Source organism: Pseudooceanicola nanhaiensis (assembly GCF_020171315.1).
Lineage (GTDB): Bacteria > Pseudomonadota > Alphaproteobacteria > Rhodobacterales > Rhodobacteraceae > Pseudooceanicola > Pseudooceanicola nanhaiensis_A.
In genome coordinates this window covers 340,576-453,668 of record NZ_JAIUZP010000004.1, presented here as the reverse complement: position 1 = coordinate 453,668, position 113,093 = coordinate 340,576, and the positions used below count along the sequence as shown (strand labels likewise).

Below are 113,093 nucleotides of genomic sequence, written 5' to 3'. Positions count from 1 at the left end.
CGATGCCATCGAACGCGAGAACCTGCGCCTGCGCCACGAAGAGATGCGAGACCGCGCCCGTCAGCGGGCCGAACAGCGGCTTCTCGTGCTTGGGGCGGTCTTCTTCTGCGCCTTCGCGGTGGTGGGCTTCCGCATGGGCACGCTGGCCAATTCCGAACCGGAAGAGCCGCGCACCAGCGTGGCCGGTGCGGCGGTGGCGGCAGGGCGGGGCGATATCGTCGACCGCTCGGGCCGTCTGCTTGCGACCAACCTCGAAACCCACGCGCTCTACGTCCACCCGCACCAGCTGATCGACCCGGACCGCGCGGCCGACAAGCTGGTGGAGATCTTCCCCGATCTCGATGGTGACTACCTCAAGCGCACCTTCCATTCCGATGCCAAGTTCCGCTGGCTCAAGCGCCGGATCAGCCCCGAGCAGCAGCAGGCCGTCATGGACATCGGTGAGCCGGGCCTTCTGTTCGGCCGACGCGAGATGCGGCTCTATCCGAATGGGCCGGTGGCCTCGCATATCCTCGGCGGCGCGGCCTTCGACAACGAGGGCGTGACCAGTGCCGATATCTACGGTGTGGCCGGGGTCGAGGCGCGGTTCAACGACTACCTTTCCGATCCCCAGAACGCCGATCACCCGCTGCAACTGTCCATCGACCTGACGATTCAGGCGGCGGTGGAACAGGTGCTCGACAGCGGCATCAAGCTGATGAGCGCCAAGGGCGGCACCGCGATCCTGATGGACGTTCACACCGGCGAGGTCATCGCCGAGGCCTCTCTGCCCGACTTTGACCCCAACGACCGCCCGCCGCCTCCGACCGAGGGCCACCCCGAGGACAGCGTGCTCTTCAACCGGGGCGTGCAGGGGCGCTACGAACTGGGCTCCACCTTCAAGATCTTCGCCGTGGCGCAGGCGCTGGAGCTGGGTCTCGTGACGCCGGACACCAAGATCGACGTGCGCGCGCCGATCCGCTGGGGCCGGTTCACGATCAACGATGACCACAAGTACGAGCCGGACATGTCCGTGACCCGGATCATCGCCAAAAGCTCGAACATCGGCACCGCGCGGATCGCCCAGATGATCGGCCCGGAACGGCAGCAGGCCTTCCTGACCTCGCTGGGGCTGACCACGCCCACCTCCTTCGAACTGCCCGACGCCAAGATCGCCGCCCCGCTGCTGCCGCAGCGCTGGAGCGAGCTGTCGATGATGACGATCTCCTTTGGTCATGGCCTCGCCGCCAGCCCGCTGCACCTTGCGGCGGCCTATTCCACCATCGCCAACGGGGGCACGCAGATCCGGCCCACGCTGCTCCGCAAGGACGGCCCCCAGCATGGCACGCGGGTGATCTCGCAGCGCACCGCCGATCGGGCGCTCAGCATGCTGCGGCAGGTGGTCACCGACGGCACCGCCTCCATGGCCGAGGTCGAAGGCTACCGCGTGGCAGGCAAGACCGGCACCGCCGACAAGGCCAAGCCCACGGGCGGCTACTACGACGACCGGGTGATCGCGACCTTCGCGGGCGTCTTCCCCTCCGACGCGCCGAAATACGTGCTGATCACCACGCTGGACGAGCCCTCCGAAACGTCGGGCCCGATGCCGCGCCGCACCGCGGGCTGGACCGCCGTGCCGACCGCCGCCGAGATCATCCGCCGCGTGGCGCCGCTGCTGGGGCTTCGCCCCAAGATTGAACCTGTCCAGCTGGTTGATGTAAGCCTGTCGGCGAACTGAGCCGCTGTGCGGCGCCCCCCGTGAGGGGGCCCGCATGCGCAGTCAAAAGCCGGGAAAGGGCAGAGCATGGCCGAGAGGCAGGGCAAGTCATTGGCGGAACTCGGGCTGCGGGCCCGCGGTGGCGCGAATCCCGTGATCACCGGCCTCTCTGTCGACAGCCGCCGAGTCGCCCCGGGGCATCTCTTCGCGGCGCTGCCGGGGGTGCAGGTGCATGGCGCGAAATTCATCGCACAGGTGATCGAGGCCGGGGCAACGGTCGTGCTGACCGATGCCGAGGGCTACGCCATGGCCCGCGAGTTGATCGACGGCAACGGGCTGGCCGTGGTGGTGGCCGAGGACCCGCGGCAGGTGCTGGCCTATGCCGCGGCACTCTGGACCGGGGCGCAGCCCAAGGTCATGGCCGCTGTTACCGGCACAAACGGCAAGACCTCCGTCGCGACCTTCACCCGCCAGATCTGGATGGCGATGGGGCTTCAGGGCTGCAACATCGGCACCACGGGTGTCGAGGGCGCCTTCTCCGCGCCCTCTGCACATACCACGCCCGAGCCGATCACCCTGCACGCCCTTCTGGGCCGCGCGGCAGAGGCCGGCGTCACCCATGCGGTGATGGAGGCGTCTTCCCACGGGCTGGCACAGCGCCGGCTGGACGGGGTCCAGCTGATGGCGGCGGCCTTCACGAACATCACGCAGGATCACCTCGACTATCACCCGGATTTCGACAGCTACATGGATGCCAAGGCCGGGCTCTTCGAACGGGTGCTGCCGCCGGATGGCGCCGCGGTGATCAACATCGACGGCCACGGCGGCGAGGAGATGGCGGCGCGCGCCCTGTCGCGGGGCCAGAGGGTGCTGGCCGTGGGCCGCAGCCCGCAGGCGGACCTGCGCATCCTCGCGCAGCGCTACGATCCGGCCTCGCAGGTGCTGCGCTTCTCCTTCGAGGGGGCGGAACATCAGGTGACCCTGCCGCTGATCGGCGGCTTCCAGGCCGAGAACGTGCTGGTTGCGGCGGGCCTTGCCATCGGCTGCGGCGCCGCGCCGGAGCAGGTCTTCCGCGTCCTGCCGGAGCTGGAGACGGTCCGGGGCCGGATGCAACTGGCCGCCGCGCGAGAGAACGGCGGCACGGTCTTCGTCGATTATGCCCATACGCCCGATGCGATCGCGACCGCGCTCAAGGCGCTGCGCCCGCATGTGATGGGCCGCCTGATCGCCGTGATCGGCGCGGGCGGTGACCGGGACCGCACCAAGCGGCCCCTGATGGGGCAGGCGGCGGCGCTGAATGCGGATGTGGTCTTTGTCACCGACGACAATCCCCGGTCCGAGGATCCGGCAGCGATCCGGGCGCAGGTCATGGGCGGCTGCCCCGGGGCGACCGAGGTCGCCGACCGGGCCGAGGCGATCCTGCGCGGCGTCGATGCCCTTGGCCCGGGCGACGCGCTGCTGATCGCGGGCAAGGGGCATGAGACCGGCCAGACCATCGGCGATACGGTCTTCCCCTTCGATGACGTGGAACAGGCCAGCGTCGCCGTCTCGGCGCTGGACGGCGGCCGGGTATGAGCCTCTGGCCCGCCAGCGAGGCCGCCGAGGCCACCGGCGGGCGCGTCTGCGGGGCCTGGCAGGCCGCGGGCCTGTCGATCGACCCGGAAACCCTGCGCGCGGGCGATCTCTACCTCGCCCTGCATGAACCCCGGATGGACGCGCAGGGCCGGGTGTTCGACGGCGATTCCGAAGAGGCGCTGCGCCTCGCCCTCTCCAATGGTGCCGTGGCCGCGATGATCGCCGAGGCGCCCGCGGCGGACCTGCCAGCTGACCTTGCCGCGGCGCTGCCGCTGCTGGTGGTCCGGGACGTGATCGGCGGGCTCTTCGCGCTTGCACGGGCTGCAAGGGCGCGCTCCCGCGCGCGGCTGGTGGCGGTGACCGGGGCGGTGGGCAAATCCACGACGCTGGGGATGCTCTCGCTGGTGCTCGGCCATCAGGGCACCGTCTTTGCGGTGGAAAGCGAACGCGCGGCGGTCAATGGCGGGGCCGCGCTGATCCGCGCGCTGCTCAGCCTGGCCCATATGCCCCGCGACACGGATTTCGCGCTGCTGGAGATCGACCCGGACGATCCCGCCCGCGCCGCCGCGCTGTCGGGGCTGGCGCGGCCCGACCTGCTGGTGATCACCACGATCCGCGGGGCCCAGACCCAGGCCGACAGCCACGACCTGCCCGAGACGACGGCGCTTGGCGCGCTCGGCCCCGGCACGGCGGCGATCTTCAGCGGGGACCTGCCGCAGGCCCGCGCCCTGCGCGAACGCCTGAAGGAACAGGGCGCCCGCGCCCTGACCTTCGGCGAGGGGCCGGGCAACCATCACCGGCTGCTGCGCACCCAGCTGACCGAGGAGGCCACGATCTGCGAGGCCCGGGCCTGGCGTGCGAGGCTACTCTACAAGATTTCCGCGCCGGGCCGGCATTATGCCCGCGACGGGCTGGCGGTGCTGCTGACGGCCTTCGCGCTGAACCTCGACCGCGCCGTGGCGGTGAGCGACCTTGGCCGCTGGACCCCGCCGCCGGGCAAGGGCCTGCGCGAGCGCCGCCTGCTCGACGTGCTGAACGAGGCGGTCTCCTTCGACCTGATCGACGACGCGGGCATGGCCGATGCGGACAGCATGGCGGCCGCGCTCGACGTTCTGGCGGCGGCCCATCCGCGCAATCACCTCGGCCGGTTCTCGCGCGGGCGGCGCATCGCCATCCTCGGCGGGCTGGAGGATGTCGTACCGGGGGCCGAGGACCTCGCGCAGGATCAACTCGCCGATCTGCCCGCCATGGAGGCGGTGGACCTTGTCCACTGCGTCGGCCGGGCGACGGAACATCTCTACCATCGGCTGCCCTACGGGCGCCGCGGCCGCCATGTGGAAACCGCCGCGGAACTGGCCAAACAGGCCCGTCGGCTGGTTGACGCCGGTGACGTGGTGCTGGTGAAGGGCTCTGCCGACAGCCGGGTCAGCCTCGTGGTTGACGCCATGCGTAAATTGGGCCATCCGGCAGCCCAACAATGAAAGAGGCCAACTCCCCATGCTTTATTGGCTGACAGCCCTCTCCGACGGGGGCGACGTCTTCAACCTGTTCCGCTACATCACCTTCCGTGCGGGCGGGGCCTTCATGACGGCGCTGATCTTCGGCTTCCTCTTCGGGCGTCCGCTGATCGACGTGCTGCGCCGCAAGCAGGGCAAGGGCCAGCCGATCCGCAGTGACGGCCCCGAGGGGCATTTCGTCAAGGCGGGCACCCCCACCATGGGCGGGCTGCTGATCGTGGGCGCGCTGCTGACCTCGACGCTCCTCTGGGCGCGGCTCGACAATCCCTTCGTGTGGCTGGTGCTCTTCGTCACGCTCTCCTACGGCCTCGTCGGCTTCTGGGATGACTACGCCAAGGTGTCCAAGCAGAACACTGCGGGCGTTTCCGGCAAGGCGCGCCTCGCCATCGGCTTTGTCATCGCGGGCATCGCGGCCGTCTGGGCGACGTGGTTCCATCCCGCTGAACTGCAAGGGGAACTGGCGCTGCCGATCTTCAAGGACGTGCTGATCCACCTCGGCATCTTCTTCGTGCCCTTCGCCATGTTCGTGATCGTGGGCGCCGCCAACGCGGTGAACCTGACCGATGGCCTCGACGGGCTGGCCATCATGCCGGTGATGATCGCGGCCTCGGCGCTCGGCGTCATCGCCTATACCGTGGGCCGGGTCGACTTCTCGGATTACCTCGGCCTGCACTACGTTCCCGGCACCGGCGAGATCCTCGTCTTCGTGGCAGGCCTCGTGGGCGGGGGGCTCGGCTTCCTGTGGTACAACGCGCCGCCCGCCGCCGTCTTCATGGGCGACACCGGCTCGCTGGCCCTCGGCGGCGCCATCGGTGCCATCGCGGTCGCCACCAAGCACGAGATCGTCCTCGGCATCGTCGGCGGCCTCTTCGTGGTCGAGGCGCTCTCGGTCATCATTCAGGTGCTCTACTTCAAGCGCACCGGTAAGCGGGTCTTCCTGATGGCGCCGATCCACCACCACTACGAGAAGAAGGGCTGGGCCGAGCCGCAGATCGTGATCCGCTTCTGGATCATCTCGCTGATCCTCGCCATGGTCGGCCTCGCCACGCTGAAACTGCGCTGAACGGAGGCAGGACATGATCCCGGTTCAAGGTTACGAAGGTCTCACCGTGGGCGTTCTTGGACTGGGGCGCTCCGGCCTCGCCACCGCCCGCGCCCTTGCCGCGGGCGGCGCGATCCCGCTCTGCTGGGACGACAACCCCGCCGCCCGCGAGAAGGCCGAGGCCGAAGGCTTCGCCGTCGCGGACCTGACCCGCGAAATGGGCAGCCTCGCCACGCTCGTCGTCTCGCCCGGGATTCCGCATCTCTACCCCAAGCCGAACCCGGTGATCGCCGCCGCCTACGAGGCGGGCGTGCCTGTGGACAATGACATCGGCCTCTTCTTCCGCTCGCTGGGGCAGGGGGAGTGGATGATGCACGACACGCCGCCCAAGGTGATCGCGATCACCGGCTCGAACGGCAAGTCCACCACCACCGCGCTGATCCACCATATCCTCGAACATGCGGGCCGCGAGGCGCAGCTGGCGGGCAACATCGGCCGTGGCGTGCTGGACATCGACCCGCCGGGCGATGGTGGCGTCGTGGTGCTGGAGCTCTCCTCCTACCAGACCGACCTTGCCCGCGCGCTGACGCCCGACGTGGCGGTCTTCACCAACTTCTCGCCCGATCACCTCGACCGGCACGGCGGCATCGGCGGCTATTTCGCCGCCAAGCGCCGTCTCTTCGCCGAGGGCGGGCCGGACCGCGCCATCATCGGTGTGGACGAGGCCGAGGGCCTCTACCTCGCCGACCAGCTTGCCGTGGCGCCCGCCGATGACCGGGTGATCCGCATCTCCTCGGCGCGCAAGCTGACCGGGCCGGGCTGGCAGGTCTTCGCGCGCAAGGGCTTCCTGTCGGAATACCGCAAGGGCAAGCAGGTCGCCTCCATCGACCTGCGCGAGGTCAAGGGCCTGCCCGGGGCGCACAACCACCAGAACGCCTGCGCGGCCTTCGCCGCCTGCCGGACCCTGGGCCTGTCGCCGCGCCTGATCGAGGAGGCCTTCGCCAGCTTCGGCGGCCTGCCGCACCGCTCGCAGCGCATCGCCGAGAAGGACGGCGTGGCCTATGTGAACGACAGCAAGGCCACCAATGTGGACAGTGCCGCCAAGGCGCTTCAGGCCTTCCACAACATCCGCTGGATCTGTGGCGGTCTGGAGAAGGAAGGCGGCCTTGGCCCGCTGCTGCCGCACACCGGCTCGGTCTCCAAGGCCTATGTCATCGGGCGCGAGGCGGCCAATTTCGCCATCCAGCTGACCGGCATCGAGGCCGAGGTCTGCACCGACATGGAAACCGCCGTGGCCCGCGCCATGGCCGAGGCCCAGCCGGGCGACACCGTGCTGCTGGCCCCGGCCTGCGCCTCCTTCGACCAGTACGACAGCTTCGAGAAACGCGGCGAGGATTTCACCAATCGCGTGCTGGCCGCGCTCGGCTGACCGCCGGCTCCCTTGAACCCGCCTCCGGGCGGGTCTAGGACTCGCGCCAACCCTCAACGCAACGGAGCCCCCATGCCGCGCATCCTCTTTGCCGCCGGTGACAGCCGCTGGCCGACCTACGAAGCCCCCCTGAAAGCCGCCCTTGCCGAAAAGGGGATCGAGGCCGAGATCGCGCTGGAGATGGCGCCCGAGACCGTCGATTACATCATCTACGCGCCGGGCAGCCCGCTGCAGGATTTTACCCCCTTCACCAACTGCAAGGCGGTGATGAACATCTGGGCGGGGGTCGAGGCGATCGTGGGCAATCCCACCCTGACCCAGCCGCTGACCCGGATGGTCGATCACGGGCTGAAACAGGGGATGCTGGAATGGGTCGTGGGGCAGGTCATGCGCCATCACCTCGGCCTCGACATCCACATCACCACGCAGGATGGCGTCTGGCGCCATGACACCACCGTGCCGCCGCTGGCCGAGGACCGCCCGGTCACCATGCTGGGCCTTGGCGAACTGGGCATGGCCGCCGGCGAGGCGCTCGCCCGCATCGGCTTCCCGGTCACCGGCTGGAGCCGCAGCCCGAAGGAAAGCGACCTGATCACCACGCTGCACGGGGCGGAGGGGCTGAAACAGGCGCTCTCCACCGCGCAGATCGTCGTGCTTCTGGTGCCCTTCACCCCCCAGACCGAGAACCTGCTGAACGCCGAGACGCTGGCCCTGCTGCCCGAGGGCGCGGTGATCCTGAACCCCGGCCGCGGCCCGCTCATCGACGACAGCGCCCTGCTGGCCGCCCTCGACAGCGGTCAGGTCAGCCACGCTACGCTCGACGTCTTCCGGACCGAGCCGCTGCCCGAAGATCACGCCTACTGGGCGCATCCCAAGGTCACCGTCTCGCCGCATATCGCCTCGGAAACCCGCGCCTCCACCGCGGCGCAGGTGCTGGCCGAGAACATCCGCCGCGGCGAGGCGGGCGAACCCTTCCGCTTCCAGGTGGATCGCTCGCGCGGCTACTGACCAACACGCGGGGACAGCCCCGCGTTTCCCCCCGCGCGATGCGCCGGACCAGATGACGCCAACCCAGGCTTCATTTCTGTTTCCCAAATATCCTCGGGGGGAGGGGCCGCAGGCCCCGGGGGGCAGACAGCCCCCTGCACCGGATCAAGGGCGCGGGACATGCGGGGTGGCTTGCCCCGCTCCCGCGCCCTACCTATAAGCGGCGCGAGGCCAAGGAGAGCACGCTATGACCTTCCGGCAGGACCACCTTCTGGGTATCGAGCCCCTGGCTCAGGATGAAATCCTCTCCATTCTCGATCTGGCGGACGATTACGTCGCCCTCAGCCGCTCGCGCGAGAAACACGCCGATGCGCTGCGCGGGCTGACCCAGATCAACATGTTCTTCGAGAATTCCACCCGCACTCAGTCCAGCTTCGAGCTGGCGGGCAAGCGGCTTGGGGCGGACGTGATGAACATGTCGATGCAGGCCAGCTCGATCAAGAAGGGCGAGACGCTGATCGACACGGCGCTGACGCTCAACGCCATGCGGCCCGACCTGCTGGTGGTGCGCCATCCCCATTCCGGTGCCGTGGACCTGCTGGCGCAGAAGGTGAACTGCGCCGTGCTGAACGCGGGCGACGGGCGCCATGAGCACCCAACGCAGGCGCTGCTGGACGCGCTGACGATCCGCCGCGCCAAGGGCCGACTGCACCGGCTCAACATCGCGATCTGCGGCGACATCGCCCACAGCCGCGTGGCACGCTCGAACCTGATCCTGCTGGGCAAGATGGAAAACCGCCTGCGCCTGATCGGCCCGCCGACCCTGATGCCCGCCGGCATGTCCGAGTTCGGCTGCGAGGTCTACGAGGACATGGAAGAGGGCCTCAAGGACGTGGATGTCGTCATGATGCTGCGCCTCCAGAAGGAGCGCATGGACGGCGGCTTCATCCCCTCGGAGCGCGAGTATTACCACCGCTACGGCCTCGACGCCGAGAAGCTGGCCTTTGCCAAGCCCGATGCCATCGTCATGCACCCCGGCCCGATGAACCGCGGGGTCGAGATCGACGGCACCATCGCCGACGACATCAACCGCTCAGTCATCCAGGAACAGGTGGAGATGGGCGTGGCCGTGCGCATGGCCGCCATGGACCTGCTGGCCCGCAACCTGCGCGCCAAGCGCGAGGCCGCGGCCTGATGGCACGCGGCCCGGGCACCAGGCATCGTGCCACCGGCGACGGGTGGGACGGGATTCTGGCCCCGGGCGAAAAGATCCTGTGGCAGGGCCGCCCCGGCAAGGGGGCATGGATCACCAGCGGCCGCGTCTTCAAGGCGATCTTCGGCGCGATCTTTGCAGGATTCGCGGCGGTCTGGATGATCCTCGCGGCGCAGGCGGGCGGCTTCTTCTGGGCCTTCGGGCTGATCCACTTCTCGGTCGGGCTCATGGCCATGGGGGGCGCGCTCTTCGGCCCCGAACTGCTGCGCCGCTACAGCTGGTACACGCTGACCGACCGGCGCGCCTTCATCGCCACCGACTATCCGGTGATAGGTCGTCAGCTGATCTCCTACCCCGTGGGTCCGGGCAGCTACCTGCGGCGCAGCCATGACGACCCCGATGCCGTCTACCTCGCGCAGCGCGAGACCAAGCGCAGCCGCGGCCACCGCAAGGAGGGCGAGACGGTCCAGCACTGGAGCACCTTCTCCGAGATCGGCTTCGAGAACCTGACGCCCGCCGAGGCGGACAGGGTGCACCGGCTGGCCCGCGCTCTCGTGCATCCGCCCGAAACGACTTCCGGACCTGACGTGGAAAGGACCTTCGCATGACGATCCCCGCCGGACCCTATGACACCGTGCACGTCTTTGCCGCCGACCTCGACGACGGCGCGTTCTGGGATTTCCTCCAGCCCGAGCCCGAGACCGGCCACTGGGAGCTGCCGAGGGCCCTCGGCGTACCCGCGCTGGAGGCCAGCCACGTGGACGGCACCGATGTGTCGGACCTCGACGGCATCGGCCTCTCGGCCTTTCTCATCGAGGGGCAGGGCGTCGATCCCGCAGCCCTTGCGCCCGACCGCGCGCGTCTCGATGCGCTCACCGGCCATGTGGTCATCCTGCGCCCCGGTGCGCTGCCCGAGGGGACCGAGACCCTCGACCCGCGCCCGCCGCTGCGCCACATCGGCAGCTATGCGCTGCCCGAGGCCCCGGTCACCATCGAGCCCCTGACCGCCGTCACGGCGGAGGGCGACATGGGCCCGCCGCCGCCCAGTGAAATCCCCGCCGAGGCGCCGCGCTTCCCGCGCAGCTACGGCTGGATCCTCGCCGTTCTCGTCCTGATCGTCCTCTTGGTCGGAGTCTTCCTGTGATCACCTTCCGAAATGCCCGCCTGATCGACCCTGAAAACGGGGAGGAGCGCCAGGGCGACCTCCACGTCGTCGATGGCCTGATCTCCGACACGCCCGCGCCGGGGGCGCAGGTGATCGACTGCAACGGTGCCTGCCTCGCGCCCGGCATCGTCGATATCGGCGTGAAGGTCTGCGAACCGGGCGAACGCCACAAGGAAAGTTTCCGCTCTGCCGGGCTGGCGGCGGCGGCGGGCGGGGTGACCACGATGGTCACGCGGCCCGACACCAACCCCGCCATCGACAGCCCCGAGACGCTGGAATTCGTCACCCGCCGCGCGCGGGAGGTGAGCCCGGTGCGCGTGCTGCCCATGGCCGCCCTGACCAAGGGCCGCGCCGGGCGCGAGATGACCGAGATCGGCTTCCTGCTGGATGCGGGCGCCGTGGCCTTCACCGATTGCGACCACGTGGTCGAGAACACCAAGGTCGCGCAGCGCTGCTTCATGTATGCCCGTTCGCTCGGCGCGCTGGTGATCGGCCACGTGCAGGAGCCGGGCCTCTCCAAGGGCGCCGCCGCCACCTCGGGCAAGTTCGCCTCGCTGCGCGGCCTGCCCTGGGTCTCGCCCATGGCCGAGCGGATGGGGATCGACCGTGACATCGCGCTGATCGAGATGACCGGCGTGCGCTACCACATCGACCAGGTGACCACCGCGCGGGCGCTGCCGGCGCTGGAACGGGCCAAGGCCAACGGGCTGGACATCACCGCGGGCGTCTCGATCCACCACCTGACGCTGAACGAGCTGGACGTGGCCGACTACCGCACCTTCTTCAAGGTCAAGCCGCCGCTGCGCGCGGAGGAGGACCGCAAGGCCGTGGTCGCCGCCGTGGCCTCGGGGCTGATCGACATCATCTCCTCCATGCACACGCCGCAGGACGAGGAAAGCAAGCGCCTACCCTTCGAGGAGGCGGCCTCGGGCGCGGTAGGGCTGGAGACGCTGCTGCCGGCGGCGCTGCGGCTCTACCATGCGGGCGAGATGGACCTGCCGACGCTCTTCCGCGCGCTGTCGCTGAACCCGGCCAGGCGGCTGGGTCTGGGGCAGGGGCGGCTGAGCGCGGGCGCGCCCGCCGACCTCGTTCTCTTCGATCCGGATGCGCCCTTCGTGCTGGACCGGTTCAAGCTGAACTCTAAATCCAAGAACACGCCTTTCGACGGCGCCCGGATGCAGGGCCGCGTGCGCGGCACCTGGGTCGGCGGGGCGCGGGTCTTCGGAGACAGCTGACATGCCGGTCCTCACCTCCGCCCCCACCGTGCTGATCCTCTGGGCCGTGCTCGGCTACCTGCTGGGCTCGATCCCCTTCGGCGTCCTGCTGACCAAGGCCTTCGGCCTGGGCGACCTGCGCAAGGTCGGCTCGGGCAATATCGGGGCCACCAACGTGCTGCGCACCGGCAACAAGGGGGCCGCCGCGCTGACGCTGCTTCTGGACGGGGGCAAGGGCGCCGTGGCGGTGCTGCTGGCGCGTGCCCTCGCCGGGCCCGACGCGGCGCAGCTTGCAGGCTTGATGGCCTTCCTCGGCCACTGCTTCCCGGTCTGGCTGGGCTTTCGCGGCGGCAAGGGCGTGGCGACCTATATCGGTCTGCTGCTGGCGCTCTACTGGCCCGCGGGGCTGATGGCCTGCGCGACATGGCTGGCGGTGGCGCTGGTGCTGCGGATCTCCTCGCTCTCGGCCCTCGTGGCCGCGTTGCTGGGGCCGCTCTGGGTCTGGCTGCTGGGGGCGCCGCAGATGATTGTGCTTGTCGCCGCACTGGGGGTGCTGATCTTCATCCGGCACCACCAGAACATCGCCCGTATCCTCGCCGGAACCGAACCGAAGATCGGCAAGAAGAGATAGGCCGGCCAACAGGTCCGAAACAGAAAACCCCGCGGCAGTCACCGCGGGGTTTTTCCTTGTCCGGAGCTGAAAGGCGAAGCGGGCACCCTGCTTCATCTTTCCCCAAATACTCACATCCGACGGCGCCTCAGCGCGGGCGGTGGATATGGGCCGACTGCACCAGGCCGAAGGCCGCCAGCAGCACGATCATCGCCGAGCCGCCGTAGCTCACCAGCGGCAGCGGCACGCCCACAACGGGGGCGAGGCCCATCACCATCGACATGTTCACCGCGAAGAACAGGAAGAAGGTCGTGGTGACGCCGAAGATCAGCAGCGAGGAATAGCGGTCCTTGTTCGCCATCGCGGAAGAGATGCAGAACAGCAGGATCAGCGCGTAGAGGATCAGAAGCGACGCCCCGCCGACGAAACCGAATTCCTCGGCCAGCGTGGTGAAGATGAAGTCGGTGTGCTTCTCCGGCAGGAAGTTCAGCCGCGACTGGGTGCCCTGCATGTAGCCGCGCCCGGCCCATCCGCCCGAGCCGAGCGCGATCTTGGACTGGGTGATGTGGTAGCCCGCACCAAGCGGATCGTTCGAGGGATCGAGGAAGGTGTCGATCCGGCGGAACTGGTAGTCCTTGATCAGCTGCCACGAGGTGCCGCGCGACTGGAAGACCGTGGCGACCAGCCCGATGGCCGCCCCGATGACCACGGCGAAATAGCCCCAGTGGACGCCCGCGAGGAACATCACCGCCCCCCCGCCCGCCATCAGCAGGACGGCGGTGCCGAGGTCGGGCTGCTTCAGCACGAGGTAGGTGGGCACGAGGATCATCAGCACCGGCACCAGCACCCAGAGCGGGTGGGAGACCTTGCGCGTGGGCAGCCAGTCGTAATAGGCGGCCAGCAGCATCACGAGGGCGATCTTCATCAGCTCCGACGGCTGCAGCCGCATGAAGCCGATGTCGATCCAGCGCTGTGCGCCCATGCCGACGGTGCCGAAGAACTCCACGAAGATCAGCAGCACCAGCGTGCCCGCATAGGCCACGCCCGAGAGGTTGCGCCAGAACCAGATCGGCACCATGCCGATGACGAACATTGCCACCATGCCGAGGGCAAAGCGCTTCATCTGCGGTTCGGCCCAAGGATTGAACGAGCCGCCGGCGACCGAGTAGAGCATCAGGAAGCCGACCGAGGCGACCGCCGTCAGCAGCAGGGCCAGCGGCCAGTTCACGTAGAAGATCTTGCGCAGCCCCGAGGGGACCGTCTTGACCGTATACTCTAGGTAGCTCATGCGCGGGACTTCCGTTCCGTGATCTCGGGCGGGCGCATCTCGCGCAGGCGTTCCTGCTGGGCGCTGATCTTCTCACGGTCCTTGGCGGGGTAAATGTCGAGCGGCGGGTCGCCCTCGAAGAGCGCCTGCATCGCCACGTCCCGCGCGATGGGGGCCGCCACGGACGAGCCGCCGCCGCCATGTTCCACCACCACCGCAACGGCGACCTTGGGGTCGTTGAAGGGCGCGAAGTTGACGAAGAGCGCATGGTCGCGCCGGTTCCACGGCAGGTCCGCGTTCGAGGTCACCCCGGCGCGCCGTTCGGCGGCGGTGATGTTGCGCACCTGGCTGGTGCCGGACTTGCCCGCAAGGCGGATCGTCTCGGAGATGATGCGGCTGCCATAACCGGTGCCGCGCCGGTCGTTCGACACGGCGTACATCCCCTTGCGCACGAGGCGCAGGTGGTTCTCGTTGATGCCGAGCGGCACGTCACCCAGCACCGGCTGCTCGACCCCGTTGATGCTCTTGATCAGGCGCGGCTCCAGCGACTTGCCGGAGGCGATCCGGGCGGTCATCAGCGCCAGCTGCATCGGCGAGGCCAGAACGTAGCCCTGACCGATCGAGGCGTTCACGCTGTCGCCGATGCGCCATTCCTCGCCGCGGACCTCGCGCTTCCACGCCTTCGTGGGCATCAGGCCCTGTGCCACTGCCGACATCGGCAGGTCATGGCGCACGCCGAGGCCCAGACGGTTCGCCATGTCCGAGATCTTCTCGATCCCGATCCGCATGGCGAGTTCGTAGAAATAGACGTCGCAGCTTTCGCGCAGCGCCCCTTCGAGGTTCAGATGCCCGTGGCCGCCACGTTTCCAGCAGTGGAAGCGGCGCCCCGACACGTCGAGGTGGCCGGGGCAGTAGAAGGTGCTCTCGGGGCCGATCTCACCGGATTCCAGCCCGGCAAGGCCCACCACCATCTTGAAGGTGGAGCCGGGCGGATAGGTGCCCTGCACGGTCTTGGAGGCGAGCGGGCGGTGATCGTTCTCCGTCAGCGTGCGGTAATCGGCAACCGAGATGCCGCGCACGAAGAGGTTGGGGTCAAACGCCGGGGCCGAGCCGATGCCCAGCAGGTCGCCGGTTTTGCAGTCCACCACAACGGCGGCGGCACTCTCGTTCCCCAGTCGGGCGAGGATGTAGTTCTGCAGCCGGTGGTCGATGGACAGCTGGAGGTTCGCCCCGGCCTCGCCCTCGCGCCGCGACAACTCGCGCATGACGCGGCCCACGGCGTTGACCTCGACCCGCCGGGCGCCGGCCTTGCCGCGCAGCTGGTCCTCCATCTTGGATTCCAGCCCGACCTTGCCGATCTGGAACCGCGGGATGCGCAGCAGCTGGTCCGGGTCCTCGATCCGCTCGAGGTCGTAATCCGACACCGGACCGACGTAGCCCACCACATGGGCGAAGTCTTCCTTCAACGGGTAGGAGCGCGACAGGCCGACCTCGGGCGTGATGCCGGGCAGGGCAGGGGCGTTGACCGCGACCTTGGAGACGTCTTCCCATGTCACCCGGTCCGCCAGCGTGATCGGCAGGAAGGGGGCCGAGCGTTTCATCTCGGCCAGGGCGCGCTCCAGTTCGGCCGGGTCCAGCGGCACCAGCTCCTTCAGCCGGGCGATGACCTCGTCGACGTCGCCCGCGTCCTCGCGCACGATGGTGATCCGGTAGGCCGGTTCGTTGCTGGCGATCGGCACGCCCATGCGGTCAAAGATCTCGCCCCGCGCGGGCGGGATCAGGCGGATGTTGATCCGGTTTTCCTCGGCCAGCAGGCGGAACTGGTCCGCCTGATCGACCTGCATGTAGCGCATCCGCAGGGCCAAAAGGCCCATGAAGCCGGCCTGCATCCCGCCAAGGATCAGGCCGCGGCGGGTGAACTTGCCCTTCGAGGTGGCGGTGTCGCGGGGATTGCGAGGCGGCCGGGCCATGTCAGCGGAACTCCAGCGTGTCGGTATCGCCCGGTCCCTGCTTGCGCAGTCCCAGCAGGGCCTGCAGCAGAAGCACGACGACCGGGTAGGCGAGGATCGTGGCAAGCGCACGGATGGCGGTCATGGTCAGCGGCGGCGTGTCGATCAGGAAGAGCGCCAGCGACAGCCGGAAGCCCCCCAGCACCAGCACCACGCCGAGGCCCGCCGCCAGCCATTCCACCGGGAAGGGCAGCTCGCGCAGGCCGCGGGCGCGGTACTTGAGGTATTCGCAAGCCAGCACGGTCACCGCGGCCATCAGGCCGGGCGGGCGCTGGAATAGGAGGTCGGCCATGAAGACCACGATGCCCACCAGCAGCGGCGGCGCATAGTCGGGCCGCCGAAGGGTGAAGGCGATGCAGAGCACGATAATCAGGTCCGGCCCGGCCCATTTGCGTGGCAGGGTCTCCAGCGGCATCAGGTTGAAGAGCATCACGACAAGGGCCAGCAGCACGAAGACCGCCCGCATCACCCAGAGGCGGGAGGCCGGGGTGATCGTGACCTCAGCCATCGGGGGTCTCCGCCGTGGTGGCGGCTTCCTCGGCCATGTCTCCGGGCAGCAGCGGGCCCACGATCCCGCCGGGATCGCGCAGCGGGTCAGAGCCGAGGTGGCGCAGCACGCGCAGGAATTCCAGCCGCTCGTAATCGGCGGCAAGGCGCACGCGCAGGCGCCCGCCCGGGTCCTCGGCCACCTGGCCGACCAGCAGCCCGGCCGGGAACACCCCGCCATCGCCCGAGCTGATCACCCGGTCACCGGGGCGGACGAGGTCCTTGTCCTCGAGGAAGTCGATATGCGGCGCGATCGTGTTGTCGCCCATCAGCATGGCGTGCTGGCCCGAGGGCTGCACCGTCACCGGCACCCGCGAGGAGGTGTCGGTCAGCAGAACGACCCGCGAGGTGGCGCTGCCCACGCCGCTGATCCGACCGACGAGGCCGATGCCGTCCATCGCGGCCCAGCCGTCGACGATGCCGTCGCGAGCGCCCACGTTCAGCAGCACGGACTGCCGGAAAGGGGAGCCGCTGTCGGCCATGACGACGCCGGTGATATAGGTCAGGCGGGGATCGAGGCGGACGTTGTTCAGGTCCAGAAGGCGGGCGTTCTCCTGCTCCAGCTGGAGCGCGGCCTCTTTCCACGCCTTCATCTGCTGCAACTCGCGCCGCAGCTCCTGGTTCTGTTCGTGGATACGCCGGTAGGACTGGAAATCCCGCAGGATGTTCACACTCGCCGTGACGGGCGCCATGGCCCAGTCGAAGGAGGGAACGACGGTGTCGACGACCTGCGCGCGGAACCGTTCCACGCGCGGGCTGTCGATCCGCCAGACGAGGAAGACCGCGATCAGGCAGAGCACCACGACGCTGGCGAGCAGGCGCCGCAGCGGGGTGACATAATCCTCGTCTTGCCGGTTTCTGGCCAAGGGACCCTCTCCCGATACCTAGAGGCGGGCCGCCGCGTCTGCGGTGGGGCAGCGCGACCGCCCCACCAGCGTGGGCAGATCAGCTGTCGTAGTCAATCGCGTGGCGGAGTTGCTTTTCGTACTCCAGCGCCTTGCCGGTGCCAAGCGCCACGCAGTTCAAGCTTTCGTCAGCGATGGAGACGGCCAGGCCGGTCTGCTCGCGCAGGGCCAGGTCCAGATCGCCCAGCAGGGCACCGCCGCCGGTCAGCATGACGCCGCGGTCGACGATGTCTGCCGCCAGATCCGGGGGCGTGGCTTCCAGCGCGGTCATCACCGCTTCGCAGATCTGCTGCACCGGTTCGCTCAGCGCCTCGGCCACCTGGGCCTGGGTGATCTCGGTTTCCTTGGGCACGCCGTTCAGCAGGTCGCGGCCGCGGATGATCAGCGAGGCGCCGCGCCCGTCGTCGGGCATCCGGGCGGTCCCGATGGAGGTCTTGATGCGCTCGGCGGTCGATTCGCCCACCAGAAGGTTCTGCTGGCGCCGCAGGTAGGAGATGATCGCCTCGTCCATCCGGTCACCGCCGACGCGGACCGACCGGGCATAGACGATATCGCCCAGCGACAGAACGGCCACTTCGGTGGTGCCGCCGCCGATGTCGACGACCATGTTGCCGGTGGGATCGGTGATCGGCATGCCGGCCCCGATGGCCGCGGCGATCGGCTCGGCGATCAGGCCCGCGCGGCGTGCGCCGGCGGAAAGCACCGATTGGCGGATCGCACGTTTCTCGACCGGCGTGGCGCCATGGGGCACGCAGACGATGATCTTCGGCTTCGAGAAGGTCGAGCGCTTGTGCACTTTGCGGATGAAATGCTTGATCATTTCCTCCGCCACGTCGAAGTCCGCGATGACGCCTTCGCGCATCGGGCGGATCGCCTCGATCGAACCGGGCGTCCGGCCCAGCATCAGCTTCGCGTCCTCGCCCACGGCAAGCACTTTCTTGACGCCGTCCTTGACGTGGTAGGCCACCACCGAAGGTTCCGAGAGGATGACACCCCGGCCTTTCACATAAACAAGCGTGTTGGCGGTTCCGAGGTCAATCGCCATGTCCGACGAAAAGAGCCCCGGCATCGTGTCAAAAATTCCCATGATGTCCTGCTGCTGTCCCGCATAACCCCAAGCCCCCGCGACTCTGCCGAGCGAGGGGCCGTGGGCCCTTATAGGAAAAGGCTCTGCGCAGGAAAAGGGCCATGCCGGGGGCGATGGGCGCTATTCCGCTTTTCTGCGAACACGGATATGAGAGCGCCATGCTGTCGTACCAACACGCCTATCACGCGGGCAATCCCGCAGACGTTCACAAGCACGCCCTGCTGGCGTCGGTGCTGTCCTATCTCTGCGCGAAGGACAAACCGCTGAGCTATATGGAAACCCATTCCGGCCGGGCGCTTTACCGGCTCGACGGGGCCGAGGCGCTGAAGACCGGCGAGGCCGCGCAGGGCGTGGGCCGTCTGCTCGAAAAACTGCCCGCCAGCCATCCCTACCTGCGCGCGCTCGCCGCGGTCCGCAGCGCCGAAGGGCCGCAGGCCTATCCCGGTTCGCCCCGGATCGCGGCGGAATTCCTGCGCCCGGACGACCGGATGCACCTGGCAGAGCTGCACCCGCAGGAGTTCGAGGCCCTGCGCACCGCCATGAAGGGCAGGGGGGCCAAGCTGCACCGGCAGGACGGCTTCGAGATGGCGCTGTCCGTCGCCCCGCCGGAGCCCCGCCGTGGCCTGCTGCTGATCGACCCCAGCTGGGAGGTGAAGTCGGATTACACCAGCCTGCCCTTCTTCCTGTCCAAGCTGCACCGGATCTGGAACGTGGGCGTGGTGCTGCTCTGGTACCCGATCCTGCGCGACGCGGTCCACCTGCCGATGCTGCGCGCGATCGAGGCGCAAAACTTCCCCGGCGCGATCCGCCACGAGGTCCGCTTCCCCCCGGTGCGCGAGGGGCACCGCATGGTGGGCTCGGGCATGTTCGTGATCAACGCGCCCTGGGGCACGGAGACGGCGCTGAAGGACATCGACCGGCTGTTCTGACCCCATCCACTGTTCCGAAATATCCTCGGGGGAGGGCCGCAGGCCCGGGGGCAGACAGCCCCCACCGCGGCCTGCATCCCCACGTCCCTGGCGACGGTCGCGTCCCCATCCCCCCGCGGCCAAGAATTTTAAGGAAAATTCTTGCGAAAAGTCTTGTTTCTAGACTTTTCAGCGCTGCCCGCGAAGGCTGCGCAACGGGGCGAGCGACACGCGCCCGATCCGGTCCGGACGGTGCGAGGCGGCAGGGACCACCTCACATCGGGTCGGTCAGCCAGGTGCCGCGCGGACACGAAAAAGGCGCCGCTCGTCCGAGGGCGCCCTTTGGTGTCCGTTGTCCGCAGGATCAGCGCAGGCGCGCGACCACGTAGGCGGCAAGGTCAGACAGGATGTCGCGCATCTCGCTCTGGGGCAGGGCGTCGAGCGCGGAGCGGGCCCGGTCCGACCAGTCGAGCGCGGTCTGGCGCGTGGTGCCGAGTGCATCATACTTGGCCATGATCCGCAGCGCCTCGTCGAGGTCGCCGTCCTGCTGGTTGCCCTTCGCGATGGTGCGGGTCCAGAAGGCGCGCTCCTCCGCGTCCGAGGCCGCATAGGCCCGGATCACCGGCAGGGTCACCTTGCGTTCGCGGAAGTCGTCGCCCACGTTCTTGCCGGTGGCGGCACTGTCCCCGCCGTAATCCAGCAGGTCATCCGCGATCTGGAACGCGATGCCGAGCGCATCGCCGTAGTCGCGCAGGGCGGTCACATGTTCGGCGGGCGCCTCGGCCAGCACGGCACCGGATTCGGTGGCGGCCGAGAAGAGCGCCGCGGTCTTGCCGCGCACGATCTGGGTATAGATGTCCTCGGTGGTCGAGAGATCCTGCGCCGCGGTCAGCTGCAGCACCTCGCCCTCGGCGATCGTGGCCGCCGCGTTGGAGAGGATCTCCAGCACCCGCAGGTTGCCGGGTTCGACCATCAGCTGGAAGGCGCGGGCAAAGAGGTAGTCGCCCACGAGGACGGACGACTGGTTGTCCCAGAGCAGGTTCGCCGTGGGACGGCCCCGGCGCTGCTGGCTCTCGTCCACCACGTCGTCATGCAGCAGGGTGGCGGTGTGGATGAACTCCACCGTGGCCGCCAGCCAGACATGATAGCCGCCAGCATAGCCGCAGAGGTTGGCCGCGGCGAGCGTCAGCATGGGCCGCAGCCGCTTGCCACCGGCATCCACCAGATGCGCGGTAACCTCGGGAATGCGCGGAGCATGGCGCGAGGCCATGCGCTCCCGGATCAGCGTGTTGACGGCGTCCATGTCGCTGGCCAGAATGGCGGCAAGCGCATCATGCGGTTTGGTGGCGGCGTGATCCAAGCCCATCACTCTCTACGTCACAGGTCTCGACAACGGGTCGATCCTGCCCTTAAGTCCCCGGTATGAAACAGCTGCTGCGCACGACCGACCCAACGGTGATCGCCTTCGCCAAGGCCCTGCTTCAGGGCGAGGGTATAGACTGCTTCGAGTTGGACGTAAATATGAGCGTGCTAGATGGATCTATCGGGGTTCTCCCGCGCCGCCTGATGGTGCCGGAAGCGGATCACGATGAGGCCAGCAAGGTTCTGACGGACAACGGCATTTCCCTCGATGGATGACGGCGCGGAGCTGACCCGCGACCGGTTCCTGCGCGGATCTGACCGCGGGGCGCTCTGGATCAGCCAGCCGCGCCGGGGCTACCGCGCGGGCGTCGATCCGGTGCTGCTGGCGGCCTCCGTGCCCGCGAAGCCGGGGCAGAGCCTGCTCGACCTTGGCTGCGGCGTCGGCACGGCTGCGCTCTGTGCCGGATGGCGGGTGCCGGGGCTGCGCCTTGCGGGGCTGGAGCGGCAGGCGGACCACGCCGCGCTCGCGGCCCGCAACGCGGCGGAGAACGGGCTGGAGATGGAGGTGGTCACCGGCGACCTGACCCGGATGCCCGACGCCCTGCGACAGCGCCAGTTCGATCACGTCATCGCCAATCCGCCCTACTTCCGCCGCGACGCCTCGACCCGGGCCACCGTGCCCGCGCGGGAAGCCGCCATGGGCGAGGAGACGCCGATGGCGGCCTGGGTCGCCGCCGCTGCCCGGCGCTGCGCCCCGGGCGGCACGGTCACCTTCATCCAGCGGGTCGAGCGCCTGCCCGAGATCCTCGCGGGCTTCACCGCCCACCTCGGCTCGATCGAACTCAAGCCGCTGCTGCCCCGCGAGGGCCGCGAGAGCCAGCTTTTCCTGATCCGGGCCCGCAAGAACGGGCGGGCGGCCTTCCGGCTCCATGCCGGGCTGCTGCTGCACAGCGGCGCAGAGCATGGGCAGGACCGCCCGGACTATTCTGACCTCGCTGAAGCGATCCTCAAGACAGGCGCGATTCTGCCGTTCGACGGCGGCCCCAAGAAAGACCCTGTCGGCTAAACCTCTGGTTAAGAAACGATACGCAAAGTTTCGCGTGTGCAGCGTGACAGAATTGTAAAACTGTGCTGCAATGAACACCTGTCCAATGTGACTGACAAACTGAGAGGAGTAAGTCCATGAACTTGAGTTCCCACGTGGAAGAACTGAAGAAAAAACACGCATCCCTCTCGGCCGCGGTGGAAACGGCACAGCGGTCTCCGAGCGTCTCCAGTCTGGAGATTGCTCAGCTCAAGAAGCAGAAACTCCGCCTGAAGGAAGAGATTAGCCGGCTCGACAGCGTGCAGTAACGCCGCCATCCAGCCGAAGCGCGCCAGGTATCGGTGACAGCCGCCAAGCGGGGCGGCAGGGTCAGTTTGACGCGCGCCGGGGTCACCGCCTGCAGGATGCGGGCGGGGCCGGACCAGAATGATTTTGGACCCTGCCAGGGCCGATCCCTCTCGGCCCTGGCACCCGACAGCATGAGGGGCGGCCCCGGGGCCGCAGGACAGCGCCACAGGGCCTATCGCCGGGCGCCATGAAGAAGACGCAGACAAAGCGGTCGGAGACCGGAACAGGGCCACCCATCGGGGGTGGCCCGTTGCGTTTCTGGGGGGCGCGCAGGGCAGGGGCGCCGACTGTGGCTGAGACGGGCGGGGATTTGGATCGGGGCCCGCACAGACGGCAACACCGGGGCAGGGCCGCAGAGGCCGGAACGCGAAAGGGCCGGTCCTTGGACCGGCCCCTGCAAGACTGCGTCGTCCCGGCGGGATCAGACGAAGAACTGGCCACCGTTGGCAGAGATGGTCGAGCCGGTGATGAAGCCTGCCTCGTCGTCGGCCAGGAAGGCCACGCAGCGCGCGATCTCTTCCGGTTCGCCCAGACGGCCCACGGGGATCTGGCCGATGATCGCCTCGCGCACCTTCTCGGGCACGGCCATGACCATGTCGGTGCCGATGTAGCCCGGGCAGATCGCGTTGGCGGTGATGTTGAACCGCGCGCCTTCCTGCGCCAGCGACTTCACGATGCCGAGGTCGCCCGCCTTGGTGGCGGCATAGTTCACCTGGCCGAACTGGCCCTTCTGACCGTTGATCGAGGAGATCACGATGATGCGGCCGAACTTGCGCTCGCGCATGCCGGGCCAGGCCGGGTGCACGGTGTTGAAGACGCCGGTCAGGTTGGTGTCGATGACCTCCTGCCACTGCTGCGGGGTCATCTTGTGGAACGGTGCGTCGCGGGTGATGCCCGCGTTGGCGACGATCACGTCGAGCGGCCCCAACTCTGCCTCGACCTTCTCGATTCCGGCCTTCGAGGCCTCGTAGTCCGCGGCGTTCCACTTGTAGGTCTGGATGCCGGTTTCCTCGGTGAACTTGGCTGCGGCCTCGTCGTTGCCTGCGTAGGTTGCGGCGACGTTATAGCCTTTGGCCTTCAGCGCCTTCGAAATAGCTGCGCCAATCCCGCGCGATCCGCCGGTGACCAATGCTGTGCGAGCCATGATTCTCTCCTCCGTTGGGAATTGTTCTTGTAACTCTGTTACTCATTAACTTCTTCGTGCGCAATATTATTGCGCTGTGGCTTTTGTCGCAGGGCGGCGGTCTGCCGCCCGGCGAAGGCCAAGCCCCGTCATCCTTGCCCTAGAGCGTTGAGATGACAGGGGAATGACGAGGGGCAGGGCCCCCCGTCGTGCACTTGGGTCAGGGACGTTCGAGGCACATGGCAACACCCATGCCGCCGCCGATGCAGAGCGTGGCGAGGCCTTTCTTGGCGTCGCGGCGCTGCATCTCGAAGAGCAGGGTGTTCAGGACGCGGCAGCCCGAGGCACCGATCGGGTGACCGATGGCGATGGCGCCGCCGTTCACGTTCACGATGGCCGGATCCCAGCCCATGTCCTTGTTCACGGCGCAGGCCTGCGCGGCGAAGGCCTCGTTGGCTTCCACGAGGTCGAGATCCTCGGGCTTCCAGCCGGCTTTTTCCAGCGCCTTGCGCGATGCGTAGATCGGCCCAACGCCCATGATCGACGGGTCGAGCCCGGCGGTGGCATAGGAGACGATCCGCGCCAGCGGGGTGATGCCGCGCTTCTCGGCGTTCTCGGCGCTCATCAGCAGCACGCCGGCAGCGCCGTCGTTGATGCCCGAGGCGTTTGCCGCGGTGACCGAGCCATCCTTGGTGAAGGCGGGGCGCAGTTTCTGCATCGCCTCGATGGTGGCACCGTGACGGATGTATTCGTCGGCATCGACCACCGTGTCGCCCTTGCGGCCCTTCACGGTGAAGGGGATGATCTCATCCACGAACCGGCCGGCCTTCTGGGCGGCTTCGGCCTTGTTCTGCGAGGCGACGGCGAATTCATCCTGCTGCTCGCGGGAAATCTGCCACTTCTCGGCGACGTTCTCGGCGGTCTGGCCCATGTGGTAGCCGTTGAAGGCATCCCAGAGACCGTCCTTGATCATCGAATCGATGTACTTGACGTCGCCCATCTTGTGACCGGCGCGCAGGTGGCTGACATGGGGCGAAAGCGACATGTTTTCCTGACCGCCCGCGGCCACGATATCCGCATCGCCCAGCATGACGTGCTGGGCGCCGAGCGCCACAGCCCGCAGGCCCGAACCGCAGACCTGGTTGATGCTCCAGGCGGCGCTTTCGATCGGCAGGCCGGCGTTGATATGGGCCTGACGGGCCGGGTTCTGGCCCTGACCGGCGGTCAGCACCTGGCCGAGGATCGTCTCGGAGACTTCGCCCGGTTCGATCCCGGCGCGTTCCACGATGCCTTTGAGCACGGCCGAGCCAAGGTCATGGGCCGGCGTATTGGCAAAGGAGCCGAGGAAGGAACCGACGGGGGTACGGCCCGCCGAGGCGATAACGACATTGGTCATGATGTGGTCCTCCACTTTTGGGTGCGGAAGGCCCGGTCCGGCCAACGCCGGGTCGGACCACCCCGCGGCTGTCCCAAGGAGTAGTGCATCTGCCGCAAGGTCACAATGGCCGCGTCGCAGCAGAGCGTTTTGCCGCAGTGCAGAGCTTTCGGCGGCGCGGGAGCGGGTTTTGGGAGCGCAAGCCATTGAAATAAGGGGATTTGGTGCGGTTTTCCGAAGGTGGGCGCGGTGAGGGGGCAAGCCGGTCGCTACGGAAGGGTATGGATTGTGCCCTGTGCATGGCTCCCGCCATGCGCGAACTTGTGCCGGTTCTGGCGGTTTCGGCGGGGCGGCCGATCCCATGCGGGTCTACCGCGACCAACGGGCGGTGACGGGGGCGGGATGGCCGGTCTAGGTTGGCGACCCTGCCAGGTGGTCCTGCTGTGCGGTCCTGCCATGCGGCACGGGTGGGGGGATTTCGGTGCAGGAAGTGCCGCCGAGGTCGCCGTGTCATCCGGAGAGCCGGATGGACGCCGGGCCTTGCGCAACTGGCCGCTATGTCCCCGTGCGCGCGGCGGGGGCGTGCCAGGGCGGATGCACCGTGGGCGCGCCGAAGTAATATCCCTGCAGGCAATCGACCCCGGCCTGCGTCAGCCAGGCCGCATCGGCGGCGCGCTCCACCGCCTCGGCGACCGTGAACATGTCGAACTGCCGCGCCACGTCGATCAGCGCGCCCACGAGCGCCTGATTGTCGGGGTTCCGGGACACGCCGCGCACGAAGGCGCCGTCGATCTTGGCGATGTCGAAGAGGAAATCGCGGAAGTAGCGCAGCACGGTCACCCCGGTGCCGAAATCATCCAGCGCAAAACTGATCCCCTGCCGCTGGAGATCGGCCATGAAGGCGGTCACCAGTTCCGGGACCTGCATCGCCGAGGGTTCGCTTATTTCGAGGATCAGGCGCGGGCCCACGGTTTCGTCCCGCATCAGTCCGGCGCGCAGCACCCGCAGCCAGCGGCGGTAACCGATGGAGCGGGCGGACATGTTGATGGAGAGCCGGATATCGGGCTGACGCGCCAGCACCTCCAGCCCCATCTCGAGGGCGAGGCAGTCGATCTCCCGCCCCGTCGGCGTCGCCTCCACCGCGGGGAGGAAATCGCCCGCGGGCACCGGCCGCCCCTCGGGGTCGAGAATGCGGATCAGCCCCTCGTAGAAGGCCACTCGGCGCGGATCGCGGGCATCCACCACGGGCTGGAAGGCCAGCAGCACATCCCGGGCGGCCACGGCGCGGCGGACAAGTTCCAGCGTTTCGGCGTCGCGCCCGCCGATTGCGGCGGACAGCGGATCGCGCGCTGCTGCTGGAATATCCCTCAGGTCCCGTCCGCCTGCCTGCATGATCTGGCCCCGCCCGCGTTTTTCCGGCACATCTGTAACGGGCGCATCCTGCGGCCGATTGCTTAATTTTCCCTGACGGAGGGCCCCACATGTCCCAGATCCCCGATTTGCCGCGCTGTGCCTGGGTGGGGCAGGATCCGATCTATCAGGCCTACCACGACGAGGAATGGGGCGTGCCGGAATGGGACGCCCGGGCGCTCTGGGAGAAGCTGATCCTCGACGGGTTCCAGGCGGGCCTGAGCTGGATCACCATCCTGCGCAAGCGCGACGCCTTCCGCGAGGCCTTCGCCGGCTTCGCCCCCGAGGTGATCGCGGGCTGGGGCGAGGAGGATGTGGTCCGCCTGCTGGGCAATCCGGGCATCATCCGCCACCGCGGCAAGATCGAGGCCACCATCGGCAATGCGCAGGCCTATTGCGAGATCGCGGGCCGCGAGGGCTTCGATCAGTTCCTGTGGCGCTACGTGGAGGGTGCGCCGCTTCAGCCGGGCTATGCCACCCATGCAGAGGTGCCGACCCAGACGCCGCTGTCGGTGCAGATTTCCAAGGACCTGCGCAAGGCGGGCTTCCGCTTTGTCGGGCCGACGATCGTCTATGCCTTCATGGAGGCGGTGGGGATGGTGAACGATCACCTCACCACCTGCCATTGCCACGAGCGGGTCAGGGCGATGGCGACCCGCTAGGCGAGGAAGGCAGGCGCGGCCCCGGCGAGGTAGGTGATCCGCCCCGCCGCGAGGGTCGCGCCGACGCGGCCTGTCTCGCGGTCGATCACGGTGAGGTCGGCGCGCAGGCCGGGGGCCAGCGTGCCGCGATCCGTGAGGCCCAGCATCTGCGCGGGCTCCGAGGAGACGAGCGCCCATGCCGCCGCCAGCCCCATCCGGGGCGCGAGGGCGAGGGCGGCCTGTCGTGGGGCGGGGTAGTGGTAGTCGGAGGCAAGCGCGCTCACCAGCCCTTCGGCCACGAGGTCGGCGGCGCTGATCTTGCCGGCATGGCTGCCGCCGCGCACCACGTTGGGCGCGCCCATGACGACGGGGCCCTGCGCGGCAAGCGCGGCCTCGCGGGTTTCGGGGAACTCCGAGATGGCCACGCCGCGCGCGGCCCAGACGTCGCGGTCCGCGGTGGTGGCATCGTCGTGGCTGCCAAGCGCCACGCCCTCGTCGGTCAGCGCGTCGATCAGGGGGGCAAGGGCGGCGGGCCACTGGGCGCGGCCCTCGTGCAGCCTTTGCATCAGCGCAAGGTGTGCCTCGGGCGAGCGGCCGCTTTTCAGGGCCTGCCCGGTCAGGCGGGGCGGGCGCTTGCCCTTCTCCAGTGCCGCGTGGGGCAGGTGGTCGTTGAAGACGAGGTAGCGCACCCCGTGTTGCCGGACGATTTCGAGCACACGCGGGTAATCCTCCACCAGCCCGACCTCCAGCCGCAGCTGCGCGCGCAGGTCGGTGGCCACCTGCGGGCGGACGCGTTCCAGCGCCTCCAGCATGGCGCAGGCGAACTCGGGGCTGCGCATGCCGCCTTCCCAGCTCCAGAACTGCGCCAGCGTGGCCGTGGTGATCCCGTTCGCGGCCAGCTCCGCCTCTGCGGCATAGAGGCCCGAGTCCACGTCTCGCAGAGCGCCGCGCCGCGGGGCGAGGTGCCGTTCGAAGCCGTCGCCATGGGGATCGACGATCCCCGGCAGCACGCACCAGCCCGCAAGGTTGACCGCCCGGCCCGGGGTGCCCGCGACGAGACACTCGCCGCTGATCCCCAGCGGGGCGGTGCCTGCACCGGCGGGATGCAGGATCTCGGCCCCCGTGATGTGGAAGGGCGCAAGCGGGGGAAGGGCAGGGGCAGCAGACATATCCGCCTCATAGGCGCAGACGGCGCCGGGCGGAAGCCTCAGAAGCGGGTGAAGGCGTCGGCGTAGATCAGCTCTGCCTTCAGGCCCGCGGTGCCGGGGGCGATCGGGTAGAGGCCGGTGTGCTCCGGCGGGAAGGGGGTCGAGAGGTTCTCTGCCGCCTTGTTGGTGAAGCCGAAGCGCCGGTAGTAGGCCAGATCCCCCAGCACAGTCACGGCGGGCGTGCGCGCCTGCCGGGCATAGTCGAGCCCGTAGCGGATCAGCTCGGCCCCGATGCCGCGCCGCTGGTAGCGGGGGCGGACGGCCACGGGCGAGAGCGAGTACCAGCCGCGCGGCTGGTAATGCCGGGCAAAGCCCACGTAGCCGACGATCTTGTGATCCACCACGGCCACCAGTTCCAGCGCCATATCCCCGCTGTTGCGCAGGGTGGTGACAAGCTGTGCCTCGGTGTCGCGCTTGAAGGCTTCGCTCAGCACCTCGCTGATCGCGTCACGGTCTTCGGGAAGGACAAATCTGAGAAGCATGGACAGGTCGGGTACGCCGGAAATGGGGATGTGACGATGTCGTGACAGTGTCGCCGCATCGCGGCGCGATGCAAGCAAATTGTTGGTAGGACGACACTTTCCGGTCGGATGGGGCTGCGCGGCCCGGGTGGGGGGAGGCGCGGGCGGACGGGCGTCATCGCCTGCGCAGCAACACTTGGCAGGGCGCCGGACGGGGCCGTGGGCGCGGAGACGCGGAGGGGGGGGGTGACGTGGCGACAGTCCTCAGTGGCGAAGGGCGCGCGCCACGACGGTGCATCGCGGCGTGCCCCGGATCAGGCCCCGGATCAGGCCCCGGAGTTGGCCCCGGGCCGGAAGCGCGACCGGCCGGTATGCAGGGAGGTATCGAAGCCGCGCCCGGGAGGCGGCGTCCCCGTCAGATTAGGGGCGGGCAAAAAGAAAGGGGCCCCGAAGGACCCCTTTCCCAATCCGGTAGGATCGGCAGATTACATCATGCCGCCCATGCCGCCCATGCCGCCCATGTCGGGCATGCCGCCGCCTGCGCCTTTCGGCTCGGGCTTGTCGGCAACCATGGCTTCGGTGGTGATCAGCAGACCGGCAACCGAGGCTGCGTCTTCCAGAGCGGTACGGACCACTTTGGCGGGGTCGATCACGCCGAACTTGAACATGTCGCCATATTCGTCGGTCTGAGCGTTGTAGCCGAACTTCAGGTCGTCGGATTCACGGACCTTGCCAGCCACGACGGAACCGTCGACACCGGCGTTCTGTGCGATCTGACGCAGCGGAGCTTCGAGCGCCTTGCGCACGATGGCCACACCGGCGTTCTGATCAGCGTTCGCGCCTTCGACGCCTTCCAGCGACTTGGCACCCTGAACCAGGGCAACGCCACCGCCGACCACGATGCCTTCCTGAACGGCAGCGCGGGTTGCGTTCAGAGCGTCATCGACGCGGTCCTTGCGCTCTTTCACTTCGACTTCGGTCAGGCCGCCGACGCGGATGACAGCAACACCGCCGGCCAGTTTGGCAACGCGCTCTTGCAGCTTTTCACGGTCGTAGTCCGAGGTGGTCTCTTCGATCTGCGTACGGATCTGCGAAACGCGTGCCTCGATCTCGGCTTTCTCGCCATGGCCGTCCACGATGGTGGTTTCGTCCTTGGTGATGGTGATCGTCTTGGCAGTGCCGAGCATGTCCATGGTGACGGACTCGAGCTTCATGCCGAGGTCTTCCGAGATCACCTGGCCGCCGGTCAGGATCGCGATGTCCTGCAGCATGGCCTTGCGGCGATCGCCGAAGCCCGGTGCTTTCACGGCTGCGATCTTCAGGCCGCCGCGCAGCTTGTTGACCACGAGGGTCGCGAGCGCTTCGCCTTCGACGTCTTCCGCGATGATCAGCAGCGGCTTCTGCGATTGGATCACTTGCTCCAGCAGGGGAACCAGCGGCTGCAGCGACGAGAGTTTCTTCTCGTGCAGCAGGATCATGCAGTCATCCAGCTCCGCGACCATCTTGTCGGGGTTGGTGACGAAGTAGGGCGACAGGTAGCCGCGGTCGAACTGCATACCTTCGACGACGTCGGTCTCGGTCTCGAGGCCTTTGTTCTCTTCGACGGTGATGACGCCTTCGTTGCCGACTTTCTGCATCGCATCAGCGATCTGACGGCCGATTTCGGCTTCGCCGTTCGCGGAGATGGTGCCGACCTGAGCGACTTCCGAGGAGTCGTTCACGGGACGTGCAGCGGCCTTGATGGCTTCAACGACCTTGGCGGTTGCCATGTCGATGCCGCGCTTCAGGTCCATCGGGTTCATGCCAGCTGCGACAGCTTTCATGCCCTCTTTGACGATGGCTTGCGCCAGCACGGTTGCGGTGGTGGTGCCGTCGCCGGCTTCGTCGTTGGTGCGGGAAGCAACTTCCTTCACCATCTGGGCGCCCATGTTCTCGAACTTGTCTTCCAGTTCGATTTCCTTGGCGACCGAGACACCGTCCTTGGTGATGCGCGGGGCGCCGAAGGACTTGTCCAGAACAACGTTACGGCCTTTGGGGCCGAGGGTCACTTTCACGGCGTCTGCCAGGATGTTGACGCCCTTGAGCATCTTGTTCCGGGCGTCCGTGTCGAATTTCACTTCCTTAGCCATATGGCTCACTCCTCAAAATGGGGTGGATGGGGAAAAGGCGATATCAGGCGATGATGCCCAGGATGTCGCTTTCCTTCATGATCAGCAGTTCCTGACCGTCCAGCGTGATCTCGGTGCCCGACCATTTGCCGAACAGGACCTTGTCGCCTTCCTTCACGGACATTGCGATTAGTTCGCCGCTGTCCTTGCGCGCGCCTTCACCCACGGCGATGATTTCGCCTTCTGCGGGTTTCTCTTTCGCGCTGTCGGGGATGATCAGGCCGCCGGCGGTTTTAGCTTCGCTTTCGACGCGCTTGACCACCACACGGTCATGAAGCGGTTTGAATGCCATCTCTGAGGCTCCTTGGCTCACAGGTTACTCCCTTGACCGGCCAGGGCAGGGCCCCTTCGGTCGTTATCACTCACCGGTGGCGAGTGCTAATGGCGGAGAGTTAGGCAGCGTGGACTTCTGTGTCAAGCACCCCGTTCCCTGAAAAATGCGCCTATTTTCGCTCTCGGCGGGGGAGGGCTCATGCGCTGCAGGCAGGGTCCTTCCGGGGGTGGTGGGGACATAGGGACTTGGCAGACGGGGTGCAATGGGCTAAGCCCCGGAACCATGAACGACGCCCGCATCATCATCTGCTGCATTATTACCTGCTGACATCGTCACGCGGGCCAACGCATCGTTCCCCTTCCCAACGATCCTGACGAGCCCGCGGCGCGAGTGGCGCTGAGGAGTGAGATCCTATGTCCGAGACCCAGATCCGGCTGCACAATTCCAAGTCGCGGGCGAAGGAGGACTTCGTCCCGATCGACCCGGAGAATGTCCGCATGTATGTCTGCGGGCCGACGGTCTATGACCGGGCGCACCTCGGCAATGCGCGGCCCGTGGTGGTCTTCGACACGCTGTTCCGGCTGCTGCGCCATGTCTACGGCGAAGACCACGTCACCTACGTGCGCAACTTCACCGACGTGGACGACAAGATCAACGCCACCGCCCTTGCGCGCAAGGAAGCGGGCGCGCCCGGCACGCTGGAAGAGCTGATCGCCGAGCGGACCGAGGAGACGATCTCCTGGTATCATCAGGACATGGACGAACTCGGCACCCTGCGGCCCACGCAGGAGCCCCGCGCCACCGCCTTCATCGGCCAGATGATCGCGATGATCGCGGATCTGATCGAGAAGGGCCACGCCTATGCCGCCGAGGGGCATGTGCTCTTCTCGGTGGAGAGCTACACCGCCTATGGCGCGCTCTCGGGCCGGTCGGTGGACGACATGATCGCGGGCGCCCGGGTCGAGGTCGCGCCCTACAAGCGCAACCCGATGGATTTCGTGCTCTGGAAGCCCTCGACCGATGACCTGCCGGGCTGGGACAGCCCCTGGGGCCGCGGCCGTCCGGGCTGGCACATCGAATGCTCGGCCATGAGCTATGAGCTGCTGGGGGCTTCGTTCGACATCCATGGCGGCGGTAACGACCTGCAGTTCCCGCACCACGAGAACGAGATCGCGCAGAGCTGCTGCGCCCACCCGGAGGGGCAGTTCGCGCGCTACTGGCTGCACAACGAGATGCTGCAGGTCGAGGGCAAGAAGATGTCCAAGTCGCTGGGCAACTTCTTTACGGTGCGCGATCTGCTGGAGCAGGGCGTGCCGGGCGAGGTGATCCGGTTTGTGTTCCTGGGGACGCATTACGGCAAGCCGATGGACTGGACCGCGAAGAAGGCGGGCGAGGCCGAGGCGGTGCTGCGCAAGTGGCATGCCATGGTCGACAGCGTCGAGGCGGCGGCGCCGTCCGATGAGGTGATCGCGGCGCTTGCGGATGATCTGAACACGGCGGGCGCCATCGCGGTGCTGCATCGGCTGGCGGGCGCTGGCGAGGCGGCGGTTCTGAAGGGATCGGCGCAATTGATGGGCCTGCTGCTGCCGGAGATCGGCGCGTGGGCCGCGCTGCCGGCGGCGGACCTTTCGGGGCTGGCCGAGAAACTGGCGGGGCTGCGGGCAACCGCGATGGAGACGAAGGACTTCGCCCCTGTCGATGCGCTCAAGGCGGCGCTGATCGCGGCGGGGGTCGAGGTGCGCATGTCCAAGGCGGGTGTCGAGCTGGTGCCCGGGGCGGGCTTCGATCCGGCCAAGCTGGACGGCCTTTGATCATGGCCGGGGGGATGCGCCTGCGGCGGGCGGGGCGGGGGGCTGTCTGCCCCCCTTGGACCGCGCTGCGGTCCAATTCCCCCCGAGGATATTTTGAAACAGTGGATGGGAGGGGCGCGTGATGCGGGAGAGGCTCTGGCTTTACGATACGACGCTGCGGGATGGACAGCAGACGCAGGGGGTGCAGTTCTCGACGGCGGAGAAGATCCGCATCGCCGAGGCGCTGGACCGGCTGGGGGTGGATTACATCGAGGGCGGCTGGCCCGGGGCGAACCCGACCGACAGCGCGTTTTTCGACGTGGCGCCCCAGACCCGGGCGCGGATGACCGCCTTCGGCATGACCAAGCGGGCCGGGCGCTCCGCCGCCAATGACGAGGTGCTGGCGGCGGTGATGAACGCGGGCACGGGTTCGGTCTGTCTCGTGGGCAAGACCCATGATTTCCACGTCACCGCGGCGCTGGGGATCGCGCTGGAGGAGAACGTCGAGAACATCCGCGCCTCGATCGCGCATATCGTGGCGCAGGGGCGCGAGGCGCTGTTCGACGCGGAGCATTTCTTTGACGGCTGGAAGGCCAACCGGGCCTATGCGCTGACCTGCCTGCAGGCGGCGGAAGCGGCGGGCGCGCGGTGGATCGTGTTGTGCGACACCAATGGCGGCACGCTGCCCGCGGAGATCGGGCAGATCGTGGCGGAGGTGATCGCAGCTGGCATTCCCGGCGATCGGCTGGGCATCCACACCCACAATGACACCGCCAATGCGGTGGCGGGGTCGCTGGCGGCGGTGGATGCGGGCGCGCGCCAGATCCAGGGCACGCTGAACGGCTTGGGCGAGCGCTGTGGCAATGCCAACCTCGTGACGCTGATCGCCACGCTGGCGCTGAAGGAGCCCTATGCCAGCCGCTTCGAGACCGGGGTCAGCCGCGCGGCGCTGCAGGGGCTGACGCTGCTGTCGCGGCAGCTGGATGACATCCTGAACCGCGTGCCGGTGAAACAGGCGCCCTTTGTCGGCTCCTCGGCCTTTGCCCACAAGGCGGGGCTCCATGCGAGCGCGATCATCAAGGACCCCTCGACCTACGAACATATCGACCCGGGGCTGGTGGGCAACGAGCGCATCATCCCGATGTCGAACCAGGCCGGGCAGAGCAACCTGCGCGCCCGGCTGGCCGATGCGGGCATCGTGGTGGAGAAGGGCGACCCGGCGCTCGGGCGGATCCTGACCGAGGTGAAGGCGCGCGAGGACCAGGGCTATACCTACGACAGCGCGCAGGCGAGTTTCGAGCTGCTGGCGCGGGGCGAGCTGGGGCAGGCGCCCGCCTTCTTCGACGTGGAGCGCTACAAGGTGACCGTGGAGCGGCGGCGCGACGCGAAGGGGCGTGTGGTGACGCTCTCCGAGGCGGTCGTGGTGGTCTGGATCGACGGGGAGAAACTGCTCTCGGTCTCCGAGAGCCTCGACGAGATGGGCACCGACCGGGGCCCGGTCAACGCGCTCTCCAAGGCGCTGTCGAAGGACCTGGGCCGCTACCAGGCGGTGATCGACGACATGCGGCTCGTGGACTTCAAGGTGCGCATCACCCAGGGCGGGACCGAGGCCGTGACACGGGTCATCATCGACAGCGAGGATGGCGCGGGGCGGCGGTGGTCGACCGTGGGCGTCTCGGCCAATATCGTCGATGCCTCCTTCGAGGCGCTGCTGGATGCGGTGCGCTGGAAGCTGATGCGCGATTGCGCGGCGGTGCAGGCGGCAGAATAGCCGCCCGTAGAGCGTGGCGCCTGCGGGGGGCTTCTCCTGTGGATCTGCGCGGGGGACTTGTGCGGGGCGGGGGTTTTCCCCGCCCGTCGCAGGGGCTATCTGACCGGTAGGCGCCGGTGCCCTCCGTGCCGGCGCGCGCCATCCGGAGGTCCGCGCGCGTGTCAGAACTCAAGCCCGACCCGGCCCGCGGGTTTTCCGAGGACCTCACCGCCTGTGCCGCCCTGGTGGAGCGGGGCGACGCGGAGCGGTTCCGCGTGGCCATGGCCGCGCCGGTGGCGGCGCGGGCCGTGCTCTTCCCGCTCTATGCGTTCAATATCGAGGTCAGTCGCGCGCCCTGGGTGACCAAGGAGCCGATGATCGCCGAGATGCGTCTGCAATGGTGGCGCGACGCGCTGGAGGAGATCGCCTCGGGCGGGTTCGTGCGGCGTCATGAGGTGGTGACCCCGCTGGCGCTGGTGCTGGATGCAGAGGGCGCGCGGCTGCTCGACGGGCTGGTCGCCGCGCGGCGGTGGGACATCGAAAGCGAGCCTTTCACCGATGGCGCGGCCTTCACCGGCTACCTTGATGCGACCAGCGGGCATCTGACCTATGTCGCCGCCCGGGCGCTTGGCCCGGTGGACGAGGCGGTGGCGCGGGATGCGGGCTTTGCCCTCGGGCTGGCGAACTGGTTCCGGGCGATCCCGGACCTTGAGGCGGCGGGCAAGCGGCCCCTGCCGGACGGGCGGGCCCATGCGGTGCGTGATCTCGCCGACACAGGGCTGAAACGATTGAAGCGGGCGCGGGCCGGGCGGGCGCAGGTCTCGCCCGAGGCGCGCCCCGCGCTTGCGGGCGTCGGCGCGGCGGAGGCGGTCCTGCGGCAGGTGCGCGCGCGGCCCGGGGACGTGGCCGCCGGCGCGATTGCCGAGCGGCCGTTTCGGGAGCGCGCCGGGCTGGCGTGGCGGGTGGCCACCGGGCGCTGGTAGCGCAGGGGGCGGCGATACGCGGGACATATGGGTCTGGATGCGCCGATGGCGGCGCGCGGGCCGGACAGCTGGCTGGCCACAGGCCGGTCGGCAGATCGACATCGAGACGAACAAGGAGCAGGCGAATGCACGGCGAATACAAGGTTCATGGCGGCAAGCTGGTGGTGGCGGATCTGGAGGTCCGCGACGGCAAGCTGGCGGATGTGCAGATCACCGGGGACTTCTTCCTCGAGCCGCCCGAGGCGCTGGAGGATATCCGCGCCGCGCTGAACGGTCTGCCGGTCGAGACCGCGCCCGAGGGGATCGAGGCGGCGGTGACGCGGGGCCTGCGTCCCGGCGCGGCGCTGATGGGCTTCTCGGCCCATGCGATCGCCATCGCTGTCCGCCGGGCGCTTGGCGTCAGCAAGTCGTGGCGCGATTTCGAATGGCAGGTGATCGACAGCGAGGCGGTGAGCCCGGCGATGCATCTGGCACTCGACGACGTGCTGGCCCGCGAGGTCGCCGCCGGGCGGCGGGGTCCGACCCTGCGCTTCTGGGAATGGGAGCGGCCCGCGGTGGTGATCGGCAACTTCCAGTCGGTGAAGAACGAGGTCGACGAAGAGGCGGCCGCGCGGCTTGGCATCGGGATCGTGCGCCGGGTGACCGGCGGCGGGGCCATGCTGGTGGAGCCGGGCTCGACCATCACCTATTCGCTCTATGCGCCGGGGGAGCTGGTCTCGGACATGGATTTCGGGGCCTCCTATGCCTTCCTCGATCAATGGGTGCTGAAGGCGCTGAACGATCTGGGGATCGACGCGGTCTACAAGCCCCTGAACGACATCACCTCCTCCAAGGGCAAGATCGGCGGCGCGGCGCAGAAACGCTATGCCGGGGGCACGGTGCTGCATCACGTGACCATGGCCTATGACATGGATGCCGACGTGATGACGCAGGTCCTGCGGATCGGGCGCGAGAAGATCTCGGACAAGGGGATCACCTCGGCGGCCAAGCGGGTGGACCCGGTGCGCAGTCAGACCGGGCTGGAGCGGCGCGCGGTGATCGAGCGGATGAAGGCGACGTTCCACGACCTCTATGGCGGCGGCACGGGCGCGATCACTCCGGAGGAATACGCGAAGGCCGAGGAGCTGGCCGCGCAGAAGTTCGAGACGCGGGAGTGGCTCTACCACCTGCCGTGAGGCGGGGCGCCCCGACGAGATCAAGCCAGAGAGCCGCCACGGGGAAACCTTTGGCGGCTTTTCCGTCCCTGATGAGAATACCCGCCCGGACGCCTCGCGTCCGGGCCGCGCCTGTCCCGCCCCCTGAGCGGGCGCGCTGTGCGCCCCCGGGGCTGTCGCCCCCTGCGGGCTCAAAGGCTCCCCCGGAGCCTTTGCAAGACGCCCTCCGGCCCCGGGACGGGCGCGGCCCTCTGTCCGGCAGGGGCCTGCGCTATTGCCGGGCATCTTCAACGCCGCAGGCTCTTCGCCACCGTATAGTGCGTGACAACCCCGCGCCGCCGTGCCACCGATAGCCCACCACAGAAGGACGCCGCCCATGACCACGCCCCCCGTCACCTTCCGCGAGGCCACCGCCGCCGATGTGCCCGCCATTGTCGCGCTGCTTGCCGAGGACCTGCTGGGCGCACAGCGCGAGAATGCGGAGCCGGAGGTCTATGCCCGGGCCTTCGAGGCGATCCTCGCGCAGCCCGGAAACCGCGTCTACGTGGGCGAGAGCGGGGGAGAGATCGTCGCCTGCTACCAGCTTACCATCATCTCGAACCTCTCGCTCATGGCCTCGGACCGGGCCCAGCTGGAGGCGGTGCGCGTCGCCTCGAAGATGCGCGGGCAGAAGGTGGGGCAGGCGCTGATGGAGGACGTGGACCGGCGCGCCCGGGCGGCGGGCGCGGCGCTGGTGCAGTTCACCTCGAACAACGCCCGCAAGGACGCGCATCGGTTCTACGAGAGGCTGGGCTATGCGCCCAGCCACGTGGGGTTCAAGAAGACCTTCTGAGCAGGGCGGGGGAGACCGCCCCGGCGCGTCCTCAGAGCGACTTGGGCCGGAAGGCCAGCCAGATCAGCGCGCCGCCCGCCAGCATCAGCATCGGCGCCATGGCCATGTTGACCGCGTTCCAGCCGTCCACTGGCGAGCCGCCCGAGCAGTTCATCAGCCCGCCGGAGGAGAAGGACGCCAGCGTCACGCCGCCAAAGACGATGAGGTCGTTGAGGCCCTGCACCCGGCCACGCTCCTCGGGCTTGTAGGCGCCTGCCAGCATGGTCGTCGCGCCGATGAAGCCGAAGTTCCAGCCGATGCCCAGCAGGATCAGCGCGCCGAAGAAGTTCTCCAGCTCGACCCCTTCCAGCGCCACCACGGCGGCCCCGGCGAGGATGACGAGCCCGCTGGCCATGATCTTGCGCACGCCGAACCGGTTGATCAGGTGGCCGGTGAAGAACGACGGGATATACATCGCCAGAACGTGCGAGGAGACCACATTCGCCGCATCGCCCTGCTGGAAGCCGCAGCCCACGACGGCCAGCGGCGTCGAGGTCATGACGAGGTTCATCAGCGCGTAGGAGACCATGGCCACGATGATCGCCACGGCGATCTTTGGCTCGGCCAGAAGCTCGCGCCGGGTCCGGCCCGCGGGGGCGTCAGCGGCGGGCTTGGGCGGCTTGGGAATGTCGAGGAAGGTGAAGAGCAGCGAACCGAAGACGTTGATCGCGATGACGGCGAGGTAGGTGCCGAGGAAGGGGATCACCAGCGCCTCGGAGGTCACCTTGACCAGTTGCGGCCCGATGATCGCGGCCAGCAGCCCGCCCGCCATCACGTAGGAGATCGCCTTGGGGCGGAAGCTCTCGCTGGCGGTATCCGTCGCGGCGAAGCGGTAGAAGCCCTGCGCCGACATGTAGATGCCGGTGAAGAGCGAGCCGAGGATGTAGATGCCGAAGGAGCCGGAGTAGAGCCCGTAGGCCCCGATGACAGAGCCCAGCACCCCGCCGCCCGCGCCAAGGAAGAAGCCCGCCTTGCGCCCGTATTTCTGCATGATCGCGGAGATTGGCGTCGCGGTCAGCATCGAGCCCAGAACGATCATCGTGATCGGCAGGGTCGCGAAACAGGGGTTGGAGGCCAGCGACTGCCCGGCCAGCCCGCCGATGGTGAAGATCATCGGCATCTGCGCGCCCATGATGGCCTGCGCCATGACGAGGATCACGACATTGCGCCGGGCGCGGGAATCGTCGGGGATGTAGGTGGTGCTGCTCATGCCCTCTGCCGTAGTGCCCGCCCTTGGGGCAGGCAAGATGACAAAAGGTTCATTTATGCACGCATGACCCTGTCACTTACGTGACTTCGGCAGGCTTTCCGCGGCCGAGGGGATCGAGGTTCCGGGGCGGCTCGCCCCGCAGCATCCCCTGCCAGTCAAGCACCTGACGCATCAGCACGGATTTGCCGACGCAGAGGATCGCGGGCGGCTCCATCCCGGCGGCCTCGATATCGGCCACCAGCGTGGAGAGCGTGCTTTCCAGTACCCGCTGGTCGGGGGTGGTGGCCTGTGAGACGACGGCCACCGGCTCCTGCGGATCACGGCCCGCGGCAAGCAGCTCGGTGGCGATATGCTGGGCGTGTTTCATGCCCATGTAGATCACAATCACTTGGCTGCCATCCGAGATCGCCTGCCAGTTCAGCGAGCCGGTGGCCGCGCCGGTCTGGTCGTGCCCGGTGACGAAGGTGACGGATTGATTCACGTCGCGGTGGGTGACGGGGATGCCCGCATAGGCCAGCCCGCCGATGCCTGCGCTGATGCCGGGGATGATCCGCACCGGCACGCCGTGCTGGACGAGGGTCTGGGCCTCTTCGCCGCCGCGACCAAAGACGAAGGGATCGCCACCCTTGAGCCGCAGCACCCGCTTGCCCGCCCGCGCCAGATCGACGAGGCGGAGCGAGATGTCCTTCTGCTTGGCCGAGGGTTTGCCGCCGCGCTTGCCGGCATAGATCATCTCGGCCTGCGGGGCCCAGGCGAGGATCTCCTCGTGGACGAGCGCATCGTAGACGACGACTTCCGCCTGGCGCAGGGCGTTGAGGGCATGAAGCGTCAGCAGCCCCGGATCGCCGGGGCCGGCACCGCAGAGCCAGACCCAGCCGGGCGTAAGCTCCGGCCAGCCGTCGGCGAGGGGGGGCAGGGTGGTGGTCATGCCCGATATGTGGCGGGACGAGGCGCATCTGGCAAGGGGGTTGCATGCGACGCGGTATGGTGGAGGGAGGAAAACAATCCGGGCTGGAGGCTGCTCACGGGACAATGTTGCGGGTCGCGGGGCGGTTTGGGCCGGGGTTGCGAATATGGTCCGCGCAGAGCGATGCCGGACCTATTTTCGGGCCTTAGGTTTTCGGGATCGCTGAGAAGTAACGCGCCTGCCTTGACCGCTCTTGTCGCGGCGCACCCCTCGCGCAACAAAAAAGGCCGGGTCTCCCCGGCCTTCCGTATGCGAACTCTGAAGCCTGATCAGGCCTGGCCGCCTGCGGGCTTGGGAGCCGGCGGGGCCAGCGGAGCCTTGCCCTTGGCCGAGAGCGGATCGTCCTGACGCTGGACCGAGCCCTCGAAGTGGGCGCCGCTTTCGATGGCGATGGTCTTGTGGATGATGTCGCCTTCCACCCGGGCGGTGGAGGTCAGGCGCACCTTGATGCCGCGGACGCGACCGATGATGCGGCCGTTGATCACCACGTCGTCGGCGGTCACTTCACCGCGGATCGTGGCGCCTTCGCCGATGGTCAGCAGGTGGGCGCGGATGTCACCGTCGATGGTGCCCTCGACCTGGATGTCGCCGGTGGTCTTCAGGTTACCGGTGATGTTGAGATCCGAGGAGAGCACCGATGCCGGCGGCTTGGCCTTGGGCGCGGTGGGCTTGTAGTCGGACGACGGCGTAGGCTTGGGCGCAGGCGCTTCCGAGGCAGCCGGAGTGGCACCTTCAGTGGCTTTCGGGCCGGGCTCTTGGATTTTGCTCTTAGAAAACATCTCTCGCTGCCTTGATATATGTCATCGGATTGATGGCTTTGCCGCCAATGCGCACCTCATAGTGCAGATGCGGGCCAGTTACACGCCCGGATGCCCCCATATCACCGATACGGTCACCGCGCGAGACCCTTTGTCCCTTCTGCACCCGGATCTTGCTCATGTGGGCATAGCGTGTCTCGATTCCGAACTCATGCTGGATCTTTACCAGACGACCATAGCCCGAAGACCAGCCGGCGTGGATCACGACACCGTCAGCCGTCGCATAAAGCGGCGTGCCCACGGGGCCCGCAAAGTCGACGCCCGCGTGCATCCGGCGGCCGCCGGTCTTGGGGTCGCGGCGGTAGCCGAAGTTCGAGGTGAAGCGGTAGTTGTTATGCACCGGGTTGGCGAAGGGCGCCTTCTCGGCGGCGATCCGGTAGAGGTTCAGCCGGTCGAGCTGGTTCAGGATGCGGTTCGCGCGGCTCGCATCGGGCGAGGGTTCCTCGCCCATGGTGGAGAGCGAGATCGGCGTCAGCGGGCCACCCTGGCCGGAATAGCCGCGGCGGACCTGCTCGATGATGCTGTCTGTGTTCATGCCCGCGTTGCGGAACATCTTGTCGAGCGGCGCGATCGAGACGGTCATCGCCTCTTCCAGCTGGCGGAAGATGGCGTCGTTCTGGTCGCGCATCAGGGCCAGTTCGGTGGCCATCTCGTCGGCGGCCAGCAGGGCGTCCTGTGCATCGCTGGAAATCGTGTCGCGCTCGACCGCGGTGTCGGCGAGTGCGGCGGTCAGGAAGGACATCGTGGCGCTGTCTTGTCCGCCCATGCCACCGGTGCCGGCACCAGCCTCGGCCATGGTCTGCTTCATCTGGCTGGCTTCGGCGCGGGCGGTGTCGCGTTCCTTGACGGTCTTGCGCAGGGTGGTCTGGATCACGCCGATCCCGGTTTCCAATTCGCGCAGGCGGGTCTCGGAGGCCAGCAGCTGCGACTGCATGACGGAAATCTGGTCGAGGGCAGAGGTGAAGCGGTCCTGCGCGGCGAGGGCTTCCTCGGCGCGGGCGTCACGGTCCTCGGCCATGGCGTTCAGGCGGTCCTGATAGATCGTCTGGTCGCGCATCGCCTGATCGCGGTAGTTGCCGGAGCCGATGCTGTCCATCAGCAGGATCGCGGTCGCGATGATCGCCCAGGCGACCACGGCGGCCCCCCCGGCAAAAGCGATAAGCTGCGTGCCCGGCTTCAGACGGATGAAACGCGTGTCCGTATCGGAGCGAAGGAAGAGGCGGCGTTCCGGAAAGTGACGCTCCAGCAGAGCGTGCATGCGAATAGCAAGACGTGTTCTCACGAAGACGTGTCCCTGTTGTCCCATCCCAAGACGCCTCAATTTTCCCCAACGAGACGTTTCCGAAGGGTGTACCGGCCCCCCCGGGACCGGGCAACAATTTTGAGAGGCCGATTCGCAACACTCGACGGAATCTTGCCGATTCGGCGGGAAACTGCCGACGATCCCGTTGGAAACCGGCGGAATTTAGGGCTTGCCGTCGGGTCAGACGGTGTTTTCGGTTAAGGGCCAGTAAAAATCTGGCGGCAAACCGGCCTCGGCCCGCTTCTCTTCGTTGAAGGGCGGACGCAGCGGCCCGTGGAAGTATTTCCGCACCAATTCGTGGAAGAACGGCTGCGGATCGCGGTTGTCGCGGCCGCAGAGGAAGTGGAACCACTTCGACCCATAGGCGACGTGGCCGACCTCCTCGGCATAGATCGTTTCCAGTGCCGCGATGGCGCCGTCGTCGCCTGCCTTGCGGAAGATCTCGATCATCCCCGGCGTCACGTCGAGGCCGCGCGCCTCCAGCACCATGGGCACCACGGCGAGACGGCCATAGAGGTCCTCGGCCGTGCCTTCGGCGGCGCGCCACATGCCCGCGTGGGCGGGCAGGGCCCCGTAGTGGGAGCCGTTCGCCTCGAGGCAGTCGCACATCAGGTTGAAGTGCTTGCTCTCCTCGTCGGCGGCCTTGACCCAGTCGTCGTAGAAGCCGACGGGCATCGGCACATGGCCGAAGCGGGCGATGATGTCCCAGTGCAGGTCGACGGCGTTCAGCTCGATATGCGCCACCGCATGGAGGATCGCCTTTCGGCCCTCGGGCGTGCCCGGGCGGCGCCGCGGCACCTCGCGCGGGTCCAGCAGTTCGGGCTTGGCGGGACGCGACGGGCGCATCGGCGGGTTGGCGGTGCCCACCGGCGGGATGGCCCCGCCTTCGCGGGCGGCACGCCAGAGCGCGGCATATTCATGCGAGAGGGCGGTCTTCTCCCGCCCGTCGGCGGTGGTCAGAACGTCGACGGCCATTTCGGCCAGCGGTTTGGGGAGGTCGGTCACGTGTCTTGCTTGGCCTTGCGTTCGGCGGTCGGCTGTCCGGCGCGCTTCCAGTCGCCGAAGCCTCCGCGCAGGCTGGCGGCGCGCAGCCCCATGTCCTGCGCCAGCTTGGCGGCCAGCAGCGAGCGCCAGCCCGACGCGCAATAGAAGAGGAAGGTGCGGTCCTCGGCGAACCATTCCTTGTGGTACGGACTCTCGGGGTCGATCCAGAATTCCAGCATCCCGCGGGGCGCGTGTTTCGCCCCGGGGATCATGCCCTCGCGCTCCAGCTCGCGCGGATCGCGGATATCGACGAAGACCACGGCCGGGTCTTCCTTCAGCGCAAGTGCATCGATCGGCGAGAAGGAGGTGACGGCAGCGTCGGCCTCCTCCAGCATCTGCTTGTAGCCCAGGGGCATTCCGGTTCTCCTCCAGCGGTCAGCCTGAGGCTAGCACGGGCGTCATGACCCGTGCCAGCACAGACCCGAGTTTGCAGAGGAAACGGGACAAATTTTCGAAGCATTTCTGCCGAAACCGTGTCCTGCCCGGATCAGAGCGCCTTGACGGCCTCCAGAACCTCTTCGGCGTGGCCGGGCACCTTCACCTTGGGCCAGGCCTTGGCGATCTTGCCTTCGCCGTCGATCAGGAAGGTAGCGCGGGTGATGCCCATGAAGGTCTTGCCGTACATCTTCTTCTCGCCCCAGACGCCGTAGTCCTCGCAGACGGTGCCGTTCTCGTCCGACAGCAGCGTGGTGGCCAGCTCATGCTTGGTCACGAACTTCTCGTGGCTGGCGATGCTGTCCTTGCTGACGCCGAGCAGATGGGCACCTGCAGCTTCGAACTCCGCCTTCATGGCGGTGAAATCCTTGTTTTCGGTGGTGCAGCCCGGCGTGTCGTCACGCGGGTAGAAGAAGAGCACCACGGGGGCGGGTTTCAGCGCGGAGAGGCTGACCTCGCCGCCTCCGGCCTGGGGCAGGGTGAAATCCGGAGCGTTTTCGCCGACGTCGGGCATTGCGATTGCCTTTCCTGTATCGTCCATGTGAGGAGGATATTAAGCTGCATGCGGCGAGAGAAAAGAGCGGTTGCGCCAGAAGGTGCGCCGGTTTCGATGACTGACCCCGCGCCAAGACCGACCCCGCTCCAGAGCGAACCGAAATGACACAGGCCCCGCCGCCGGCGCCCGAGGACGAGACCCCGGAGCAGAGCCCGCACCAGTTGGTGCCCCCCGAGGGGCGCCCCCGCAGATCGCGGGGCCACAAGGCCCTGCGCGGCGTCGGTGCGGGCTGTCTGGTGATTGCGCTCTGCGTGCTGGCGGTGCTGGTGGGCCTGCTGCTGACCCGGGGGCGTGCCTTCGAGGTGCCGCCCTGGGTCGAGGCGCGGATCGAGCAGAAGATCAACACCGGCCTGCTGGGGGCGACGGTGGAGATTGCGGGCCTCGACCTCGTGGTGACGGACGACTGGCAGCCGCGGTTCCACCTGCGGGACCTGCGCCTGCGGGACCGGGCCGGGGCCGAGGTGCTGCTGTCCGACGTGGAGAGCACGCTGGCGCTGCGTCCGCTGCTGCAGGGGCGGCTGGCGCCCTACGGGATCTACGTGAACGGTGCGATGCTGCGGCTGCGGCGCAATGCAGAGGGGCGGTTCGACCTAGACATCGGGGGCGACGGCCGGTCCACCGACCTGGCCCAGACGATGCAGACCCTTGAAGACATGCTCGCCGCGCCCGCCTTTGCCGACATGGGCCGGATCGAGGCGCGCGCGCTGACGCTGACCTACGAGGACGTGCCCTCGAACCGGACGTGGACGGTGGACGGCGGGCGCATCCTGCTGCAGCGGCGCAATGCGGAGCTGAGCCTGCGCGGCGACTTTGCCCTGCTTTCGGGGCAGGATTACGCCACCACGCTGGGGATTTCCTACGACACCCGCATCGGCGAGGGCGGGGCGCGGCTGGCGGTGCAGCTGGACGAGATGCCCGCCGCCGACATCGCCACGCAGAGCCCGGCACTGGCCTGGCTGGCCGGGGTGCGGGCGCCGATCTCGGGCGCGCTGCGTGTCACGATCGACGAGCGCGGGCGGCTGGGGCCGCTGGTGGGGACGTTGCAGGCGGGGCAGGGCGTGATCCAGCCCACCGACACCGTGTCGCCGATCCCCTTCGACAGCGCGGTGTCCTATTTCCGCTACGAGCCCTCGGCCCGGCGCCTGCGGTTCGACGAACTGTCGGTGCAAAGCCCATGGGTCTCGGCCCAGGCCGAGGGAGAGCTGCGGCTGCAGGGCGACGATCCGTTGCACCCCTCGGCCATGACGGGCCAGTTCGCGCTCTCCCGGTTCGAGGCCAATCCCGCCGATCTCTACCCGGCGCCGGTCAGCCTTGACGCGGCCAAACTGGACATCCGCCTCGCGCTCGATCCCTTCGAGATCACGCTGGGGGATCTCAGCCTCGTGCACCGGGACGAGACGCTGCGCCTTTCCGGCTGGGCCCGGGCCCTTCCCGAGGGCTGGGATGTCAGCGTCAGCGGCGGCATGGGCCGGCTGACGCCCGGCGACCTGCTGTCCTTCTGGCCCGCGGGGGTGAAGCCCAAGACGCGGGAGTGGATCGAGAAGAACATCTTTTCCGGCATGATGCAGGACCTGCAGCTTGGCCTGCGCTCGAAGCCTCAGCAGGCGCCCGAGGTCACGCTGGGCTTCGGCTTTGCCGGGCTGACTGCGACCTTCATGAAGCATATGCCGCCGATTTCGAACGGGATGGGCCACGCCACGCTGGAGAACAACCGCTTCGTCGTGGTGGCTGAGGGCGGCGAGGTGCGCGCGCCGCAGGGCGGTGTCGTGGGGATACGGGGCACCAGTTTCATCATCCCCGATGTGCGCATCAAGGGCGGCCCGGCCGAGGTACGGCTTCAGACCGACAGCACGATCACCGCGGCGCTGGCCCTGCTGGACCGCGAGCCGCTGAACGTCATGCAGAAGGCGGGCAAGCCGGTGACGCTGGCCGATGGCCGGGTGAAGGCACAGGGGACGCTGAACTTCCCGCTGAAAAAGGGCACCCCGGCGAGCGAGGTGCGCTATGCGGTCACCGGCCAGCTGGCGAACCTGCGTAGCGAGCAGATCGTGCCGGGCCGCGTCCTGACCGCAAGCGCGCTGCAATTGTCGGCGGACAACGACGCCCTGTCGATCAGCGGCACCGCCCGACTGGGCGATGTGCCGGTGGGCGGCACATGGCGCGCCGAGATGGGGCCGGAGGCCGGTGGGCGCAGCAAGCTGGAGGGCTGGGTCGAGCTCTCTGACCGATTTGCCGACGAGTTCCGCATCGGCCTGCCGCCGAACACCTTCTCGGGCCGCGGGCAGGGCAGGGTGACCATCGACCTTGCCAAGGGGCAGCCCGCACAGTTCCGGCTGACCTCGGACCTCGCGGGGCTGGGTCTGCGGGTCGACAGCCTCGGCTGGTCGCTGGGGGAGGGCACCACCGGGCAGCTCTCCGTGGCCGGGCGGCTTGGCAGCCCGCCGCAGGTGGACGAGATTTCGTTGCAGGCCCCGGGGCTGAGCGCGCAGGGCGCCCTGACTCTTGGCGCGGACGGGCAGCTGGCAAGCGGGACCTTCGACCGGGTCGCCGTGGGCGACTGGCTGCGCGGCTCGGTCGAGCTTCAGGGCCGCGGCGCGGGGCGCAAGCCGCTGGTGCTGGTGACCTCGGGCACGCTCGACATGCGGCGGCTGCCCACGGGAATGGGCGGTGGCTCGGGCGGCGGTGGACAGGGCGGCGACAGCACGCCGGTCTCGCTGGCGCTGCAGGAGATGCGGATTTCCGATGCCATCGCGCTGACGGATTTCCGCGGCAATTTCACCACGCAGGGCGGACTGCAGGGCAGCTTCGAAGGCCGGATGAACGGCGGCGCCGCCGTGTCGGGCGAGGTGGTGCCGCAGGGCGGACGCTCTGCGATCCGCCTGACGGCGCAGGATGCGGGCGGCGTCATGGCCTCGGCCGGGCTGCTGAAGCAGGGCCGCGGCGGACAGCTGACCCTGACGCTGAGCCCGGTGGCGGAGCCGGGCAGCTATGACGGCGATCTTCGGATCAAGGACCTCTGGATCCGCGACGCCCCCGCCATGGCGGCGCTGCTGAACGCGATCTCGGTCGTGGGCCTGCTGGAGCAGCTTTCGGGCGACGGCATCCTCTTCTCCGACGTGGAGGGGAAATTCCGCCTGACGCCGGATCAGGTCATCGTGACGGAAAGCAGCGCCACGGGCGCCTCCATCGGCCTGTCGCTGGATGGCTACTACGGCCTCAAGACGCGCCAGATCGACATGCAGGGCGTGGTCTCTCCCTTCTACCTCGTGAACGGCGTCGGCTCGCTGCTGACCCGCAAGGGCGAGGGGCTGATCGGCTTCAACTACACCCTGAAGGGTACGGCGGACGCACCGCAGGTCTCGGTAAACCCGCTCTCGCTGTTGACGCCCGGCATGTTCCGCGAGATTTTCCGCCGTCCCGCGCCCAAGGTCTCGCAGTAGGGACCGGCGAGGGGTATGGCGGTGACGCCAGCCTTCGAAGGAGCCCGCCCGTGCAACTGTCCGATTTCGATTTCGATCTGCCCGAGAGCCTGATCGCCACCCGGCCCGCCAAGCCGCGCTCTTCGGCCCGCCTGCTGGTGGCCGCGGGCGATGCGATCACCGACGCGGTGGTGACGGACCTGCCGCAATGGCTGCGCCCGGGCGACCGGCTGGTGCTGAACAACACCCGCGTGATCCCCGCTCGGCTCTCCGGGCTGCGCCACCGCGATGGCGAGGCAGGCCCGTCCCAGTCGAAGATCGAGGTGACGCTGCTGGAGCCGCGCGCCGATGGGACATGGTCCGCGTTGCTGAAACCGCTGCGCAAGATCCGCGAGGGCGAGGTGCTGGTCTTCTCCGATGCGCTCTCTGCCACGCTGACGGCCAAGGAAGAGGGGCAGGGGCTGCTGGCCTTCAACCTCGCGGGCGAGGATTTCGACGCGGCCCTCGCCGAGGCCGGGGCGATGCCGCTTCCGCCCTATATCGCCGCCAAGCGCGCGGCCGATGCGCAGGACAAGGAAGACTACCAGACGATCTTTGCCCGCCACGCTGGCGCGGTGGCCGCGCCGACGGCCTCTCTCCACTTCGACGCGCCGCTGCTGCAACGGATCGTGGACATGGGCGTGGGCCTGACGGAGGTCACGCTGCACGTGGGCGCGGGCACCTTCCTGCCGGTGAAGGTGGAGGATGTGACCACCCACAAGATGCACGCCGAATGGGGGCAGGTGACCGAAAAAGCCGCTGCCGAGATCGCCGCCACCAAGGCCGCCGGGGGCCGGGTGATCCCCGTGGGCACCACCGCCCTGCGCCTGCTGGAAAGCGCCGCGCGCGCCAGCGGACAGATCGCGGCCTGGGAGGGGGAGACGGACATCTTCATTTACCCCGGTTTCGAATTCCGCGTGACCGACGCGCTGATGACGAACTTCCACCTGCCGAAATCCACCCTGATGATGCTCGTCTCGGCGCTCATGGGGCAGGAGCGGGTGAAGCGGATCTACGCCCATGCCGTCGAGGAAAACTACAGGTTTTTCTCATATGGAGATGCCTCGCTGCTGATCCCGGGTTGATCGCCGGCCCCGCCCGTGCGACCCGGGAGGTGAACGAGGAACGCGACGCTGCCGGTGTCGCTTTCAGCAAGCCCGCCGTCCGGCCGGAAGGCCCCTGCGGGCAGGAAGGACGAGATGCTACAGGTTTTGGGCAGCGCATGGGCGCTCTTGCTGGGTCTGATGCTGCTGATGGTCGGGAACGGCCTTCAGGGCACGCTGCTGGGTGTGCGGGGCGAGCTCGAAGGGTTCTCGACCTTCGAGATGTCCATCGTCATGTCGGCCTATTTCGCCGGGTTCCTCGGCGGCTCGCGCATGGCGCCCGAGATGATCCGCAGGGTCGGCCACGTGCGGGTCTTCGCGGCGCTCGCCTCCTTCATCTCGGCGGTGCTGATCCTCTACCCGACCTTCGCCCATCCCGTTGCATGGACCATCGGGCGGGTGGTGATCGGCTTCTGCTTCTCGGGCGTGTATGTCACGGCGGAAAGCTGGCTGAACAACGCCGCCACGAACGAGAACCGGGGCAAGGCGCTGTCGCTCTACATGATCGTGCAGATGCTCGGCATCGTCTCGGCACAGGGGCTGCTGCTGGTCGCTGACCCGTCGGGCTATGTGCTCTTCGTGATTCCCTCGGTGCTGGTTTCGATCTCCTTCGCGCCGATTCTCCTCTCGATCTCGCCCACGCCCGCCTTCGACACGACGAAGCCGATGTCGCTGCGCGCCCTCTACGGCATCTCGCCGTTGAGCTGCGTGGGTGTCTTCATCCTCGGCGGGGCCTTCTCGGCCCAGTTCGGCATGGCGGCGGTCTATGGCGGGCAGGCGGGGCTGACCCTGCCGCAGATCTCCATGTTCATCGCGGCCTTCTATGTCGGCGCGACCATCGCGCAGTACCCGCTGGGGTGGCTGTCGGACCGGATGGACCGGCGCCTGCTGATCCTGATCGTCGCCGCCGTGGGCGGCGTGGGGGCGATCCTCGCCATGCTGGCGGGCAGCAGCTTCATCGCGCTGCTGCTGGCGGCGATGATCGTGGGCGGAACATCCAACCCGCTGTATTCGCTTCTGATTTCCTACGCGAACGACTTCCTTCAGCCCGAGGATATGGCCGCCGCATCGGGCGGGATCCTGTTCATGAACGGGCTGGGGGCCATCGCGGGCCCGCTGCTCACCGGCTGGATCATGACGGCCATCGGCCCCTCGGGGTTCTGGTTCTTCATCGCGGTTCTGCTGCTGGCGATGGCGGCCTACGCGGGCTACAGGATGACCCAGCGGAAGGCGCCTTCGGCAGAGCACAGCGGTGCCTATGCGCCGGTGATGATGTCCGCCACGCCGGTCGCGGTGGAGGTTGCGCAGGAGTGGGTGATCGACACCGCGCAGGAGGAAGAGGCGCAGGCGCAGGAGGCAGAGGATCGCCTGTGACCGCTAACGTCTTGTCACACCATGAATTCCCCCTGTTGCGAAGGTAAAACTTATGTAACGATGGGGGCAGGTGCGACAGAGACCACAGGAGGATCCCCCATGGTTGCCCCGCGTGACATCCTGAACTTCTGGCTGGACGAGGTAGGACCCGCCGGCTGGTACGAAGCCACGGATGCTCTTGATCAGAAAATCCGCGACACGTTCGGCGAGGCCTGGCAGGCCGCGGCCGATGGCGCCTACGGCTTCTGGCTGACGCACCCGAACGGCGCGCTTGCCTACGTCATCCTGATGGACCAGTTCCCCCGCAACATGTTCCGCGGCGAGGCCAAGGCCTTTGCCACGGACCGCGTGGCCCTTGCGGCGGCCAAGCTCTCCATCGACAACGGCTGGGACCTCAAGGTCGAAGAACCAGCACGGCAGTTCTTCTACCTGCCGCTGATGCACAGCGAGAGCCTCTGCGATCAGGACCGCTGCGTGCGCCTGATGGCCGAGCGGATGCCGATGACCGGCGGGCCCAACCTGCTGCATGCCAAGGCCCACCGCGAGGTGATCCGCAAGTTCGGCCGCTTCCCCTACCGCAACGAGGCGCTGGAGCGGAACGTCACCAAGCCGGAACAGGCCTTCCTGGACCAGGGCGGCTACGGCTCCACGGTGCGGCAGCTTCAGGCGGCGGAATAAGCCGGCAAGGGGCGCGAAACCGCGCCTCACATCAACGGGTTACAAGGGGCCTCGCGGCAATAAGCTGCGGGGCCTTTTTGCTGCGTTGAAGGGCTTCCGAAAATAGTTTAACGTCAAACTATCTTGCGGAACGGAGGGGGCCATGGCCACCAAATCTTATGACATGATCGTAATCGGGGCTGGTCCGGGCGGCTATGTGGCGGCGATCCGCGCGGCACAGCTGGGGCTCAAGACCTGCATCGTGGAACGTGAAAACCTAGGTGGCATCTGCCTGAACTGGGGCTGCATCCCGACCAAGGCGCTGCTGCGCTCGGCCGAGGTGTTCCACCTGATGGAGCGGGCCAAGGACTATGGCCTCTCGGCGGACAAGATCGGCTATGACCTCGACGCCGTGGTGAACCGCTCGCGCGGGGTGTCCAAGCAGATGGAAGGCGGGGTCAAGCACCTGCTGAAGAAGAACAAGGTCGAGGTTGTCATGGGCGAGGCGACCCTGCCCGCCAAGGGCAAGGTCTCGGTCAAGACCGACAAGGGCACCGAGGAGCTGACCGCCAAGGCCATCGTTCTGGCCACCGGCGCGCGGGCCCGCGAACTGCCCGGTCTGGAAGCGGACGGCGATCTGGTCTGGACCTACCGCCACGCGCTGACGCCGGTGCGGATGCCGAAGAAGCTGCTGGTCATCGGCTCGGGGGCCATCGGCATCGAATTCGCCAGCTTCTACAACACGCTTGGCGCCGACACGACGGTGGTCGAGGTCATGGACCGCGTGCTGCCGGTCGAGGACGCGGATATCTCCGCCTTCGCCAAGAAGCAGTTCGTCAAGCAGGGCATGAAGATCATGGAGAAAGCCATGGTCAAGAAGCTCGACCGCGCCAAGGGCAAGGTCACCGCGCATATCGAAATGGGCGGCAAGGTCGAGACGCAGGAGTTCGACACCGTCATCTCGGCTGTCGGCATCGTTGGCAACGTCGAGGGGCTGGGGCTTGAGGGTCTGGGCGTCAAGATCGACCGCACCCACGTCGTCACGGATGAATTCTGCCGCACCGGCGTCGAGGGGCTCTATGCCATCGGCGACATCGCCGGCGCGCCCTGGCTGGCGCACAAGGCCAGCCACGAGGGCGTCATGGTGGCGGAACTGGTCGCGGGCGGCCATCCGCATCCGATCAAGCCGGGCTCCATCGCGGGCTGCACCTACTGCCATCCCCAGGTCGCCTCTGTCGGCATGACCGAGGCCAAGGCCAAGGAAGCGGGCTATGACGTGAAGGTCGGCAAGTTCCCCTTCATCGGCAACGGCAAGGCCGTGGCGCTTGGCGAACCCGACGGCATGGTGAAGACCGTCTTCGACGCCAAGACCGGCGAGTTGCTGGGCGCCCACATGGTCGGCGCGGAAGTGACCGAGCTGATCCAGGGCTACGTCATCGGCCGCCAGCTGGAGACCACGGAAGAGGACCTGATGCACACGGTCTTCCCGCACCCCACGCTGTCGGAGATGATGCACGAATCCGTGCTCGATGCCTACGGGCGCGCGATCCACTTCTGATCGCTGCCGTTACAGCTGGCGCCCAAGAATTTTCGAAAATTCTTGGGAGAATTCTTCGAAGAATTTTCCGCGCTCGCCTCGGCGGGCGCGGTTTCGTTTCTAGCGTTGGTCAGACCTTCACGACCTGTCCTCCGGCCCGGACCCAGTGCCCCAGCCCGCCGATGTTATGCACGTCGCGGTAGCCCAGCCGTTCCAGCACCCGCACCGCCGAGGCCGACCGCCCGCCAGAGGCGCAGTAGACCGCCACGGTCTTCTCCGGCGTGATCTGGGGCAGGTGGTCGGGGTGGGCGGGATCGGCCCGGAAGGCCAGCATCATCAGCGGGACATGCACTGATCCGGCGGCCTGGCCGGTTTCTGCCACTTCCGCAGACTCGCGCACGTCGATCACCACGACCTCGCCTGTCGCCACCCCGCGGATCGCCTCGGCGGCGGAAAAGCGGTGGTGGGCATTGCCTTTAAGGAATCCGAACATATCTGTGCCTCGCCCGGGCTCCGTGCCCGATGCGGCATAAATAGCATTCATGACTTTGAATGTGAATGGGGCGACGCAAATGTTCTGCCTTCGTTCTCATTTTTCGGTTGGACGCCGGGCCGCGCTCTATTAAGTTTTCGGCAATACCCCCCGGGAGTCTGTCATGGCGGATCTGAAGAAGATCGAAGTGCGCGGTGCGCGCGAGCACAATCTGAAGGGCATCGACGTGGATATCCCGCGCGACCAGCTGGTGGTGATCACCGGCCTGTCGGGCTCGGGCAAGTCCTCTCTGGCCTTCGACACGATCTATGCCGAAGGGCAGCGGCGCTATGTCGAGAGCCTCTCGGCCTATGCGCGGCAGTTCCTCGACATGATGGAAAAGCCCGACGTGGATCATATCAGCGGCCTCAGTCCCGCGATCTCCATCGAGCAGAAGACCACGTCGAAGAACCCGCGCTCCACCGTTGGCACGGTGACCGAGATCTACGACTACCTGCGCCTGCTTTTTGCCCGCGCGGGCACGCCCTACAGCCCCGCCACCGGCCTGCCGATCGAGGCGCAGCAGGTACAGGACATGGTCGATATCGTCATGGGCATGGAGGAGGGCACCCGCGGCTATCTTCTGGCCCCCATGGTGCGCGACCGAAAGGGCGAGTACCGCAAGGAATTTCTCGAACTGCGCAAGCAGGGCTTCCAGCGGGTGAAGGTGGATGGCGAGTTCTACGAACTCGACGAGCCGCCGACGCTGGACAAGAAGTTCCGCCACAATATCGACGTCGTGGTGGACCGGATCGTGGTCCGCGAGGGTATGGAGACCCGGCTCGCCGACAGTTTCCGCACCGCGCTCGACCTCGCCGACGGGATCGCGATCCTCGAAACCGCCCCGCGCGAGGGCGATCCCGAACGCACGACCTTCTCCGAGAATTTCGCCTGTCCGGTCAGCGGCTTCACCATCCCCGAGATCGAACCGCGGCTGTTCTCCTTCAACGCGCCCTTCGGCGCCTGCCCGGAGTGTGACGGCCTCGGCGTGGAGCTCTTCTTCGACGAGCGCCTCGTGGTGCCTGACCAGACGCTGAAGATCGCGGACGGGGCGCTCGCGCCGTGGCGCAAGGGCAAGTCGCCCTATTTCCTCCAGACCATCGAGGCCATCGCCAAACACTACGAGTTCAAGAAGAACGCCCGCTGGAAGGACCTGCCCGCGCATGTCCAGCAGGTCTTCCTCTATGGCTCCAACGGCGAGGAGATCGACTTCCGCTATGACGAGGGTGGGCGGGTCTACACCGTGTCCCGGCCCTTCGAGGGCGTCATCCCGAACATGGAGCGCCGCTACCGCGAGACCGACAGCAACTGGGTCCGCGAGGAATTCGAGCGCTACCAGAACAACCGCAGCTGCGGCGCCTGCAACGGCTACCGCCTGAAGCCCGAGGCGCTCGCCGTGAAGATCGCGGGCGTCCACATCGGGCAGGTGGTGCAGATGTCGATCCGCGAGGCCTATGCCTGGTGCGAGACGGTGCCCGCCAGCCTGACCTCGCAGAAGAACGAGATCGCCCGCGCCATCCTCAAGGAAATCCGCGAACGGCTTGGCTTCCTGAACAACGTCGGCCTCGACTACCTCAGCATGTCGCGCGCCTCGGGCACGCTCTCCGGTGGTGAGAGCCAGCGTATCCGTCTCGCCTCGCAGATCGGCAGCGGTCTGACCGGCGTGCTCTACGTCCTCGACGAACCCTCCATCGGGTTGCACCAGCGGGACAACGGGCGGCTTCTGGATACGCTGAAGAACCTGCGCGATCAGGGCAACTCGGTCCTCGTGGTGGAACACGACGAAGAGGCGATCCGCGAGGCGGATTACGTCTTTGACATCGGTCCCGGGGCCGGGGTGCATGGCGGCCAGGTGGTGGCGCAGGGCACGCCGGCCGAGATCTGCAAGGATCCGGCCTCGATGACCGGGCAGTACCTGTCGGGCAAGCGCGAGATCGCGGTGCCCGCCGAGCGGCGCAAGGGCAACGGCAAGGCGATCACAGTGGTGAAGGCCACCGGCAACAACCTTAAGGAGGTGACGGCCGAGTTTCCCCTTGGCAAGTTCGTCTGTGTCAGCGGTGTCTCGGGCGGCGGCAAGTCGACCTTGACGCTGGAGACCCTGTTCAAGACCGCCTCCATGCGGCTCAACGGCGCGCGCCAGACGCCTGCGCCCTGCGAGACGGTGAAGGGGCTGGAGCTGCTCGACAAGGTCATCGACATCGACCAGCGGCCCATCGGGCGCACGCCCCGCTCCAACCCGGCCACCTACACCGGGGCCTTCACCCCGATCCGCGACTGGTTCGCGGGCCTGCCGGAGGCCAAGGCGCGCGGCTACAAGCCGGGCCGCTTTTCCTTCAACGTGAAGGGCGGGCGCTGCGAGGCCTGCCAGGGCGACGGTGTCATCAAGATCGAGATGCACTTCCTGCCCGACGTCTATGTCACCTGCGAGACCTGCAACGGCGCGCGCTACAACCGCGAAACGCTGGAGGTGAAGTTCAAGGGCAAGTCCATCGCCGACGTGCTGGAGATGACCGTCGAGGATGCGCAGGAGTTCTTCCAGGCGGTGCCGAGCATCCGCGAGAAGATGGATGCGCTGATGCGCGTGGGCCTCGGCTACATCAAGGTGGGCCAGCAGGCCACGACGCTCTCGGGCGGCGAGGCGCAGCGGGTGAAGCTGTCGAAGGAACTGGCGCGGCGTTCGACCGGCAAGACGCTCTATATCCTCGACGAGCCGACCACCGGCCTGCACTTCGAGGACGTGCGCAAGCTGCTGGAAGTGCTGCACGAACTGGTGGATCAGGGCAACACGGTGGTGGTGATCGAGCACAACCTCGATGTCATCAAGACCGCCGACTGGATCATCGACATCGGCCCCGAGGGCGGCGATGGCGGGGGCCAGATCGTGGCCGAGGGCACGCCCGAGGAGGTCGCCAAGGTCGAGCGCAGCCACACGGGGCGCTACCTGATCGACATGCTAAAGCCGCGCAAGGTCGCGGCGGAATGACGAAACGGCCCGCTTTGGCGGGCCGTTTTCGTTTGGGCGCAGGGCCGGGTTTCGTGCGCCGAACGCAGGCCGGGGACGACCTTGTCGGGGGGAAGCGGAGGGTCGTCGCGCGCTCAGAACGCGGCGTTGGTCTGATCGGTCACCCGTTCCAGCACCTCGCGGCTGTGGATCATGACGCGGTAGACCTCGCCCTCGACCCGGAAATAGGCCCAGCCGTCCTGCGGCGCGGGCAGGCCATAGCGCTCGGTGTTCAGCAGGATCATGTATTGATCGGGCAGGGTGGTGCCGGGGGCGAGGATCGGCCCGCGCGCGCCCGCCGGGCGCTGCGGCGTGTTGTAGGGGCGGGGCACCGCCGGGACCAGACGCGCGCCGCCCGCGATGCTGCGGACCTGCGGGAGGGGCTGAGCCTGCCCGGCGCTGCTCTCGCTGAACCCGGATCCCACGTTGGCACTGTCTGCGGTGATGCAGCGCGCGCCCGGCAGGTCCACCCGGCAGGCCGCGGCAGGCGACGCCCCGAGAAGGAGCGCAGGCAGCAGCGTCAGGGCAAGGCGGGTGGCGGGCAAGGGGAACCTCCGGGAGCGGCGAGGCGGTTGCTGGCAGTCTGACCCGAGTCGCGGGCTGCGGCAAGTCGGCCCCGGGATGCCCGCGCCCGCGGGGGGCGGCCCGCACTGGCGCGGCGCGCGATGCGGCCCCGGCAGAACGCAGACGGAGCAACGCCCGGCACCCAAGCGGGCACCGGGCGTCAAAAGGGTAAAGCGGGTTACTGCGACAGGATGCCGGCGAGGCCCATCAGCGCGACGATCTCCATAGTGTCGCGGTCGAGCCGGAACAGCTGGTTGTCATCGCGGTAGTACCGGTAGTTCGGGTCGAGGCCGTAGCGGTCGGGGTCGCGGATCACGACGTAATCGCCCCGGTCCGGGTAGAAGCGGTCGCCCACGTGGTAGCGCTCGACGCGGACGCGATCGTCATCGTGGCGCTCTTCGTAACGGCGCTCCTCGTAGCGGCGCACCTCCTGGCGGGGGGCCTGCTTCTTGGCCAGTCCCGGCGGGTTGCAACCGTTGTGCTTCTTGGCGAGCCCCGGGGGGCAGCCGTTGCCTTTGACCTGGATCGCCTGCGTCTGCATCGCATCGGCGGCGGTGCTCCAGGGGCTGGCCGATGCGGCCATGGGAAGCGCGAGGCCGCTGGCGAGGGTGACCAGGGCGGCGGCTTTGGTCATGCGTTTCATGGAACTCTCTCCTTGGCTGTCTTGGCGATATAACCCGCCAAACCGGGGGAGGTTCCAGTTCCTACGCGGGCCAGCGTGGCGCCGGGCGGCTTTCCGCCGGGCGCCGGTCCGTGGCTGCGCGGGCCTCAGCGCTTGTCGAGCGGGCAGGTGTTGATGCCGAGGATCGTGTAGAGCGGGCAGGAGCCCATCAGCCCGGTGATCAGCGGCACGACCCCGATCAGGAAGACCCAGGCATAGGCCCAGCTGCTGAGGAAGAAGGCCGCGATCAGCGCCAGCCCCACCACCACGCGGATCACCCGATCCGCCATTCCTTCGTTCTTGGCAAACATCTCAGGTCCTTTCCGGCGTCCTCCGCCGACACATCAGGAAACTGATATGTGTTTACCACGAAGCGGCGAAACCTGTCTGCGGCAAATTGGCCGTGAGCGTTGGCCCGGACCATCAGTCAGTACAACCGGCAGTGAAGGACAGGCGCGGGGACCGCGCCCGCCTTGCCGCCAGATCCGGTCAGGTCCGGTCAGCCGCGATGCCGGGTCTCGAAACGCGGCAGCATGGCCGAGAAATCGCGCCCCTTGCCGTCTTCCTCCTCGACGAAAGTGGCATAGAGCGCGGCGGCGGCGGCCCCCATGGGGGTATCGGCATCCGCGGCCTCGGCGGCCTGCTGGCTCAGCCGCAGGTCCTTCAGCATCAGCTCGGCAGCGAAACCGGGCTTATACCCGTTGTCCGCCGGGCTCTGCGGGCCCACGCCGGGGGCGGGGCAATAGGCGTTCATGGTCCAGCTGTAGCCCGAGGAGGTCGAGACAACGTCGAACATCGCCTGCCGGTCCAGCCCCAGCTTGTCGGCGAGGGCAAAGGCCTCGCAGGTGGCGATCATGGTCACGCCGAGGATCATGTTGTTGCAGATCTTGGCCGCCTGCCCATTGCCCGAGGGGCCGCAGTGCACGGCCTTCTGGCCCATGATGTCGAAGAGCGGCTTGGCGATGGAAAAGGCCTCCTCGGTGCCGCCGACCATGAAGGTCAGCGTGCCCGCCTGCGCCCCGCCGATCCCGCCCGAAACCGGGGCATCCAGCGCCTTGAGCCCGGCCGCCACCGCGTCTTCCGCCACGGCGCGGGCGCTTTCCACGTCCACGGTGGAGCAGTCGAGCAGCACCGCGCCCGCCTGCATCGCCGGGATGACCTCTGCCGCCACGCTGCGCAGGATGGCGCCGTTGGGCAGCATGGTGATCACCACGTCCTGCCCGGCGGCTGCCTCGGCGGCAGAGGCGGCGGTGGCCGCGCCCTCCACCTCGATCGCCGCCGTGTCAAAGCCGGTCACCGCGTGGCCTGCCTTGACGAGGTTGGCCGCCATGGGCGCGCCCATGTTCCCCAGCCCGATAAATCCGATCTTCATCTTGTCCTCCCTCGATGCCGTCCTTGGTCCCTTTCCCCGCTCTCCCCCGGGGGCCGGGTGGGTCAGATCGCCAGCTCCGCCTCCAGCGGGGCCAGCAGCGCCGCGCCCGCGCCGGGCGACAGGCTGTCGATGCTGTCGCGCCACTGCGGGTTGCGGTCCTTGTCGATCAGCTGCGCCCGCACGCCCTCCAGGAAGTCGCCCTCGCGGAGCGAGCGGTAGGTGGCGCGGTATTCAAGCGCGAGCGCCTCGCGCACGCTGTGGCCGCGCTGCCGTTCCAGCAGGGCGAGCGTCGTGTCCATGGCGAGGGGCGAATTGCGCCGGATCGCCTTGGCCGTGCCCTCGGCCAGCGGGCCGTCGGAGGCGCTGACCTGCGCGAGGATGCTGGCCAGTTCCCCGCCGAGGGTCGCATCCATCCACGGCTGCTCTGCCGCCAGCGGACCGGTGGGCGGCACCTGAGCTGCGTCTTGCAAGTCGCTGACATCGCCGCTGTCTTCCAGCGCCGCGATGACGCCGGGCCATGTGCTTTCGGGAATGAAGAGATCGGCAAAGCCCGCGTGGATTGCATCCCCCGGACCCATCCGCCCGGCGGTGAGGGCGAGGTAGCGGCCCATCAGCCCCGGCGCATTGGCCAGCAGAAGCGAGCCGCCCACGTCCGGGATCAGCCCGATGCCGACCTCGGGCATGGCCATCTGCGTCGTCTCGCCCACGATGCGGTGCGACACATGGCAGCCAAGCCCCACGCCGCCGCCCATGACGAAGCCCTGCATCAGCGCCACGATGGGCTTCGGATACTCCGCCAGCTTGGCGTTCAGCCGGTATTCATCGCGCCAGAATCCGCAGCCGTACTCGAAATCCCCTGCCGTGCCACGGCGGTGGATTTCGGCCACGTCGCCACCGGCGCAGAAGGCGCGGTCGCCCTCGGCGTCGATCACCACGACCGCGATGCTGTCATCCCCGGCCCAGGCGTCCAGCGCCGCCTCGATGTCGAGGCACATCTGCCAGCTGAGCGCGTTCAGCGCCTTGGGCCGGGTCAGGGTGATGCGCCCGGCGCGGCCCGCGGTGCGGATATTCAGATCGGGATTGGGCTCCGTCATGTCTCAGCGCTCCGCCAGCAGGGTGCGGGCCGTGATGACGCGCATGATTTCATTCGTGCCTTCGAGGATCTCATGCACGCGCAGGTCACGCACCAGCTTCTCGATCCCGTAGTCCGAGAGGTAGCCGTAGCCCCCGTGCAGCTGCAGGCAGGTGTTTACCACCTGGCTGCCCGCCTCGGTGACGAAGGCCTTGGCCATGGCGCAGAACTTGGTGGCATCGGGGCTTTTCTGGTCCAGCTTCCACGCCGCCTGACGCAGCATGACACGCGCCGCTTGCAGCTGGATCTCCATGTCCGCCAGCTTGAACTGGAGCGCCTGGAACTGGTCGATGCTCTGCCCGAAGGCCTTGCGTTCGCCCATGTAGGTGAGCGTCTTGTTCAGCGCGGCCTGCGCGCCGCCGACGGAACAGGCCGAGATGTTCAGTCGCCCGCCATCCAGCCCCATCATCGCATATTTGAAGCCGGAGCCCTCGTCTCCCACCAGATTGCCTGCCGGAATGTCGCAATTGTCAAACTGGACTTGCCGGGTCGGCTGGGCCTTCCAGCCCATTTTCTGCTCCAACCCGCCGAAGGAAAGCCCCTCGGTGCCCGCCGGGACGTAGAGCGTCGAGACCCCGCGCGGGCCGTCGCCGCCCGTGCGGGCCATGACGACGTAGCCGTCGGAATACCCCCCGCCCGAGATGAAGGCCTTCGTCCCGTTCAGGCGATACCCGCCCTGAACCGCCTCGGCCCGGGTCTTGAGCGCCGCCGCGTCCGAGCCCGATCCCGGTTCCGTCAGGCAGTAGGAGAGCACGGTCTCCATCGAGATGACGCCCGGCATCAGCCGCGCGCGCAGCTCCTCCGACGCGAAGCTGTCGAGCATCCGGGCGCACATGTTGTGGATCGAGAGGAAGGCCGCCACGGCGGGGCAGGCCATGGAGAGCGCCTCGAAGACCAGCGTGGCATCCAGCCGGCCGAGACCCGCGCCGCCATTCTCCTCGCTGACGTAGAGCCCGCCGAAGCCAAGGGCGCCCACCTCTGGCCAGAGGCTCTTGGGAATGTCCCCCTCGGCCTCCCACTGCGCCGCATGGGGCGCGATGCGGTCCTGCCCGAAGGCATAGGCCATGTCGAAAATGGCCTGCTGTTCCTCGCTCAGTGCGAAATCCATGAAATCTCCTCCTCCGTGACCGGCCCGTGCAACACGGGCCTGACGCGCCGGGCCTCCCAACCCGCGTGTCCCAATCCTCGCGCCTTGAGGGCCGCGGCGCGATGCGGCAGATCCGCCGGGCCCCCGGATCGTGAGCCCTTGGATCGTGTGCTCTTTCGATCGCGTGCCCCCCGCGACGGGGGACCGGCTCAGACCGGCTGTTCCACCAGTTCCGCGACGGAGCGTTCGGGCATTCCCAGCAGCTCCAGCGCCTGTTCTTCGGTCTGCACCACGCGGTGCAGCATGCCCGGTATCCCGTCCCAGCTGCGCAGGATCATCGAGACCATCTTGAGCGCGATCTGGCCGGGGCAGATATAGACCAGCGGCGTGGCGTTCGGCGACGGGCGGAACACGTCGACCTTGCGGGCATGGACCTTCATCACCTCCACGTGCTGCGCCTCGAACCCGGTGACGGCGCTGAGATCGATCAATTGCCGGATCTCGGGGTGGCCGTCCGGGTCGTTCATGAAATCGGCAAGCGCCGCCATGCTGTCCTCGGGGCGGACGAAGCCGCTGAAACGGACATAGACGAGGTCGCGGCGCGGAAAGATCTGATAGGTCACGGGCATGGCATCAGGGTCCGGTGGAGGCCGGGAAACCCGGCCCTCACCAACCTGTGTACCAGCCCCGGGACCTTAGTCCATGGCCTTGAAGTTGAACTCGCCACCTTCCTTGATGCCCGAGGGCCAGCGGGCGGTGACCGTCTTCGTCCGTGTATAGAATTTGATCGAATCCGGGCCGTGCTGGTTCAGGTCACCGAAGGCCGATTTCTTCCAGCCGCCGAAGGTGTGGTAGGCCAGCGGCACCGGGATCGGCACATTGATGCCCACCATGCCGATGTTGATCCGGCTGGCGAAGTCGCGGGCCGCATCCCCGTCACGGGTGAAGATCGCGGTGCCGTTGCCCATCTCGTGGTCCATCGCCAGGCCGATGGCCTCTTCGTAGGAACCCGCGCGCACGGTCGAGAGGACCGGGCCGAAGATCTCCTGCTTGTAGATGTCCATGTCGGGCGTGACGTTGTCGAAGAGGTGCGGGCCGACGAAGAAGCCGTCCTCGTAGCCTTGCAGCGAGAAGTCGCGGCCGTCGATCACCAGCTTGGCGCCCTGATCCACGCCCGACTGCACGAGGCCGAGGATCTTCTCCTTGGCGGCGGCGGTCACGACGGGGCCATAGTCCACGTCCTTGCCGGCGGTGTAGGGGCCGACCTTCAGCTTCTCGATGCGGGGCACGAGGGCCTCGATCAGGCGGTCCGCGGTCTCTTCGCCCACGGGCACGGCCACGGAGATCGCCATGCAGCGTTCACCGGCCGCACCGTAGCCTGCACCGACGAGCGCGTCGGCGGCCTGATCCATGTCCGCGTCGGGCATGATGATCATGTGGTTCTTGGCGCCGCCGAAGCACTGCACGCGCTTGCCGTTGGAGCAACCGCGGCCATAGATGTATTCCGCGATCGGGGTGGAGCCCACGAAGCCGATCGACTGGATCACCGGGTGATCGAGGATCGCGTCCACCGCTTCCTTGTCGCCGTTGACGACCTGCAGGATGCCCTTGGGGGCGCCGGCTTCTTCCAGCAGTTCCGCCAGCATCATCGGGCAGGAGGGTGCCCGTTCGGAGGGCTTGAGGATGAAGGCGTTGCCGCAGACGATGGCGGGCGCGAACATCCACATCGGGATCATGGCCGGGAAGTTGAACGGCGTGATGCCCGCGCTGACACCCAGCGGCTGGCGCATGGAATACATGTCGATGCCCGGGCCCGCGCCGTCGGTGTATTCGCCCTTCAGCAGGTGGGGCGCGCCGATGCAGAACTCGACCACTTCAAGGCCGCGCTGCACGTCACCGGCGGCGTCGGGCAGGGTCTTGCCGTGTTCGCGGCTGATCGCCTCGGCCAGCTTGTCCATGTCGCGGTTCAGCAGGTCGACGAACTTCATCATGACCCGCGCGCGGCGCTGCGGGTTCACCGCGGCCCATGCGATCTGTGCCTCTGCGGCGATCTCGACCGCCTTGCCGATCTCCTCGGTCGAGGCCAGCGGCAGCTTGCCCTGCACTTCGCCCGTGGCGGGGTTGTAGACATCCGCGAAGCGGCCCGAGGTGCCCTTCACATGGGCGCCTCCGATGAAGTGGGTGAATTCGGTCATGGGTACCTCCGTCAAGTTGCGCGCAGGTTAGACTTGCAAAATTCACCGGAAAAGAGGCAAGTTTCCAAATCGGTTTTGCAAAATTGCAAAGGGCGGGGCGATGCACTGGGACGATCTGAAGGTGTTTCTGGCAGTGGCACGGGGGGAGAGCCTGTCGGCCGCGGGCCAGCGGCTCAAGATCGACCCGGCCACGGCGGGGCGGCGCGTGCAGCGGTTGGAGGAAGACCTTGGTGCCGCGCTCTTTGCCCGCTCGCCGCAGGGCTATGCGCTGACGCAGGCGGGGCAGCGGCTGATGGACCACGCGGTGCGGGCAGAGCAGGCCATGGCGGGCGCCGAGGCCGAGATCTCGGGGCAGGCGGGGCAGTTGTCGGGGCAGATCCGCCTTGGCGCGCCGGACGGGGTGGCCAACTTCCTGCTGCCGCAGGTCTGTGCCGCCATCGTGGCGGAAAACCCCGACCTCGAGGTGCAGATCGTCGCCCTGCCGCGGGTCTTCAACCTGTCGCGGCGCGAGGCCGACATGGCGGTCAGCGTCTCGCGGCCCACTGCCGGGCGGCTGCTGGTGCAGAAGATCAGCGACTACCGCCTGCATCTTGCGGCCTCCGACGCGCATCTGGCGGCCCATGGGCCGGTTGAGCGGCTGGAGGACCTGCGCGGGCGGCGGATCATCGGCTACATCCCCGACATGATCTTCGACAAGGAACTGGACTACCTCGGCGAGGCGGGGGTGGAGCGGGTCTCGCTCGCCTCCAATTCCGTCGCGGTGCAGTTGCAGTGGATCCGGCAGGGGGCGGGGGTGGGCATCGTGCATGACTTTGCGCTGCCCTCGGCCCCGGGGGTCCGCCGGATCCTTGCGGATCAACTGTCGCTCCAGCGCAGCTTCTACCTTGTGCGGCACGTGGATGATGCGCGGCTGGAGCGGATGCAGCGGTTCAGCACGGCCTTGGCGGAGGGCATCCGGCGCGAGGTCGCCCGGCTGGAATCGGTGACTTGACAGAAACTTGCCGCTCGGTGAGGCTTGAGGAGAGGGGGAGGCAGAGCAAGGAGGAGGAACCGATGCTCGTCCAGCAGATCCTGAAGTCAAAGGCCGTCGGCGGCGTGTTCACAGTGAAGCCCGGCATGTCCGTGCGCGAGGCAGCCGAAGTGCTGGCCGAGAAGCGTATCGGGGGCCTCGTGGTTTCCAGCGACGGTGAGACGCCGGAGGGCATCCTGTCCGAACGCGATATCGTGCGCACCCTGGCCTCGCAGGGGCCGACCTGTCTGGACCAGAAGGTCAGCGCCCTGATGACGCCCGATCCCAAATGCTGTCAGCCCGAGGACAGCGTGGAATCCGTCCTGCGCCGCATGACGGACGGGCGCTTCCGACACATGCCCGTGACCGAGGGCGGCAAGCTGGTGGGCATCGTGACCATCGGTGACGCGGTCGCCGCACGGCTGTCGCAGCTGTCGATGGAAAAGGACGCCCTCGAAGGCATGATCATGGGCCATTGAATTGCGCGAAATGCGCAATTCATGAAATAATCGCAAATATCCACGCTTTCGGCAGGCAGGCGCACGGAAGGCCTTGAATTCTCGTGTGTAATATTGTTGCGTGCCCCTCAGTGTGACGCGGAGGAGAGCACGATGCGTGTTGGTCTTTACCCGGGGACGTTTGACCCGATCACCCTGGGCCATCTGGATATCATCCGGCGGTCCACGCAGATCGTGGACAAGCTGGTGATCGGGGTTGCCATCAACCGGGACAAGGGCCCGCTGTTCCGTCTGGAAGAGCGCGTCGCGATGATCGAGTCGGAGGTCGCCCAGCTTCAGGAAAGCACCCAGACCGAAATCGTGGTGCATCCCTTCGAGAACCTGCTGATCCATTGCGCCCGCGACGTGGGCGCCAATGTGATCGTCCGCGGCCTGCGCGCCGTGGCGGATTTCGAATATGAATACCAGATGGTGGGCATGAACCGGGCGCTCGACAGTTCGGTCGAAACGGTCTTCCTGATGGCGGATTTCAAGACCCAGGCCATCGCCTCGAAGCTGGTGAAGGAAATCGCCCGGCTCAACGGGGATGTCTCGCGCTTCGTGTCACCTGCGGTGAACGAAAAGCTGCTCAAGAAGTTCGGGGATCGCTGAGGCGGTCCCCTTTCCTGTACGGGATCACTTCATCGCCAGAGAGGCGCGGCGGATGAAATCCGCGCAGCGCAGCGGCTGGGTGAGAGGCAGCATATGCCCGCCCGGCACCTTCACGAGGCCGAACTGCGGCACCCGTGCAATCAGCGTATCCCCATGCAGCGCCGGGTCGAGAAGCTGATCTTCCTCGCCATAGAGAATGCGGACGGGGAGAGAGAAATCGCCATAGCGCTCCGCCAGCGAGCGCAGGTCCCGGCCCGAGGCCTGGTAGTCGCGCGAGGTCTGGAGGAAGTTCCACGGCCGCAGCGCCAGCAGCCCGCCACCCCGGGTGGCATATTCGGGGGGAATCGCCTCGGGGCCGAAGACGACATCGCTGAGGATCTCGGGCTTGGAGCGCGCCATGCTGACCCAGAACACCCGCGCGACGAGGTGCCGGATCCAGCGGGTCTGGATCTCGTAGGCCTTGAAGGCGGGGGAGGGATCGCGCACCGGCAGCGTCAGCGGCGAGATCAGCGCCAGACCGCGCAGGTCATCCCCGAAGTCCGCCGCCATGGCGAGGGCAACGGCCCCTCCCAGCGAATGCCCCACCACGAGGGGGCGGCGGATCTTGAGGGCATTGAGCACCTCCATCACCTGTACCGCCTGCGCCCGCACGTTGGCGGGCACGTCCTCGCTGCGATCGGAATAGCCGGAGCCGGGCCGGTCGATGGCGATCACCCGGTGATCCCGGGCCAGTTCGTCGATGAGGCCGAGGTCGAAGTTGCCGAGGTTGGCGCCAAGCCCGTGGATCAGCACCACCACCGGGCCACGGCCGCAGTCGATGTGATGCAGCCGCCCGGTGGAGATCTCGATGAAGGAGCCGCGCGGCGGAACCTGTTTCTCGACCTGTCGCGAAATCCACCAGCTGCGGACGGCAAAGCCTATCAGAACCAGCGCGAGGAGCGCTGCCGCAATACCCACCGGACCCATCGTGTCACATACCCCTGAACGTTAACGCCAGAACGCCATCCACTCTATGAGGCCTGTCAGTTTCTTGGCCAGAAACAAAGCGTTGGCCCAGTCGAACAGGTAGGCGTCCGCTGCTAGCAGTGCCACGATCAGCAGCGCCAGCACAATGGCAATCCGGTTGGTCATGGCACTCCTGAAACGAAAAGGCCCCCGCAGGAATGCCTGACGGGGGCCTTTCGATCAAGTCTCTTGCAGCGGGCTGCAGGCCGCTCAGTTGACGAGGCGGCCCATCGCGGCGGCCACGTCGGCCATCCGGCAGGAGAAGCCCCACTCGTTGTCGTACCAGGCCAGCACGCGCACGAGGCGGCCGCCGGTGACCTTGGTCTGGTCGGGCGCGAAGATCGAGGATTGCTCGGTGTGGCAGAAGTCGACCGAGACCTTGGGCTCGGGATCGTAGCCCATGACGGCGCCCATGTGGCCGGCGACGGCTTCGCGCACCACTTCGTTCACGTCCGCTTCGGTCACGTCCTTCTTGGCGATGAAGGTCAGGTCCACGGCCGAGACGTTCGGGGTGGGGACGCGGATCGCCGAGCCGTCCAGCTTGCCCTTCAATTCGGGCAGCACCTCGCCGAGCGCCTTGGCAGCGCCGGTGGAGGTGGGGATCATCGACATGGCCGCGGCGCGGGCGCGGTAGAGATCGCTGTGGCGACGGTCCAGCGTGGGCTGGTCGCCGGTGTAGGAGTGGATCGTGGTCATGATGCCGCTCTCGATGCCGATGGCATCGTTCAGCACCTTGGCCAGCGGCGCGAGGCAGTTGGTGGTGCAGGAGCCGTTCGAGATCATCGTGTCACCGGCGACGAGGTCGCGATGGTTCACGCCGTAGACGATGGTCTTCTGCACGTTCTTGGCGGGGGCCGAGATCAGCACGGCCTTGGCACCGCGCGACTGGTGGACCTTGGCCTTCTCACCGTCGTTGAACTTGCCGGTGCATTCGAGGACCACGTCGCAGCCGGACCAGTCCAGCTCTTCGGGGTTGTAGGTCGAGAAGACCTCCATCGGGCCCCGGCCGAGGTCCATCGTGTTGCCCTCGACTGTGACCGTGCCACCGAAGCGGCCGTGCACGCTGTCGTACTTCAGCAGGTGGGCGTTGGTTTCGATCGGGCCGGTGGCGTTGATCTTCACCACCTGCACGTCGTTGCGCGCGCTCTCCGCGATATGGGCGAGAGTGCAGCGACCGATGCGGCCGAAACCGTTGATGCCAAGGGTGATGGTCATGCCGGGGGCTCCTGATACGAAACGTGTTCGCCCGGGATATAGCCGCGCCGGGCCGAAAAATTAAGGCAAAAAACGACGATTTGTCAGTGTGTTAGCGTTAACCTGCGGTTTGCCGCCGCTGGTTGCGCTAACCCTGTCGCCGGGTTCGCGCTAACAGCAGGCGCCACCTGCACCCGGATTGCCGCAGCGCAGAATCACTGCCGCACGCGGGACAGGGGCGGGGGTCTCCGGAAAATTCGAATTTTCCGGTCCGTTTTCTTCGAAGAAAACGGGCAGGGCGGAGAGGCGGGCGCTTGGCGACGGGCGGGACAGCCAGAGGGGAGGGACCAAGAATTTTCGAAAATTCTTGGGAAAATTCTTCGAAGAATTTTCGGCGCCCGGGGCAGGCGGATATGCGAACGGGCCCGCGTGGGGCCCGTTGCAGATGTCGGAAGGGGGCTACGCTCAGAGCAGGGCCTTGGCCTTCTCTGCCACGTTGGCCGCGGTGATGCCGAACTTCTCGTAGAGCACCTCGGCCGGGGCGGAGGCGCCGAAGCTGTCCATGCCGACGAAGTCGGACTTGGCCTCGCGGCCACGCTCGCCGAGCAGCCAGCGATCCCAGCCCTGGCGCACGCCGGCCTCGACCGCGACGCGCACGGCGCCTGCGGGCAGGACGCGCTTGCGGTAGCTTTCGTCCTGCTGGGCGAAAAGCTCCATGCAGGGCATCGAGACGACGCGGGTGCCGATGCCTTCGGCCTGCAGCATGTCGCGGGCCGCCAGGGCGATCTCCACCTCGGAGCCAGTGGCCAGCAGGATCACCTGCCGCTTGCCCTCTGCCTCGGCGAGGATGTAGCCGCCCTGCGCCACGAGGTTCTTCTGCTTGTGCTCGACCCGCACGGTGGGCAGGTTCTGGCGCGTCAGCGACAGGACCGAGGGCGTGCCCTTCTGGGTCAGGGCGATCTCCCAGGCCTCAGCCGTCTCGACCGTGTCGGCGGGGCGGAACACCAGCGTGTTCGGCGTCGCGCGCAGCATGGCCAGATGCTCGACCGGCTGGTGCGTCGGGCCGTCTTCGCCCAGACCGATGGAATCGTGGGTCATGACGTAGACCACCGGCTGCTGCATCAGCGCCGAGAGACGCATCGAGGGACGCGCGTAGTCGGTGAAGCACATGAAGGTGCCCGAGTAGGGGCGCACCATGCCGTGCAGCGCCATGCCGTTCATCGCGGCGGCCATGCCGTGCTCACGGATGCCCCAGTGAATGAAGCGGCCGCCGCGGTTGTCCACGTCGAAGATGCCAAGGTCGGCGGTCTTGGTGTTGTTCGAGCCGGTGAGGTCGGCAGAGCCGCCGACGGTTTCCGGCAGGATCGGGTTCACCACTTCCAGCACCATCTCGGAGGACTTCCGGGTGGCGACCTTGGGCTTCTCTTCGCTGATCTGCTTCTTCAGCGCCTTGATCGTGGCCGAGAGCTTCTTGGGCGCCTCGCCCTCCAGCTCACGGGTGAAATCGGCCTTCTTGCGGTCGGAGAGCGCGTCGAAACGCTCCTGCCAGGCGAAACGGTCTGCGGCACCACGACGGCCGATCTCTTCCCACTGGGATTTGATGTCTGCCGGGATCTCGAAGGGACCGTAGGACCAGCCGTAGCCTTCCTTGGCGGCGGCCAGCTGGCCCGCGTCGGTCAGCGCGCCGTGGCCCTTGGAGGTGTCCTGTGCCGCATGGCCAAGCGCGATATGCGTCTTGCAGGCGATCATCGAGGGTTGCTTGGATTTCTTGGCGGCGGTGATGGCCGCGTCGATGGCCACGGGATCATGGCCGTCGATTTCCTGCACGTGCCAGCCGGAGGCCTTGAAGCGTGCCACCTGATCGGTGCGGTCCGACAGTTCGACGGTGCCGTCGATGGTGATGTTGTTGTTGTCCCAGAAGACGATCAGCTTCGACAGCTCATGACGCCCGGCGAGCGAGATCGCCTCCTGGCTGACGCCTTCCATCAGGCAGCCGTCGCCGGCGATGACATAGGTGTGGTGATCCACGACCTTCTTGCCGTGACGGGCGCGCAGGATTTCCTCGGCCATGGCGAAGCCGACCGAGTTGGCGATGCCCTGACCCAGCGGGCCGGTGGTGGTTTCGATCCCGTCAGCGAGGAAGTTCTCGGGGTGGCCTGCGGTGCGGGCGCCCAACTGGCGGAAGTTCTTCAGCTCCTCGATCGGGAACTGCTCGTAGCCGGTCAGGTGCAGCAGCGAGTAGATCAGCATCGAGCCGTGACCCGCAGACAGGATGAACCGGTCGCGGTCGGGCCAGTTCGGGGCCGCGGCGTCGAACTTCAGGTGCTTCTCGTAGAGCACGGTGGCGACGTCGGCCATGCCCATCGGCATACCGGAGTGGCCGGAATTGGCAGCAGCCACGGCATCGAGGGTCAGCGCACGGATGGCGGCGGCCTTCATCCAGTGGTCGGGATTGGCAGAGCGGAGTGCAGCGATATCCACGGGCGGCGGTCCTTGATCTGAGGCGTTTTCGCCGCCTCCCATATCAGCCGGGCACGGAATATCAAGCATTCTGGGCTTTTCCGGGCCTGTCTTCCGCAGCGTGCCGGGGCTGCACCTGTTAGCGATAGCGGGCAAGCCGTGGCCGGTCAGGGGGTTGCAGGGCGGAGTTGCTGCGGGCGGGAAACCGCATTCAGATCCCCCTGCAACCCCCGGAGGGGTTTGGGAAACCTCTCTTTCTTGGGTAGAGTTGCCCAAAATCGGCAGGTAATGTCCGATTCGCATCATGCGGTTTCTCCGCCGCGCAGATGCCCCCAGGACGCACCGGCCCCCAGAACGGCTCATAGACAAGTGAGGATCCCCCGAGGCGATGAGTGAGAGCGAAACCCAGATCAAGGAGCTGCAGCGGCGCATCACCGCGGCCATGCTGCGCATCGACCGGGGGCTCGAAACCCTTTCTGCGCCGAGTTCGCTTGAGGCGGAGGTGCTGCGGCTGACCGCGGCCCTCGACGAGGAGCGGCTCGCCAATGCCCAACTGGAAGAACGCGTCCGCGCCATCAAGTCCCGCCAGGATGAGAGCGTGTCGAAGCTGGAGCAATCGGTGAAGGATCAGGCCGAGGCCGCGCGGCGGCTCGACGGCGCGTTGCAGCAGCTTCAGGCCGCGAACGCGCAACTGCGCGAGAACAACGCGGCGCTGCGGGCCGCCAATGCCGAGGGCGTCGGCGATGCCTCGCTCATCAATCGCTCGCTTCAGGCCGAGGTGGAGGCGCTGCGCGCAGCGCGGATCGCTGACCGCGCCGAGGCCGACGCCATCCTTGGCGCGCTTGGTCCGCTCGTGGCCGGTGGCACGCCAGTGCCGCCGCTGGACGGGCAGGAGAGGGCCACCGATGCCACGCCCGGCGATGACGGCTTTCTCGCCGGCCTGACGGAGGACAAGTAATGCCCGAGGTGGAAATCGAGATCGGCGGCCGCACCTTCGAGGTCGCCTGCCAGCCCGGCGAGGAACACTTCCTGCAATCCGCCGCGCGGATGCTGGACAACGAGGCCTCGACCCTGGTCGAACAGATCGGGCGCATCCCCGAGGGTCGGATGCTGCTGATGGCCGGGCTGATGCTGGCAGACCGCACGGCGGGCATGGAGGACAAGCTGCGCGAGGCGGAGGCCGAGATGGCCGAACTGCGCGGGCAGGTCTACGACCTTCAGAACCGTCCCGCCCCGGCGCCGGAGCGGATCGAGGTGCCGGTGGTGCCCCGTGCGGTGAGTGACGCGCTCGCGGACCTTGCAGCGCGCGCGGAATCCATGGCCGATGCGGTGGAAGACCGCGTGGCCACGATGCCGAAAGGCGAAGAGGCCTCGTGATGCGGGCGCCTGCTCTCCTGTCCCTGCTGCTCTGCGCGGCCGGTCCCGCCTGGGCGGGGACGGAGATCATCGAAACCCAGTACCTCTGCGAACGCGACGTGCTGATCCCTGTCGTCTATGTGAACGACGGCGAGGGCGGGGGCCCTGCGATCCTCGTGGCGGAGGGCCAGCAGGTGGTTCTGCCGCGCGCGGTCAGCGGGTCGGGCGCGCGCTACGCCGCGCCGGAGGGCGTCTCGGGCTATACCTGGTGGTCCAAGGGCGACACCGGGATGCTGGGCTGGTTCGACGCGGACGTCGGCGAAGAGGTCACCCTCTTTGCCCATTGTCTCGAATCCAGCAACTGAACGCCGATCCGCCACGGCGGGGTTCCACATCAGCTTCATCCCGCAAGGATGCGTTCCAATTGCGTTTCTTCTTTAGTTTACGCAACGTCATCTGCTTTTTTTGACGGCAGGATGGAACCCGACGGGCGAATTCTTGCCAAGTCGTAAACAGATCACTTCCCATCACGTAAAAATTTCAGGAATGTCACATCGGGCCGAGTCAGGCAGTTCGGCACCACCGCAAGAAGTCAAAACACTCGAATAAAAAACTGTTTGGGGACAGATCAGCGTGACACGCGCACTAACGTCGAAGATCAGCCTGCCACTGTTGTGCGCGGCCTTGATCGCCACTTCCGCTTGCTCCACGAATCCGAATGACTCCTCGCGCAACTTCGCGGGGGACCAGGTCTCGATGCTCGACCCCGAGCGTCAGGAACTGGCCGTCGCCACCGCAGAGGCGCTGCGCGCCCGGGGCGGCCGCGTCTGGTGCGTGCCCTTCGCGCGCAATGCCAGCGGCGTCGAGATCCGCGGTGATGCCCGCACCTGGTGGAACCAGGCCGAAGGCAAGTTCGACACCAGCCACACGCCGCAGATCGGCGCTGTCATGGCCTTCAAGGCAACCCGCGGGATGCCCCTTGGCCATGTCGCAGTGGTGTCTAACGTGGTTTCGGAACGCAAGATCCTGATCGACCACGCCAACTGGCACCGCAACGAGGTGTCGCTGGCCATGGGTGTGATCGACGTGTCCGAGAAAAACGACTGGTCCAAGGTCCGGGTGGAAAGCCAACCCGACACCTATGGCGGCGTCTATCCGATTTCGGGGTTCATCAACCCCGTCACCGCGCAGGAACAAGAGCCCAAGAAACGTGGCTGGCTGCGCGAAGTCGTGTCGACCAAAGGCAGCTGAGCCGGGTCTGGCGACTGGCCAAGGGCAGAGACCTGACCGGCCGAGTTCAACGAGGGACAAGAAAGAGCCCCGCGGTCCGAAAGGATCGCGGGGCTTCGCTTTTGTCGTCTGTCTGGTCGCGGCCTCTCGGCGGCGCGTCTGCTGTGGGGCAGGGCTCCGTCAACAGCCCGGCAGATGGATCAGGCGTTGGCGGCCCGGATCTTCTCTGCCGCGTCTTTGTCGTAGGCGACGCCGCTGGTGTCGAAGAGCGAGTCCAGTTCGCCGGACAGGGTCATCTCGGTGATGATGTCGCAGCCACCCACGAATTCGCCCTTCACGTAGAGCTGCGGGATGGTCGGCCAGTCGGAGAAGTCCTTGATCCCCTGGCGGATGTCGGCGTCGGCGAGGACGTTCACATCCTTGAAATCAACGCCCATGTAGTTGAGCACGCCGGCCACACGGGAAGAGAAGCCGCACTGCGGCATTTCCTTGGTGCCCTTCATGAAGAGCACCACGTCGTTCGCGCCGATGGTCTCGGCAATCACGCTTTGCGCGTCAGTCGTCTCGGTCATGTCTGGTTCCTTGGTTCGTTCTGGCAGGGCCTATGGCTCAGCTCCCGCCGGCGTTCGCTGGCATATGGCTGGCGCACCGGCTCCCCTTGGCGCGTATATTTGCACAAACAGATGCATGTTTCCAGCGCGACGCAAAGCCGCTGCCGGAGCGTGCCAAGTGGCCGGGCGGGGAAGGGGCTTACGCCGGGGCGCGGGTCGTCAGCGCAAGGGCGTGGAGGTCTCCGTTGGAGCCATCCATCTTGCCCTTCAGCGCGGCGTAGACGGCGCGCTGCTGCTGGACGCGGTTTTGCCCGCGGAAGCTCTCGTCGACGACCACGGCGGCGAAATGCTGACCGTCGTCGCCCTGCACCTCGATCTGGGCCTGCGGGAAGCTCTCGCGCAAAAGGGCCTCGATTTCATGGGCTTGGATGGGCATGGCTGTCTCCGTTCCTAGGCTTGGTCAAATGTAAATCCTTGCAGCCTGCACGACAAGAGGCAGCGGCCCGCCCCGGAAGGGGACGGGCCGCGAAAAAGTCGGATGCAAAGCTGCGGAAAAGGTCAGTCGAAGGCGGCGCCGAAGGCCCCGCGATAGAGCGCGGCCAGTTCCTCCAGCGGGGCAGATGCGCCGCCGAGGGTCACGTCGCTGCCGCCGAACTTGCCGACGGTCTTGAGCGGCACGCCCGTCTGACCGGCGGCCACCATCAGCGCCTCTGCGGCGTCGAAGTTGCAGGCGATGAGGTAGCGCGCCTGATCCTCGCCGAAGAGCTGCGCCATGTCGGTCTCGTCGATCGTGACGCCGGTGCCGGCGGCCTCGGCCATCTCGAAGGCGGCAAGCGCAAGCCCGCCGTCGGAGAGGTCGGTGCAGGCCTTGATCCATGCGCGGTTCTCGCGGATGAAATCGCCGTTGCGGCGCTCGGCCTCGAGGTCCACGGCGGGGGCATCGCCCTCGGCACGGTTGAAGACTTCCGCCAGCAGGGCCGACTGGCCGAGGTGGCCCGCCGTCTCGCCCACGAGGATGGCCACGTGGCCGTCGCGCGCGGTGCCGGTGATCGCGTCGTCGGCCTTTTCGATCAGGCCCACGGCGCAGATCGTCGGCGTCGGCAGGATCGCGGAGCCGTCGGTCTCGTTGTAGAGCGAGACGTTGCCCGAGACGATCGGCGTGTTCAGCGCGGCCACGGCCTCGCCGATGCCTTTGATGGCGCCGACGAACTGGCCCATGATCTCGGGCTTCTCGGGGTTGCCGAAGTTCAGGTTGTCGGTGGTCGCGAGGGGCAGGGCGCCCACGGCGGTCAGGTTGCGGTAGGCTTCCGCCACCGCCTGCTTGCCGCCCTCGACCGGGTTCGCCTTGACGTAGCGCGGGGTCACGTCCGAGGTGAAGGCGAGCGCCTTCTCGGTGCCGTGCACGCGGATGATCCCGGCGCCGAGGCCCGGGGTGCGCATGCTGTCGGCCATGACCATCGTGTCATACTGCTCATAGACCCACTGCTTCGCCGCGTAGTTGGGCGAGCTGACAAGCGCCTTGAGCCCGTCGATGGGATCGACGGCGGGCAATTCGGCCAGCGGTTCGGCCGCGGGGGTCTCGACCCAGGGGCGGTCGTATTCCGGCGCCGAAGAAGACAGTTTCGACAGCGGCAGGTCGGCCTTGGTCTCGTTGCCGTGCAGGATGAGGAAGCGGTCCTCGGCGATGGTCTCGCCGACGATGGCGAAGTCGAGGTCCCATTTGACGAAGACGGCCTTGGCCTCGGCCTCCTTTTCGGGGCGCAGCACCATGAGCATCCGCTCCTGGCTTTCCGAGAGCATCATCTCGTAGGCGGTCATGGCCTGTTCGCGGCAGGGGACGGCATCGAGGTTCAGCTTGATGCCAAGCTGGCCCTTGTCGCCCATCTCCACGGCGGAGCAGGTGAGGCCCGCAGCGCCCATGTCCTGGATCGAGATCACGGCGCCGGTCTGCATCAGCTCCAGCGTGGCCTCCATCAGGCGCTTCTCGGTGAAGGGATCGCCGACCTGAACGGTGGGGCGCTTCTCTTCGATGGTCTCGTCGAATTCGGCCGAGGCCATGGTCGCGCCACCGACACCGTCACGGCCGGTCTTCGCGCCGAGGTAGACCACGGGCATCCCCACGCCAGAGGCGGCGGAGTAGAAGATCTTGTCCGCGTCCGCGAGGCCCGCGGCAAAGGCGTTCACCAGGCAGTTGCCGTTGTAGGCCGGGTCGAAGCGCACTTCGCCGCCCACGGTCGGGACGCCGAAGCAGTTGCCGTAGCCGCCGATGCCCTCGACCACGCCGTGCACCAGCTGGCGCGTTTTGTGGTGGTCGATCGCACCGAAGGAGAGCGAGTTCATCGCGGCGACCGGACGGGCCCCCATGGTAAAGACGTCCCGCAGGATGCCGCCCACGCCGGTGGCCGCGCCCTGGTAGGGCTCGATGTAGGAGGGGTGGTTGTGGCTTTCCATCTTGAAGACCACGGCCTGTCCGTCACCGATGTCCACGACACCCGCGTTCTCGCCGGGTCCGCAGATGACCTGCGGGCCCTCGGTGGGCAGGGTGCGGAGCCACTTCTTGGACGACTTGTAGGAGCAGTGCTCGTTCCACATCGCCGAGAAGATGCCGAGTTCGGTGAAGGTCGGTTCGCGTCCGATGATCTCGAGAATACGGTCGTATTCCTCGGGCTTGAGGCCGTGGCTGGCGATCAGTTCGGGCGTGATGGCCGGTTCTTGCATGGAGATCCCCCGGGGAAAAGCTGGTGGGGCCTCCTTTACGACAGCTTCGCCTGCGGGGGAAGGGGCGGACCGGCATCCCGTCACTTCGGCGTCACATCTATTTCACGCGAGCGTGCGCGGTTAGCGTGATTCTCGTGAAGTGCAAGAGGGAAATACCCGCCGCGGTGCAGCAGGCCAAAAAAAAGGCCGAGCTCTAAGCTCGGCCAAGTCCAACAGGGAGGTATGAAGATGATGCGCTGTTAAGCGGCCATCACCGTCGAGGGCTGAAATAAGCGTCGAAAATGAATCGCACAAGGGATTCTTTGCCGCACTGCACACATGGCCGCTATGCGCCTGCCGCAATTCATCGTTGGATACAGGAATTTTCCCCGAAAAGATTGCCTCGGGTTGCGTGCCTGTTTTTTGTGCGGGCTGGCCCTATTCGGGCGCGCGTTCCTTGATCCGGCGGCGGTGCGCGATCACTTCGTCCTGCACGAACTCGCGGAAAGCCGAGATTCGCTTCGAGTGACGCAGTTCCTCCGGGAAGGCGAGGAAGACCGGAACCTCGTTCGATTCGATGTCCGGCAGCACGCGCTCCAGCTCGGGGAAGTCGTCGGTCAGGTAATCGGGCAGAACCCCGATGCCGAGGTCCGCGATCACCGCCTGCAGCACGCCGAAGTAGTTGTTCACCGTCAGCAGCGAGGGGATCTCGTAGGTCATCAGGTGCTGCACGAGGCTGGCGCCCGCCGCGACCTGCGCCGAGTTCGGGTTCTGGCAGATCAGGCGGTGGGTGGCGACTTCCTCGATCTCCTGCGGGCGGCCGTGGGCGTCGAGGTAGGCGGGGCTGGCGTAGAGCCGCATCCGCACCGACATCAGCCGCTTGCGGATCAGGTCCGCCTGGCTCGGCTCCTTCATGCGGATCGCCACGTCGGCCTCGCGCATGGGCAGGTCGAGTACGCGTTCCTCGAGCATGAGGTCGATCTTGAGGTTGGGGAATTTCTCGTAGAGCTTCGGCAGGCGCGGGGCGAGCCAGAGCGAGCCGAAGCCCGTCGTCGTCGTCACCTTCAACTCGCCGAAGACTTCTTCCTCGCTGTCGCGAATCCGGGCCGTCGCGGTGTCGAGTCGCTTGGACATGGCACGCGCGGCATCGAACAGAAGCTCGCCCTGTTCGGTCAGGATCAGCCCGCGCGCGTGGCGGTGGAAGAGGGTGGTGTTCAGGCTTTCCTCGAGCGCCCGGATCTGTCGCGAGACAGCCGATTGAGACAGGTGGAGAACATCCCCCGCATGTGTCAGGCTGCCCGCATCCGCGACCGCGTAGAAAATCCTAAGTTTGTCCCAGTCCATACCGTCTCTTTCGCCCGAACCCCCGATACACGGAGGCCGTCTCACCGGGCCTCGCGCGCGTGTAGCCCGATACATAATTTTCGGGCGCTTGGTAGTCCTTTAACATGGTCACGGACAGGGGGCAGGGAAAAAATCGGTTTGTGGGTCAGGTATTATTACCTAGTATTGATATATAACTAGGCAGAGGAGGTAACGCGACGATGACCCTACAGGATGTCTCGCTCAAGGACCGCTTCGACCTCACCAAATCGCCCGTTCTGCTGAACGGGACGCAGGCGCTGGTCCGGTTGATGCTCATGCAGAAGGAACGGGACCGGGCCGCCGGGTTGAACACCGCAGGCTATGTCACCGGATACCGCGGCTCGCCCCTTGGCGCCGTGGACATGCAGATGAACCGCGCGGCCAAGCTGCTGGCCGAGGCGGACGTGAAATTCCAGGAGGGCCTCAACGAGGATCTGGCCGCGACCGCGCTCTGGGGCGCACAGCAGGCCGAGCTTCGCGGCGAGGGCAAATTCGACGGGGTCTATGGCCTCTGGTACGGCAAGGGCCCGGGGGTGGACCGCTCCGGCGACGTGATGCGCCATGCCAACATGGCGGGCACGTCGCCCCATGGCGGCGTGATCATGGCCATGGGCGATGACCACACCGGCGAAAGCTCCACCGTGCTGCACCAGTCGGAATGGGCGATGGTCGATGCCTACATGCCCGTGGTCAGCCCCGCGGGCGTGCAGGAAATCCTCGACATGGGGGCCTATGCCTATGCGCTCAGCCGCTTTGCCGGCGTCTGGGTCGGGCTGAAATGCGTGAAGGACACGGTCGAGGCCACCGCCGTGGTCGACGGCGATCCGCACCGGATGTCCTTCGTCACGCCTGACTTCCAGATGCCCGAGGGCGGGCTGAACATCCGGCTGGGCGACAGCCCGCAGGAGCAGGAAGCGCGGATGCTCGACTACAAGCGCTACGCGGCCGAGGCGTTTTCCCGCGCCAACGGTATCGACAAGCGCATGTGGGGCAAGCCGGGGGCCAAGATCGGCCTCGTCTCGGCGGGCAAGAACTGGCTCGACGTGGTCCATGCGCTCTCGCTCCTCGGTATCGACGAGGCGGAGGCCGAGCGGCTGGGGATCACCACCTACAAGGTGGGGCAGGTCTGGCCGCTGGACATGCAGGGCTTCCACGACTGGGCCGAGGGGCTCGACCTGATCATCGTGGTGGAAGAGAAGCGCAAGCTGATCGAGGTGCAGATCAAGGAGGCGATCTTTGACGACCGGCGCGGGCGTCGGGTCTGGGGCGCCTTCAAGGGTGGCGGCGTGGGCACCACTCACGGCGAGGTCCTCTTCCCCGCCAAGATGGCCCTCGACCCGGTGATGATCGCCGAGAAGCTGGGCAACATCCTCATCGACGAAGGCCGCGACAGCGAGGCCCTGCGCGCGGCGCTCGACAGTCTCGCCGAGGTGCGCCGCAACGACAATGTCGAGGATCTGGCCGCCCGGCTGCCCTATTTCTGTGCGGGCTGTCCGCACAATACCTCGACCAAGGTGCCAGACGGCAGCCGCGCCTACGCCGGCATCGGCTGTCACTACATGGTGCAGTGGATGGACCGCCAGACGACCGGCTTCACCCACATGGGGGCCGAGGGCGCGAACTGGATCGGCGAGGCGCCGTTCTCCACCACCAAGCACGTGTTCCAGAACCTCGGGGACGGGACCTACAACCACTCCGGCATTCAGGCGATCCGGGCCGCCGTCGCGGCGGGCACGACGATGACCTACAAGATCCTCTACAACGACGCCGTCGCCATGACCGGCGGTCAGCCCAATGACGGCGGCATGGACAGCTATCGCCTCGCGCGGGAGCTGGAGGCGATGGGGATCAAGAACCTCGCCCTCGTCTACGACGCGAAGGAAAAGATCGAACTCGACGGCTATCCCAAGGTCTTCAAGCGGGCCGAGCGCGCGCATCTGCAAAGCGTGCAGGAAGAGTTCGCAAAGGCCGAGGGCGTCTCGGCCATTCTCTATATCCAGACCTGCGCGGCCGAGAAGCGCCGCCGCCGGAAGAAGGGCAAGTTCCCTGATCCCGATCAGAGGGTCTTCATCAACACGGACGTCTGCGAGGGCTGCGGCGATTGCGGCGTGCAGTCGAACTGCGTCGCCATCGTGCCGGAAGAGACGGAGCTGGGCCGCAAGCGGGCGATCGACCAGTCGGCCTGCAACAAGGACTTCTCCTGCCTCAAGGGCTTCTGCCCCTCCTTCGTGACCCTGAAGGGCGCCACGCCCAAGAAGGCCGAAGCCTCGGCCGAGCTGGACCTGCCGCATCTGCCGATGCCCGAGCTGCCCGCGATCAAGGGCACCCATAACATCGTGCTGACCGGCGTGGGCGGGACCGGCGTCGTGACGCTGGGGGCCGTTCTGGCGCAGGCGGCACAGCTCGACGGCAAGGGCGCGGGCATGATGGAGATGGCGGGCCTCGCCCAGAAGGGCGGGGCGGTCCATATCCACCTGCGGCTGGCCGAAAAGCCCGAGGACATAAGCGCGATCCGCGTCGCCACCGGCGAGGCCCACGCGCTGATCGGCGGGGACCTCGTCGTTTCGGCGGGCTCCAAGACGCTGGGGCTGACCCAGACCGGCAAGACCGGCGCGGTGGTCAACAGCCATGAGATCGTGACCGGCGACTTCACCCGCGACACCGAGTTCCGCCTGCCGAGCGAACAGCTGGCCCTGACGCTGGAGGCGCGGCTGCGCGAGGGGCTCGCGCTCTTCGACGCGACCGAGCTGGCGCGTGCCGTCATGGGGGATTCGATCTACTCCAACATGATGATCATGGGCGGGGCGTGGCAGCGCGGGCTGATCCCGATCACCCTCGAGGCCGTCATGCGCGCGATCGAGATGAACGGCGCGGCGGTGGAGCGTAACAAGCGCGCCTTCGACGTGGGTCGCTGGGCCGTGCTGCATCTGGAAGAGGCCCGCCGGCTGGCCAAACCGGCCGAGGTGATCCCGCTGCCCAAGACGCTGGACGAGAAGATCGCCTTCCGCGAGACCCATCTGATTGCCTATCAGGGCAAGAAGCTCGCGAAGAAATACCGCAGGCTGGTCGACAGCGTCGAGGATCCGCGCCTGCGCGAGGCGGTGGCGAAGGGCTATCACAAGCTCTTGTCCTACAAGGACGAATACGAGGTCGCGCGGATGCATCTCGACACCCGCGCCAAGGCGAAAGAGCAGTTCGAGGGCGACTTCGAGATGACCTTCCACCTTGCGCCGCCGATCATGGAGAAGGAGGGCGACGATGGCCGCCCGCTGAAGCGGACCTTCTCGGAGAAGACCATGATGCGGCTCTTCCCGCTCTTGGCGAAGATGAAGGGCCTGCGCGGCACGCCGCTCGATCCCTTCGGGCGCACGGCAGAGCGCAAGATGGAGCGCGCCCTGATCGCCCAGTACGAGAAGGACATGGCCGAGGTGCTGCCCCACGTGGGCGATGCCACCCTCGACATCGCCGTGGCCCTGGCCGAACTGCCGCTGCAGATCCGTGGCTATGGCCCGGTGAAACTGGCCAATGAACAGAAGGCCGCCAAGCAGCGCGAGGCCCTGCTGGCGAGCTTCCGTTCCGGTGGCGGCATGGCGCGCGCGGCCGAGTAACGGGCCACGTTCACACTGGATTGAAATCTCCTGCGGCATTATCTGTGCCGCAGGGGAGCAACCAGATGACGACCGACCACCGCCAGATCGCCAGGGACATCAGCTATTCCGGTTCCGCCGCCTCGCGCGGGGGCAGGGCGCTGATCAAGGTGATCGAGAACATCACCGGCCGCCCGTCGCTGATCCGCCGGGCCGAGGGCTATGACACCGAGGTCGCGGCGGGCCGCGATTTCTGGTCCGTCATGGTGGAGCGCTATGGCCTCTCGCTGCATGTCAGCGGCGGCGCGCTGGAGAATATCCCGGCGCAGGGCCCGCTGATCGTGATCGCGAACCACCCCTACGGCGTGCTCGACGGGCTGATGATGGGCCATATCCTGCACCGGACGCGGGGGGATTTCCGCATCCTTGCCAACCGCGTCTTCCAGAAGGCGCGCGATCTGGACGAGGTGCTGCTGCCGATCTCCTTCGACGAGACGAAGGAGGGCGTGGCCCAGAACCTCGAAACCCGCCGCCGGACGCTGGCCTACCTCGCCGCGGGCGGCTGCGTTGGCATCTTTCCGGGCGGCACCGTGTCGACCGCGCTCAAGCCCTTCGGCCAGCCGATGGACCCGGGCTGGCGCGGCTTCACGGCCCGGATGATCGCCCGCTCCGGCGCGACGGTGGTGCCGGTCTTCTTTGCCGGTCACACCTCGCGGCTCTTCCAACTGGCGAGCCACGTGCACGCTAACCTGCGCCTCGGCCTGCTGCTGAAGGAGTTCCGTGCCCGCGTCGACAGCCCCGTCGAAGTGGTCATCGGCGCCCCGATCCCGCCGGAGGAAATTGCTGCAAGGGCGAAGGACACCAAAGCAATGATGGATTTCCTGCGCAAAGCGACGTATGAGCTTTCCCCGAAGCCGTTGAAAAGTTACGAATACGGGTTCGAATTCGAGGAACGGCACCGCGCGGCGCGGGACCGGAAAACACAGGACTGACAAAGGGATGGCGGTTGGCATCTTCGATAGCGGCCTTGGTGGGCTGACCGTTCTGGATGCAGCGTCGCGGCAATTGCCCGACGTGCCCTTCGTCTATTACGGCGACAACGCGAACGCGCCCTACGGCGTACGCGACGCCGATGACATCTACGAGCTGACGACCCGGGGCTGCGCGCGTCTCTTCGAGGCGGGCTGCGATCTGGTGATTCTGGCCTGCAACACGGCCTCTGCCGCGGCCCTGCGCCGGATGCAGGAAGGCTGGGTGCCCACCGACAAGCGGGTGCTGGGTGTCTTCGTGCCGCTGATCGAGGCGCTGACCGAACGCCAGTGGGGCGACAACTCGCCCCCGCGGGAGGTGGCGGTGGAACATGTGGCGCTCTTCGCCACCCCCGCGACGGTCGCCAGCCGGGCCTTCCAGCGCGAGCTAGCCTTCCGCGCCATCGGCGTCGACGTCGAGGCGCAGGCCTGCGGCGGTCTCGTGGATGCGATCGAGGAGGGCGACCTGATCCTTGCCGAAGTCCTCGTGCGCGGCCATGTGGATGCGCTGCGGCGCAAGATGCCCCGGCCGCAGGCCGCGATCCTCGGCTGCACCCATTACCCGCTGATGCTGGACATCTTCCAGGAAGCGCTCGGTCCCGACGTGACCGTCTATTCGCAGGCCCAGCTGGTGGCCGCCTCGCTGGAGGATTACCTCAAGCGGCATCCCGCCATGGTCGGCCCGGGGGAGGAGAGCCTCTTCCTGACCACCGGCGACACGCGCAAGGTCTCGAACAACGCGACGCAGTTCCTGCGACGACAAATCACGTTCCTGCCAGCCTGACCCGTCCCCGTGGACGTCCCCCAAGACTTATTCTAAATTCTGAATGCCCGATGAGGGCTATCGAGAGGGCCTGACCCAATGGCAAAGCAAATCGCAATCCTCGGCGCATCCGGGTACACCGGGGCGGAACTCGTCCGCCTGATCGCCTCGCATCCGGACATGGAAATCGCGGCCCTCGCGGCCGAGCGCAAGGCCGGCATGTCGATGGCCGAGGTGTTCCCCTTCCTGCGCCACATGCACCTGCCCGACCTCGTGAAGATCGAGGAGATCGACTTCTCCAAGATCGACCTCGCCTTCTGCGCCCTGCCGCATAAGACCTCGCAGGCGGTGATCCGGGAATTGCCCAAGGATCTCAAGATCGTGGACCTCTCGGCCGACTTCCGGCTGCGGGACCCCGAGGAATACGAGAAGTGGTACGGCAACCCCCATATCGCGCTCGAACAGCAGGCCGAGGCCGTCTATGGCCTGACCGAATTCTACCGGGACGAGATCGCCAAGGCGCGCCTCGTGGCGGGCACGGGCTGCAACGCGGCCACCGGCCAGTTCACCCTGCGCCCGCTGATCAGCGCCGGGATCATCGCGCTGGATGACATCATCCTCGACATGAAATGCGCCGTCTCCGGCGCGGGCCGCTCGCTGAAGGAGAACATCCTCCACGCCGAGTTGAGCGAGGGCTACAACGCCTATTCCGTCGGTGGCAAGCACCGGCACCTTGGCGAGTTCGATCAGGAGTTCTCGAAACTCGCGGGCGAACCGGTGAAGGTGCAGTTCACGCCCCACCTGATCCCCGCCAACCGCGGCATCCTGTGCACGGCCTACGTCAAGGGCGCGCCGCAGGCTGTCTTTGATGCACTTCAAGGCGCCTATGCGGATGAGCCGTTTATCGAAGTGCTGCCCTTCGGCGAAACGCCCTCCAGCCATGACGTGCGCGGCTCCAACTTCGTGCATATCGGCGTGACGGCGGACCGGATCGAGGGGCGGGCGATCATCGTCACCGTGCTCGACAACCTGTGCAAGGGGTCGTCCGGTCAGGCGATCCAGAACGCCAACCTGATGCTGGGTCTGGACGAGACCGCGGGCCTGATGCTCGCGCCGCTCTTCCCGTAAGGCCGCACTGCAAGAGAGGGTCCGATGAAGGGGCTGAAGAAGAAACGTCGCATCCAGATCATCGCGCTCGCGGTGGTGGCCCTCGTGATCTCCACGGGGCTGATCGGCTACGCGATGCGCGACGGGATCAACTTCTTCCGCTCCCCCTCGCAGGTGGTGGAAGCGCCGCCCTCCGCCTCCGAGACCTTTCGCCTCGGCGGGCTGGTGGAGGAGGGCAGCCTGCAGCGCGGTCAGGGTGACGTGATCCGCTTCTCTGTCACCGATGGTGGGGCGACGGTGCAGGTGGTCTACAACGGCCTGCTGCCCGATCTCTTTGACGAGGGACAGGGCATGATCGGCACCGGCCGCTGGGTGAACGGCGTCTTCCAAGCGACCGAAATCCTTGCCAAACACGACGAAAGCTACATGCCGAAAGAGGTCATCGACGCGCTGAAGGAACAGGGCGTCTACGAGGACCCGAACAAGCCGTCGACCAAAGGGGCGAGCGGTAGCTGAGCGATCCGTTAACCCTGCAAACGCAAGCTGACCCCCGTGTACATCGCACGGGGGTTTTCTTTTATGGCAAGGGATGTGCGGCAACTGGCCGAGGAGATCGTGGCCCGCGAAGGCGGCTACGTCGATGACCCGGACGATCCGGGCGGGGCGACCAACCACGGGGTGACGATCCACACGCTGCGGCGGCTGGGGCGGGACCTGACCGGCGATGGCCGGGTGGATCGCGCCGACGTGCGGGCGCTGAGCCGGGCGCAGGCGGTCGAGATTTTCCTGACGGATTACTTCGAGGCGCCGGGGCTGGGACAGCTGCCCGAGGTGCTCTGGCCGACGGTCTTCGACATGTATGTCAACGCGGGCGCGCAGGCGGTGATGATCCTGCAGCGGCTGCTCTGCCAGATGGGCTGGCCCGTGGCGGTGGACGGGGTGATCGGCCCGCAGACAGTTGCGGCGGCGCAGGCGGCAGCCGGGGCCGCGCCCGAGCATATCGCCGACGCCTACGGCATCGCGCGGCGAAACTACTACTTCCAGATTGCCGACCGGCGGCCTGCCAGCCGCAAGTACGCCCGCACCCGCACGGGCGGCAAGGGTGGCTGGATTCGCCGGGCCGAGGAATTCATCAGCCCGGCCTATCATCTGAGCGACAGGGACTTTCGGGCGCGGGTGGCGGCATGGGGATGATCGACCGCCTGCTGGGGCTGCCGCTGGGGCGCGGGGCCAATGTCCTGCGCGAGACGATCGAGGTCTTTCGCGAGAACACCGAGGCGGGCGCCCTGCGCGACCACGAGGGCCGGGCCGCGGCGCTGGAGCAATTCGCCGCCGAGTTCACCCCGCGCCGCACTGTGTTCGACAGCGTCATCGACGGGCTGAACCGCCTGCCACGCCCGTTGCTGGCGCTTGGCACCATCGGGCTTTTCGTCTCGGCGATGGTGAGCCCTGCGTGGTTCGCCACGCGGATGGCGGCGCTTGCCGTGGTGCCCGAGGCGCTCTGGTGGCTGATGGGGGCGGTGATCTCCTTCTACTTCGGGGCGCGCCACCAGTGGCAGGGGCAGGCCTTCCAGCGCGACCTTGCCGCCTCGGCCCTGCGGCTGGGGCTTCAGGCGCGCGCACCGGCAGAGGAGGGCCCTGCCGGGCAGGAGACGGCGCCGAACCCCGCGCTGGAGGCGTGGCGGCACGAGCGCGGATAGGGGAGGTGGGCGCAGGCGCGAGAGCGGGGAAGGGATCGTGACCGCTGCCGCTCGCAAGCGCCAAAGAGCGAAGCCGGGTCGGAGGAACTGACCCGGTGAGACCGGACCAGAGGCGCCCATCCCCAACCCCGCCAGCCGCGACAATGTGAACGACCTCCCGCGCGGAAAGCGTTTTACCGCCGCGCCCCGCTGGCCCTATAAGCGGGGCATGTTTACGGAACTCGGTCACTTCGCCCTCGTGCTGGCCTTCGCGGTCGCGCTGTTTCAATCCTTCGTGCCGCTGATCGGCGCGGCGCGGCGCGTGCCCGGCTGGATGTCCGCCGCGGAACCGGCGGCAAATGCCCAGTTCCTGCTGATCGCCTTCAGTTTCGCGGCGCTCACCTATGCCTTCGTCACCTCGGACTTCTCGCTGCTGCTGGTGGTGAACAACTCCCACTCGCTCAAGCCGATGCTCTACAAGGTGACCGGCGTCTGGGGGAATCACGAGGGCTCGATGCTGCTCTGGGTGCTGATCGTGGCGCTCTTCGGGGCGGCGGTCTCGTGGTTCGGATCGAACCTGCCGCCGACGCTCAAGGCCCGCGTGCTGGCGGTGCAGGGGATGATCGGCGCGGCCTTTCTCGCCTTCCTGCTCTTCACCTCGAACCCCTTCCTGCGCCTCGCGGTTCCGCCCTTCGACGGGCACGACCTGAACCCGCTGCTGCAGGACCCGGGCCTGGCCTTCCACCCGCCGTTCCTCTACCTCGGCTACGTGGGCCTCTCGATGTCCTTCTCCTTCGCCGTGGCGGCGCTGATCGAGGGGCGGGTGGATGCCGCATGGGGCCGCTGGGTGCGGCCCTGGACGCTGGCTGCGTGGATCTTCCTGACCATCGGCATCGCGCTCGGCTCCTGGTGGGCCTATTACGAGCTTGGCTGGGGCGGCTTCTGGTTCTGGGACCCGGTCGAAAACGCTTCCTTCATGCCCTGGCTCATCGCGGCGGCCCTGCTGCATTCCGCCATCGTGGTGGAAAAACGCGAAAGCCTGAAAAGCTGGACCGTGCTGCTGGCGATCATCGCCTTCGGCTTCTCGCTGATCGGGGCGTTCATCACCCGCTCTGGCGTGATCACCTCGGTCCATGCCTTCGCCAATGATCCCGAACGCGGCGTCTTCCTGCTGCTGATCCTCGCGGTGTTCATGGGCGGGGCGCTGACACTCTTCGCCTTCCGGGCGGATGTGCTCTCCTCCCGCGGGGTCTTCAGCCTTGTCAGCCGGGAAAGCGGCCTCGTCTTCAACAACATCCTGCTGGGCGTGGCGGCCTTCGTGGTCTTCGTGGGCACGATCTGGCCGCTGGTGGCGGAACTGGCCTTCGGGCGCAAGCTCTCCGTGGGGGAGCCGTTCTTCAACATGGCCTTCACGCCCTTCATGATCGCCATCGGGGTGATCCTGCCCTTCGGCGCGCTGCTGCCGTGGAAGCGCGGCAAGCTGGGCCGCGTGGCGCGGATGCTGGTGCCCGCCATGGTGCTGGCCGTGGCCGTGGGCGCGCTGACCTGGGCGATGCAGAGCGAGCGCAGCGCGCTTGGCCCCATCGGCCTCATGCTGGGATCGTGGCTTGTCGCGGGCAGCCTGATAGACATCTGGTCGCGCACCGGCCGGGGCGGGGGCCGTCTGGGCCGCCTGCGTCGGCTGCCGCGCGCCGACTGGGGCAAGGCCGTGGCCCACGCAGGGCTCGGCGTCACCATGATGGGCATCGCCGGCATGCTGGCCTGGCAGCTCGAGGACATCCGCGTGGTGCAGGAGGGCGACACCTTCGAGGTTGGCGCCTATGCCCTGACGCTGGAAGGCGTGGAGCGGGTGCAGGGGCCGAACTACGTCTCGACCATGGGCCACATCCGGATCGAGAAGAACGGCCGCACCGTCGGCATGCTCGACCCCGAGAAACGCTTCTACCCCGTGGCGCGGATGCCCACGACCGAGGCCGGGATCGACAACGGCTTCTTCCGCGACATCTACGTCGCAATCGGCGATCCGCAGGCGGGCGGAGGCTGGGCCATGCGCTCCTACGTGAAGCCGCTGGCGAACTGGATCTGGCTCGGCGCGCTGCTCATGGCCTTCGGGGGCGCGCTCAGCCTCTCCGACCGGCGCTACCGCGTGGCGGCGGGCGCCCGCAAGGCCGCGCCGCAGGGGGTGCCCGCGGAATGAAACGGCTGCTTGCAACCCTGACGCTCTGCCTCTCGCTTGGCCTGTCCGTGGGCCTGTCTCTCGCGACGCCCGCCCGTGCGGTCCAGCCGGACGAGATGCTGTCCGACCCGGCGCAGGAGGCGCGCGCGCGCGAGGTCTCCAAGGACCTGCGCTGCCTCGTCTGCCGGAACGAGAACATCGACGACAGCAACGCCGACCTCGCCCGCGACCTGCGCCTTCTGGTGCGCGAACGGATCGTCGCCGGGGACAGCAACGAGGAGGTGAAGGACTTCCTCGTTGCGCGCTACGGCGAATACGTGCTGTTGAACCCGCGCACGGGCGGGGCCAACTGGCTGCTCTGGGGCGCGGGGCCGCTGATGCTGATCGCGGGCCTTGGGATCGCGGGCGTCTTTCTGCGCCGCCGTTCCACCGCCGCCGCCACCGCCGAGGCCGGCCTCTCCGCCGAGGAAGAGGCGCGTCTCAAGGAACTCCTCAAGGACTGATCCGCGCGGGCAAGTGACGCCCCGTTCCGGCGCGGGCCCCCTTGGCCCGGGCGGCGGAATGCGCTTGGATGCGGCGCAGCCCGCCCGCCAGAGACAGGCACACAGAGACAGGCACACAGGGTCAGGGCGCTCAGAGGGAGGACATCAATGGATTACGAGACGATCACGCTGACCGTGACGGACGGGGTCGCCGTGGTGCGGCTGAACCGGCCCGAGGTGATGAACGCGCTCAACACGCGGATGCGGGCCGAGATCACCCATGCCTTCGGCGCGGCGGAGACACAGGCCCGCGTGGTGGTTCTGACGGCCTCGGGCCGGGCCTTCTGTTCCGGTCAGGACCTGACCGACAAGGGCGATATCGCGAACCCGGATCTGGAGCGCACCCTGCGCGACGAATACGCCCCCATGCTGCGGGCGATCGCCAATTGCGCCGTGCCCACCATCGCCGCGGTGAACGGGGCCGCCGCCGGGGCGGGGGCGAACCTTGCGCTTTGCGCCGACGTGGTGATCGCGACCGAGAGCGCCTATTTCATGCAGGCCTTCACCCGGATCGGCCTGATCCCCGACGCGGGCGGCACCTACTGGATGCCGCGCTCCATGGGCGGGCCCAAGGCCATGGGCGCCGCGCTCTTCGCCGAGAAGATCAGCGCGAAACAGGCCGACGCCTGGGGCATGATCTGGGAATGCGTCGCCGATGACGCCTTCGAGGCCCAGTGGCAGGCGCGCGCCGCCCATCTGGCGCAGGGGCCGACGCTGGCCTATGGCTTCGTGAAACAGGCAATCCGCGAGAACTGGAGCCATGACCTCGAGGCGCAGATCGCGCTGGAGGGCAAGCTGCAGGGCACCGCGGGCAAGAGCCGCGACTTCAAGGAGGGCGTCGTGGCCTTCCTCGAAAAACGCCCCGCCAAGTTTGAGGGCCGCTGAGGCCCGCACCGTGTTGTCATCACGGGCCCGAAGGGGCCTCGAAACGCCTCCGCCCTTGGGCCGGGGGCGTTTGTCGTTCCGGGGCTCAGGCGGAGGGCTCGAACCGCAGGATGCCGGCCACCCGCGGCCCGCCCGCGCCGTCCGAGGGGTGCGAAATGCCGTCCATCACCGGCACCTCGGGGAAGTCGAAGGGGCTGACCCCTTCGAGCACCGCAACGTTGATCCCGTATTGCTGCGGGTTCGAACGGCGCTGGTGGTGGGTGTAGATCCCGCAGGTCTTGCAGAAGTAGTGCTTCGCCGTGCCGGTGTTGAACTGGTAGAGCGCGAGGTTTTCCTCGCCCGCGATGAAGGTGATGTCGTCCAGCCGGGCCGAGACGGCGATGGCCCCGCGCATCCTGCAGTAGGAACAGGTGCAGCGCCGGGCGCTGTCGAAACCGCTCTCAAGCCGGACCCGGAACTGAACGGTGCCGCAGTGGCAGGCAGCCGCATGCTGGTTCGTGTCGTCGCTCATGGGGCCTCCGCGCGTTCTCCCTGCGGGCGAGGGTAGGGCGGGGCGCGGCGGGGCGCAACTGGTCGCACGGCAGGGGCTGAGGCGGAACGGAAAACGCCCCCGGCGGGGCCGGGGGCGTCGATCCGGTGCAGGGCGCTCGCGTCAGGCCGCGCGCTGCGAGGTCGAGAAGATGCCGAGGCTGAAGTCCTCGCCCGCGTTCTGCACGATCAGCACCTCGGCGCCGTCGGCATAGACATGGGCGTGGCCGTCCTCGTCCAGATCGAAGGTGAGCGTGGGCTCCGTCGACCCGGCGGCGTAGGAGAACTCGTAGATGTCCTGGTTCTCCGGGTCGTGGTCGGTCACCACCACCGGTGCGCCCCCCTCCAGCCAGTCGCCCAGAACGATCAGGTCCTCGCCGTCGCCCGAGGCAATGCTGTCGCCATTGCCCGCCACGATCAGGTCCTCGCCGTCGCCACCGGACACGATGTCGCCTTCCTCGACCACGCCGGTCTTCCCGTCGGGCGAGAGCGCCTGAACGATGTCCCGGTCGATCTCTTCCAGCTCTTCGTAGGTGGTCGGCTGGTCACGGCCGAGGATCTCGACGAGGGCCTCGTCATCGACGAATTCGGCCGAATAGATGAGGTCGTCGCCATCGCCACCGATCAGGGAATCGACGCCCGCACCGCCGATGAGGATGTCATCGCCGTCAGCGCCACGCAGCGTGTCGTCGCCCTTGTTGCCGATCAGCAGGTCGTCGCCGTCGCCACCGTTCAGGAGGTCGTCGCCATCGAGGCCGGCCAGCAGATCCTGCCCGTCCTCGGCCAGCATCCGGTCGGCGCCGTCGGTGCCGAGGATCTGGTCATCCTCGTCGGTTCCGTCGAAGCGGGTCAGGCCGTTTTCGTTCTCTTCGGGGGTGTCCGTATCGGAGTCATCGCTCCCGTCGGCCCAGAAAATAAGGCCAATACCAAGTAATCCCAACAGCGCAAAAGCCATCATGGCGGCGCTCCTTCCTTAAATTCAGTCCTATATCAATACTTTGTGATGGGTTTTTCGCCTAGCTGCCAATTTGTATCTGCCCGGAAACAATGGGGCGCTGTTGTTTCTGTCGCGCAAACAAAAAGCGCCCCGCGAGGGGGCGCTTTCCGATCATTTGAAGGGGTTGTCCGTTTCGGGCAGCCGCCGGGCCGCTCAGCGGTTCTCGACGTCCACGTAGGGGCGTTCGGAGGCACCGGTGTAGAGCTGACGGGGACGGCCGATTTTCATCTGCGGATCCTCGATCATTTCTTTCCACTGCGAAATCCAGCCGACGGTGCGCGACAGCGCGAAGATCGGGGTGAACATCGCGGTCGGGAAGCCCATCGCCTCGAGGATGATGCCCGAGTAGAAGTCGACGTTCGGGAACAGCTTCTTGGAGACGAAGTAATCGTCGTCCAGCGCCTGACGCTCGAGTTCCTTGGCGACCTGAAGGGTCGGGTTGTTCTCGACGCCGAGCAGTTCCAGAACCTCGTCCGCCGATTCCTTCATGACCTTCGCCCGCGGGTCGAAGTTCTTGTAGACGCGGTGACCGAAGCCCATCAGGCGGAACGGATCGTTCTTGTCCTTGGCGCGGGCGATGTACTCGGGGATCTTGTCGACGGTCCCGATCTCGCGCAGCATTTCGAGGCAGGCCTGGTTGGCGCCGCCGTGGGCCGGGCCCCAGAGGCAGGCGATGCCCGCTGCGATACAGGCGAAGGGGTTCGCGCCCGAGGAGGAGGCCAGACGCACGGTCGAGGTCGAGGCGTTCTGCTCGTGGTCGGCGTGCAGGGTGAAGATCCGGTCCATCGCGCGGCTCAGGATCGGGTCGACCTGGTATTCCTCGGCCGGCACGGCGAAGCACATGCGCAGGAAGTTCGACGCATAGTCGAGGTCGTTGCGCGGGTACACGAAGGGCTGGCCGATGGTGTACTTGTAGGCCATGGCCGCGATGGTCGGCATCTTGGCGATCATGCGGATCGAGGCGACTTCACGCTGCCAGGGGTCCGAGATGTCCGTCGAGTCGTGGTAGAAGGCCGACATGGCGCCGACAACGCCGGTCATGATGGCCATCGGGTGCGCGTCGCGGCGGAAGCCGGTGAAGAACCGGTGCATCTGCTCGTGCACCATGGTGTGGCGCGTGACGCGGGTTTCGAAGTCTTCCAGTTCGGCTGCGGAGGGCAGGGCGCCGTAGAGCAGCAGGTAGCAGACTTCGAGGTAGTGCGATTTGCCGGCCAGATCGCCGATCGGGTAACCGCGGTGCAGAAGGATGCCTTCTTCGCCGTCGATGTAGGTGATCGAGCTGTCGCAGGACGCGGTGGAGGTGAAGCCGGGGTCGTAGGTGAAGACGTTGGCCTGGCCGTACAGTTTACGGATGTCGATGACATCCGGCCCTTCCGTAGGCGACAGCACTGGCAGTTCGTAGGTTTTCCCGTCGAGCGTCAGCGTTGCCGTTTTGTTCGTATCTGTCATGTACTTCCCTTCCTCTAATCCCGCATGCCCCGGGGAAAAAAGGGGCATGACCCGCAATAATGGCCGCTACCTTGCGACAGGGTTAATCCTGTCCTCCCATCGCGGCGTCGTTCAGCCGGGCGAGGGTTTCCTCCTGCCCGAGAACCGTCATCATATCGAACACGCTGGGGGTAGCGGCCCGGCCCGCGAGGGCGGCGCGCATGGGTCCGGCCATCTTGCCGAACTTGATGTCATGCGCAGCGGCGAAGTCGTTCGCAGCTGCCTCCAGTGCGTCCCGCGTCCAGCTAGCACTTTGCAGGTGCGGCGTCAATTCCGACAGGAGTGTCCGGGCCTCTGCATCCAGTTGTTTTGCGGCCTTTTCTTCCGGTTCGATCGGCCTAGTTGACAGTGCAAAGTATGCCTTTTCAAGGAGTTCCGGGTAGGTCTTTGCCCGTTCTTTCAGAACCGGCATGGCGGCCCCGAGACGCTCCAGATGGACCCCTTCCGGGGCCGGTTGACCGGTCGCGGCGAGGAATTCCAGCACCTCTTGCAGCAGCGCAGCATCGTCCGTCGCTGCAATGTGATGACCGCAGAGATTTTCCAGTTTCTTGAAATCGAAGCGGGCGGCGGATTTGCCGATCCCGTCGAAGTCGAACCACGCCTGCGCCTGCGAGTCGGTGAAGAACTCGTCGTCGCCGTGGCTCCAGCCGAGACGGGCGAGGTAGTTCCGCATCCCCGAGGCCGGGTAGCCGATCTGCTGGTACTCCTCGACGCCGAGCGCGCCATGCCGTTTCGACAGCTTCTTGCCGTCGGGCCCGTGGATCAGCGGGATATGCGCATAGGTCGGAAGGTCCCAGCCCATGGCGGTGTAGATCATCATCTGCCGGGCGGCGTTGTTCAGGTGGTCGTCGCCCCGGATCACATGGGTGACGCCCATGTCGTAGTCGTCCACCACCACGGCCAGCATGTAGACCGGTGTGCTGTCCGAACGCAGCAGCACCATGTCGTCGAGCTGGTCGTTGCGGATCGTCACGTCGCCCTGCACCTTGTCGGCGATCACCGTGGCCCCGTCACGCGGCGCCTTCAGGCGCACCACGTAGGGCGCGTCCGGGTAGGTCGCGGGATCGGTGTCCCGCCACGGGCTGCGGTAGAGCGTGGACCGGCCCTCGGCCTTGGCCTGATCGCGGAAGGCCTGAATCTCCTCCTGCGTGGCAAAGCACTTGTAGGCGTGACCGGCCTCCAGCATCTGCAGCGCCACCTCGCGGTGGCGGTCGGCGCGTTCGAACTGGCTCACGGCCTCGCCGTCATAGTCGAGGCCCAGCCACTCGAGACCCTTGAGGATCGCGGCGGTCGCCTCGGGGGTCGAACGTTCGCGGTCGGTGTCCTCGATGCGCAGCAGGAAGGTGCCGCCGTGGCCCCGGGCATAGAGCCAGTTGAAGAGCGCCGTCCGGGCACCGCCGATGTGCAGGTAACCGGTGGGCGAGGGGGCGAAGCGGGTCACGACGGGTGCGGACATCGGGGCGAATTAACCTCTCGGTAACCAACGGGGTCTAGCTTTCGGGGCCTGTCTATCGGCGCGGCGGAGGGGTGACAAGTGCCCGGGACGCGAGGCGGGAATCGCAGGCTGTCAGGGGCGCGCTCGTTGCGGGGCGCGAGGGCCCCGATGACCGCAGGCCAAGGGGATGGACAGATGGCACCGGGGGACTGGACGGAGGGTTCCCCCGGGGCGGGGCCGGCGCAGCAGAGAGCGGCTCTGCGGTGGCTTCGCCTGCCTGCGGAAGGGGTGGCCCGCGTCCTGCTGGGGCAGCGTGGCCACCTCTTCCCTTGGGCTCCGGTCTGCTTCGCCGCGGGGATCGGCGGCTACTTCGCCCTGCGGGCGGAGCCTCCGGCGATCTGGCTGGTCTGGCTCGGGGGGCTCGCCCTGCTGGCGGGGATCCTGGCGGTGCGGCTCGAAAGCTCCGTCCGGCACATCGGCCTTGCGCCGCTGGCCTGGGCCCTGGCGCTCTCAGCCGGGGGCCTCGGCTGGGCCGGGGCGCGGGCGCATATGGTTGCGGCCCCGGTACTGGAAAGCCGCCTCTACGGCCCGGTGCAGGGCCGCATCATCGCGATGGACCGCTCGGCCTCCGACGCGCTGCGGCTGGAACTTGACCGGGTGATCCTCGCGGGGCGGGGGCCTGCCGCGACGCCCGCGCGGGTGCGCATCGCGCTGCACGGACAGGAGGACGGGCCGGAGATGCGCCCCGGGGCCACGGTCCTTGCCACGGCCCATCTCGCCCCGCCCGGCGGCCCGGTGGAGCCGGGCGGTTTCGATTTCCGCCGCCATGCGTGGTTCGACCGGCTGGGCGGACTTGGCTACAGCCGCGTGCCCGTCGTGACGCTGCTGCCACCGGAGCCGGGCGCCCTGCGGCTCTACCGCTGGCGCATGGCGATCGCCGATCACGTCCGCGCCGCGATCCCGGGCGAGGCCGGGGCCTTTGCCGCCGCCGTCACCACCGGGGACCGCTCCGGCATCGGGCAACCGGCGCTGGAGGCGCTGCGCCGCAGCAACCTCGCGCATTTGCTGGCCATTTCAGGGCTGCACATGGGATTGCTGGCAAGCGTGGTCTTCGCGGCGCTGCGGCTGGCACTGGCCCTCGTGCCCTGGGTCGCGCTCCGCTGGCCCTGCCGGTCGATTGCGGCGCTGGGGGCGCTCATGGCGGCGGCGGTCTATCTCGCGCTCTCGGGCGGCAACGTGGCGACGGAACGGGCCTTCATCATGGTCGCCGTGGCCCTCGTGGCGCTGTTCTTCGACCGCCGCGCGCTCAGCCTGCGGGCGGTGGCGCTTGCGGCGATGATCGTGCTGATCCTGCGGCCCGAGGCCCTGTTGGGGCCGGGCCTCCAGATGTCCTTCGCCGCCACCGTGGCGCTGGTCGCCGTCTTCGCGCTGCTGCGCGGGCGCGAGAGCCCGCTGCCGCGATGGATCCGGCCCGTGACGGCGCTGATCCTTTCCTCGGCGGTGGCCGGTGCGGCCACGGGCCCGGTGGGGGCGGCGCATTTCAACCAGATGGCGCTCTACGGTCTGCCGGCGAACCTGCTCTGCGTCCCGGTCATGGGGCTGCTGGTGGTGCCCGCCGCGGTGGCCGCGGCGCTGCTGGCCCCGCTGGGGCTGGAGGCGCTGCCACTGTGGTGCATGGGGCAGGGGCTCGACTGGATCCTCCTTGTCGCACGGGAGGTCAGCGCGCGGCCCGGCGCGGTCTCGGGCGTGGTGACACCCCCAGCGGGGGTGCTGCCGCTGCTGGCCTTGGGCGGGCTGATGCTGGCGCTCTGGCAGGGGCGGGGGCGTCTGGTGGGGGTGATCCCGGTCTGTGCGGCGCTCTGGCTCTGGTCCGGGGCCGCGCGCCCGCTGCTGCTGGTGGAGGCGGAGGGCCGTCTGGTCGGGCTCATGACCGGGGAGGGCCGCGCGCTGAGCCGTGACCGTGCCGCGGGCTTCGCCGCCGGGGTCTGGCTGGAAAACGACGGCGACCTCTCCCCGCAGCGCGTGGCGGCGGCGCGGTGGCAGGCCCCGCGCCTGCCGGACGGGCGGCTGATCCGCCATGTCACGGGCAAGGCCACGGTCGGGGCGCTCAGCTGCACGGCGGAGGAGATCGTCGTGGTGAACGCCAAGCCGCCACCGGGGCTGCCCTGCGAAACGCTGGACCCCGCGGCCTTGCGGCGCGGGGCCCTGTCGTATCACGATGGCCGGTGGATCGGGGCGGACGATGGCGCGGCGCGGCTCTGGACGCCGCAGCCCCGCACATCGCAGCACGGCCCCTCGCAGCAGGGGCGCCGTCAGTAGGTGCGGATCAGCCCGACGAGGCGGCCCTGCACCTTCACCGCATCCGGGCGCAGGATGCGCGGCGGATAGGCCGGGTTCGCGGCGACCAGTTCCACCATGCCGTTGCGGCGATAGAGCCGTTTCAGCGTCGCCTCCTGGCCCTCGACGAGGGCGACGCAGATGTCGCCGTCATTGACGGAGGGGGTCTCGCGGATCACCACCACGTCGCCGTCGTTGATCCCGTCCTCGATCATCGAGTCGCCGCGGACCTCCAGCGCGTAGTGTTCGCCCCGGCCAGAGAGCATGGAGCCCGGCACCGCCACGTGATGCGACACCTCCGAGATCGCCTCGATCGGGACACCGGCGGCGATCCGGCCCATGACGGGCAGTTCCATCGCGTGGATCGGCTCGACCGGCTGGACGTTCGCGGGCCGCGGTGCGGCACCTTGTGCGCCACCCTCGATCACCTGCGGGGTGAAGCCAGTTTCCGGCGTGTTCTCCACGAGGGCCTCGGGCAGTTTCACGATCTCGATCGCGCGGGCCCGGTGCGCCAGCCGCCGGATGAAGCCGCGTTCCTCCAGCGCCGTGATCAGCCGGTGAATCCCCGACTTGGACCGCAGGTCCAGCGCTTCCTTCATCTCGTCGAAGGAGGGCGGCACGCCATCGCGCTGCACCCGTTTGTGGATGAACTCAAGCAGGTCGAGCTGTTTCTTGGTGAGCATGGCACGCCCTCGCACACGGTTTCTTTCCGTTTTGTTCTACATCCGTTCCGCTTTTCTGTCAAATGTTCCGATTTCGGTCCCGTTTCGGGCGCGGATCAGAGGAAGAGGAGATCGCCCTCGGCGAGATCCGCCAGCGTCAGACCCTCGAAGCGGAGGACCGCCTCCCCGTCGCCGCCGAGGTCATAGACGAGCGTGTCGCCGTCCTGCGTGGTGGCGGCGGCGAAGCCCGCGAAATCCGTCACCTCGTCGAAGGCCCCGCCAAGGACGACCTGATCCTGGCCGGGGGCGAAATCGCGGATCGTGTCGTCGCCGAACTGGGCGGTGACGAAGACGAAGCTGTCTTCCCCGGCGCCGCCGGTCAGGTCATCGTCGTTGCCGCCACCGATCAGCCAGTCGTCGCCGGTGCCGCCTTTGAGCAGGTCATTGCCATAGCCGCCATCGAGGCTGTCATCGCCCGCCCCGCCCGAGAGCCTGTCGCGGGAGGCACCGCCGGTGAGCGTGTCGTTCCCGCCCTGACCGAAGAGCCGGTCCTTGCCATTGCCGCCCAGCAGGTCATCGGCCCCGCCGCCTCCGAGCAGCGTGTCGTTGCCCTCGCCACCGCGCAGGTGGTCCGCGCCGAGACCGCCGTCGAGGATGTCGTTGCCCGCGTCGCCGCGCAGCCAATCGCCCCAGTCGCCGCCGTCGATGCTGTCGTCGCCGGCTTCGCCCTCGATCACATCCGTGCCGTCGAGGCCGAGGAGCGTGTCATCACCCCCGCCGCCAAAGATCGTGTCGTTCCCCGTCGTGCCCTTGAGAAGGTCGGAGGTGTCCGGCCCTTCGATCCGCAGATCGCTCAAGGGGACGGTGCTGAGGCTGGGGCTTATGAAGACGGCGAAACCGGCAAGCGCGGGGGCATCGGCGAGGGCCTCGGCGAAGGCGGCCTCGATCTGGGCGTAATAGTTCGGGGCGCCGAGGTCGCGGTTGCCTTCTTCCCATTCGAAGTCGATCACGATCCGCGTGGCCGTGCCTTCGAGATGGGCCAGTTCGTCCGCGGTCTGGCTGACGGCGCGGGCGATGAGCTTGTCGAAATCATGCTCCACCCCCGGGTCGATGGCGTCGGTCAGGCGGATCGGCAGGATGATCGTGTCCACATGCGCGCCGAGGACGGAACTGTTGCCGTAGTTCACCCCGTCCAGCACGTAGTGGCTGTTGCCCTTGTCGATGTAGGCGCCGTGGTAGGTCGTCGTGGTCAACTCTTGGTCGAAGGCTTTGACGCGGTCGTTGATCCCTTCCAGCAGGGTCACGTACTGACGCAGGATCTCTGCCTTGCCGAGGTCATCCGCATTGCGCCATTCGGGCGTCGGGGCGAACTCGGTATCGGTCACGATCCCGGCGACGCGGTCGCCATAGGCCGAGGCGCCGATGAAGGAGAGCGTGGCCTCGACCATCCAATAGGAGCGTTGCAGGTTGTGGGTCTGCCAGTTGTAGTTCCCGGCGATCGGCATGAACTCGATGCTGCCCTCGAAGCCGCTGGCGAAGAGCGTGTCGAGGGTCTGTTCCAGATCGGCCCGGAATTGATCCGAGTCGAAGCCGTCGAGGTAATCCCATTCGCCGCTCATCTTGCGGCCGTCGATCCCGATGACGAGGTTGGTCACCCCCATGGTGCTGTAGCGCAGGGCCGCTTCGGCCACGTCGCTGCTGCTCGGGGCGCCGCTCTCGGGCGTCCAGTCGTTCATCGGATACCAGTAGGTGAGAGAGGTCATGTGATGTCAGGCCGGTCCGGCCCCTCCAGTGCGATCGATGTGCGGGGAGGGCGGCTGGGGCGGAGCCCGTGGCGGACGCTGCCCTTGGGGCGGCGCCCCCGGTCGCAGCCCTGCGCCGGAGCCTGTCGCAGCCGCCTGCCGGGCGGGGAGGACAGCCCGTGGGCAGCCTGCGGACCCTAGACCGGGCCGGTCGAAGCGGTCAACGGCTGCGCACGGCGGGGCACGCGTGGGGCTGAGGGGCGGGATGACGGAGAAAAGGCCCGCCGGTGGGCGGGCCTTCTAGCGTTTCGCGGTGTCGCGGCGGCTTCAGCGCCAGCCGAGCGCCGGGGCCACGTGGGTCAGGATGCTGTCGATCACGTGGACGTTGTACTCCACCCCCAGCATGTTCGGCACCGTCAGCAGCAGCGTGTCGGCCTCGGCGATGGCCTCGTCCTGGCGCAGCTGGTCGATCAGCCGGTCCGGTGTGTCGGCATAGCCGCGCCCGAAGATCGAGCGGGTCTTGTCGATGAAGCCCACCTGGTCCGAATCCTTGCCGCCCTGGCCGAAGTACATCCGGTCCTTGTCGTTCATCAGCGCAAAGATCGAGCGGCTGACCGAAACGCGCGGCGTCCGTTCGTGGCCTGCGGCCTTCCACGCCTCGCGGTAGGCGCGGATCTGCTTGGCCTGCTGGATGTGGAACGGCTCGCCGGTCTCGTCATCCTTCAGGGTCGAGCTCTGCAGGTTCATGCCCATCTCGGCGGCCCAGCGGGCCGTCGCGTCAGAGCCCGCGCCCCACCAGATCCGCTCGCGCAGGCCCTCGGAATGGGGTTCCAGACGAAGCAGGCCCGGCGGGTTGGGGAACATCGGGCGCGGGTTCGGCTCGGCAAAGCCCTTGCCCTCCAGCTGGCTGAGGAAGATCAGCGCATGGCGCCGGGCCATGTCGCTGGCATCCTGCCCCTCTTCGGGGCCGTAGCCGAAATAGCGCCAGCCGTCGATCACCTGCTCGGGGCTGCCGCGCGAGAGGCCGAGCTGCAGCCGCCCGTTCGCGATCAGGTCCGCCGCGCCGGCGTCCTCGGCCATGTAGAGCGGGTTCTCGTAGCGCATGTCGATGACGCCGGTGCCGAGTTCGATCTTCGAGGTGCGCGCGCCCATGGCGGCGAGCAGCGGGAAGGGCGAGGCAAGCTGGCGGGCGAAGTGGTGCACCCGCACGTAGGCCCCGTCGAGGCCCAGCTTCTCGGCCTCGACGGCGAGGTCGATGGATTGCAGCAGGGCGTCCTGCGCGGTGCGCACGAGCGAGCCGCGCTCCGGCGCCCAGTGACCGAAGGAGAGGAAACCGATGTTCTTCATGTGGGTGCTCCCGAATGGAAAGGGGCGGCGCGCCGGGGCGGCCACCCTGTTGTGCCTTACCTAGGGAGCCTGTCCCCCCCGCCGCAAGGGCGGGCGCCCCGGGGCCGGGGCGCAAGTCCTGTGCGCCGGTGCAGAGACGCTGTGCCGCGGGAGGGGAGAGGGGGCGGTCTGTTGCCCCCGCAGGCGGCGTTCCTCCCGTCCCCTCGGCGCGGCGCCGGGGCAGTGTCAGCCCTTGGCGGCCTGTTCCACCAGCGTCAGGCAGACCTCGGTCGCACGGCGCATGTCCTGCACCGAGATCCATTCCAGCGGGCCGTGGATGTTCTGCATGCCGGTGAAGATGTTCGGCGTGGGCACGCCCATCTCGGTCAGGCGGGAGCCGTCGGTGCCGCCCCGGATCGGGACCGAGATCGGCTCGATCCCATGGGCCCGGGCGGCGCTGCGGGCCAGTTCCACCGGGGTCATGTCGTTTTCGAGCCAGTAGCGCATGTTGCGGTACTGGGGCGTGATCTCGCAGGTGATCTTCGCCCGCGGTTCGCCCGCCTGCACCGCCTCGCAGACCTTGCGCAGCAGGTCACCCTTTGCCGCCAGCCCGTCGCGTTCGAAATCGCGCAGGATGAAGGTCAGCTTCATCTCGGAAGAGCCGCCGGTCATGTCGGTGGCATGGATGAAGCCCTCGCGCCCGGAGGTCGTCTCGGGCGTCAGGGTGACATGGGGCAGGGTGTCGACGATCTTCGAGGCGAGGTGGATGGCGTTCACCAGCTTGTCCTTGGCCCAGCCGGGATGGATCGAGACGCCGGTGACGGTGACATGGGCGATATCGGCCGAGAAGCTCTCGTACTCGATCTCGCCGACCGCGCCGCCGTCGAAGGTATAGGCGAAATCGGCGGCCAGGTCCTTGGGCAGGGCCGAGGCGACGCCGCGCCCGATTTCCTCGTCCGGGGTGAAGGCGAGGCGGATCGGCCCGTGGGGGATCGACGGGTCCGAGAGCAGCCGGCGCGCGGCCGTCATCAGGATCGCCACGCCCGCCTTGTCATCCGCGCCGAGCAGCGTGAGGCCCGAGGCAGTGATGATGTCCTCGCCCTGCTTCTCGGCCAGGTAGGGGAACTCCTCGGGCGAGAGCACCAGATCGGGCGCATCGGGATAGGTGATCGCGCCGCCGTTGTAGCCCTTGATGACCCGCGGCTTGACGCCGGTCGCGTTGAACTGCGGCGCGGTGTCCACATGGGCGAGGAAGCCGATGGTGGGCCCCTCTGCGGTGCCGGGGATCGTGGCCAGCACCGTGCCATAGTCGGTCAGCGTGACCTCGGTGGCGCCCATCTCCTCCAGCTCCTGCTTCAGAAGCTGGAGCATGCCGAACTGGATCTCTGTGCTGGGGGAGCTGGGGGAATTGGCGTTGCTCTGGCTGTCGATGGCCGCATAGCGCAGGAGACGGGCCTCGAGCTCGGGGTCGAAGGGATGGGTCATGGGCGCTCCTTTCTGTTGCGCGGCAGGAGGCGCCGGGGCGGGGGGAGAGTCAAGCCTGCCGCCGGGGGCGGCGGGGGCGTGGGTGTGGGAAGCGATGGGCTGCGGGGCTGTCCGGAAAATGCACATTTTCCGGTCCGTTTTCTTTGAAGAAAACGGGCAGGGCGGAGAGGGCGGTGGGCGGTTTATGGGGCCTGCCTGGGGGCGTGGTGGGCGCAAGACGCGGGGAAAAGTCTTGAAAGACTTTTGAAGGGGGCTGTCTGCCCCCTCTTGCGGGCTGCGCCCGCAATTCACCCCCGAGGATATTTTCGGCAACGAAAATGAAGAAGGGGCCTTTGGGGCCCCTTTGAGCACCTTGGGGGTCAGAGGGGGAGGTAGGAGACCGTGGTGCCGGCCTTGGCGGCGGGGGCCTTTGGCGGGCGGACGAGGAGCGCGTCGGCGGCGCCGAGGATGGAGAGGAGCGCGCTGTCCTGGCTCTCGAAGGGGGTAATGCCCTCGGGGGTGAGGCGGGCGCGCATGTAATGCGCACGGGGGCCGTTGGCGGTGATGTCGGTGGCGAGCGTGGTTTCCAGCAGGGGGCGGGGGACGGCGGGCAGGCCCTGCATCGCGTCGATCACCGGCAGCAGGAAGACATGGCCGCAGACCATGGCCGAGACCGGGTTGCCCGGCAGGCCGATCATCGGCACGCCCCGCAGGCGGCCCGCCATCAGCGGTTTGCCGGGGCGCATGGCGACCTTGTAGAAGCTCTGCTCCATCCCGAGGTCGCGGGCCACGGGGCCGACGAGATCGTGATCGCCCACCGAGGCGCCGCCGATGGTGACGATGAGATCGGCATCCATGGCGAGGTCGAAGGTGGTGGTCAGGCTCTCGACCGTGTCGCGGGCGATGGGGAGGATGCGGGCCTCGGCGCCGTTGGCCTCCAGCAGGGCCGCGAGGCCGAAGGTGTTGGAGGCGACGATCTGGTCGGGGCCGGGCGTGTCGCCGGGCAGGACGAGCTCATCCCCGGTGGAGATCAGCGCGACCCTCGGGCGGCGGGCCACGGTGAGGCGGCCTGCGTTCATCGACGCGGCGAGCGCGATCTCGGCCGGGCGCAGGCGGCGCGGGGCGGGGATCGTCTGGCCCTGGGCGAAGTCGATGCCGGCGTCGCGGATATGCGTGGCGCTGTCGAGCCCGTCGGAGAGGGTGATCGTGGTGCCCTCGCGGGTCACGTCCTCCTGGATCACGACGCGGGTGGCGCCCTCAGGGACCGGGGCTCCGGTGAAGATGCGCACGGCCTCGCCGGGGGCGACGCTGCCTGTGAAGGCCCGGCCCGCGGCGGCCTCGCCGGTGACGGTGAAGCGGGCGCCGGGGTGGACCTCGTCGCCGATCACCGCATAGCCATCCATGGCGGAGGCCGGGAAGGGGGGCTGGTCGCGCAGCGCGGTCACGGGGGCGGTCAGCACGCGGCCATTGGCGCGGGCCAGCGGGACCTCCTCGGAGCCGAGCGGCTCTGCCAGGGCGAAGAGCTGCTCCAGCGCCTCGGCGACGGAGATCATGCCTCGTACCGCCCGGATTTGCCGCCGTCCTTCAGGGTCACGCGGACGCCGCCGATCTCCATGGATTTCTCGGCCGCCTTCAGCATGTCGTAGACCGTCAGCGCGGCGGTGGAGACGGCGGTGAGCGCCTCCATCTCGACGCCGGTCTGGCCGGTGGTCTTGACCGTGGCGGTGATCCGCACGCCGGGGAGGCTCTCGTCCGGGGTCAGCTCCAGCGCGACCTTGGTGACGGGCAGCGGGTGGCAGAGCGGGATCAGGTCGGCGGTGCGTTTCGCGCCCATGATTCCGGCGAGCCGGGCCACGCCCAGGACATCGCCCTTCTTGGCACGGTTCTCGGTCACCAGCGCCAGCGTCTCGGGCTGCATCTTCACCCAGCCTTCGGCGGTGGCGATGCGCGAGGTGACGGCCTTGTCCGAGACGTCGACCATATGGGCCGCGCCGCTGTCGTCGAAATGGGTCAGCTTCCGGCCCATCAGCCCACCGCCACGGGATCGGCCAGCAGCGTTTTGGTGGCCAGCGTCACGTCGTCTTGCCGCATCAGGCTTTCGCCGATCAGGAAGCTGCGTACGCCGTAGCCGGCGAGATCCGCCAGGTCGGCGGGCGTGAAGAGGCCGCTTTCGCCCACCACCATGCGGTCGGCGGGCACCTTGGGCGCCAGCGTGCGGGTGGTGTCGAGCGAGGTCTCGAAGGTCTTGAGGTTGCGGTTGTTGATGCCGATGAGGGGCGATTTCAGCGCCAGCGCGCGGTCCAGTTCCTCGCCGTCATGGACCTCGATCAGGGCATCCATGCCCCAGGAGAGCGCAGCATCCTCCAGCTCGGCCGCCTGCGCGTCGGACACCGAGGCCATGATGATCAGGATGCAGTCGGCACAAAGCGCCCGGGCCTCGGCCACCTGGTAGGTGTCGTACATGAAATCCTTGCGCAGCACGGGCAGCGTGACGGCGCCGCGGGCCTCCTGCAGGAAGGGTTTCGCGCCCTGGAACGACGGCGTGTCGGTCAGCACGGAGAGGCAGGTGGCGCCCCCGGCCTCGTAGGCGGCGGCCAGCGTCGCGGGGTCGAAATCCGCGCGGATCAGACCCTTGGAGGGGGAGGCCTTCTTGACCTCGGCGATCAGCCCGTAGCCTGCCTGCTGCGCCTTGATCAGCGCGGCGCCGAAGGGGCGCACGGGGGAGGCGGCCTGTGCGGCGGCCTCGACCTCGGCATAGGGAACGGCGGCCTTGTCGGCGGCGACTTCCTCGAGCTTGTAGGCCTTGATGCGGTCCAGAACGGTTCCGGTCATATGCCCTCCGGCGTGGTCCAGTTGATCTCGTCTTCGCCCCTTTCCCTAAGCCAGTTGTTCACCGTTGAAAATGGCCGGGAGCCAAAAAAGCCGCGCCGGGCCGAGAGCGGCGAGGGGTGCGGGCTCTCAACGATCAGGTGCTTCGGCTGGCCCATCGCCGGGCCGGTGATGTACTTGGCATAGCCCTGCGCCGGGCGGCCCCAGAGTAGGAAGGCGCGGGGGCTGTCGGCGAGGTGGCCGATGACCTCTGCCGTCAGGCGGGACCAGCCGAGCTTGGAATGGCCGCCCGCATCGCCCGCAGGCACCGTCAGCGCGGTGTTGAGCAGCAGCACCCCCTGTCGGGCAAGAAACCGCAGGTCCGCATTGGGCGGGCAGGCGCCGAGGTCCTCGACCATCTCCTTGTAGATATTGCCAAGGGAGCGCGGCAACGGGCGCACCTCGGCTTCGGCCGAGAAGGCGAGGCCATGGGCATGGCCCGGTGTCGGGTAGGGGTCCTGTCCGAGGATGACCACGCGGACGTCCGCGGGCTGCACCATCTCCAGTGCGGCAAAGACCTGACCGGCGGGCGGCAGGATCGTGCGGCTGTCAGCGGCGAGCTTCTCGGCAAGGGCCGGGTAGGCATCGCGGAAGAAGGGCAGGGCGGACCAGCCGCCCAGCCGGGAGGTATCGGGGATCATGGCGGCGTCAGGTGGCGTCGGCGGCGGTGATCGCGGCCAGCTTCTGCACGCAGGCAAGCGCCCGGCCCGAGTCGATGCTCTCGCGGGCCATGGCGACGCCTTCCTTGAGGTCGGCGGCCTTGTCCGCCAGCGTCAGCGCGGCGGCGGCGTTCAGCAGCACCGCGTCGCGGTAGGCGTTCTGTGCCCCTTCCAGCAGGGCCTTGAAGGCGCGGCCATTCTCGGCAGGCGAGCCGCCGACGATCTCCTCGAAGGGATGGACCGGCAGACCGAAATCCTCGGGGTGGAGTTCGATCTCGCGGACGGAGCCGTCGAGTTCCAGCGCGGCGACCCAGCTGACGCCGGTGATTGTCATCTCGTCAGTGCCGTCCGAGCCGTGGACCAGCCAAGCGCGTTCCGAGCCGAGCTGGCCCAGCGTTTCCGCCATCGGGCGGCAGAGCGACCGGGCAAAGGTGCCTGTGAGCTGGCGCTTGACGCTGGCCGGGTTGGTCAGGGGGCCGAGGATGTTGAAAATAGTCCGCGTCCCCAGTTCCTGCCGCGCGGGGCCGACATAGGCCATGGCGGGGTGGTGCATCGGGGCCATCATGAAGGCGATGCCCGCCTCCTCCAGCGCCTTTTCCACCACGTCGGCGTCGACCATGACGTTCACGCCCATCTGGGCGAGCGCATCGGCCGAGCCCGACTTGGACGAGAGGTTGCGGTTGCCGTGCTTGGCCACGGGGACGCCCGCGCCGGCCACCACGAAGGCGGTGGCGGTGGAGATGTTCAGCGTGCCCTTGCCATCGCCGCCGGTGCCGACGATGTCGATGGCGCCCGCGGGCGCGGTCACGGGGCGGCACTTGGCGCGCATGGCGGCGGCGGCGCCGGCGTATTCCTCGACCGTCTCGCCGCGCACCCGCAGGGTCATCAGCAGACCGCCGATCTGCGCGGGCGTGGCCGCGCCGTCGAACAGGATGTCGAAGGCGGCGCGGGCCTCCTCGCGGGTCAGCGGGCGGTCGACGGCGGCGGCGATCAGGGGTTTCAGGGCGTCACTCATGGGGGTCCTCCGGCGCGGTCTGGCCCGCGACTTGGTCTGTGGCCTTTACCGGGCCGGGCAGAGGCTCACCAACGGATGGGCCGGGGGCCGGTCATGTGTTAGGCTATTTCAATGGATTGGCCCGCTCTCCCCTGCCGATAAGGCTGGAGACACCGGGCGCGGTCGCGCTATACATGCCCAAGGGGGGCAGGCAGCGTCAAGAGGCGCGCCCGTCCCGCGGGGATGCCGCAGGCACGGCACCCGATCGGGCTGGCAGAGGAAGAGGCAGGGCAGTGGTTCGCGGACTTATCGCAGGGATTTTCTGGGGCGTGATCATTTCGGCGCTTGCCGTGGCGGTCACCTCGCTCAACGGCACGGCCCACCAGCGGCAGGGCGCAGGCGCCCCCGCCGAGGAAGCCGCCGACCCCGAGCCGGCCTCTGCGCCGGATGAGGTATCTGACGCGGGATCGGAAAGCGGCCCCGGGAACGGCAAGGCCGAGGGTGAGGGCGACGTAGCGACAGCAGCGGAAAGCCCGCCCGCGCCCGATGCGACGCCCGACGACGCAACGCCCCCGGCCGCGCAGACGCCGGAGGCCGCCGCCCCGCCTGCGGAGGAGACCACCGCGGCAGAGCCTGAAACCACCGCGCCGGACGGGGACACATCCGCGCCGGACGTCACTGCCGTCACCCCGATGCTGGAAACCGCGATCGCCCCCACGATCCCCGATGCGCAGCCCGCCGCCCCGGCCACGCCCGCCGAGGGCGCGACGCCCCGGGCACCCGCCACTGCCGATGCCCCGCTGGCCGCGCCGCAGCCCCGTGACCTGACCTCGCCCGGCAGCGAAAGCACACCCGGCCAGCCCGACCAGCCGGCGCGGCCCGATCCCGCGCTCTCCGCCCCCGCCGCGCCTGCGGGTACGGCACCGGCCGAGCAGGGGGCCAGCGGCCTCGCCGCCGCCCCGGCAGGCGCGGTCATCGCCCCCGATCTGCCCGCGGCACCGGACCAGCCCGCCCCCGAACAGGACGCCAGCCGCGAGCCCGCGCCCGCGCGCCCCGAGGTGGATACCACCCCCGGTGCCGCCGATGCGCCCCGTCTGGCCGAGGCCGTCCCGGCCCTGCCGGAGGGCGATGCCGTCACGGCACCCGACGCCACGCCCGGCCTGCGCCCCGCCGCGCCCGAGGGCGAGCGGATGGCCGAGGCCCAGACCGACACGCCGCCGCCCGCGCCCCGGGTTCTGCCGCGCACCACCGATGACAGCTCCGACGGCGCGATCCGCCTGCCGGGCGCCCGGGCCGGCACGCTGACGAGCCGGATGGCCGAGGGTGTCACCGGGGGGCGTCTGCCTGCCGTCGGCGCGCAGGACACCCCGGTGGAGGTGGCGCCCGCCCCGGCGCCCGTGGCCGAGAACGGCCCGGCGATCGAGCGTTTCGCAGCCCCCTTCGCCAACCCCGAGGACAAGCCGCTGATGTCGGTCGTGCTGATCGACGACGGCTCCAGCCCCATCGGCCTCGCGGCGCTGGCCAGTTTCCCCTATCCGCTGAGCTTCGCCATCGACCCGGCATGGTCCGGCGCGACCGAGGCGATGGAACGCTACCGTGCGGCGGGCTTCGAGGTGATGATCCTCGCCAACCTGCCCGAGGGCGCCACGGCGATGGACGCCGAGACCGCCATGGAAGACTGGCGCCGCACCCTGCCGCAGGCCGTGGGCGTGATGGAGGGCGACGGCACCGGCATACAGGCGGACCGCGCCGCGGCGGATCAGCTGTCGGGCATCGCCGCGGGCGACGGGCTGGGGCTGCTGCTCTATCCCAACGGGCTCGACACCGTGCGCAAGATGGCCGTCCGCGAGGGCGTGCCCGCCGCCACGCTGTTCCGGGATTTCGACAATGACGGGCAGGACGCCACGGTGATCCGCCGCTTCCTCGACCACGCGGCCTTCCGCGCGGGACAGGAGGGCGCGGTGATCATGGTGGGCCGAATGCGTGCCGACACGATCTCGGCGCTGCTGCTCTGGGGGCTTCAGGACCGCGCCAGCCGCGTGGCCCTCGCGCCGGTCTCCGCCGCGTTGAAGGCGGGCGGTGTCGAGTGATCCGGGCCTGAGGCCGCCCGCGACGGTGAACGGTCAATGCCCGGCAGGGCAGGGCGCCCGCGCCGCCGCCTGACAGGACCCACACTGTGGACAAGAGCGCCGGGATCGTCTGGCCCCGGCAATGACACAGGGCACGGGCGTCGTCTGGCCCCGGCAATGACACAGGGCACGGGCGTCGTCTGACACCGGCAATGACAAAGGGCGCCCGAAGGCGCCCTTTTTTCGTTCCCTGTCCGCTCGGATCGCGCCGATCTGCCCGAGGCCCGTGGGGCCTCTCCGGGCGCTGTCCGGGCCGGAGCCTCCGGCTCCAGACCTCAGCGGAACTGCGCATGCACCGCGTCAATGGCCGTGCGGTTGATCTTGATCCCGGCCCGGTCGCGCAGGTCGGCGGCATAGGCGCTGTAGAGATCCTGCGCCAGAGACCCGTCGGTCTGGCTGGCCAGCTGCTGACGGGTCTGGGCGACCTGCGGGGCGTCCTCGTCCGGGGGCAGGATGTCATCGAGGCGGATCACGATCACCGAGCCGAAGGCCGCGCGCGTGATCACGTCGCCGGGCTCCATGGCAAAGATCGCCTCGGTGATGCTGGCGGGCATGCCGAGGATCGTGTCGCTGCGCATCAGGCCTTCCTGCGTCTGAGGCGTCAGGCCGGCGGCCTCGAAGGTGGCGCCTTCCTGCATCCGGCCGATGGCGCCTTCGGCACGCTCGGTCAGGATCTTCACGGTCTGCTCGGCTTCCCATGCGCCCGTGAGGCGCGGTTTCACGTCCTCGAAGGGTTCGGGCGCGGGGGGCAGCGTCTCGTCGAGGCGCATGGCAAAGATCGTGCCGTCTTCGAGGACGTGGATCTCGGGATAGTCATCGGCGGTCAGCTCGGCCGCGAAGGCGTCAAAGCCGCCGTAGGCCGCGATGCCTTCGCCGATGCCGTCCGACCAGTCGATCGTGCCGAGGGTCAGCGGGGTCTCCTCCACCAGTTCCTCCAGCGTGGCGCCCCCTGCGAGGAGATCCTCGGCGGGTTCGGCCTCGCCCTCGGCCTGACGGCGGGCACGGTCCATGGCGAGGTCTTCGCGGATGATCAGCCGAGCGCTGTCCAGCGGCGTCTCCTGCGCGGGCAGCACGCCGTTGACGCGGAAGAGGGCGGGGCCGAGGTCGGTCTCGACCGGGCCCACCACGTCACCGGAGGTGGCGGCGAAGACGGCGGCACCGGCGGCGCCAAGCGTGTCTTCGGTCACGTCGCCCATGTCCACGTCCGAGAGCGTCAGCCCGCGGTCGGCCACGAGGCCGTCGAAATCGGTCTCGCCCGAGGTCACGCTGTCGAGCGCCGTCTGGGCGGTGGCCTCGTCGAGGAAGACCAGGCGTTCGACAAGGCGCCGTTCGGGCCGGTTGAACTCGTCCGCTCGGGCCTCGTACTGCTGGCGGATCAGGTCATCATCGATCTCGACCGTGTCGACGAGGTCCTCGGGCGTCAGCCAGGCGTAGGTGATGCGCTTCTTTTCGGGGGCGGTGTACTGGTCGATATGCGCGTCGTAGAAGGCCTTGAGGTCTTCGTCCGAGGGCACGGGGAGGCCGGTGGTGATGTCGCCCTCGGTCAGACGGGCGAAGGTCACGTTGCGGCGCGCGGCCACGAAATCGAGGATCGTGTCGACATAGGTGGCGGGCATCTTCACCCCGGTCGCCACGGCGGCCTGCAGGATGGTGCGGGTGGTGTCGTCGCGCAGGCTCTTCTCGAACTCGCTTTCCGACAGGCCCGACTGTTGCAGGGCAAAGCGGTAGGCGTCGCGGTCGAAGTTGCCGTCGAGGCCCTGGAAGGCCTGGATCGTCACCAGCTGGTCGCGCAGGGTCTCGTCGCCCACCGAGACGCCGAGGCGGGCGGCCTCGTTGTCGAGCGCCTTGTCCGCGATCAGCTTCTGCAGGACGCCTTCGGTCAGGCCGAATTGTTCCGCCTGTTCGAAGCTCAGCGCCTGCCCGGTCTGGGACTGGATCGCGCGCAGTTCCGACTGCAGGGCACGGGCATATTCGTTGACCGTGATCTCGTTGCCGCCGACAGAGCCGACGGAGCGCGGTCCGGTGCTGATACTCGTCGCGCCGAAGCCCCCGAGGCCGAGGATCAGCAGGCCCATCACGACCCACATTGCGACGTTGGATTTCTTGGTTGCCATGATCCACTCCCTTTGGCGCCGGAACTGTCTAGTCCGGCCCGGGGCGGGGAACAAGGGGGCGAGGGCGCCGGGGGTGCCCGGCAGGATCACGAGCGGGTCAGGTGGGGCGCCGGGGCGGATTGGGCCGGCACTGTCACAGTGCCCTCTGCCTGTCCCGACCGGCCGAGAGGCCGGGCAGCGCTATCGCGCCACCCTGCGGGACGGCGCTGCCCTCATCTCTGGTCGTCTAGGGGGGATGGAAAGGCCTCAGCCCCCGTGCGCCGCCAGCCTGCGGGCCAGTTCCGCGATGCCGTCACGGTCGACGTTGGCGAAGGCCACGCGCATCTGGCGTTTGCCCGACAGGTCGTCGGTGGGCATGAACATCGTGCCCGGCAGCATCAGCACGCCGGCCTCGCGCACCAGCCGCGGGGCCAGCTCGTCTGAGGGCGTGTCAGAGCTATGCGCCATGTAGGCGAAATAGGCCCCGCAGCCGAGCACCGACCAGCCGCCGCTTTCCAGCACCGGGCGCGCCTCTTCCACGGCGCGGCGGCGGGCGAGGATCTCCTCGCGTTCACCCGCGACCCACTGGTCGAGGTTGCGCAGCCCCCAGAGCGCCGCGATCTGCCCCAGCTGCGCCGGGCAGATGGTGACCGTGTCGAGGTATTTCTCGATCTCCGCCAGCCGCGCGACGCTGGTGGCCACGGCGCCGACGCGGTGCCCGGTCAGCCGATAGCTCTTGGAGAAGGAGTAGAGGTGGATCAGCGTGTCGTCCCAGTCGGGATCGGTGAAGAGATCATGGGGCGCGCCGGGCAGGGAATGGAAATCGCGGTAGGTCTCGTCCACGATCAGGGCGAGGCCCTTTTCCCGCGCAAGGTCGCGGAAGGCCGCGATCAGTTCGGCCGGGTATTCCACGCCGGAGGGGTTGTTGGGCGAGACCAGCACGATCACCCGGGTGCGATCCGTGATCAGCGCGCGGGCCAGTTCGGGATCGGGCAGCAGGTCATCGCCGGTCTTCAGCGGCACCGTCTTGGCCCCGATCATGTCGAGCCACATCTTGTGGTTGAAGTACCACGGCGTCGGCAGCAGCGCCTCGTCACCCTCGCCCAGCAGGGTGGAGGTGACGGCGCAGAAGGCCTCGTTGCAGCCCGAGGTGATGGCGATCTGACCGGCCGAGACCGCGCCGCCGTAGCGCCGCATGATCGAGGCGGCCAGTTCCTCGCGCAAAGCAGGCATGCCGAGTACGGGGCCATAGAGATGGGCCTGGGGATCGTTCAGCGCGGCCTCTGCGATCACCTCGCGCAGCGCCAGCGGCGGCAGGTCCACCGGCGCGGCCTGGCTGACGTTCAGCAGCGGGCGCTCGGGCGGGAAGGTCACGCCGTCGATCCAGCGGCGGCTTTCCGGCACCGGCGGGGAAAACGTGGTGGCGGTGCGGGGCAGGGGCTGGGTCATGACGGTCTCCGGCGTGAGGAATGGCCTTGGGGACGGGAGGGGGGCTGTCTGCCCCCCGCCCCTTGCGGGGCCTCCCCCCGAGGATATTTCAGAGCGAAAGATGGCAGGGGCGCTCAGCTGCGGCTGTCATCTTTCCCCGAATACCTCCGGGGGCATTGCGCGTCAGCGCAATGGGGGCAGAGCCCCCTGCAGGGTCAGTCGGTCCCGCGGTAGGGTTTGACGTATTGCATCGCCATGTCCCAGGGGAAGAAGATCCAGGTGTCCTGGCTCACTTCCGTGATGTAGCTGTCGACCTGCGGCCGGCCCTTGGGCTTGGCATAGACGGTTGCGAAATGCGCCTTAGGGTAGAGCTTGCGCACCAGTTCCAGCGTCTTGCCGCTGTCCACCAGGTCGTCGATCACCAGCACGCCGGTGCCGTCGCCCATCAGCTCGGCGTCGGGGGCGTTTAGCACCACGGCATCCATCTGCTTCTGGTGGTTGTAGCTCTTGACCGAGATCGTATCGACGGTGCGGATGTCGAGCTCGCGGGCGATGATCATCGCCGGGGCCATGCCGCCCCGGGTGATCGCCACCACCGCGCGCCAGTTGCCGTCATCGGGCCCGTGGCCGTCCAGCCGCCAGGCAAGCGCGCGGCTGTCGCGGTGAATCTGGTCCCAGCTGATGTGGAACCCTTTCTCGTGGGGCAGTTTGTCCATCACTGGTCCTCCTGGCAGGGCCGCGCGCGGCCCTCAGCTCTTGTCGATATCGGGCGCGTCGACGGCCTTCATGCCGACCACGTGGTAGCCCGCGTCCACGTGCAGGTTCTCGCCGGTGGTCCCGCGGCCCAGATCGGACAGCAGGTAGAGCGCGGCATTGCCGACGTCCTCGATCGTCACGTTGCGGCGCAGCGGCGAGTTCAGTTCGTTCCATTTCAGGATGTAGCGGAAATCGCCGATACCGGAGGCCGCCAGCGTCTTGATCGGGCCGGCCGAGATCGCGTTCACGCGGATGCCGTCCTTGCCGAGGTCCTCGGCCAGATACATGACGGAGGCTTCCAGCGCGGCCTTGGCGATGCCCATCACGTTGTAGTGCGGCATCACCTGTTCGGCGCCGTAATAGGTCAGCGTCAGCATCGAGCCGCCGTTCGGCATCAGCTTCTCTGCGCGCTTGGCCACGGCAGTGAAGGAGAAGACCGAGACGTCCATCGTCATCTTGAAGTTGCCGCGGCTGGTGTCGACGTAGCGCCCGCGCAGCTCGTTCTTGTCCGAGAAGCCGATGGCGTGGACGATGAAGTCGATCGTGCCCCAGTCCTTCTCGAGCGCCGCGAAGCAGGCGTCGATGCTTTCGTCCGAGGAGACGTCGCAATCATAGAGGTGTTCCACCCCCAGTTGTTCCGCCAGCGGGATCACCCGCTTCTTGAACTGATCCCCCATGTAGCTGAACGCCAGCTCTGCACCAGCGTCGGCGCAGGCCTTGGCGATGCCCCATGCGATGGACTTATCGTTCGCAAGGCCCATGATAAGACCGCGCTTGCCTGCCATCAGGTTGTTGGACATCTGCTCTTCTCCGACCTGTCATTCCCGGTGGAAATCCTTTAGGCGATTGGCGATGGGGCATCAAGACCGGCGCTTTAACTTTGCCGGTGCCGGCTCTGCAGCCCCGCACTGGCGCCTATGTGATTTTCGGAAAGGATAGCAGGATGGCCGACAGGGAAGGAATTTTTGCGGGCGATGATCCCTTCGTGCTGGCCCGCAGCTGGCTGGCCGAGGCCGAGAAGACCGAGCCGAACGACCCGAACGCGATCGCGCTGTCGACGGTCAATGCCGACGGTCTGCCCAACGTGCGCATGGTCCTGCTGAAGGAGATCGAGGACGCGGCCTTTGTGTTCTACACCAATTATACCAGCGTAAAGGCTCAGGAAATCGACGGGGCAGGGAAGGCGGCCTTCGTCTGGCACTCCAAGACGCTGCGCCGGCAGATCCGGGTGCGCGGCACGGTCACCCGGGAAGATGGAGAGCAGGCGGACGCCTACTACGCCTCCCGCTCGCTGAAATCGCGGCTGGGGGCCTGGGCCTCGCACCAGTCGCAGCCGCTGTCCTCGCGCGGGGCGCTGATGGCCGAGGTCGCAAAAATCACGGCGCAGAAGGGAACCAATCCGTCCCGTCCGACGTTTTGGGGGGGTTACCGGCTCACTCCGGTTGAAATCGAATTCTGGGCCGACGGGGCGTTTCGTCTTCATGACCGCTTCCGCTGGACCCGCCCCACAAAGGAAGATCCGTGGTCAACTATACGTCTGAACCCTTGACGAGGCTCAAATCAGGCTCGTGCATGAGGCGAAAGTAAGCCGGCTTAGGCAAAAAAGTCACTTAACGTGACGATCTCATGCAGCCATGTCGCGCTGAGCACTGATTTAGAGGTAATTTCCCCCGGCTTACGGTGGGAGATGTGAGCCAAGAAAAGAAGGTAAGAGGATTGACGGAACGCGGAAGTGATATCCGTAGGATGACGGGGGTTGTTAAGTGGTTTGATCCGGCGCGTGGCTTCGGATTTGTTGTGTCTGACGAGGGTGGCCCTGACATCCTGCTACATGCGAACGTATTGAGGAACTTCGGTCAAAGCACGATTGCCGATGCGGCGCGGGTCACCATCATGGCCCAGCAGACCGCGCGGGGCGTGCAGGCGACGGAGCTTCTCGATATCGAGATCCCGCAGAGCCAGGCGGCGGTGCTGGAGGACTTTCAGAGTCTCGCACCCGAAGACCTGGCCGCGGCACCGCTGGAACCTGCACGGGTGAAGTGGTTCGACAAGGTGAAAGGCTTCGGGTTTGCAAATGTCTTCGGACGGCCTGAAGATGTCTTCATCCATGTCGAAGTGCTGCGCGCGTCGGGTCTGGCAGACCTGCAACCGGGCGAGGCGCTCGCGATGCGGATCATGGAAGGACGCCGTGGCCGCATGGCGACTCAGATATTCGCCTGGGAAGCGGCCACCAAGGAAGGCACGACAGTGGTAACGAGCGTATGATCCGTCGGATCGCCCTGAGTTTGGGGCTTTGTCTTGCAGG

General features: G+C 67.7%; 103 protein-coding genes (2 of these 103 only partly in view). 49 read left to right on the top strand and 54 right to left on the bottom strand.

The window, feature by feature from the left end; all coding sequences use genetic code 11:
• The 11 genes from LCM32_RS07000 to plsY all read left to right on the top strand — a co-directional run.
• Positions 1-1,717: the 3' portion of a peptidoglycan D,D-transpeptidase FtsI family protein gene (locus LCM32_RS07000; RefSeq protein ID WP_224820333.1), read on the top strand. 65 nt of this gene lie to the left of the window's left edge; only the last 1,717 of its 1,782 coding nucleotides appear in the window; the start codon falls outside the window, past its left edge; its stop codon occupies positions 1,715-1,717.
• Positions 1,718-1,783: 66 nt separating this feature from the next.
• Entirely contained in the window at positions 1,784-3,271 is a 1,488-nt protein-coding gene (locus LCM32_RS06995; protein ID WP_224820332.1) for a UDP-N-acetylmuramoyl-L-alanyl-D-glutamate--2,6-diaminopimelate ligase, read from the top strand.
• Positions 3,268-4,752: a Mur ligase family protein gene (locus LCM32_RS06990; RefSeq protein ID WP_224820331.1), complete on the top strand. Its 1,485-nt coding sequence runs from the start codon at positions 3,268-3,270 to the stop codon at positions 4,750-4,752. The genes LCM32_RS06995 and LCM32_RS06990 overlap by 4 nt, the downstream gene beginning before the upstream one ends.
• Positions 4,753-4,768: 16 nt before the next feature.
• Positions 4,769-5,851, top strand: coding sequence for a phospho-N-acetylmuramoyl-pentapeptide-transferase (gene mraY, locus LCM32_RS06985; protein WP_224820330.1), 1,083 nt, complete (start codon positions 4,769-4,771; stop codon positions 5,849-5,851).
• 13 nt (positions 5,852-5,864) lie between these two features.
• Entirely contained in the window at positions 5,865-7,259 is a 1,395-nt protein-coding gene (gene murD, locus LCM32_RS06980) for a UDP-N-acetylmuramoyl-L-alanine--D-glutamate ligase (protein WP_224820329.1), read from the top strand.
• A 72-nt stretch (positions 7,260-7,331) separates the two neighbouring features.
• A complete protein-coding gene (locus tag LCM32_RS06975) occupies positions 7,332-8,267 on the top strand; it encodes a 2-hydroxyacid dehydrogenase (RefSeq protein ID WP_224820328.1) in 936 nt (311 codons plus the stop codon).
• Between the two features lie 226 nt (positions 8,268-8,493).
• Positions 8,494-9,441, top strand: coding sequence for an aspartate carbamoyltransferase catalytic subunit (locus tag LCM32_RS06970; protein WP_222489248.1), 948 nt, complete (start codon positions 8,494-8,496; stop codon positions 9,439-9,441).
• Positions 9,441-10,067: an aspartate carbamoyltransferase catalytic subunit gene (locus LCM32_RS06965; RefSeq protein ID WP_224820327.1), complete on the top strand. Its 627-nt coding sequence runs from the start codon at positions 9,441-9,443 to the stop codon at positions 10,065-10,067. The genes LCM32_RS06970 and LCM32_RS06965 overlap by 1 nt, the downstream gene beginning before the upstream one ends.
• Positions 10,064-10,603 (top strand): hypothetical protein, encoded by a 540-nt coding sequence (locus LCM32_RS06960; protein WP_224820326.1) that lies wholly within the window; start codon positions 10,064-10,066, stop codon positions 10,601-10,603. The genes LCM32_RS06965 and LCM32_RS06960 overlap by 4 nt, the downstream gene beginning before the upstream one ends.
• Complete coding sequence (gene pyrC / locus LCM32_RS06955; RefSeq protein WP_224820325.1) at positions 10,600-11,859, top strand: dihydroorotase; 1,260 nt, start codon at positions 10,600-10,602, stop codon at positions 11,857-11,859. The genes LCM32_RS06960 and pyrC overlap by 4 nt, the downstream gene beginning before the upstream one ends.
• Before the next feature lies 1 nt (position 11,860).
• Complete coding sequence (gene plsY, locus LCM32_RS06950) at positions 11,861-12,469, top strand: glycerol-3-phosphate 1-O-acyltransferase PlsY (protein WP_224820324.1); 609 nt, start codon at positions 11,861-11,863, stop codon at positions 12,467-12,469.
• A 127-nt stretch (positions 12,470-12,596) separates the two neighbouring features.
• Here plsY and rodA read toward each other — a convergent pair whose 3' ends face one another.
• The 5 genes from rodA to LCM32_RS06925 form a co-directional block, all read right to left on the bottom strand.
• Positions 12,597-13,736, bottom strand: a complete 1,140-nt coding sequence (gene rodA, locus LCM32_RS06945) for a rod shape-determining protein RodA (protein ID WP_224820323.1) — start codon at positions 13,734-13,736, stop codon at positions 12,597-12,599.
• A complete protein-coding gene (mrdA, locus tag LCM32_RS06940; RefSeq protein WP_224820322.1) occupies positions 13,733-15,685 on the bottom strand; it encodes a penicillin-binding protein 2 in 1,953 nt (650 codons plus the stop codon). Before mrdA ends, rodA begins: the two co-directional genes overlap by 4 nt.
• A gap of 1 nt (position 15,686) precedes the next feature.
• Positions 15,687-16,232 (bottom strand): rod shape-determining protein MreD, encoded by a 546-nt coding sequence (locus LCM32_RS06935; RefSeq protein WP_224820321.1) that lies wholly within the window; start codon positions 16,230-16,232, stop codon positions 15,687-15,689.
• The gene (gene mreC / locus LCM32_RS06930) at positions 16,225-17,136 is read right to left on the bottom strand and encodes a rod shape-determining protein MreC (protein WP_224820320.1); all 912 of its coding nucleotides are present in this window, start codon (positions 17,134-17,136) and stop codon (positions 16,225-16,227) included. The genes LCM32_RS06935 and mreC overlap by 8 nt, the downstream gene beginning before the upstream one ends.
• Positions 17,137-17,215: 79 nt before the next feature.
• A complete protein-coding gene (locus LCM32_RS06925; protein ID WP_318246181.1) occupies positions 17,216-18,262 on the bottom strand; it encodes a rod shape-determining protein in 1,047 nt (348 codons plus the stop codon).
• Positions 18,263-18,420: 158 nt separating this feature from the next.
• Here LCM32_RS06925 and LCM32_RS06920 point away from each other — a divergent pair, with 158 nt between their 5' ends.
• Positions 18,421-19,191 (top strand): 23S rRNA (adenine(2030)-N(6))-methyltransferase RlmJ, encoded by a 771-nt coding sequence (locus LCM32_RS06920; protein WP_224820319.1) that lies wholly within the window; start codon positions 18,421-18,423, stop codon positions 19,189-19,191.
• 343 nt (positions 19,192-19,534) lie between these two features.
• Here LCM32_RS06920 and LCM32_RS06915 read toward each other — a convergent pair whose 3' ends face one another.
• Positions 19,535-20,536 (bottom strand): polyprenyl synthetase family protein, encoded by a 1,002-nt coding sequence (locus tag LCM32_RS06915; protein ID WP_224820318.1) that lies wholly within the window; start codon positions 20,534-20,536, stop codon positions 19,535-19,537.
• Between the two features lie 56 nt (positions 20,537-20,592).
• On the opposite strand from LCM32_RS06915, the gene LCM32_RS06910 reads away from it, so the two are divergent.
• From LCM32_RS06910 to LCM32_RS06900, 3 genes are all read left to right on the top strand, one after another.
• Positions 20,593-20,808, top strand: a complete 216-nt coding sequence (locus LCM32_RS06910; RefSeq protein WP_224820317.1) for a DUF2007 domain-containing protein — start codon at positions 20,593-20,595, stop codon at positions 20,806-20,808.
• A complete protein-coding gene (locus tag LCM32_RS06905; RefSeq protein ID WP_224820316.1) occupies positions 20,801-21,598 on the top strand; it encodes a tRNA1(Val) (adenine(37)-N6)-methyltransferase in 798 nt (265 codons plus the stop codon). The genes LCM32_RS06910 and LCM32_RS06905 overlap by 8 nt, the downstream gene beginning before the upstream one ends.
• Before the next feature lie 116 nt (positions 21,599-21,714).
• Positions 21,715-21,885, top strand: coding sequence for a YdcH family protein (locus tag LCM32_RS06900; protein ID WP_222489374.1), 171 nt, complete (start codon positions 21,715-21,717; stop codon positions 21,883-21,885).
• A gap of 461 nt (positions 21,886-22,346) precedes the next feature.
• Here LCM32_RS06900 and phbB read toward each other — a convergent pair whose 3' ends face one another.
• The 3 genes from phbB to LCM32_RS06885 all read right to left on the bottom strand — a co-directional run bounded on the left by phbB (position 22,347) and on the right by LCM32_RS06885 (position 25,815).
• Complete coding sequence (gene phbB / locus LCM32_RS06895) at positions 22,347-23,069, bottom strand: acetoacetyl-CoA reductase (protein ID WP_224820315.1); 723 nt, start codon at positions 23,067-23,069, stop codon at positions 22,347-22,349.
• A 199-nt stretch (positions 23,070-23,268) separates the two neighbouring features.
• Entirely contained in the window at positions 23,269-24,444 is a 1,176-nt protein-coding gene (locus tag LCM32_RS06890) for an acetyl-CoA C-acetyltransferase (RefSeq protein WP_224820314.1), read from the bottom strand.
• A 534-nt stretch (positions 24,445-24,978) separates the two neighbouring features.
• Positions 24,979-25,815, bottom strand: a complete 837-nt coding sequence (locus LCM32_RS06885) for an EAL domain-containing protein (protein ID WP_224820313.1) — start codon at positions 25,813-25,815, stop codon at positions 24,979-24,981.
• 89 nt (positions 25,816-25,904) lie between these two features.
• On the opposite strand from LCM32_RS06885, the gene LCM32_RS06880 reads away from it, so the two are divergent.
• Positions 25,905-26,495, top strand: coding sequence for a DNA-3-methyladenine glycosylase I (locus LCM32_RS06880; protein ID WP_224820312.1), 591 nt, complete (start codon positions 25,905-25,907; stop codon positions 26,493-26,495).
• On the opposite strand, the gene LCM32_RS06875 is transcribed toward LCM32_RS06880, so the two are convergent.
• The 4 genes from LCM32_RS06875 to groES form a co-directional block, all read right to left on the bottom strand.
• On the bottom strand, positions 26,492-27,643 hold the full coding sequence (locus LCM32_RS06875) for an alpha-D-ribose 1-methylphosphonate 5-triphosphate diphosphatase (protein WP_224820311.1): 1,152 nt from the start codon (positions 27,641-27,643) through the stop codon (positions 26,492-26,494). The two genes, LCM32_RS06880 and LCM32_RS06875, sit on opposite strands and share 4 nt — an antisense overlap.
• 38 nt (positions 27,644-27,681) lie before the next feature.
• Entirely contained in the window at positions 27,682-28,164 is a 483-nt protein-coding gene (locus LCM32_RS06870; RefSeq protein WP_224820310.1) for a GNAT family N-acetyltransferase, read from the bottom strand.
• A 464-nt stretch (positions 28,165-28,628) separates the two neighbouring features.
• Positions 28,629-30,272 (bottom strand): chaperonin GroEL, encoded by a 1,644-nt coding sequence (gene groL / locus LCM32_RS06865; RefSeq protein ID WP_224820309.1) that lies wholly within the window; start codon positions 30,270-30,272, stop codon positions 28,629-28,631.
• 43 nt (positions 30,273-30,315) lie between these two features.
• Entirely contained in the window at positions 30,316-30,603 is a 288-nt protein-coding gene (gene groES / locus LCM32_RS06860; protein WP_224820308.1) for a co-chaperone GroES, read from the bottom strand.
• Between the two features lie 395 nt (positions 30,604-30,998).
• On the opposite strand from groES, the gene cysS reads away from it, so the two are divergent.
• From cysS to LCM32_RS06835, 5 genes are all read left to right on the top strand, one after another.
• Positions 30,999-32,396 carry a cysteine--tRNA ligase gene (cysS, locus tag LCM32_RS06855; protein ID WP_224820307.1) on the top strand — a complete coding sequence of 466 codons (1,398 nt, stop codon included), beginning with the start codon at positions 30,999-31,001 and terminating at the stop codon, positions 32,394-32,396.
• A gap of 121 nt (positions 32,397-32,517) precedes the next feature.
• Positions 32,518-34,146 carry a citramalate synthase gene (cimA, locus tag LCM32_RS06850; RefSeq protein WP_263618111.1) on the top strand — a complete coding sequence of 543 codons (1,629 nt, stop codon included), beginning with the start codon at positions 32,518-32,520 and terminating at the stop codon, positions 34,144-34,146.
• Positions 34,147-34,304: 158 nt separating this feature from the next.
• Positions 34,305-35,108, top strand: a complete 804-nt coding sequence (locus tag LCM32_RS06845; protein ID WP_224820305.1) for a squalene/phytoene synthase family protein — start codon at positions 34,305-34,307, stop codon at positions 35,106-35,108.
• 125 nt (positions 35,109-35,233) lie between these two features.
• On the top strand, positions 35,234-36,283 hold the full coding sequence (locus LCM32_RS06840; RefSeq protein ID WP_224820304.1) for a lipoyl protein ligase domain-containing protein: 1,050 nt from the start codon (positions 35,234-35,236) through the stop codon (positions 36,281-36,283).
• Positions 36,284-36,638: 355 nt separating this feature from the next.
• Positions 36,639-37,094: a GNAT family N-acetyltransferase gene (locus LCM32_RS06835; RefSeq protein ID WP_224820303.1), complete on the top strand. Its 456-nt coding sequence runs from the start codon at positions 36,639-36,641 to the stop codon at positions 37,092-37,094.
• Between the two features lie 31 nt (positions 37,095-37,125).
• On the opposite strand, the gene LCM32_RS06830 is transcribed toward LCM32_RS06835, so the two are convergent.
• From LCM32_RS06830 to bcp, 7 genes are all read right to left on the bottom strand, one after another.
• On the bottom strand, positions 37,126-38,343 hold the full coding sequence (locus tag LCM32_RS06830; RefSeq protein WP_222489387.1) for an MFS transporter: 1,218 nt from the start codon (positions 38,341-38,343) through the stop codon (positions 37,126-37,128).
• A 76-nt stretch (positions 38,344-38,419) separates the two neighbouring features.
• On the bottom strand, positions 38,420-39,271 hold the full coding sequence (gene cobA, locus LCM32_RS06825) for a uroporphyrinogen-III C-methyltransferase (protein WP_224820302.1): 852 nt from the start codon (positions 39,269-39,271) through the stop codon (positions 38,420-38,422).
• Between the two features lie 308 nt (positions 39,272-39,579).
• Complete coding sequence (locus LCM32_RS06820; protein WP_224820301.1) at positions 39,580-40,089, bottom strand: bactofilin family protein; 510 nt, start codon at positions 40,087-40,089, stop codon at positions 39,580-39,582.
• Positions 40,079-41,410 carry a DUF5930 domain-containing protein gene (locus tag LCM32_RS06815; RefSeq protein WP_224820300.1) on the bottom strand — a complete coding sequence of 444 codons (1,332 nt, stop codon included), beginning with the start codon at positions 41,408-41,410 and terminating at the stop codon, positions 40,079-40,081. Before LCM32_RS06815 ends, LCM32_RS06820 begins: the two co-directional genes overlap by 11 nt.
• A gap of 201 nt (positions 41,411-41,611) precedes the next feature.
• Positions 41,612-42,406, bottom strand: coding sequence for a ferritin-like domain-containing protein (locus LCM32_RS06810; protein WP_224820475.1), 795 nt, complete (start codon positions 42,404-42,406; stop codon positions 41,612-41,614).
• 26 nt (positions 42,407-42,432) lie between these two features.
• The gene (locus LCM32_RS06805; protein ID WP_224820299.1) at positions 42,433-42,831 is read right to left on the bottom strand and encodes a rhodanese-like domain-containing protein; all 399 of its coding nucleotides are present in this window, start codon (positions 42,829-42,831) and stop codon (positions 42,433-42,435) included.
• A 131-nt stretch (positions 42,832-42,962) separates the two neighbouring features.
• Positions 42,963-43,424, bottom strand: a complete 462-nt coding sequence (gene bcp, locus LCM32_RS06800) for a thioredoxin-dependent thiol peroxidase (RefSeq protein ID WP_224820298.1) — start codon at positions 43,422-43,424, stop codon at positions 42,963-42,965.
• A gap of 143 nt (positions 43,425-43,567) precedes the next feature.
• On the opposite strand from bcp, the gene LCM32_RS06795 reads away from it, so the two are divergent.
• From LCM32_RS06795 to lpdA, 5 genes are all read left to right on the top strand, one after another.
• Positions 43,568-46,906: an AsmA-like C-terminal region-containing protein gene (locus LCM32_RS06795; RefSeq protein WP_224820297.1), complete on the top strand. Its 3,339-nt coding sequence runs from the start codon at positions 43,568-43,570 to the stop codon at positions 46,904-46,906.
• A 50-nt stretch (positions 46,907-46,956) separates the two neighbouring features.
• On the top strand, positions 46,957-48,009 hold the full coding sequence (gene queA / locus LCM32_RS06790) for a tRNA preQ1(34) S-adenosylmethionine ribosyltransferase-isomerase QueA (protein WP_224820296.1): 1,053 nt from the start codon (positions 46,957-46,959) through the stop codon (positions 48,007-48,009).
• Positions 48,010-48,123: 114 nt separating this feature from the next.
• Positions 48,124-49,401 carry an MFS transporter gene (locus tag LCM32_RS06785; protein WP_224820295.1) on the top strand — a complete coding sequence of 426 codons (1,278 nt, stop codon included), beginning with the start codon at positions 48,124-48,126 and terminating at the stop codon, positions 49,399-49,401.
• Between the two features lie 99 nt (positions 49,402-49,500).
• Positions 49,501-50,079 carry a DUF924 family protein gene (locus LCM32_RS06780; protein WP_224820294.1) on the top strand — a complete coding sequence of 193 codons (579 nt, stop codon included), beginning with the start codon at positions 49,501-49,503 and terminating at the stop codon, positions 50,077-50,079.
• A 142-nt stretch (positions 50,080-50,221) separates the two neighbouring features.
• Complete coding sequence (gene lpdA / locus LCM32_RS06775) at positions 50,222-51,616, top strand: dihydrolipoyl dehydrogenase (protein WP_224820293.1); 1,395 nt, start codon at positions 50,222-50,224, stop codon at positions 51,614-51,616.
• 109 nt (positions 51,617-51,725) lie between these two features.
• On the opposite strand, the gene LCM32_RS06770 is transcribed toward lpdA, so the two are convergent.
• Positions 51,726-52,088, bottom strand: coding sequence for a rhodanese-like domain-containing protein (locus tag LCM32_RS06770; protein ID WP_224820292.1), 363 nt, complete (start codon positions 52,086-52,088; stop codon positions 51,726-51,728).
• A 163-nt stretch (positions 52,089-52,251) separates the two neighbouring features.
• Here LCM32_RS06770 and uvrA point away from each other — a divergent pair, with 163 nt between their 5' ends.
• Entirely contained in the window at positions 52,252-55,110 is a 2,859-nt protein-coding gene (gene uvrA / locus LCM32_RS06765) for an excinuclease ABC subunit UvrA (protein WP_224820291.1), read from the top strand.
• Positions 55,111-55,223: 113 nt separating this feature from the next.
• Here the strand turns inward: uvrA and LCM32_RS06760 are convergent, their stop codons facing one another.
• From LCM32_RS06760 to LCM32_RS06725, 8 genes are all read right to left on the bottom strand, one after another.
• Positions 55,224-55,673, bottom strand: coding sequence for a hypothetical protein (locus LCM32_RS06760; protein ID WP_224820290.1), 450 nt, complete (start codon positions 55,671-55,673; stop codon positions 55,224-55,226).
• A 197-nt stretch (positions 55,674-55,870) separates the two neighbouring features.
• Complete coding sequence (locus tag LCM32_RS06755; protein WP_224820289.1) at positions 55,871-56,335, bottom strand: S26 family signal peptidase; 465 nt, start codon at positions 56,333-56,335, stop codon at positions 55,871-55,873.
• A gap of 125 nt (positions 56,336-56,460) precedes the next feature.
• Positions 56,461-56,664 (bottom strand): DUF2892 domain-containing protein, encoded by a 204-nt coding sequence (locus LCM32_RS06750; protein ID WP_224820288.1) that lies wholly within the window; start codon positions 56,662-56,664, stop codon positions 56,461-56,463.
• A 188-nt stretch (positions 56,665-56,852) separates the two neighbouring features.
• Positions 56,853-57,725, bottom strand: coding sequence for a 3-hydroxyisobutyrate dehydrogenase (mmsB, locus tag LCM32_RS06745; RefSeq protein ID WP_224820287.1), 873 nt, complete (start codon positions 57,723-57,725; stop codon positions 56,853-56,855).
• Between the two features lie 62 nt (positions 57,726-57,787).
• Positions 57,788-58,819, bottom strand: coding sequence for an enoyl-CoA hydratase/isomerase family protein (locus LCM32_RS06740; RefSeq protein ID WP_224820286.1), 1,032 nt, complete (start codon positions 58,817-58,819; stop codon positions 57,788-57,790).
• Positions 58,820-58,822: 3 nt separating this feature from the next.
• Positions 58,823-59,965, bottom strand: a complete 1,143-nt coding sequence (locus LCM32_RS06735) for an acyl-CoA dehydrogenase family protein (RefSeq protein WP_224820285.1) — start codon at positions 59,963-59,965, stop codon at positions 58,823-58,825.
• Between the two features lie 188 nt (positions 59,966-60,153).
• A complete protein-coding gene (locus LCM32_RS06730; RefSeq protein ID WP_224820284.1) occupies positions 60,154-60,573 on the bottom strand; it encodes a hypothetical protein in 420 nt (139 codons plus the stop codon).
• A gap of 66 nt (positions 60,574-60,639) precedes the next feature.
• Complete coding sequence (locus tag LCM32_RS06725; protein WP_224820283.1) at positions 60,640-62,139, bottom strand: CoA-acylating methylmalonate-semialdehyde dehydrogenase; 1,500 nt, start codon at positions 62,137-62,139, stop codon at positions 60,640-60,642.
• A 100-nt stretch (positions 62,140-62,239) separates the two neighbouring features.
• Between LCM32_RS06725 and LCM32_RS06720 the strand changes: the two genes are divergently transcribed.
• The 3 genes from LCM32_RS06720 (at position 62,240) to coaD (ending at position 64,257) form a co-directional block, all read left to right on the top strand.
• A complete protein-coding gene (locus LCM32_RS06720; protein ID WP_224820282.1) occupies positions 62,240-63,130 on the top strand; it encodes a LysR family transcriptional regulator in 891 nt (296 codons plus the stop codon).
• Positions 63,131-63,192: 62 nt separating this feature from the next.
• Positions 63,193-63,627 (top strand): CBS domain-containing protein, encoded by a 435-nt coding sequence (locus LCM32_RS06715; RefSeq protein ID WP_224820281.1) that lies wholly within the window; start codon positions 63,193-63,195, stop codon positions 63,625-63,627.
• 132 nt (positions 63,628-63,759) lie between these two features.
• Positions 63,760-64,257: a pantetheine-phosphate adenylyltransferase gene (gene coaD, locus LCM32_RS06710; RefSeq protein WP_224820280.1), complete on the top strand. Its 498-nt coding sequence runs from the start codon at positions 63,760-63,762 to the stop codon at positions 64,255-64,257.
• 24 nt (positions 64,258-64,281) lie between these two features.
• Here coaD and LCM32_RS06705 read toward each other — a convergent pair whose 3' ends face one another.
• The 4 genes from LCM32_RS06705 to tkt all read right to left on the bottom strand — a co-directional run bounded on the left by LCM32_RS06705 (position 64,282) and on the right by tkt (position 68,937).
• On the bottom strand, positions 64,282-65,214 hold the full coding sequence (locus LCM32_RS06705) for an alpha/beta fold hydrolase (protein WP_224820279.1): 933 nt from the start codon (positions 65,212-65,214) through the stop codon (positions 64,282-64,284).
• Between the two features lie 30 nt (positions 65,215-65,244).
• Entirely contained in the window at positions 65,245-65,388 is a 144-nt protein-coding gene (locus LCM32_RS06700; protein ID WP_224820278.1) for a hypothetical protein, read from the bottom strand.
• A gap of 84 nt (positions 65,389-65,472) precedes the next feature.
• A complete protein-coding gene (gene gap / locus LCM32_RS06695; RefSeq protein WP_224820277.1) occupies positions 65,473-66,477 on the bottom strand; it encodes a type I glyceraldehyde-3-phosphate dehydrogenase in 1,005 nt (334 codons plus the stop codon).
• Positions 66,478-66,921: 444 nt separating this feature from the next.
• Positions 66,922-68,937: a transketolase gene (gene tkt, locus LCM32_RS06690; protein WP_224820276.1), complete on the bottom strand. Its 2,016-nt coding sequence runs from the start codon at positions 68,935-68,937 to the stop codon at positions 66,922-66,924.
• Positions 68,938-69,304: 367 nt separating this feature from the next.
• Between tkt and LCM32_RS06685 the strand changes: the two genes are divergently transcribed.
• The 4 genes from LCM32_RS06685 to LCM32_RS06670 all read left to right on the top strand — a co-directional run bounded on the left by LCM32_RS06685 (position 69,305) and on the right by LCM32_RS06670 (position 71,523).
• Complete coding sequence (locus LCM32_RS06685) at positions 69,305-69,874, top strand: hypothetical protein (RefSeq protein ID WP_224820275.1); 570 nt, start codon at positions 69,305-69,307, stop codon at positions 69,872-69,874.
• Entirely contained in the window at positions 69,874-70,293 is a 420-nt protein-coding gene (locus LCM32_RS06680) for a cell division protein ZapA (protein ID WP_224820274.1), read from the top strand. Before LCM32_RS06685 ends, LCM32_RS06680 begins: the two co-directional genes overlap by 1 nt.
• Positions 70,293-70,637: an MliC family protein gene (locus LCM32_RS06675; protein WP_224820273.1), complete on the top strand. Its 345-nt coding sequence runs from the start codon at positions 70,293-70,295 to the stop codon at positions 70,635-70,637. Before LCM32_RS06680 ends, LCM32_RS06675 begins: the two co-directional genes overlap by 1 nt.
• Positions 70,638-71,028: 391 nt before the next feature.
• Positions 71,029-71,523 (top strand): CHAP domain-containing protein, encoded by a 495-nt coding sequence (locus tag LCM32_RS06670; protein WP_224820272.1) that lies wholly within the window; start codon positions 71,029-71,031, stop codon positions 71,521-71,523.
• Between the two features lie 179 nt (positions 71,524-71,702).
• Here the strand turns inward: LCM32_RS06670 and grxD are convergent, their stop codons facing one another.
• From grxD to LCM32_RS06650, 4 genes are all read right to left on the bottom strand, one after another.
• Positions 71,703-72,074, bottom strand: a complete 372-nt coding sequence (grxD, locus tag LCM32_RS06665; RefSeq protein WP_224820271.1) for a Grx4 family monothiol glutaredoxin — start codon at positions 72,072-72,074, stop codon at positions 71,703-71,705.
• A gap of 178 nt (positions 72,075-72,252) precedes the next feature.
• Positions 72,253-72,489, bottom strand: coding sequence for a BolA/IbaG family iron-sulfur metabolism protein (locus LCM32_RS06660; RefSeq protein WP_222489418.1), 237 nt, complete (start codon positions 72,487-72,489; stop codon positions 72,253-72,255).
• A gap of 122 nt (positions 72,490-72,611) precedes the next feature.
• Positions 72,612-74,771 (bottom strand): phosphoribosylformylglycinamidine synthase subunit PurL, encoded by a 2,160-nt coding sequence (gene purL, locus LCM32_RS06655; protein WP_224820270.1) that lies wholly within the window; start codon positions 74,769-74,771, stop codon positions 72,612-72,614.
• A 417-nt stretch (positions 74,772-75,188) separates the two neighbouring features.
• Complete coding sequence (locus LCM32_RS06650) at positions 75,189-76,094, bottom strand: LysR family transcriptional regulator (RefSeq protein ID WP_224820269.1); 906 nt, start codon at positions 76,092-76,094, stop codon at positions 75,189-75,191.
• Between the two features lie 200 nt (positions 76,095-76,294).
• Between LCM32_RS06650 and LCM32_RS06645 the strand changes: the two genes are divergently transcribed.
• The 10 genes from LCM32_RS06645 to LCM32_RS06600 all read left to right on the top strand — a co-directional run bounded on the left by LCM32_RS06645 (position 76,295) and on the right by LCM32_RS06600 (position 87,882).
• Complete coding sequence (locus tag LCM32_RS06645) at positions 76,295-79,723, top strand: indolepyruvate ferredoxin oxidoreductase family protein (RefSeq protein WP_224820268.1); 3,429 nt, start codon at positions 76,295-76,297, stop codon at positions 79,721-79,723.
• A 65-nt stretch (positions 79,724-79,788) separates the two neighbouring features.
• The gene (locus tag LCM32_RS06640) at positions 79,789-80,694 is read left to right on the top strand and encodes a lysophospholipid acyltransferase family protein (protein WP_224820267.1); all 906 of its coding nucleotides are present in this window, start codon (positions 79,789-79,791) and stop codon (positions 80,692-80,694) included.
• A 7-nt stretch (positions 80,695-80,701) separates the two neighbouring features.
• Positions 80,702-81,514 (top strand): glutamate racemase, encoded by an 813-nt coding sequence (locus LCM32_RS06635; protein WP_224820266.1) that lies wholly within the window; start codon positions 80,702-80,704, stop codon positions 81,512-81,514.
• Positions 81,515-81,592: 78 nt separating this feature from the next.
• Positions 81,593-82,621 carry an N-acetyl-gamma-glutamyl-phosphate reductase gene (gene argC, locus LCM32_RS06630; protein WP_224820265.1) on the top strand — a complete coding sequence of 343 codons (1,029 nt, stop codon included), beginning with the start codon at positions 81,593-81,595 and terminating at the stop codon, positions 82,619-82,621.
• A gap of 24 nt (positions 82,622-82,645) precedes the next feature.
• On the top strand, positions 82,646-83,116 hold the full coding sequence (ccmE, locus tag LCM32_RS06625; protein WP_224820264.1) for a cytochrome c maturation protein CcmE: 471 nt from the start codon (positions 82,646-82,648) through the stop codon (positions 83,114-83,116).
• 63 nt (positions 83,117-83,179) lie between these two features.
• Positions 83,180-83,794 (top strand): holin-associated N-acetylmuramidase, encoded by a 615-nt coding sequence (locus tag LCM32_RS06620; RefSeq protein ID WP_224820263.1) that lies wholly within the window; start codon positions 83,180-83,182, stop codon positions 83,792-83,794.
• A complete protein-coding gene (locus LCM32_RS06615; protein ID WP_224820262.1) occupies positions 83,785-84,300 on the top strand; it encodes a holin family protein in 516 nt (171 codons plus the stop codon). Before LCM32_RS06620 ends, LCM32_RS06615 begins: the two co-directional genes overlap by 10 nt.
• 208 nt (positions 84,301-84,508) lie before the next feature.
• Positions 84,509-86,476: a heme lyase CcmF/NrfE family subunit gene (locus tag LCM32_RS06610; protein WP_224820261.1), complete on the top strand. Its 1,968-nt coding sequence runs from the start codon at positions 84,509-84,511 to the stop codon at positions 86,474-86,476.
• Positions 86,473-86,958, top strand: a complete 486-nt coding sequence (locus tag LCM32_RS06605; protein ID WP_224820260.1) for a cytochrome c-type biogenesis protein CcmH — start codon at positions 86,473-86,475, stop codon at positions 86,956-86,958. Before LCM32_RS06610 ends, LCM32_RS06605 begins: the two co-directional genes overlap by 4 nt.
• 147 nt (positions 86,959-87,105) lie before the next feature.
• Positions 87,106-87,882: an enoyl-CoA hydratase-related protein gene (locus tag LCM32_RS06600; RefSeq protein ID WP_224820259.1), complete on the top strand. Its 777-nt coding sequence runs from the start codon at positions 87,106-87,108 to the stop codon at positions 87,880-87,882.
• A gap of 85 nt (positions 87,883-87,967) precedes the next feature.
• Here LCM32_RS06600 and LCM32_RS06595 read toward each other — a convergent pair whose 3' ends face one another.
• The 4 genes from LCM32_RS06595 to gltX all read right to left on the bottom strand — a co-directional run bounded on the left by LCM32_RS06595 (position 87,968) and on the right by gltX (position 92,351).
• The gene (locus LCM32_RS06595) at positions 87,968-88,393 is read right to left on the bottom strand and encodes a GFA family protein (protein WP_224820258.1); all 426 of its coding nucleotides are present in this window, start codon (positions 88,391-88,393) and stop codon (positions 87,968-87,970) included.
• Between the two features lie 141 nt (positions 88,394-88,534).
• The gene (locus LCM32_RS06590) at positions 88,535-89,368 is read right to left on the bottom strand and encodes a calcium-binding protein (protein ID WP_224820257.1); all 834 of its coding nucleotides are present in this window, start codon (positions 89,366-89,368) and stop codon (positions 88,535-88,537) included.
• 192 nt (positions 89,369-89,560) lie between these two features.
• The gene (locus LCM32_RS06585) at positions 89,561-90,856 is read right to left on the bottom strand and encodes a citrate synthase (RefSeq protein WP_224820256.1); all 1,296 of its coding nucleotides are present in this window, start codon (positions 90,854-90,856) and stop codon (positions 89,561-89,563) included.
• Between the two features lie 82 nt (positions 90,857-90,938).
• Positions 90,939-92,351 (bottom strand): glutamate--tRNA ligase, encoded by a 1,413-nt coding sequence (gene gltX / locus LCM32_RS06580; RefSeq protein WP_224820255.1) that lies wholly within the window; start codon positions 92,349-92,351, stop codon positions 90,939-90,941.
• A 267-nt stretch (positions 92,352-92,618) separates the two neighbouring features.
• On the opposite strand from gltX, the gene LCM32_RS06575 reads away from it, so the two are divergent.
• Positions 92,619-94,649: a ComEC/Rec2 family competence protein gene (locus LCM32_RS06575; RefSeq protein WP_224820254.1), complete on the top strand. Its 2,031-nt coding sequence runs from the start codon at positions 92,619-92,621 to the stop codon at positions 94,647-94,649.
• Here LCM32_RS06575 and lexA read toward each other — a convergent pair.
• The 9 genes from lexA to trpD form a co-directional block, all read right to left on the bottom strand.
• Positions 94,643-95,350, bottom strand: a complete 708-nt coding sequence (gene lexA, locus LCM32_RS06570; RefSeq protein ID WP_224820253.1) for a transcriptional repressor LexA — start codon at positions 95,348-95,350, stop codon at positions 94,643-94,645. The two genes, LCM32_RS06575 and lexA, sit on opposite strands and share 7 nt — an antisense overlap.
• Positions 95,351-95,445: 95 nt before the next feature.
• On the bottom strand, positions 95,446-97,092 hold the full coding sequence (locus LCM32_RS06565) for a calcium-binding protein (protein ID WP_224820252.1): 1,647 nt from the start codon (positions 97,090-97,092) through the stop codon (positions 95,446-95,448).
• A 306-nt stretch (positions 97,093-97,398) separates the two neighbouring features.
• Positions 97,399-98,418 (bottom strand): LLM class flavin-dependent oxidoreductase, encoded by a 1,020-nt coding sequence (locus LCM32_RS06560; protein WP_224820251.1) that lies wholly within the window; start codon positions 98,416-98,418, stop codon positions 97,399-97,401.
• Positions 98,419-98,643: 225 nt separating this feature from the next.
• Positions 98,644-99,882 (bottom strand): peptidase T, encoded by a 1,239-nt coding sequence (gene pepT / locus LCM32_RS06555; RefSeq protein ID WP_224820250.1) that lies wholly within the window; start codon positions 99,880-99,882, stop codon positions 98,644-98,646.
• Positions 99,883-100,241: 359 nt separating this feature from the next.
• On the bottom strand, positions 100,242-101,414 hold the full coding sequence (gene glp, locus LCM32_RS06550; protein WP_224820249.1) for a gephyrin-like molybdotransferase Glp: 1,173 nt from the start codon (positions 101,412-101,414) through the stop codon (positions 100,242-100,244).
• Positions 101,411-101,887 (bottom strand): cyclic pyranopterin monophosphate synthase MoaC, encoded by a 477-nt coding sequence (gene moaC / locus LCM32_RS06545; protein WP_224820248.1) that lies wholly within the window; start codon positions 101,885-101,887, stop codon positions 101,411-101,413. Before moaC ends, glp begins: the two co-directional genes overlap by 4 nt.
• Complete coding sequence (gene trpC / locus LCM32_RS06540) at positions 101,887-102,693, bottom strand: indole-3-glycerol phosphate synthase TrpC (RefSeq protein WP_224820247.1); 807 nt, start codon at positions 102,691-102,693, stop codon at positions 101,887-101,889. The genes moaC and trpC overlap by 1 nt, the downstream gene beginning before the upstream one ends.
• Positions 102,690-103,370 carry a uracil-DNA glycosylase gene (locus LCM32_RS06535; protein WP_224820246.1) on the bottom strand — a complete coding sequence of 227 codons (681 nt, stop codon included), beginning with the start codon at positions 103,368-103,370 and terminating at the stop codon, positions 102,690-102,692. The genes trpC and LCM32_RS06535 overlap by 4 nt, the downstream gene beginning before the upstream one ends.
• A 7-nt stretch (positions 103,371-103,377) precedes the next feature.
• Positions 103,378-104,403 carry an anthranilate phosphoribosyltransferase gene (trpD, locus tag LCM32_RS06530; RefSeq protein WP_224820245.1) on the bottom strand — a complete coding sequence of 342 codons (1,026 nt, stop codon included), beginning with the start codon at positions 104,401-104,403 and terminating at the stop codon, positions 103,378-103,380.
• 272 nt (positions 104,404-104,675) lie between these two features.
• Between trpD and LCM32_RS22085 the strand changes: the two genes are divergently transcribed.
• Positions 104,676-106,472: a divergent polysaccharide deacetylase family protein gene (locus LCM32_RS22085; RefSeq protein ID WP_318246180.1), complete on the top strand. Its 1,797-nt coding sequence runs from the start codon at positions 104,676-104,678 to the stop codon at positions 106,470-106,472.
• Positions 106,473-106,786: 314 nt separating this feature from the next.
• On the opposite strand, the gene LCM32_RS06515 is transcribed toward LCM32_RS22085, so the two are convergent.
• The 4 genes from LCM32_RS06515 to fabI all read right to left on the bottom strand — a co-directional run bounded on the left by LCM32_RS06515 (position 106,787) and on the right by fabI (position 111,588).
• The gene (locus tag LCM32_RS06515; RefSeq protein WP_224820244.1) at positions 106,787-108,625 is read right to left on the bottom strand and encodes a SurA N-terminal domain-containing protein; all 1,839 of its coding nucleotides are present in this window, start codon (positions 108,623-108,625) and stop codon (positions 106,787-106,789) included.
• 246 nt (positions 108,626-108,871) lie between these two features.
• Positions 108,872-110,053 carry an aminotransferase gene (locus tag LCM32_RS06510; protein ID WP_224820243.1) on the bottom strand — a complete coding sequence of 394 codons (1,182 nt, stop codon included), beginning with the start codon at positions 110,051-110,053 and terminating at the stop codon, positions 108,872-108,874.
• A gap of 194 nt (positions 110,054-110,247) precedes the next feature.
• On the bottom strand, positions 110,248-110,751 hold the full coding sequence (gene gpt / locus LCM32_RS06505; RefSeq protein WP_224820242.1) for a xanthine phosphoribosyltransferase: 504 nt from the start codon (positions 110,749-110,751) through the stop codon (positions 110,248-110,250).
• A 30-nt stretch (positions 110,752-110,781) separates the two neighbouring features.
• Entirely contained in the window at positions 110,782-111,588 is an 807-nt protein-coding gene (gene fabI / locus LCM32_RS06500; RefSeq protein ID WP_224820241.1) for an enoyl-ACP reductase FabI, read from the bottom strand.
• A gap of 143 nt (positions 111,589-111,731) precedes the next feature.
• Between fabI and pdxH the strand changes: the two genes are divergently transcribed.
• The 3 genes from pdxH to LCM32_RS06485 all read left to right on the top strand — a co-directional run.
• Positions 111,732-112,337 carry a pyridoxamine 5'-phosphate oxidase gene (gene pdxH / locus LCM32_RS06495; RefSeq protein ID WP_224820240.1) on the top strand — a complete coding sequence of 202 codons (606 nt, stop codon included), beginning with the start codon at positions 111,732-111,734 and terminating at the stop codon, positions 112,335-112,337.
• Positions 112,338-112,534: 197 nt separating this feature from the next.
• Positions 112,535-113,053, top strand: coding sequence for a cold-shock protein (locus tag LCM32_RS06490; RefSeq protein WP_224820239.1), 519 nt, complete (start codon positions 112,535-112,537; stop codon positions 113,051-113,053).
• A protein-coding gene (locus LCM32_RS06485) for a DUF192 domain-containing protein (protein ID WP_263618108.1) crosses the window boundary here: on the top strand, positions 113,050-113,093 show its start. The gene runs 466 nt beyond the window's last position; 44 of the gene's 510 nt are visible here — the first part of the coding sequence; its start codon is at positions 113,050-113,052; its stop codon lies off the right edge, out of view. Before LCM32_RS06490 ends, LCM32_RS06485 begins: the two co-directional genes overlap by 4 nt.

Bases quoted from the DNA above. Each gene is read 5' to 3' on its own strand.
- LCM32_RS06605 (WP_224820260.1), top strand. From the start codon at position 86,473: ATGAAACGGCTGCTTGCAACCCTGACGCTCTGCCTCTCGCTTGGCCTG.
- LCM32_RS06560 (WP_224820251.1), bottom strand. From the start codon at position 98,418: ATGAAGAACATCGGTTTCCTCTCCTTCGGTCACTGGGCGCCGGAGCGC.
- mmsB (WP_224820287.1), bottom strand. From the start codon at position 57,725: ATGAAGATCGGATTTATCGGGCTGGGGAACATGGGCGCGCCCATGGCG.
- groES (WP_224820308.1), bottom strand. From the start codon at position 30,603: ATGGCATTCAAACCGCTTCATGACCGTGTGGTGGTCAAGCGCGTCGAA.
- LCM32_RS06590 (WP_224820257.1), bottom strand. From the start codon at position 89,368: ATGATGGCTTTTGCGCTGTTGGGATTACTTGGTATTGGCCTTATTTTC.
- LCM32_RS06610 (WP_224820261.1), top strand. From the start codon at position 84,509: ATGTTTACGGAACTCGGTCACTTCGCCCTCGTGCTGGCCTTCGCGGTC.
- LCM32_RS06995 (WP_224820332.1), top strand. From the start codon at position 1,784: ATGGCCGAGAGGCAGGGCAAGTCATTGGCGGAACTCGGGCTGCGGGCC.
- trpD (WP_224820245.1), bottom strand. From the start codon at position 104,403: ATGAGTGACGCCCTGAAACCCCTGATCGCCGCCGCCGTCGACCGCCCG.
- LCM32_RS06890 (WP_224820314.1), bottom strand. From the start codon at position 24,444: ATGACCAATGTCGTTATCGCCTCGGCGGGCCGTACCCCCGTCGGTTCC.
- LCM32_RS06685 (WP_224820275.1), top strand. From the start codon at position 69,305: ATGAGTGAGAGCGAAACCCAGATCAAGGAGCTGCAGCGGCGCATCACC.
- LCM32_RS06645 (WP_224820268.1), top strand. From the start codon at position 76,295: ATGACCCTACAGGATGTCTCGCTCAAGGACCGCTTCGACCTCACCAAA.
- LCM32_RS06795 (WP_224820297.1), top strand. From the start codon at position 43,568: ATGACACAGGCCCCGCCGCCGGCGCCCGAGGACGAGACCCCGGAGCAG.
- LCM32_RS06785 (WP_224820295.1), top strand. From the start codon at position 48,124: ATGCTACAGGTTTTGGGCAGCGCATGGGCGCTCTTGCTGGGTCTGATG.
- LCM32_RS06565 (WP_224820252.1), bottom strand. From the start codon at position 97,092: ATGACCTCTCTCACCTACTGGTATCCGATGAACGACTGGACGCCCGAG.
- LCM32_RS06990 (WP_224820331.1), top strand. From the start codon at position 3,268: ATGAGCCTCTGGCCCGCCAGCGAGGCCGCCGAGGCCACCGGCGGGCGC.
- LCM32_RS06755 (WP_224820289.1), bottom strand. From the start codon at position 56,335: ATGAAACGCATGACCAAAGCCGCCGCCCTGGTCACCCTCGCCAGCGGC.
- LCM32_RS06715 (WP_224820281.1), top strand. From the start codon at position 63,193: ATGCTCGTCCAGCAGATCCTGAAGTCAAAGGCCGTCGGCGGCGTGTTC.
- phbB (WP_224820315.1), bottom strand. From the start codon at position 23,069: ATGGCTCGCACAGCATTGGTCACCGGCGGATCGCGCGGGATTGGCGCA.
- coaD (WP_224820280.1), top strand. From the start codon at position 63,760: ATGCGTGTTGGTCTTTACCCGGGGACGTTTGACCCGATCACCCTGGGC.
- LCM32_RS06660 (WP_222489418.1), bottom strand. From the start codon at position 72,489: ATGCCCATCCAAGCCCATGAAATCGAGGCCCTTTTGCGCGAGAGCTTC.
- LCM32_RS06490 (WP_224820239.1), top strand. From the start codon at position 112,535: ATGACGGGGGTTGTTAAGTGGTTTGATCCGGCGCGTGGCTTCGGATTT.
- LCM32_RS06750 (WP_224820288.1), bottom strand. From the start codon at position 56,664: ATGTTTGCCAAGAACGAAGGAATGGCGGATCGGGTGATCCGCGTGGTG.
- LCM32_RS06820 (WP_224820301.1), bottom strand. From the start codon at position 40,089: ATGTTTTCTAAGAGCAAAATCCAAGAGCCCGGCCCGAAAGCCACTGAA.
- LCM32_RS06670 (WP_224820272.1), top strand. From the start codon at position 71,029: ATGCTCGACCCCGAGCGTCAGGAACTGGCCGTCGCCACCGCAGAGGCG.
- LCM32_RS06640 (WP_224820267.1), top strand. From the start codon at position 79,789: ATGACGACCGACCACCGCCAGATCGCCAGGGACATCAGCTATTCCGGT.
- LCM32_RS06920 (WP_224820319.1), top strand. From the start codon at position 18,421: ATGCTGTCGTACCAACACGCCTATCACGCGGGCAATCCCGCAGACGTT.
- gap (WP_224820277.1), bottom strand. From the start codon at position 66,477: ATGACCATCACCCTTGGCATCAACGGTTTCGGCCGCATCGGTCGCTGC.
- LCM32_RS06770 (WP_224820292.1), bottom strand. From the start codon at position 52,088: ATGTTCGGATTCCTTAAAGGCAATGCCCACCACCGCTTTTCCGCCGCC.
- LCM32_RS06515 (WP_224820244.1), bottom strand. From the start codon at position 108,625: ATGGCAACCAAGAAATCCAACGTCGCAATGTGGGTCGTGATGGGCCTG.
- LCM32_RS06730 (WP_224820284.1), bottom strand. From the start codon at position 60,573: ATGCCCGTGACCTATCAGATCTTTCCGCGCCGCGACCTCGTCTATGTC.
- moaC (WP_224820248.1), bottom strand. From the start codon at position 101,887: ATGGGCCGGAAGCTGACCCATTTCGACGACAGCGGCGCGGCCCATATG.
- LCM32_RS06960 (WP_224820326.1), top strand. From the start codon at position 10,064: ATGACGATCCCCGCCGGACCCTATGACACCGTGCACGTCTTTGCCGCC.
- LCM32_RS06885 (WP_224820313.1), bottom strand. From the start codon at position 25,815: ATGCAGGCAGGCGGACGGGACCTGAGGGATATTCCAGCAGCAGCGCGC.
- LCM32_RS06675 (WP_224820273.1), top strand. From the start codon at position 70,293: ATGCGGGCGCCTGCTCTCCTGTCCCTGCTGCTCTGCGCGGCCGGTCCC.
- LCM32_RS06835 (WP_224820303.1), top strand. From the start codon at position 36,639: ATGACCACGCCCCCCGTCACCTTCCGCGAGGCCACCGCCGCCGATGTG.
- cimA (WP_263618111.1), top strand. From the start codon at position 32,518: ATGCGGGAGAGGCTCTGGCTTTACGATACGACGCTGCGGGATGGACAG.
- LCM32_RS06870 (WP_224820310.1), bottom strand. From the start codon at position 28,164: ATGCTTCTCAGATTTGTCCTTCCCGAAGACCGTGACGCGATCAGCGAG.
- cobA (WP_224820302.1), bottom strand. From the start codon at position 39,271: ATGACCACCACCCTGCCCCCCCTCGCCGACGGCTGGCCGGAGCTTACG.
- LCM32_RS06700 (WP_224820278.1), bottom strand. From the start codon at position 65,388: ATGACCAACCGGATTGCCATTGTGCTGGCGCTGCTGATCGTGGCACTG.
- groL (WP_224820309.1), bottom strand. From the start codon at position 30,272: ATGGCTAAGGAAGTGAAATTCGACACGGACGCCCGGAACAAGATGCTC.
- LCM32_RS06900 (WP_222489374.1), top strand. From the start codon at position 21,715: ATGAACTTGAGTTCCCACGTGGAAGAACTGAAGAAAAAACACGCATCC.
- bcp (WP_224820298.1), bottom strand. From the start codon at position 43,424: ATGCCCGACGTCGGCGAAAACGCTCCGGATTTCACCCTGCCCCAGGCC.
- LCM32_RS06740 (WP_224820286.1), bottom strand. From the start codon at position 58,819: ATGACGGAGCCCAATCCCGATCTGAATATCCGCACCGCGGGCCGCGCC.
- LCM32_RS06880 (WP_224820312.1), top strand. From the start codon at position 25,905: ATGTCCCAGATCCCCGATTTGCCGCGCTGTGCCTGGGTGGGGCAGGAT.
- LCM32_RS06720 (WP_224820282.1), top strand. From the start codon at position 62,240: ATGCACTGGGACGATCTGAAGGTGTTTCTGGCAGTGGCACGGGGGGAG.
- cysS (WP_224820307.1), top strand. From the start codon at position 30,999: ATGTCCGAGACCCAGATCCGGCTGCACAATTCCAAGTCGCGGGCGAAG.
- plsY (WP_224820324.1), top strand. From the start codon at position 11,861: ATGCCGGTCCTCACCTCCGCCCCCACCGTGCTGATCCTCTGGGCCGTG.
- LCM32_RS06910 (WP_224820317.1), top strand. From the start codon at position 20,593: ATGAAACAGCTGCTGCGCACGACCGACCCAACGGTGATCGCCTTCGCC.
- LCM32_RS06650 (WP_224820269.1), bottom strand. From the start codon at position 76,094: ATGGACTGGGACAAACTTAGGATTTTCTACGCGGTCGCGGATGCGGGC.
- mraY (WP_224820330.1), top strand. From the start codon at position 4,769: ATGCTTTATTGGCTGACAGCCCTCTCCGACGGGGGCGACGTCTTCAAC.
- purL (WP_224820270.1), bottom strand. From the start codon at position 74,771: ATGCAAGAACCGGCCATCACGCCCGAACTGATCGCCAGCCACGGCCTC.
- LCM32_RS06725 (WP_224820283.1), bottom strand. From the start codon at position 62,139: ATGACCGAATTCACCCACTTCATCGGAGGCGCCCATGTGAAGGGCACC.
- LCM32_RS06905 (WP_224820316.1), top strand. From the start codon at position 20,801: ATGGATGACGGCGCGGAGCTGACCCGCGACCGGTTCCTGCGCGGATCT.
- LCM32_RS06600 (WP_224820259.1), top strand. From the start codon at position 87,106: ATGGATTACGAGACGATCACGCTGACCGTGACGGACGGGGTCGCCGTG.
- LCM32_RS06595 (WP_224820258.1), bottom strand. From the start codon at position 88,393: ATGAGCGACGACACGAACCAGCATGCGGCTGCCTGCCACTGCGGCACC.
- LCM32_RS06535 (WP_224820246.1), bottom strand. From the start codon at position 103,370: ATGATCCCCGATACCTCCCGGCTGGGCGGCTGGTCCGCCCTGCCCTTC.
- LCM32_RS06830 (WP_222489387.1), bottom strand. From the start codon at position 38,343: ATGAGCAGCACCACCTACATCCCCGACGATTCCCGCGCCCGGCGCAAT.
- LCM32_RS06970 (WP_222489248.1), top strand. From the start codon at position 8,494: ATGACCTTCCGGCAGGACCACCTTCTGGGTATCGAGCCCCTGGCTCAG.
- lpdA (WP_224820293.1), top strand. From the start codon at position 50,222: ATGGCCACCAAATCTTATGACATGATCGTAATCGGGGCTGGTCCGGGC.
- grxD (WP_224820271.1), bottom strand. From the start codon at position 72,074: ATGACCGAGACGACTGACGCGCAAAGCGTGATTGCCGAGACCATCGGC.
- trpC (WP_224820247.1), bottom strand. From the start codon at position 102,693: ATGACCGGAACCGTTCTGGACCGCATCAAGGCCTACAAGCTCGAGGAA.
- murD (WP_224820329.1), top strand. From the start codon at position 5,865: ATGATCCCGGTTCAAGGTTACGAAGGTCTCACCGTGGGCGTTCTTGGA.
- fabI (WP_224820241.1), bottom strand. From the start codon at position 111,588: ATGTCCAACAACCTGATGGCAGGCAAGCGCGGTCTTATCATGGGCCTT.
- argC (WP_224820265.1), top strand. From the start codon at position 81,593: ATGGCAAAGCAAATCGCAATCCTCGGCGCATCCGGGTACACCGGGGCG.
- rodA (WP_224820323.1), bottom strand. From the start codon at position 13,736: ATGAGCTACCTAGAGTATACGGTCAAGACGGTCCCCTCGGGGCTGCGC.
- LCM32_RS06935 (WP_224820321.1), bottom strand. From the start codon at position 16,232: ATGGCTGAGGTCACGATCACCCCGGCCTCCCGCCTCTGGGTGATGCGG.
- pepT (WP_224820250.1), bottom strand. From the start codon at position 99,882: ATGACCCATCCCTTCGACCCCGAGCTCGAGGCCCGTCTCCTGCGCTAT.
- LCM32_RS06680 (WP_224820274.1), top strand. From the start codon at position 69,874: ATGCCCGAGGTGGAAATCGAGATCGGCGGCCGCACCTTCGAGGTCGCC.
- pdxH (WP_224820240.1), top strand. From the start codon at position 111,732: ATGGCCGACAGGGAAGGAATTTTTGCGGGCGATGATCCCTTCGTGCTG.
- LCM32_RS06925 (WP_318246181.1), bottom strand. From the start codon at position 18,262: ATGGGAATTTTTGACACGATGCCGGGGCTCTTTTCGTCGGACATGGCG.
- LCM32_RS06875 (WP_224820311.1), bottom strand. From the start codon at position 27,643: ATGTCTGCTGCCCCTGCCCTTCCCCCGCTTGCGCCCTTCCACATCACG.
- LCM32_RS06805 (WP_224820299.1), bottom strand. From the start codon at position 42,831: ATGCCCCTGGGCTACAAGCAGATGCTGGAGGAGGCCGACGCTGCCGTC.
- LCM32_RS06965 (WP_224820327.1), top strand. From the start codon at position 9,441: ATGGCACGCGGCCCGGGCACCAGGCATCGTGCCACCGGCGACGGGTGG.
- LCM32_RS06975 (WP_224820328.1), top strand. From the start codon at position 7,332: ATGCCGCGCATCCTCTTTGCCGCCGGTGACAGCCGCTGGCCGACCTAC.
- LCM32_RS06585 (WP_224820256.1), bottom strand. From the start codon at position 90,856: ATGACAGATACGAACAAAACGGCAACGCTGACGCTCGACGGGAAAACC.
- LCM32_RS06780 (WP_224820294.1), top strand. From the start codon at position 49,501: ATGGTTGCCCCGCGTGACATCCTGAACTTCTGGCTGGACGAGGTAGGA.
- mrdA (WP_224820322.1), bottom strand. From the start codon at position 15,685: ATGGCCCGGCCGCCTCGCAATCCCCGCGACACCGCCACCTCGAAGGGC.
- LCM32_RS06635 (WP_224820266.1), top strand. From the start codon at position 80,702: ATGGCGGTTGGCATCTTCGATAGCGGCCTTGGTGGGCTGACCGTTCTG.
- LCM32_RS06735 (WP_224820285.1), bottom strand. From the start codon at position 59,965: ATGGATTTCGCACTGAGCGAGGAACAGCAGGCCATTTTCGACATGGCC.
- gltX (WP_224820255.1), bottom strand. From the start codon at position 92,351: ATGTCCGCACCCGTCGTGACCCGCTTCGCCCCCTCGCCCACCGGTTAC.
- LCM32_RS06615 (WP_224820262.1), top strand. From the start codon at position 83,785: ATGGGGATGATCGACCGCCTGCTGGGGCTGCCGCTGGGGCGCGGGGCC.
- LCM32_RS06810 (WP_224820475.1), bottom strand. From the start codon at position 42,406: ATGGCCGTCGACGTTCTGACCACCGCCGACGGGCGGGAGAAGACCGCC.
- LCM32_RS06620 (WP_224820263.1), top strand. From the start codon at position 83,180: ATGGCAAGGGATGTGCGGCAACTGGCCGAGGAGATCGTGGCCCGCGAA.
- LCM32_RS06915 (WP_224820318.1), bottom strand. From the start codon at position 20,536: ATGGGCTTGGATCACGCCGCCACCAAACCGCATGATGCGCTTGCCGCC.
- LCM32_RS06510 (WP_224820243.1), bottom strand. From the start codon at position 110,053: ATGACCCAGCCCCTGCCCCGCACCGCCACCACGTTTTCCCCGCCGGTG.
- lexA (WP_224820253.1), bottom strand. From the start codon at position 95,350: ATGCTCACCAAGAAACAGCTCGACCTGCTTGAGTTCATCCACAAACGG.
- uvrA (WP_224820291.1), top strand. From the start codon at position 52,252: ATGGCGGATCTGAAGAAGATCGAAGTGCGCGGTGCGCGCGAGCACAAT.
- ccmE (WP_224820264.1), top strand. From the start codon at position 82,646: ATGAAGGGGCTGAAGAAGAAACGTCGCATCCAGATCATCGCGCTCGCG.
- LCM32_RS06840 (WP_224820304.1), top strand. From the start codon at position 35,234: ATGCACGGCGAATACAAGGTTCATGGCGGCAAGCTGGTGGTGGCGGAT.
- glp (WP_224820249.1), bottom strand. From the start codon at position 101,414: ATGATCTCCGTCGCCGAGGCGCTGGAGCAGCTCTTCGCCCTGGCAGAG.